The organism is Ruegeria sp. CH8 (assembly GCF_056536985.1).
On the sequence record NZ_JBQFQR010000017.1, the window covers coordinates 1 to 99,134 of the forward strand.

Sequence of the window (99,134 nt, forward strand, 5' to 3'; positions counted from 1 at the left end):
ACCCTGAACTGAGCGTCGAGACCGAGAATGTCGACGTCGACAACTGTGCCCATCAGGTCCTGCTGAAACTCGAAAGCATGGGCCTGATTGCAGCGTCGTAAACTGGCGCCATAAACATGCTAAAGCCCTTGCATCGCGGGGGCTTTTTCTTTTTTCAAAGCTGAACTCATCCAAGGCGAACAACGAACAGGATGTGGGGTTCTCAGCGTTGCGTCCCTCCCGAATGGGAACCGTGGCAACGTAATGATGCAGAAAACCGAAATCGGAATGCTCTGCAGCCGCATAACCAAATACAAAATGGCTTCCAAATCACCGACTGTCCTGCGGGCCGTTCGGTTCGGGCGTATTTAGGGCCGGATCATCACCCGGCTTCAGGCAGATCGACCTGACCGCGCATGAGCACCTTGCCGCAGCCCGCGACCTTGATTCCGGTCATCGCATCCGCCGGACCAACGCGGGTGACAGTGGCCTGACCCGGCCTCCCCATATCGTGGCCCTGCTCGGCGATGAAGGTGTCTTTTGGCATCAACCCGTGTTTCCACAGATAGGCCGCCATTGCACCGGTGGCCGATCCGGTAAACGGGTCCTCGGGGGGACTGGGCGGCGCCATCAACAGGCGTGAGAACGTGTCGCCCGTATCGGTCGCACCTTTGAGTGTCACAAGGAAAGGTTCGGCCATATCTGATCCCGAAAACCCGGCCTTCTCAGTTATTTTTGGCAGCACGCTGACGTCCAGCTTTGCGGCGCGCAAGGCCCCATGATCGCGCAGAATGGTGACGCAGAAGGGTAGTCCGGTAGAGACAAATTGCGGCGGAGAAATGATAGCCTCTTCCGGCAGGCTGATGGCAGCGGCAACTAGGTCAGCAGGCACCATCGCACCAAATTGCGGCGCAACCTGCGTCATCTCGATCTCATCGCCGTTCAGGCGGATCGATACGACCCCGGCCCCGGTCTCAAGCGTCAACTCATCGCCCTGAAACAGGTCACGCGACCGCATCGCGGCCACGGTGGCGATTGTGGGGTGCCCGGCAAAGGGAATCTCGCGGCTGGCCAGGAAATAACGCACCCGAATATCTGCCACATCGGACGGTCCCGTAAACGTGCACTCAACCAGAGAAGTTTCGCGCACATAAGCCATGCAGACATCTTCGGAAAGCACGGCACCACCATGCACCACTGCGCACCCGTTGCCGCCAAAAGCGCGGTCGCTGAAGGCGTCTACCCAGTCAAAATCAAACCAGCTCATGTGTTGCGCCCTTTCGATATGCGAACCGCTACAGGTTCGCATATCTCGCCCGCGGGGCGGTAGATGTCACGTGGAAATCTTGTGGCTTAGTGCACGGCCACCGGTGAATAATCATGCTCGCGTGCGAGGTTGAAGGCCAGTTTGCGGTCGGCGACCAGCGCCAGTTGCTGACCATCAGAGTCGTGAACGGCGTAAAGCTGATCCAGATCACCCGCCTGTTCGCGTACTTCCCGAGGCAAATCAGCGACGTCGACAGCTTTCACATAGACGATCCGGTCGCCTTCGGCGTTCAGCTCAATCGGTGTATTCATTGCTCTTACCCCTTTCTTATATTGATCGTTTGCACCACGGTTTCGGGCACGGCGCGAGTCAGATCCACGTGCAGCAGACCGTTTTCCATGATCGCCTCGCCCACCTCGACACCGTCTGCCAGCACGAACATGCGCTGGAACTGACGCGCAGCAATGCCGCGGTGCAGGAAAATACGCCCCTCGCTGTCGTCGCGTTGACGGCCCCGGATCACCAGTTGGCGATCCTCGATGGTGATCGACAGATCCTCTTCCGCGAACCCGGCAACCGCCAAGGTGATGCGGTACGAAAAATCCGAGGTCTGTTCGATGTTATAGGGCGGGTACCCTTCGTTGCCAGCCTTTGCAGACCGTTCCAGAAGGCGTTCCAGCTGCTCGAACCCCAAAAGATGCGGGTATGAGCCAAGAGTAAGTTTCGACACGTATTTTCGTCCTTTTTTGTCAAAGCGACGTGTGGTGCGGCCCCGTTCTGGCAACCGCGTAGAATAGAATATGGGAATATGCAGGGATGTCCACAAGGTCTGGCCGGATAAAGCCTGACACACTATCTTGTTTGTTAAGCACCACAAAAGGCACTGAGTCGCACATGAACGCGCCCACCGATCTTTCGATGAAAACAGACGAGGTTTTGCGGGTTGAACTGGAGGTTTTCCGCCGCCAGCACCGTGATCTGGACGAGGCGATCGAGGCGCTGCAAGCCACCGGCACCGCCGATCAGTTGACAATCAAGCGGCTGAAAAAGCAGAAACTGCGGCTCAAGGACATCATACGCCTGATCGAAGATCGCCTGACCCCTGACATCATCGCCTGACGCATTGCCACGAAGTCGGATTTGGCTATAGTGCGCGCTCTCTCAGAAGGCAGGAAAGAAAGCGGATGAGCGACGTGAAAGTGGGGATTATCATGGGCAGCCAATCGGACTGGCCCACGATGAAAGAAGCCGCGAACATTCTGGATGAACTGGGCATTGCGTATGAGAAACGCATTGTCTCGGCGCACCGCACACCCGACCGTTTGTGGGACTATGGCAAGACCGCCGTTTCTCGCGGTCTGCATGTGATCATTGCCGGGGCCGGAGGGGCTGCGCATCTGCCGGGCATGATGGCCTCGAAAACCCGTGTGCCGGTGATTGGAGTTCCGGTTCAGACGCGAGCACTTTCTGGTGTCGATTCACTTTATTCCATCGTTCAGATGCCGAAAGGGTTTCCCGTTGCAACCATGGCGATTGGTTCAGCAGGAGGCGCGAATGCGGGCCTGATGGCTGCCGGGATTCTGGCCTTGCAAGACGATGCTCTGGCGCAGCGTTTAGACGCGTGGCGGGAGGCTCTGTCGGCCTCGATCCCCGAGGAGCCCATCGATGAGTGACATGCTGCAACCCGGCGCAAAGATCGGAATTCTGGGCGGTGGCCAGTTGGGTCGGATGCTGTCCGTGGCCGCGGCTCGTCTGGGATTTGTGACCCATATCTTTGAACCCTCCGCCAATCCGCCCGCCGGTCAGGTGTCCGACCGGGTGACTACTGCGGCCTATGACGATGCGAACGCCCTGCGCGCCTTTGCCGAGTCCGTCGACGTCATCACCTATGAGTTCGAAAACATCCCGACCGAGGCGCTGGATCTGCTGGAATCCCACTGCCCGATCCGGCCGGGACGCGAGGCATTGCGGGTCAGTCAGGACCGGCTGACCGAGAAGGGCTTTCTGCAGGGGCTAGGCCTGCAAACCGCGCCTTTTGCCGATATCACCGATTTGGACAGCCTGAACGCGGCGATTGAGCAGATTGGCACGCCCGCCATCTTGAAGACCCGTCGGTTCGGCTATGACGGCAAAGGACAGGCCCGGTTGCGTGGGCCTGAGGACGCCGAGGCAGCTCTGGCCGATATGGCGAGCGCGCCTGCGATCCTGGAAGGGTTCGTGGAGTTCAGCCACGAGGTTTCGATCATCGCCGCCCGTGGGCTGGACGGTCAGGTTGCCTGTTTCGACCCCGGCGAGAACGTGCACCGCGACGGTATCCTGCACACAACGGCAGTTCCAGCACGGCTACGTCCGGCACAACGTACGGATGCGGTGCTGCTGGCGGCCAATATCCTGAACGCGCTGGACTATGTGGGTGTTATGGGTGTTGAGCTATTCGTCACGCCCACCGGTCTGATCGTGAACGAGATTGCGCCTCGGGTGCATAACTCGGGTCATTGGACGCAGAACGGCTGTGCTGTGGATCAGTTCGAACAGCACATCCGCGCCGTGGCCGGGTGGCCGTTGGGTGACGGGCAACGGCATTCGGATGTGGTCATGGAGAACCTGATCGGCGACGACATGGATCGCGTCCCCGAACTGGCGCAGGAACGCGACGTGGCCCTGCATCTTTATGGTAAGCTAGAGGTTAAGGCCGGTCGCAAGATGGGGCATTTCAACCGTATCTCGCGGTGATCTAACCCAAAAAGCGCGCGGCGATATCCCCGGCCATGTAGCTGACCCGACCTGCTGCCAGAGTGGCGGCAACGCGGTGGGTTTCGGCATCCAGAATGACCAGATCGGCGCGCTGGCCCGAGGTCAGCGTCCCTCGGTCCTGCAGTCCCAGTACACGTGCAGGCCCCGAGGACACCAGCGCCCACGCTTCTGCCATATCGACCAACCCGGACTTGGCCAACATCAACGCGGCCCGTCTGGGGCTGGGGTAGTGATAGTCTGAGGCCAGCGCGTCGCAATACCCCATCGTGATCAGGTCCAGCGCACTGACATTGCCCTTGTGCGAGCCCCCACGCACCACGTTGGGCGAGCCCAGAATGATGTAGTCTCCGCAGGCACGCGCGGCTTCGGCGGCCTCAAGCGTTTCGGGGAATTCGGCGATCTGTGCCCCGCGTGCACGCCAGTCGGCACGGGTTTGTGCGGTGGCATCGTCATGGCTGCCCATGCGGACGCCCTGCTTGGCGAGATCCACACACAGCGCGTCCAGCGCCGCAGGCACCTCGGTCCGGCGGTCATGCATGGACAACAACAGTTCAAAGTGTTTCTCCGGGTTGCGCCCAGCCTTGAGCGCCTGCCCGGTCAGGCGTGGCGGCTTGCGCCGCTCGGCCAAACGGTCATGTGGCAGGTGGTCGTTGAACACTACATAGGGCACCTGCCATTCGGCAATCCGCTCGGGCAGACCAGCATAGTCATCCAGCATATGCGTCTCAAACCGAAGCTGAGGCATCAAGTCGGTCACGACGCGATCCTTGACCGAGGCAATCGCATCAAACACCTGCCCCGCGAATTCGGGGCCACGTACCCCACCCTCCCAACTGTGGAACTGGGCCAGCACGGCGGTGGTGATGCCATTCGCGGCCAGCTCGGCCTCGACCGAGAGGATACCCTCATCCATCTGCTTCATCGCCCCACGACGCGGCGCGATATGGCGTTCGAACCCGTCGCCATGCAGGTCGATAATACCTGGCAGAACGACATACCCTGACAAATCGACCTGACGTCCCGCGTGATCCGATTGGACGACGCCATCTGCGAAAGAAAGGTCCTCATGCACAAGACCCCGCTCCGGCAGGAGCACCTCTGCGCCGGTCAGGGTCAGATTTAGCGCAGTCATTGAGAAAGCTCCGACTCGGGCTCCGAGCAATCCTGCCCGATACAGATTTCATCGATGATATTCATAACCCCGTCCAGCCAGGTGATTTGGGGATCAAACTGTCCATATTCGATGAAATGCAACGCCTGCGCCATCACACGGGGATTGTTCATCATAAAGGTGTGAGTCACCGGCAGGACGATATGGTCCTTCATCCCCTCGACTTTCGTGGTCTCAATCGAAACCTTGCCGTCGTCCCGACCATCGATCAGTGACGAAAACACCGGGTTCAACGAGTTCTCACCTGCAATCACACCCAGCTCGAAATCCACCGGAGGCAATTGACGTGGAATGCCTTCGGGACCGGTCCCCAGCGCCAGCCCGGCGGGTCCGTGCAACATACCGAACACCTCCCAGGCGCCTAGTTCGTCGACCAACTGGCTCCCCTGATTGGGCGGGCCAAGCATGACCACACGGCCCAGGTTTTCCGGATGGTGGTCCTGCAACCAATACCGCAGCAGGATGCCGCCCATCGAATGCGCCACCACATTTACGGTATCATCCCCGCAGCCTGCGAACGCGTCCGGCAAAGTCTGATTAGCCAGTTCAGGGATCGGCAAATCCGTTGAAGGATATCCGGGTCGCACCACGGTGTAGCCATGCGCCTGAAAAAGCTGCTCCATAACGGTGAACGAAGCCTCAGTCCGCGCAAGCCCGTGCAGCAACACCACGCATTTCGCGTGAACCACGGCGGGGACGAGGAACAGAAACAAGGCGAGCAGGTATCTCATAGCCGCCAGATAAGACCTAAGCGCAGGTGATGAAACCCCTAGCGTGGTTTCAGGCGCAGGACGGCCAGCGCGATGCCGCCCAGAACCAACGCTGCACCCATAACAAGACGCAGGCTGGCGGTTTCGCTAAGCAAGAGGACGCCACCGAGAATGGCAATGATTGGAACACTTAACTGCACCACAGCCGCTGTAGTAGGCGCAAGCTGCGGCAGGACGCGATACCAGAGCGCATAACCCATCCCCGACGTTACACCCCCAGAGATGGCAGCCAGCAAATAGCCCGAAGCGTTCATCTGCCAGTCTCCCCCGTTGGTCAAAAGCGCCAGTGCCGTGACCGGCAGCGCGACGATGAAATTGGCCGCTGTACCCGCCAAGGCGTCCGGTTCAGACCGCCCAACCAGCGAATAGATTGCCCAACCGACACCAGCAGCCGTCATCAGCACCGCACCTACAAGGTCAACCTGTTTCGCACCGGACGGCCAGAGCACATAGGTCAGCCCGGCCAGCGCAATTGCAGCACCGGCAATCTGGCGGGCGGTTGGGATGCTCCCTGTCATGGAGGTCACCGCAAACATGGTTATCTGCACCACGCCGAACAGGATCAACGCCCCCAGCCCGGCATCCAATGTCAGATAAGCCAGCGAGAACCCGATCATGTAGAGCGACAGTGCCCCTGCCCCCGCAATCCTGCGCCGATTGCGGAGCGGCAGGTACCCGGCCCTCGTCCAGACCAGAGCAGCCAGCACTACAGCCCCGGCCAGAACACGAACAACCGCGAACTCGGCGGGATCGCTGGCGCCGCTATCGATTGCCAGACGGTTCAGGATCGAATTCGCTGCAAAGGCGCACATGGTAAGGGCGGTGAGGAAGAACAGTCTCATATCAACCGCATAGCGGTTTCCCGAAGACTTGGACACTCACATTCCCGCGCGGCACGTGAAACACAGAAAAACGGGGCCTCCCGAAGGTGACCCCGTTCATATTTTAGTGGCATTTCCCTTTCGGCAGCCTGACCTTGCGGCCAAGCGCCTGTCGGGGCCGTCAGAATTCGCCGAGGCGAATTCGACGTGCTTACATCATGCCGCCCATGCCGCCCATGTCGGGCATGCCGCCTGCAGCAGGTGCATCTTTCTGCGGCTTGTCGGCAACCATTGCTTCGGTGGTGACCAGCAGGCCAGCAACCGATGCCGCATCTTCCAGAGCGGTACGGACAACTTTGGCCGGGTCGATCACGCCGAACGAGAACATGTCGCCATATTCTTCGGTCTGCGCGTTGAAGCCGAAGGCTGCGTCAGCGGATTCACGGACTTTGCCCGCAACAACCGCACCGTCAACACCTGCGTTCTCGGCGATCTGGCGCAGCGGCGCTTCGATTGCTTTACGAACGATGTTGATGCCTGCGTTCTGGTCAGCGTTTGCACCTTCCAAAGCTTCCAGTGCTTTACCGGCCTGAACCAGAGCAACACCACCGCCGACAACAACGCCTTCCTGAACGGCTGCGCGCGTTGCGTTCAGAGCATCGTCCACACGGTCTTTACGCTCTTTCACTTCAACTTCGGTCATGCCGCCGACGCGGATAACAGCAACACCGCCTGCCAGTTTGGCAACGCGCTCTTGCAGCTTCTCACGGTCGTAGTCCGACGAGGTTTCTTCGATCTGAGTGCGGATCTGAGCAACACGTGCTTCGATCTCGGCTTTCTCGCCAGCACCGTCGACGATGGTGGTTTCGTCTTTGGTGATTTCGATTTTCTTGGCGGTGCCCAGCATGTCCATGGTGACGGACTCAAGCTTCATGCCCAGATCTTCGCTGATGACCTGACCGCCGGTCAGGATCGCGATGTCCTGCAGCATGGCTTTACGGCGATCGCCGAAGCCCGGTGCTTTGACAGCAGCAATTTTCAGGCCGCCGCGCAGTTTGTTGACAACCAGAGTCGCCAGCGCTTCGCCTTCAACATCCTCAGCAATTATCAGCAGCGGCTTCTGCGACTGGATCACCTGCTCGAGCAGCGGAACCATCGGCTGCAGCGAGGACAGTTTCTTTTCGTGCAGCAGGATCATGCAGTCGTCGAGTTCTGCGATCATCTTGTCTGCGTTGGTGACGAAGTAAGGCGACAGGTAGCCACGGTCGAACTGCATACCTTCGACAACATCGGTCTCGGTTTCCAGACCTTTGTTTTCTTCGACGGTGATAACGCCTTCGTTGCCAACTTTCTGCATCGCGTCTGCGATCTGCTGACCAATTTCGGCTTCGCCGTTGGCCGAGATGGTGCCAACCTGAGCAACTTCTGCCGAGTCTTTGACTTCGCGCGAGGCGTCTTTGATGCCTTCAACAACCTTGGCAGTTGCCAGATCGATGCCGCGCTTCAGGTCCATCGGGTTCAGGCCAGCAGCAACCTGCTTCAGACCTTCGCGAACGATTGCCTGTGCCAGAACGGTTGCGGTGGTGGTGCCGTCACCGGCTTCGTCGTTGGTGCGGCTGGCGACTTCTTTCACCATCTGCGCGCCCATGTTTTCGAACTTGTCTTCCAGTTCGATTTCCTTGGCAACCGAAACACCGTCTTTGGTGATGCGCGGTGCGCCGAAGGATTTGTCCAGAACCACGTTGCGGCCTTTGGGGCCCAGGGTCACTTTAACAGCATCGGCCAGGATGTTCACACCTGCCAGCATGCGGTTACGGGCATCGGTGTCGAACTTGACGTCCTTTGCAGCCATGTCGTTTCTCCTTGAGAAAATAAATTGGAATGAAGATCAGAGAAAGCGCGTGGCTTACTCGATGATCCCCATGATGTCGCTTTCTTTCATCATCAGCAGCTCTTCGCCGTTGACCTGAACCTCGGTGCCCGACCATTTGCCGAACAGGATCTTGTCGCCAGCTTTTACAGCCATTGCGATCAGTTCGCCGCTGTCCTTGCGTGCGCCTTCGCCGGTTGCAACGACTTCGCCTTCGCTGGGCTTTTCTTTTGCGCTGTCAGGAATGATCAGGCCGCCTGCGGTTTTCTCTTCGCTTTCGGTACGGCGAACCAGCACGCGGTCATGAAGCGGTTTCAATGCCATCTTTGCAGCTCCTTGGGCTCAAAGTTTGTTTATCCTCCCCTCACCGGACGGTGAGGCGTTAGCACTCGGAGTGTGTGAGTGATAACGTCGAATAGCTAGGGGGTCGGAAACCCCGAGTCAACAAGCTGTGATGGATTTTTTGGCAATTAACCTCAGTCGGCGTTTTCCCAACTGTAGGCCCAGTGTTTCAGACCTTCGCTGCCTGCGTCCGAAAGCGCGTAAACACCTTTGTCAATCTTGTCGAACCAGCCATAGTGGTTTTCCCGCATCAGGCGGGTGGCCGTGGGCACTCCGGTCGCTTTTGCCACCTCGGCCCCCTTGGCCGCGCCGCATTCAGCCAGATGCGCCGCGCATTTCAAAGCGTCCTGCCGGTAGGCCGTGACAATACCGTGCCGGGTGGCGCCTCCGGCATTGGGGTCGCCTTCCAACCGGTCGAATTCACGCAGCAGCCGCGCAACCTTGACCTTGTTCTTGCGCGGCGCAAAGGGACCGGGATCACACTGCACCTCGACCGCGCCATCGGCCCGCACTGTGATCAGCCCCAGGCCCAGACGACGACATAGGGCGAGATTGTCCTTGAGCGCCCGCCTGGCCGTGCGCCCTTTGGGTTTGCAAACCCCGACATAAACCTGATCAGTCACCTTCAGCCGCGTGATCGCCTGATGGAACAACGCCAGAGAAAACCGCAGCTTCAGCTCCACGATCACCGGTTCATCGCCATCCCGCACAGCGACGATATCGGCCGCGCCGACCTCGCCTTTGACGGTATAGCCCTGACGCTCCAACAGCGCCTTGATGGGGGGATAGAGATCCTGCTCGCGGTCCATGGTCCCATGCTAGGCAAAATGCCACAGAATGCCAGAGGCCGCGCACAACCCTCTGATCCGCCTTGCACACCGCCAGCCACCGGGGCAAGTTTCAGGCAAAGATGTCATCACTGGATTGTACACATGCGCCTGTTCCTGCTTCTGATCTCTCTGCTCTTTCCTGTGACGGTTCAGGCCGCTTGTGAGGGGCATGATCTGTGGGAGGACTTTACCCCCGAAATGCGTGCAGAGCTCAATCAGGCCCTGGTCGACTTACCGTTTCCGGAAGGCAACCATTGGATCGCCACCAAAGGTGACACTGTATTGCACTTGATCGGGACCATGCACCTGAACGACCCACGCATGGACGCGATTGTCGAACGCCTGACACCGACGCTCAGCCAGGCCGACGCTTTTTACTTTGAGGTTACCCAGGACGAAATGAAAGCCTGGGAACAAAAACTGGCCGCGGACCCGAGCCCGGTGTTGATCACGTCCGGTCCCACCTTGATTGATTTGCTGCCCGAAGAGGCCTGGACAACCCTGTCTTCTGCATTGGCCGAGCGCGGCATACCCGGCTGGATGGGCGCAAAAATGCGTCCCTGGTTCGTCGGAATGATGTTGGCCATGCCCGCGTGTTTGGTTCAGGAGCCGGAGGCCAGTCACGGGATGGATGCGCGTCTGACCGACTTGGCCAACGAACACGGCATACCGCAGCATTCGCTGGAGAGTATCGATGACCTGATGGCTATGTTCGACTTCTATCCTATCGAAGAACAGGCACAATCGCTGGCGCGGATGGCCGATGCCTATGAAAACGGCGACGATCAGTTGGCGACCATGACGAACGCCTATTTCAATGAAAAACACGGACAGGCTCTCGAACTTGGCCGCATTATGGCGCTTGAATTCTCGGGCATGTCGCCCGAAGAGTTTGACGAGGAATGGGGAGCCTTCGAGCAAAAACTGCTTGTCGAACGGAACAACAATTGGATGTCGCATCTCCTGAGCATTCAGGACCAGACCGCAGTAATCGCCACCGGAGCCGGGCACCTGAGTGGCAAACACGGCCTGCTGAACCAGCTGCAACAAGCCGGATATTCTCTGACCCGCGGGCCGTTCTGACCTGAAACCAGCAAAATCCAGACCAACCGTCGCAGCGTAAACTCTGCCGGGTGACAAGTCCTGCGGACCGCCCTATAAGGCGCGCAAATTTATCATCCTCAGGACGCTGACATGACAACTCTTGTATTTGGCCATAAATCCCCCGACACCGATTCCACAGGCTCGCCGATCCTTTGGTCGTGGTACCTGAACGAAGTCAAAGGTGAACAGGCCGAGCCCGTTCTGCTGGGCGAACCCAACACCGAAGCCGCGTTCATGCTGCAGCGCTGGGACCTGCCCAAGCCGCGCATCATCGACGATGTCGAAGCAGACGCGCCTGTTGTCATCGTGGACACCAACAACCCGGCCGAGCTGCCCGCCAGCGTCAACAGCGCCGACATCCGCGCCATCATCGACCACCACAAGCTGGTCGGCGGCCTGGAAACCAAAGGCCCGATCGACATCACCGTGCGCCCGCTGGCCTGTACCGCAACCATCATGGTTGACCTGATGGGCGACGACGCGGCCAAAATGCCCGAAGCCATCAAAGGCGCGGCGCTGACCTGCATCCTGTCGGACACGCTGGAATTCCGCTCGCCCACCACCACTGCGCATGACCGTGACGTGGCCGAGAAACTGGCCGCTGAACTGGGTCTGGACGTATCGGCCTATGCCGCTGACATGTTCGCCGCGAAATCGGATGTATCGTCCTTCTCGGACGCCGAACTGATCCGCATGGACAGCAAGGAATACGAAGTGGACGGCACCAAGTTCCGCGTCTCGGTTCTGGAAACCACTGCACCCGGCGTCGTGCTTGACCGCAAGGCAAGTCTGGCGGACTCGATGGTGGACGTGGCAAAGGAAGACGACGTCGATCAGGTTCTGCTGTTCGTCGTCGACATCCTGAACGAAGAAGCCACCCTGCTGGTACCGAACGATCTGGTCAAAGGTGTGGCCGAGAAAAGCTTTGGTGCGTCGGTTGACGGCGACGCCGTTGTTCTGCCGGGTATCATGAGCCGCAAAAAGCAGATCATTCCGAACCTCAAGGTCTGATCTTCGGAACAAGTAGTTTTAAGGGCGTCCCACGAGGGCGCCTTTTTTCATTGCACTGAAGGATTTGCGTGAAACGCTTCCATTGATACTCTGGTCAATAGAATGGGTACCGGCCCAGATCCAACGTATTAGTAAGCGCAAGTTCAGCACAACACGCAGCATCCTGCGGTTCGAAGGCCAGGATAAATCAGCCTATTGGCGCCGCTTTGCCATGTTGCTGACCCTGTCGGTGGTTATTGCCACTATGGGCATGCTGCGCAATTCCGGCGCAGTGGTAATCGCCGCAATGTTGGTGGCCCCGCTGATGACCCCCATTCTCGGCGTGGCGGCAGCAATGGTCATGGGATGGCTGGGGCGGGCGCTCTACCTCGCATTGATCGTTTGCGGTGCAGCCGTACTGTGCGTCCTGTTGGCCTGGTTTCTGGTCTATGTCGCCGACGTTCCGCGAGGCATCCTGATCCCTGATCAGGTTCTGGCCCGGACTGACCCCGGAACCGAGGATCTGATCGTAGCCTTGGCTGCAGGTGTCGCCGGGGCATATGTCCAGATCAATAGGTCCGAAGCCAGCTTGCTGCCCGGCGCGGCGATTGGGGTGTCACTGGTGCCGCCTTTGTCAGCCTCGGGTGTTCTGATGTATTTCGGAGAGCCGGCAGAAGCCTATGAAGCCGTTTTGTTGTTTGCCACAAACCTGGGCGCGATTATCTTGTCCGCCTGCGCGGTCTATATCGTGTACGCGGCCCGCTCGGTGGTATTCAGCAAAGGTCGGCGCAAGCTGAACTTCACCGCCAGCGTAGTGGTAACTTTAGCCTTCCTGGCTTTTGTCGTCCTACAGTTGGGCAAATCCACGTATAACCGGTACCTCGAAACACGGACCGAGGCGCAACTGGCGCAAACCATCCGCAATTGGGCCGATCCGGTCTCGGTCGAAATCATCCGCATCGACGTAAACGCCAAAAGCAAACACGCCGATATTTGGTTGATTGTCGACCTACCGATCGAGGCGGCCTACAAAGTATCCTCGGTTGTAGGATTGTTACCTGAGAGCCTGCGAGAGACACCTCTGGTTGACGTCTTACGCAAGGAACTGGGTCCGGGCTATTTGGTCGTTGTGCGGTTTCAAAACAGAATTGGCGCGCAGATCATATTGGGCACAGACACCGTCCAGCAAGCACCGGACGTAGAGAAAGTGACCGAAGAAAACTGAGAGAAACGAGCCTATTTCTCCGGCGATTGATATTGCGGGATGGTCAAACTGCACCAGCTTTGCAATAGCTGACGCAACCTTGTTTTAACTCCCCCGAGGCTTTTCATGACCCAGATCATCCACGCCCTGACCGAAATCTCCGACCGCTACAAAGCGCTTTTTGTCGACCTTTGGGGCTGCGTTCACAACGGTATCACCGCCTACCCCGAAGCCGTTGCCGCCCTTCAAGCCTATCGTGCGAAAGGCGGGATTGTGGTGCTTGTGACGAACTCTCCGAAACCCCGCGCTGGTGTGGCTGAGCAGCTGGCACAATTCAACGTGCCCGCGGATGCTTATGACACCATCGCCACCAGCGGTGACTCGGCGCGCTCGGCGATGTTTCGGGGCGCGGTGGGCGAAAAGGTCTATTTCATGGGGGAATGGCAACGCGATGCCGGGTTCTTTGAGCCGCTGAAACTGTTGCACCACCCCATTCACATCGAACGTGTCCCATTGGATGAGGCCGATGGCATCGTCTGCTGCGGCCCCTTCGATCCGATGGCAGACCCGGCGGTCAACCGCCCAGATTTCCTCTATGCCAAGCAAAAGGGCATGAAGCTGCTATGTGCCAACCCCGATATCGTGGTTGACCGCGGTGAGGTGCGGGAATGGTGTGCTGGGGCACTGGCCAAGCTTTATACTGAGATGGGCGGAGAGAGCCTTTATTTCGGCAAGCCGCATCCGCCGATCTACGATCTGGCCCGCCGCCGGCTGCAGGAACTGGGCCACGACATCCCCGACGGCGACATTCTGGTGATCGGAGACGGCCCCCATACAGACATTCTTGGCGGTATGGGAGAGGGGATTGATTCTCTGTTTATTTCGGGCGGATTGGCTGCGGCTGAAACAAAAACGTCTCACCATCCGCACCACGAATCCCTAACCGATTATATTGCAAGGGAAAATATCAATCCCACCTATACAATCGGTCGCTTGAGATAGTCAGAAAAGACTTGATTTTCTGCAGTTGCGAAGTAATAAAGTTGCCGAACAGGGGTAACTTTGATTGTTTTGTTGCCCTGCGGAAGCAAGTGAGGGCGACATGTTGGACAATCTTCCACGCGGCACGATCTGTATTGAAGACATCGAAATGGGTATGACCCGTTACTTGCGCAAAGTGGTGACGGACGAAGACATCGAGATGTTCGCACAGGTCTCCACGGACCGGAATCCGGTGCATCTGGATGACGATTACGCGCGCGATACGATCTTCGAAGGCCGCATCGCACACGGGATGCTGACCGCTGGTCTGATCTCGGCCGTGATCGGGGAACAACTTCCGGGTCACGGCACGGTCTATATGGGCCAATCGCTGAAATTCCTGGCCCCGGTTCGCCCGGGCGACATGGTCTATGCCGAGGTCAAGGTGGTCGACATCGACTTTTCCAAGCGTCGCGTCAAACTGGACTGCCACTGTTCGGTCGATGGTAAGAAAGTACTGATTGGCGAAGCCATGGTGCTGGCGCCGTCGCGCAAATTTGACTGATCGCCCCACCAACCCGTGTAAAAAGGCGCCCAACAGGCGCCTTTTTTTGTCTTCAGGACACTCGCCCACTTATCGCATAAAGTGTGAAGTTGTCAGGATCGACGAACTCGCTTGCGTCCTTTTAGTGCGCCGGATTCCAGAATGATCTCTGACACCACGTGTTCACGCCTGTAGGCCATCACGTGAACCCCCGAAACCCCAGCGATATCCTGGATTTGCTGGATCAGTTCGATACAAATCTTTTTACCCTCCGCACCGGGCTTTTCCGCCTTTTCCATCCGATCGATGACCTGATCCGGAATGTGAATGCCGGGCACATTGCTGCGCATCCAACGTGCCGCGCGTGCCGAAGCGATGGGACCGACACCCGCTATAATGAAAACTTTCTTGTTCAGACCGGCATCCCGCACCCGCGTCATGAATTTCTCAAACAGCGGAATGTCGTAAATGTAGTTGGTCTGAATATACTCAGCCCCGGCCTCAACCTTCTTTGCCAAACGATCCGGACGCCAGTCATAGGGCGGTATGCAAGGATTTTCCGCCGCTCCCAAAAACAGTTGAGGGGGGCGTGTGATTTTACGGCCAGACAGAAACGTTCCCTGATCGCGCATCGTGCGTATTGTGCGCAACAAAGTCAGGGAGTCGAAGTCGAAAACCGGCTTTGCCCCCGGCTGATCCCCTACGCCGACACCGTCACCAGTCAGACATAGAACGTTGCTTACGCCCAATGCAGCGGCACCCAATACATCACCCTGAATTGCAATCCGATTCCGGTCCCTACAGGAAATCTGATAGACCGGCGAATACCCTGCACGCGTCAGCAGCGCACAGATTCCGATTGAAGACATGTGGCAGTTGGCACCGGAAGCATCGGTTGCATTTATCGCGTCGGCCACTTCGCCAAGTGGCTGAGCGGCCTGAAAAACATCCTCGGGATCGGCACTGTCGGGCGGGTTCAACTCTGCCGTCACTGCAAAACGGCCAGAGCGTAGTACTCTCTCCAATCGGCTGTGCGACACATACCCTTCGGGGACGGGAACATAGCCGGTTGGCTCGACCTCGCTGCGATGGGCATCACTCATTTCTTCAGTTCCCGGTTAACCGCGTTGGGTGGCTCGGCGGCCAGAGGTGCCGCTGAAGGTTCATTCTCTCGCGCTTCGGGAAACGCCTGCGCCAGTGTCATTCGCGCGGCGTCTCGGGCCTCGCGTTCCTGAGCAGCAATCTCGCGGCTGACCCGCAACCAGGACGATGACCCCCGTAACGTGTGTTCCACCGGCGGCAGGACTTCTTTTATCTTGTCGCCACCATGGCGCATGCGGCTTGCTCCATCCCAAGCCAGCGCCCAAACACATTTCATGTCAGGCTTCACCTCGCAAAACTCACCGGGGCGCACGCCCCCACACGGACCATTGCGCAACTGTTTTGGGCAATTCATCGGGCAAGACATACCGGTGGACGACAGCACGCATTGTCCACACATCTTGCAGTCGAACAGCAGTGTCTTCACACCTTTTTCGACAAGCGCTATCGGGCGTTCGACACGGTTGTAGCCGATCTTTGCAAATAGCGGGTCCATCGCGACCATGCCGCGTTCGACACATTTGTAAATCCACTCGAACGTGCGGGCATGGCGAATCGCGAACAGTCGCAATCGATACATGGGTCTGCCTCCTGTGCTGGGCTCGTTCGAGCCTGGCCGGGCTTCGATCCGGTTTACAGGAAATTCTATGGATCGGGCATTCAGTCTACACACAGGTTTTTTTTGGAATCAAGAAGTTGTCCATCCGCGGCACGATAAACTTGGGATAGCCTCCAGCGTTATCCGGGCTACTGTTAAGTTTTGGGCAATTTCGTCCGGACTCGTTCGCCAAAACCAAACTGCCGCTTGAACAAATTGACTCGCAACGCTACGCACTCGCCTATGCGCATCATCCGGGATTTTCAGTTTATCGAGCCTCAGGACCGCGGCGCCAGCGTGGCGATCGGGAATTTTGACGGTGTCCATATCGGCCATCAGTCGGTGATCGAACTGGCGCGCAATGCCGCTCCGGACGCCCCGTTGGGAGTGCTGACCTTCGAGCCGCACCCACGCGAGTACTTCGCACCCGACACCCCGCCCTTTCGCCTGATGCGCGGCAATGCCCGCGCACACCGGTTGGAGAAGCTGGGCGTGCGGAAGCTATATGAACTCCCCTTCAACGCGGCTCTGTCCGGTTTGACGCCAGAAGAATTCGCGCGCGGTGTAATCTGCGATGGATTGGGCCTGTCAAATGTGGTTGTCGGGGCCGATTTCTGTTTCGGCAAGGGCCGCAGTGGCACGGCGGATGACATGGTTCGCTTTGGGCAAGACATGGGTTTCGGTGTCACCATTGCCCCACTAATGGAGCGATCCGAAAACATCGTTTCCTCTACTGCGATCCGCACAGCCCTAACCGAAGGCCGCCCGCGTGATGCAGCCGAAATGCTGGGCCACTGGCACCGGATCGAAGGCGAAGTGATCGGCGGTGAGCAACGTGGTCGCGAATTGGGTTTTCCCACAGCCAACATGTCAATCGAAGGGCTACATCCACCGAAATTCGGCGTCTACGCCGTTTTGGTTGATGTGCTGGACGGCCCCAATCAAGGCAGCTATCACGGAGCAGCTTCGATAGGCACCCGGCCTATGTTCAACGGCGAAGTCCCCAATATCGAAACCTTCCTGTTCGATTTCTCGGGCGACCTGTATGGCGCGACCCTGTCGGTCGGGCTGGTTGAATTCTTGCGCCCTGAGATGAAATTTGACGGGCTGGACGGGCTGATCAACCAGATGAATGCCGATTGCGACAAGGCCCGTGGAATTCTGGCGGCGTTATGACCACCGACCCCATTGATCGAAACGGCCTGAGTCCCCGGTTCTGGGAACGCAAACCGCTGACCAAAATGAACCAGCGTGAGTGGGAGGCGTTGTGCGACGGCTGCGGCAAGTGCTGCCTAAACAAGCTGGAGGACGAAGATACCGGCGAGGTCGCCCTGACCTGCGTGGCCTGCCGCCTGCTGGATGATGAGACCTGCCGTTGCACGCAGTACGACATCCGCCACCAGTTCGTGCCGGAATGCATAGTGATGAAGCCCGACAACATAGACGACCACGCTTATTGGCTGCCGCAAACCTGCGCCTATCGCCTGCTGTGGGAAGGCAAGCCTCTTTACGACTGGCACCCGTTGATATCTGGTACGCCAAACAGCGTGCACGCCGCCGGAATGTCGGTTCAGGGCCGCACGGTGTCCGAGTTCGAAACACCGCTTGAAGAGTGGGAAGACTATATCATTGAGGAGCCCAGCTGATGTATTTTGCCTCTGACAATTCCGGGCCGGTTCATCCGCAGGTTATGGCTGCTTTGAACGCGGCCAATGAAGGCTATCAGATGGCCTATGGTGCAGACACGCTGATGAACGAGGTGCGCGATCGCATTCGCGGCATCTTTGAAGCTCCGGGCGCGGCGGTTTATCTGGTGGCCACGGGCACGGCGGCGAATTCGCTGGCGCTGGCGACATTGGCAAACCCTTGGGATACCATTTTCTGCTCACCCGTTGCCCATATCCACGAGGATGAATGCAACGCACCCGAGTTCTACACCGGGGCCAAGCTGACGCTGTTGCCGGGCGCAGACAAGATGACACCGGAAGCCTTGCGCGCGGCCATTCAGGCTGAAGAGACGCGCGGCGTGCACGGCCCCCAACGCGGACCTGTGTCGATCACACAGGTCACTGAACGAGGGTCGGTCTATTCGCTGGACGAATTGCAGGCGCTGTGCGGTGTGGCCAAGGAATACGGCTTGCCGGTTCATCTGGACGGCGCGCGGTTCACCAACGCGCTGGTTGCGCTGAACTGCTCTCCGGCCGAGATGACGTGGAAAGCGGGCGTGGACGCGGTCAGCTTTGGTGGTACCAAAAACGGGCTGATGGGTGTCGAGGCGGTCGTCTTCTTCGACGAGTCCAAAGCCTGGGAATTCGAACTTCGCCGTAAGCGTGGGGCGCATCTGTTTTCCAAACACCGCTATCTGTCGGCGCAAATGGCGGCATATCTGCAGGATGACCTGTGGCTGAAACTGGCGCGTCAGGCGAATGACAACTGCGCCCGACTGACCGAGGGGTTGCGCGCCAAGGGGGCCTCGTTCCTGCATGAACCGCAGGCGAATATGATCTTCGCCCAATTCTCGCGGGCGCGGCACAAACAGCTGCACGAAGCCGGTGCCGTTTATCACCTGTGGGGAGCTGAGCTGAATGGGGTCGATGACGCGGAGATTCTCGCTTGCCGGCTGGTCTGTGACTGGTCGATCAGCGCCGAGGAGATCGACCGGTTCCTCGCCCTGCTTTAACGGTCGCGGGCGTCCTGCCAGAACTGCTGCACCAGTCGCGCCGTATCTTGCGGATGTGAAATCGGCACCATATGCCCTGCGCCCTCGACCACGGCGCAGGATGCGTTGGGCAGCCGTCGCTGCAACCCCTGACCTATCGCAGGCATCACCGGATGCGTCTTTGATCCGCTGAGGATCAGAACCGGCATGGTCGCACGGTCCAGAACGCCGGGGTTCAATAAACCTTTCTGATCCTGAAACAGGACGTCTTCGACCGCGGTTACAACGTGCACGCCCCGCACCATCGCCGCGCGTGTACGCTCGGGCAGCTCCGGCCAGCGGGGGCTGTCATCGGTGCTCCACATCCTGTTGAACAGGCGGGCGGCCAGCGCCAAGTCTCCGGCGGCCAGAGCATCGGTATAGGGCTGCGCCTCGTGGTCATGTTTCGCCACCAAATCGGGCGCGTCCTGCTTCGCGATGGCAAAGAACACAGGCTCGATCAGCACGGCGCTGCGGATCAAGTCGGGATGTTCGACCGCAAGGCGCAACGCGATCATGCCGCCAAAGGAATGGCCAATCACGTCCATCGGCTCGGTCAGCTGCGCGGCAACCGCTCCCGTTGCTAGGTCGAAAAAATCCCCCTGCCCATCCCAGTCCGGGCTGCGGCCATGCGACAGCATATCGGGGGCGATCAGGGTCGCCTCGCCCTCCAACTCTGCTGCCAGACCGGACCACGCACCGGAATGCGCAATGGTGCAGTGCAGGGCCAGCACCTTTCGTGCCGCCTGCCCCAAGGTTCTGACATGAACCGGCAACTGGTCTTTCACCCTTTCATCTCGCTCAGGTGCCGGTCCAGATCGTCCAGCCGGTCCTGTCCCCAGAACCTCTGGTCATCCTCGGTGACATAGAAAGGCGCGCCAAAGACGCCACGATCCACCGCCTCTTCCAGATTGGCGGCATAGGTTTCAGCCCCCACCAGCAGGCCACTGTCAGCGAGGTTCGGATCAAACCCGGCCTGAGACAGGCACGCGCGGATCACGTCATCCTGCGCGATGTCCTTCTCCTCGGCCCAGCAGGCGCGCAGGAAGGATTGAACCAGCTTGCCCACATCACCCGAGCCATCCTTGACTGCCGCGATCACCGCATAAGAGGACGGCGCCATGTTCGTCGGCCAATGCGCCGGTTGCATATTGAACGCAATCCCCAGATTTCTGGACTGCCGCTGCAATTCCTGCGCCCGATATTCAACGCGCGAGATATGACGATCTTTTGGCGGTGTTCCCCCGGTGCGCGCGAACAGGGCCATGATATCCAGCGGTTTGTAGTTGATCGTCGTGTCATGCTTGGCCGCGATCTCTTCCAGCCGCGCGCCAGCCAAATATGTGAATGGCGAAATTGTCGCAAAATAGTAGTCAATGGTGGCCATGTTCACTTTCTCCGCTGCGTTATCTTTGCTGGACGGTAAGGCCATGCTAAGCGGTGTCAACATCACGAATCTGTCACATTTGCCATTGCTGCCCGGGGACCTCAGCCGATGCCGACACTCCACGAACCCAAGCTAATCGCTGGGAACGCCAACCTTCCGCTTGCCGAATCCATTGCACGCCGCATGAGCCTGTATCGCGGGGTCGATCAGGGTCTGGTCGATGCACGGGTCGAGCGGTTCAATGACGGTGAAATCTTCGTCGAAGTGTTCGAAAACGTCCGGGGCGAGGATATGTTCATCGTCCAACCGACCTCGAACCCGGCCAATGACAACCTGATGGAGCTGCTGATCATCGCCGACGCGTTGCGCCGTTCATCCGCTCAGCGCATCACTGCCGTCATCCCCTATTTCGGCTATGCTCGTCAGGACCGTCGCACCAAGGCCCGCACGCCAATCAGCGCCAAGCTGGTGGCCAACATGCTGACCGGCGCAGGGATTGAGCGGGTTCTGACCATGGACCTGCATGCAGCCCAGATTCAGGGGTTCTTTGATATTCCGGTGGACAACCTTTACGCCTCGCCGATCTTTGCGCTGGATGTGAAAAACCAGTTCAAGGATAATCTGGACGAGATCATGGTGGTCTCACCAGACGTTGGTGGTGTAGCCCGCGCGCGCGAGTTGGCCAAGCGGATCAACGCCCCCCTGTCGATCGTGGACAAGCGCCGCGAAAAGGCCGGCGAAGTGGCCGAGATGACCGTGATCGGTGACGTCAAAGACAAGATTTGCCTGATCGTGGACGACATGTGCGACACTGCCGGTACATTGTGCAAAGCGGCGCAGGTGCTGCTGGATAACGGCGCGAAAGAGGTGCACTCCTACATCACTCACGGCGTCATGAGCGGCCCTGCGGTCGAGCGTGTGACGAACTCGGTGATGAAGTCGCTGGTGCTGACCGACACGATCCAACCCACCAAAGAGGTCGCAAAAGCGAAGAACATCCGCATCGTGCCGACCGCGCCAATCTTTACCCAAGCAATCCTGAACATCTGGAACGGCACAAGCGTGTCATCTCTGTTCGAGGATAAGACCCTGACCCCGATCTACGAATCCATGTATCACATGGACTGACTGAGACGGGCGGTGCGACAGCCGCCCTTTTTTGTCAATTAAACAAGACAGGACGTTTCCGTGACAGCCTCAAAACGTATTGTTCTTTCCAGCGACCACGCAGCCATTGAACTGCGCCAAGCCGTCGCCAGCCACATCGCAGCCCAAGGCTGGGACGTGGTCGATATGGGACCGACCACCCCGGAAAGCACACATTACCCCAAACATGGTAAAGCCGCAGCACAGGCCGTAGCCTCGGGGGAATGTGAGCTGGGGATCATCCTGTGCGGCACCGGACAGGGCATCATGATGGCGGCCAACAAAGTGCCCGGTATCCGCTGTGGCGTCTGTTCGGACGCGTTCTCAGCCCGAATGATCCGTCAGCACAACAACGCCAACATGCTCTCCATCGGCGCCCGTGTGGTAGGCAAAGGTCAAGCGCTGGACATCGTCGATGCGTTTCTGGGGGCCGAGTTCGAAGGAGGACGTCACGCGACGCGGGTAGACATGATCGAAGGTAACGACGGCTGAGGTTGCTCGCCTCCAGGCTCGCAACAGTAATAGCCAGACCTGAAACAGGTCTGGCTTTTCAGTTTTAGCCACCCAGTTCTATTAGACTCTGTTATCCCTGAACCACCTTGGTAGGCGTCTAAAGATCAGCGGGATGAGAAACCCAAAGAACCCGAAGGGCTTGGCATCTGCTCAAAGTCATCCTCGGACAGCTCACACCACACAATCTCACGAATACCAGCGTAGCGCGTGCCCGAAACGGCCTGTCTCACAGCCGCTTCGGCTTGCTCAAAACCGTCTGCAGCAAACCCAAAACTGACTTCATCCGCCCCGATTTCAGCGCCTTTCATTTCTCCCAGGTTTGCTCCAGCCAAAGCGTTCTCGATATGCCCCATCGCGGCGTTTTCTGAACTCCTATGCCTGGTCGCTGAATGTGCTGCGATCAGTAAAATCTGGAATGTCAGCTATGCTGTGAATAATCTCATGCACTTGTCGGACATGCCTTGACCCCATTCTTTCAATAGGTTCTGGCAATGAGCCTTAATGAATGAAGCGTTTTTATGGAGCCCTAAGGTGAACGCCATCAAATGGTAAATTTGCAGGCTGCTATAGCAAGGTCATTTCCAAGCAAAGGCCGTCTGCCCTCAGGAAATATCCCAATCATCCTCATGAGGGACCTCTCCGATGGCGGTCCACGCAGCCCGTATCCGGGCGATGCGGGTGTCGGACCAGGTCCGGAACACAGCAGTAAAGCCCTCCGGTGAAATATCCTCGGCCGTCACTTCGGCACGCAGCGCCGAGGACGTGTCCACATCCCAGAGCGACACGCCAATCTGAACCACCGGCACAGATCGGAATGACTGGTTGAAAATGATCGGTTTTCGCCTTTCGCGCGGGCCTTCGCCCGTCCACATCTCGCCGCCATCGGCAAATTCGGAAAACAACACTGCTTCGCCTTGGTCGATACCAATTGGGTGGGTTCGAAAAGTCTTCATTTCATCGTCTTTGTCATTGAATTCCCAGACCTTATCTCGGGGCTTCGGCAAAATCACGACAAAAAAACGGCCCTGTGGGAACAGGGCCGCTTTCGACATTCTGAATGCAGTGAACCTTACAGGCTCATATGCGTTCCAAGGGCTTCCATATCGGCCAGCAGCTTGGCGGCGTCGTCGACGATACTCTGATCGTCTCCGTTCTTTGCCACTTCGTGCGAGGCACGAGCCTCGGCGATCAGGTCGTCCAAATGCGACCGGGTCACCTCGGTCACCGGAATGGCTTTTTCGGCCAAAACCGACAGACCGTCGCCGTTGATCTGAGCAAACCCGCCGGTGACCAGATATTCGCTGGACCCTTCGGGTGAGTCGACCTTCAGGATGCCCGGGCGCAGCGTGGTGATGGTGGGGGCATGATCGGGCATTGCCGTCATATCCCCGTCCGCGCCGGGAATCTGGACCGCCGTCGCCGCAAGCGAAGCTAGGCTCCGCTCGGGGCTGACGAGGTCGAATTGCATCGTGTTTGCCATCAGGGATACTCCTTAGGCGGCTTCTGCGGCCATCTTTTCCGCTTTGGCGATCACTTCTTCGATGCCGCCAACCATCAGGAAGGCCGCTTCGGGAAGGTGATCGTATTCGCCGGCCACAACGGCCTTGAACGACGAGATGGTGACATCCAGAGGAACCTGAACACCCGGCGAACCGGTGAAGACCTGAGCCACGTCGAACGGCTGCGACATGAAGCGTTCGATCTTACGGGCACGGGCCACGGTCAGTTTGTCCTCTTCCGACAGTTCGTCCATACCAAGGATGGCGATGATGTCTTGCAGCGACTTGTAGCGCTGGAGGATCTGCTGAACGTCGGTCGCAACTTTGTAGTGCTCTTCACCAACGATGGCCGGGTCGAGCAGACGCGAGGTCGAGTCGAGCGGGTCAACCGCCGGGTAGATACCCTTTTCCGAGATCGCACGGTTAAGAACGGTGGTCGCGTCCAGGTGAGCAAACGAGGTTGCCGGCGCAGGGTCGGTAAGGTCGTCCGCAGGCACGTAGATCGCCTGAACCGAGGTGATCGAGCCCGACTTGGTCGAGGTGATGCGTTCTTGCAGGGCGCCCATGTCGGTCGCCAGTGTTGGCTGATAGCCCACCGCCGAAGGAATACGACCCAGCAGAGCCGAAACCTCGGAACCCGCCTGCGTGAAGCGGAAGATGTTGTCGACGAAGAACAGAACGTCGGTACCGGACTGGTCGCGGAACTGCTCGGCCAGGGTCAGACCGGTCAGAGCAACACGTGCACGTGCTCCCGGAGGTTCGTTCATCTGACCGTAAACCAGAGCCACCTGCGATTCCGACAGGTTGTCCGGTTTAATAACGTTCGATTCGATCATCTCGTGGTACAGGTCGTTCCCTTCACGGGTCCGTTCACCAACACCCGCGAACACCGAGAAGCCCGAGTGCACTTTTGCGATGTTGTTGATCAGTTCCATGATCAGAACGGTTTTACCCACGCCGGCGCCGCCGAACAGGCCGATCTTACCGCCTTTAGCGTAGGGGGCCAGCAGGTCAACAACCTTGATGCCGGTGACCAGGATTTCCGACTCGGTCGACTGTTCGTCGAACTCGGGTGCGGGCTGGTGGATCGCGCGGGCTTCAGTTGCCTCAACCGGGCCTTTTTCGTCGATCGGCTCGCCGACAACGTTCAGGATGCGGCCCAGAGTTGCGTTGCCAACTGGAACCGAGATCGGGGCGCCGGTGTCGGTAACCGCTTCGCCACGGACAAGACCTTCGGTCGCGTCCATCGCGATGGTGCGGACAGTGTTCTCACCCAGGTGCTGAGCAACTTCCAACACCAGGCGCTTGCCGTTGTTGGTGGTTTCCAGCGCGTTCAGAATTTCAGGCAGCTGATCTTCGAAGTGCACGTCGACGACGGCCCCGATGATCTGTGTGACTTTGCCTTTTGCATTCGCCATGTTTCGTCTCCGGTTTTCTTACAGCGCTTCGGCGCCGGAAATAATTTCAATCAGCTCGTTGGTGATCACGGCCTGACGCGAGCGGTTGAACTGGATCGTCAGCTTGTCGATCATCTCACCCGCGTTGCGTGTCGCGTTGTCCATCGCGGACATCCGTGCACCCTGTTCAGACGCTCCGTTTTCGAGCAAAGCCGAGAAGATCGCGGTCGCAACCCCCTTGGGCAGCAGGTCGGCCAGAATGGCCTCTTCGCTGGGCTCGTAGTCGAACACGGCACCGCTGTCGTCACCCGTCGCTTCGTCTTCGAACGAGGCGGGAATGATCTGCTGTGCCGTCGGGATCTGGGTCACAACGTTGACGAACTTCGAGTAGAAGATCGTGGCAACGTCGAACTCGCCCCCGTCAAAGCGGGACAGGATGTCCTTCGCGATGTCCTGCGCGTTGGTGTAGCCAATGCGTTTGACTTCGCTCAGGTCGACATGTCCGACGAACATGTCGCCAAAATCACGCTTCAGAGCGTCGCGGCCTTTCTTGCCAACGGTCAAAACCTTGACCGTCTTGCCTTTCAGGCGCAGCTCTTCCGCTTTGACACGGGCCAGCTTGGCGATGTTCGAGTTGAAGCCGCCGCAGAGGCCGCGTTCAGCTGTCATCACAACCAGCAGATGGACATCATCACTGCCCGTACCACGGAGCAGCTTGGGGGCGCTGTCGCTACCCCCGACCGAAGCCGCCAGCCCCGCCATCACGGCATTGAACCGCTCGGCATAGGGACGCGAGGCTTCGGCAGATTCCTGGGCGCGGCGCAGTTTTGCTGCCGCGACCATCTGCATGGCCTTGGTGATCTTGCGGGTCGATTTGACCGACTCGATCCTGTTTTTAAGGTCCTTAAGATTTGGCATATGCCCGCCTCTCCCTTAAGCGAAGGTTGCGGCGTATTCGTCCAGCGCAGCCTTGATCTTGTCGGAAGCGTCACCCTTGATCTTGGGATCTTCGTCCGTGATCCACTGAAGCAGATCCGCGTGTTTGCCACGCAGGTGCGCCAGCAGGCCAGCTTCGTAACGGCCAACATCGGACACATCGATCTTGTCGAGGTAACCGTTTGTACCCGCGAAGATGACGCAGACGATTTCCGCGTTGGTCAGCGGCGAGTACTGCGGCTGTTTCATCAGCTCGGTCAGACGCGCACCACGGTTCAGCAGCTGCTGGGTCGCGGCGTCAAGGTCGGAACCGAACTGCGCAAACGCAGCCATTTCGCGGTACTGAGCCAGTTCCAGCTTAACCGGACCGGCAACCGACTTCATCGAGTTGGTCTGAGCCGAGGAGCCCACACGCGAAACCGACAGACCGGTGTTCACGGCGGGACGGATGCCCTGGTAGAACAGTTCGGTTTCCAGGAAGATCTGACCGTCGGTAATTGAGATCACGTTGGTCGGAATAAACGCCGAAACGTCACCACCCTGAGTTTCGATAACCGGCAGAGCGGTCAGCGAGCCCGCACCGAAGTCTTCGTTCAGCTTCGCCGAACGTTCCAGCAGGCGGGAGTGGAGGTAGAAAACGTCACCCGGATACGCTTCACGTCCGGGCGGGCGGCGCAGCAGCAGGGACATCTGACGATAGGACACGGCCTGTTTCGACAGGTCATCATAGATGATCAGTGCGTGGCGGCCGTTGTCACGGAAGTATTCGGCCATCGCGGTGGCGGCGTAAGGCGCCAGGAACTGCATCGGCGCCGGGTCGGACGCGGTTGCGGCCACAACGATCGAATAATCAATCGCACCGGACTCTTCCAGTTTCTTCACCAGCTGCGCAACGGTCGAACGCTTTTGACCGATCGCAACGTAAACGCAGTACAGTTTCTTCGACTCGTCGTCGCCGGCTGCATCGTTATAGGTTTTCTGGTTCAGGATCGCGTCCAGAGCAACGGCGGTTTTACCGGTCTGACGGTCACCAATGATCAGTTCCCGCTGGCCACGGCCGATCGGGATCATCGCGTCAACCGATTTCAGACCGGTTGCCATCGGCTCGTGAACCGATTTACGGGGGATGATGCCGGGGGCTTTAACGTCTGCAACGCCACGCTTGGTCGCGTTGATCGGGCCTTTGCCGTCCAGCGGGTTGCCCAGACCGTCAACAACGCGGCCCAGCAGTTCGTCACCGATCGGAACGTCCACGATCGAGTTGGTGCGCTTGACAGTGTCACCTTCTTTGATGTCACGGTCGGAACCGAAGATAACGACACCGACGTTGTCGCTTTCCAGGTTCAGGGCCATGCCCATGATGCCGCCGGGGAATTCGACCATCTCACCGGCTTGCACATTGTCCAGGCCGTATACACGGGCAATCCCGTCACCGACGCTCAGCACGCGGCCGATCTCGGCCACTTCCGCTTCCTGACCAAAATTCTTGATCTGGTCCTTCAGGATTGCAGAAATCTCTGCAGCTTGGATTCCCATTTATCCGACCTCTTTCATTGCATTCTGTAGGGAGTTGAGCTTCGAACGGATCGAGCTATCGATCATCTTCGAGCCCACTTTAACAACAAGACCGCCGATGAGGCTTTCATCCACGGTCGCATTGATAGTCACGGTCTTGCCCACGCGCTCGGACAGCGTCTTGGACAATTTTTCCAGTTGTGTCTTGGTCAGCGTCTTGGCCGAGGCGACATCTGCGGTCACTTCACCACGCTCTTCTGCCAGCATGTCGCGCAGAACCTGCACCAACTGCGGCACGACGAACAAGCGGCGTTTCTGCGCCATCAGACCCAGCGTGTTGCGCAGGATCGCGTGCAGGCCCATCTTGTCGGCAACTGCGGTGATTGCGCCTTCCTGTTCGGCACGCGAAACCAGCGGGGATGCGATCAGGTCGCGCAGCTCGGCGCTTTCGCCCAGAGCTGTTGCCAAATCGTTGATGCCGGATTCCAGACCTGCAAGGTCATTGTTCTCTTTTGCAATCTCAAAGATTGCTGTGGCATAGCGCTCGGCGATGCCTGTGGAAATCGAAGCTGGTTCGGACACGTCCACCCTTCCGATATTTGAGGCCCCGATTTTGAGTAGCGGCCGCTACTTTGGGGCGTGAGGAAACCCCGTCCTTTTAGGGCGGGGATCAAAATCACCGGGGATGTAGCAGAGCAGAACCAACCAAGCAATATACTATAGCGGTAACGGAATTATCCACAAAGCGTTACTTTTCAGATACTTACGCCAAGTGCGACGGTTTGGACACCTAAGGTCAGTTGAAAAATGTTACGAATATGCAGGTTTTTGCGATTCCTGTGACTTTTTTCCCGCGTTTTTCCGCCCTCATGGCGGCTCTGCGGTCACGCGGGCTTAAGCAACCCGTCCAGCGCTTTGATGGGGCGCCGCTCGGCATCTTTTGTGACGCTACCGCTGGGAGGTCGGATGTGTTTGGTCACTTCAACCATTAAAACCCCACCCGCCATGACAGTCGGCAAGCGTTGCCCGGTTTTCTCGATCAGACTTCCGGACTTCAGCCAGAACCGGCGAAACGACGGCGGCATATACAAGGCCGAGCAATGACGTTCGTGGATGAAGTGGTGCTCTTTCAACTGACTCTCCAGTTGCGACGCTGAGTAAGGGCGCCCGAACCCGAACGGCGTGCGGTCCGTGCGCGACCACAACCCGGCCCGGTTCGGCACGACAAACAACGCACGTCCTCCCGGCCCCAGAACGCGCCAACATTCGTCCAGCAATTCACTGGGGCGGCTCGAGGTCTCAAGCCCGTGCATCACCACCAGCTTATCCACGTGGCCAGTTTCGACGGGCCACAGCGTTTCTTCGGTCAGCACCGATACGTTGGGCATTCCTGCAGGCCACGGCATCACACCTTGCGGACCTGGCATCAGGCCGATCACCCGACGGGCGTCGGTCAGATAAGGGCGCAACAGGGGCACCGAGAACCCGAATCCCACCACCGTTTGCCCTTTGGCTTCGGGCCATATCTCGGTCAGCCGACCCCGAATAGCCGCCTGCGCCGCCCGACCCAATGTACTGCGGTAATAAAAATTCCTCAGATCCTGCACATCAAGATGCATTGCGGACACCCGGTCAATCGGCTTAGCTGAGCACACTCTAGCAACGAAAGGGCAAAAGGCCATGCCTCTTGAGATCGTCACCATCCCATGTCTCAGTGATAACTACGCTTTTCTGGCGCATGACGCCGCCAGTGGCCAGACCGCCCTTGTTGACGCACCCGAATCCGGCCCGATTCTGGCCGAGTTGGAGGCGCGCGGCTGGAGCCTCAGCCATGTACTGCTGACGCACCACCATTTCGATCACGTGGATGGCCTGCCCGCAATTCTGGAAAAACAACCCGCCAAGGTTATTGGCGCTGCTGCCGACGCCCATCGGCTGCCCCCGCTGGATCAGCAAGTTTCGGACGGCGATACGTTCGAAATCGGAGGCGAACCGGTTCAGGTGCTGGACGTCTCCGGCCACACGGTCGGGCATGTTGCTTACTACATGCCGCAAAGCTCTGTGGTGTTCACCGCCGACAGCCTGATGGCCCTTGGCTGTGGCCGCCTGTTCGAAGGAACCGCGTCTCAAATGTGGGCCTCGCTTAGCAAATTGGCCGCCCTGCCCGACGAAACAATCGTCTGCTCCGGGCATGAATACACACAATCCAACGCGAAATTCGCCGTGACCGTCGACCCCGACAACGCCGCGCTGCAGCAACGCATGGCCGATATCGACCGCGCTCGTGCCGAAGGACGACCCACGGTGCCGTCGACTCTGGCGCTGGAAAAGGCCACAAACCCGTTTCTGCGCGCCACTGATCCGGCGATTCAGGCGCATCTGGGGATGGAAAATGCCGACCCGGCTGAAGTTTTTGCCGAGATTCGGGCTAGAAAAGACCGCTTCTAGTGCCTATTTCGCTCTCTTCACGGCCACGGTCACATGAAATGTGACTGTCAAGAGAAAGAAAACCCTTGAAGCCGGGCCACGATCAACCAAACTCTAATAGTATGAGGACATGGTTGGATGGGGGTCCGGCCGAAGCCCGCCCCCTTTCGACCCAAGACAGAGGAGCACCCGCGTGCCTTCATTCTCGAGCACATTAGAACAAGCCATTCACGCGGCCTTGGCGGCTGCGAATGAGCGGCGACACGAATTCGCAACGCTGGAGCATCTGCTGCTGGCGCTGTTGGAGGAGCCTGACGCCATCCGCGTCATGAAGGCCTGCAGCGTCGATCTGGATGAACTGCGTAGCACTCTGGTGGAATTCATCGACGAAGACCTCTCCAATCTGGTCACTGACATTGACGGATCCGAAGCTGTACCCACGGCGGCCTTCCAGCGCGTAATCCAGCGCGCCGCGATTCACGTTCAAAGCTCGGGCCGGAACGAAGTAACCGGCGCCAACGTACTGGTGGCTATCTTCGCCGAACGCGAAAGCAACGCGGCCTATTTCCTGCAGGAACAGGATATGACCCGCTATGACGCGGTGAACTTCATTGCGCATGGCGTGGCCAAAGACCCGGCTTATGGCGAAAACCGCTCGGTTTCGGGTGCGGATCAGGTCGAGGAAGAGGTTCAGTCCACCGCGGGCGAAGGCGAACAAAAGGAAAGCGCGCTTGGGAAATACTGCATTGATCTGAACGCGAAATCGCGGGCAGGCGATGTTGACCCGCTGATCGGCCGCGCCGATGAGGTTGAACGCTGCATTCAGGTTCTCTGCCGCCGCCGCAAGAACAACCCGCTGTTGGTGGGGGATCCGGGCGTTGGCAAAACCGCCATTGCCGAGGGGCTGGCGCACAAGATCGTGGCTGGCGAAGCACCCGATGTGCTGGCCAATACCACCATCTACTCGCTGGATATGGGCGCGCTGCTGGCAGGTACACGCTATCGCGGTGATTTCGAAGAACGGCTCAAGGCGGTCGTCACCGAGTTGGAAGATCACCCTGACGCGGTGCTGTTCATTGACGAGATTCACACCGTGATCGGTGCCGGTGCAACTTCGGGTGGCGCGATGGATGCGTCGAACTTGCTGAAACCAGCCCTCCAGGGCGGTAAGCTGCGCACCATGGGCTCGACCACGTATAAAGAGTTCCGTCAGCACTTTGAAAAAGACCGCGCGCTCAGCCGCCGGTTCCAGAAGATCGATGTGAACGAGCCTTCGGTCGAGGACAGCGTGAAAATCCTGCGCGGTCTGAAACCCTATTTCGAAGAGCATCACGAGATCAAATACACTGCGGACGCGATCAAGACTGCCGTGGAACTCTCGGCGCGCTATATCAATGACCGTAAACTGCCGGACAAGGCCATCGACGTGATTGATGAGGCCGGTGCTGCGCAGCATCTGGTCGCGGAAAGCAAGCGTCGCAAGACCATCGGCGTGAAGGAAATCGAGGCCGTCGTCGCCAAGATCGCCCGCATCCCGCCGAAAAACGTCACCAAGGACGATGCTGAGGTTCTGAAAGACCTTGAGGCTTCGCTGAAACGGGTGGTGTTCGGTCAGGATGACGCCATTGTTGCGCTCTCCAGCGCGATCAAACTGGCGCGTGCCGGTCTGCGCGAGCCTGAGAAGCCGATCGGCAATTACCTGTTCGCCGGTCCGACCGGTGTGGGTAAAACCGAGGTCGCGAAACAGCTGGCAGACACGCTGGGTGTGGAACTGCTGCGCTTTGACATGTCCGAATACATGGAGAAACACGCGGTTTCCCGTCTGATCGGTGCGCCTCCGGGTTACGTTGGGTTCGATCAGGGCGGTCTGCTGACCGACGGCGTTGACCAGCACCCGCATTGCGTGTTGCTGCTGGATGAGATCGAGAAAGCGCACCCAGACGTGTTCAATATCCTGTTGCAGGTGATGGACCATGGTGAGCTGACCGATCACAACGGTCGCACGGTAAACTTCCGCAACGTGGTTCTGATCATGACCTCGAACGCGGGTGCGCAGGAACAGGCTAAGGCTGCCATCGGCTTTGCCCGTGACCGTCGCGAAGGCGAAGATACCGCCGCGATCGAGCGTATGTTCACGCCGGAATTCCGCAACCGTCTGGATGCCGTGATCTCCTTTGCACCGCTGCCGAAAGAGGTCATTCTGCAAGTGGTCGAGAAGTTTGTGCTACAGCTTGAGGCGCAATTGCTAGACCGCAACGTGACAATCGACCTAACGCCCAAAGCCGCCGAATGGCTGGCCGACAAGGGCTATGATGACAAGATGGGTGCGCGTCCGTTGGGCCGCGTGATCCAGGAACACATCAAGAAGCCTTTGGCCGAGGAATTGCTGTTCGGCAAGCTGGCCAAGGGCGGTGTGGTGCAAGTCTCAGTCAAGAAGGGTGAGTTGAATCTGGAAATCTTCGGCCCTGATCAGCCGCGCATTCCAGGTGACAAACCTCCGCTACTGACAGCAGACTAAAGCTCACACTTTCGACAACACAAAAGCCCGCCACTAATCCGGCGGGCTTTTCTTTTTTTTGGAGAACCAGACTGCCAAACACCGAAGTCGCATCGAATTAAGAGGCGGCCAGTTCCTCGATACTTCGCCAACCATGAAGTGGTTTCATATCGTCGGTACTGAATTGAAACCAGTTGCCACCACCCCCGGGCCCCTGATCATATCTTCGATCTATTGGCAGCTGAGCCAATGCACAAAACAACAAAGTGCCAACCCCGCCGTGTCCGACGAACAAAATGTCCCCCTCACCATGCTCTGACAAACAGGACTTCACTGCCCTGACAATCCGATCCTGCGCAGCTGAGGCTGTCTCCCAACCGCGTACACTTGCGTTTGGATGGGCGAAGAACTGATCTGCGACACCCTCGAACTCTTCTGGTGGCAGGAAACCCGTTGCGCTGCGATCATTCTCATGCATGTCGTGGCGCATTTCGAGTTCCAACCCCAAAGCGGCCGCCAACGGCCGGGCTGTTTCAATCGCCTTGGTTTCTTGACTGCTGATGATCCGGGTCGTTCCACGCAAAACGCCCGGACTATCTGCTAGCCTGGACACGCGTGAGCGCCCGACGTCGTTCAGTGACCAATCAGGTATGTCGACGGCTGGATCAATCTGAACCTGCGGGTGGGTTAGATAGCGAACGATACGGCCAACCAACACGCTCAACGCTCGGTCAGCTTCAATTCGATCCGGCGGTTCTGTGCGCGGGCTTCAGGGGTATCGGCCGGGTTGACGGGTTGGAATTCACCAAAACCGTTGGCCGCCAGACGGTTTGGGGGAATACCCAACGCTTCAACCATATAACGCACCACCGATAACGCCCGACCCTGACTAAGTTCCCAGTTGTCACGGTATCGCCCCGTCCCCGCCAAAGGCACGTTATCTGTGTGACCATCCACCCGGATCACCCAGTTCAGGCCTTCGGGAATCTCGGCCGCCACGCTGCGCAGGATAGCGGCAACTTTGGCGACCTCCCGCTGACCGACCGGAGACAAGATGGCCGAGCCAGTGTCAAACAACACCTCGGACGAGAACACGAAACGGTCTCCCTCGATTCGTACACCTTCCTCGTCGCCCAGCACATCGCGTAAGCGACCAAAGAACTCAGAGCGATAGCGCTGTAGGTCCTTGGCCTGTGCTGCGAGGTCTTCAGCCTCGGCTTCAAGCCGGATACGTTCGGCTTCTTCCAGCAGACGGCGGCGGCGTTCTTCCGAGGCCGCGCGCGCCAGAGCCGCGTTCAGATCCTGCCCAAGCGATTGAATACGAATATCGGCAGCGGCATTGCGTTCTTCGTAGTCATCGAGCAGCGCCTGCAATCCACCCAATTGCTCGCGAAGCGCCGCCATCTGTTGATTCAACAAGGCAGTTTCACGTTGCGCTTTTTCCGAGATCGCCTGTTCGCTGGACAGCGTATCGCGCGCTACGGCTAACAGGGCCGCGCGTTCCTCGGCCAATGTTCGTTGTTCCTGCGCCTCAGTCTCTGCATCGGTTTGTGCGACAAGGGCTGCTTCCAGTCTGGCCCGCAGATCCTCGGCGTTCAATTCGCCAAACTGCCGTTCCAGTTCGGCCTTTGCGGCTTGGGCTGCTCCCAGCAGGGTCAACGTGTCTTCTGCTTCTTTACGCTGCGCCTCCAACGCCAGGGTCATGGCCGTCAACTCGGCATCTGCATTCTGCAGGCGGTTACGCAAGTTTTCAGCGGCGGCGGCTTCGGCCAACTTGGCGGCCTCTTCGGTGGTAAGCTGTTCTTCAAGCTCCGAAATACGACTTGTCTGTACTGCATCACTTTGCTCCAGATCAGCCACCAAAGCCTCAAGCGCTTCGCGTTGCGCGGCGGCCAGACGGGCAGCCTCGGTTTGTTCGTCGATCTCGGCCCGGCTTTGTGCCAACGCCAAATTCAACGCCTCACGCTCGTCTTGCAATTCGGCGATTTCACCCTGTGACTGCTCCTGTTCCAGCAACAGAGCCGCGACCTGATCTTCAAAATCCGTCAGACTTATCTGCGCCTGGACCAGCTCACTTTCAACCTGAGAAAGCGTTGAGTTCAACACCCCCAGCCGCGCCTGCAACCGGCTGTTTTCGCGTTCCTCAAGACCCAGCGCCCCGGCCAGTGCCTCGATCTCGTCCGACAGAGCGGTCAATTCATCCTCTTGCCCGGAAATGGTTTCGCGCAGCACGAACTGCACCACCATGAAGATGGTCAGCACAAAAGTCAGCACCATCAGCAGCCCGGTGATCGCGTCCACGAAACCGGGCCAGACCGAGCCCTGAAAACGCTGACCAGTGCGGCGAGAGAGAGCCATAGGTTACTCCCCTTCCGGAGCGGAGCGAACGGCGCCTCGGGGCAGTGTCAGGGCTTTGACCAACAGTTCGATATCCTTACGAAGTTCGCTCATGCTTTCCTGGCGACCAGCTGAAATCTCTTCGAGAATACGCAGCAGTTGGACGTCCATCGAACGCAAGCGCATCCGGCTTTCCGCATCGATCCCCTCACCTGCGCCCTGCTCACGCATATGATCCAACAATGCGTCCTGTCCCAGCGCCACCCGTTCCAGCGCAGCGGTCACGCCATCGTTATCGGATTGACGCTGGTTCATCTCGCCAATGGAGTCCGCCAACTGACCCAATCTTGACGACACGGCCGCACGGTCCGCCTCCTGCGCGGCAAACAGATCCTGCAGGGCGTTCATTTGCTCGGACATTGCGTCCAGAACCGGGGTCAGAACGGCCAGTTCAGCCCCGCCCTCGTCACTTCCAGCAAAGCCAACGCGGGTGATCGAGGACAGCCATTCCTCAAGCTCGCGGTAGAACCGGTTCTGTCCGTGGCCCGCAAACAGTTCCAGCAGGCCAACGATCAGCGACCCGGCCAGACCCAGCAGTGACGATCCAAAGGCCACGCCCATACCCTGCAGTTGAGATTCCAGCCCGACCATCAGTCGGTTGAATACGGCCAGTCCCTCTTCGCCCTCTTGCGGATTGAGGCTTCGGATGGTGTCGACGATGGCCGGTACGGTGGTAGCCAGACCGAAAAAAGTACCCAAAAGACCAAGGTAAATCAGAACGTTGGTGATATATCGGGTGATCTCGCGCTCTTCCTCGACCCGCTCGGCCACCGAATCCAGAATAGAACGTGTCGAGGTGGAGCTGATCTGCGACCGCGCGCCCCTTTCGCGCAACAGGGAGGCCAGCGGTGCCAGCAACTGCGGTGTCCGCGCGTCTTCACCGACGACACCGCCAACAAAAGCCTCGATCCAGCGAACCGACCCAATCAGCTGTGTCACCTGATAGAAACAGGCAAACACGCCGATAACGAAGACCAGTATGATGAAACCATTCAGGTAAGGGTTGGCCAACACCACGGGCATAACGTAGGGCAGCGCCATGAAGACCCCAAACCCGGCCAAGGCGATCGCGACCAGCATCGTGACGATCTGACGAATGGGTTGCGAGAAATGCGGTCTCGCGCCCGGATGTGCCTGCGCCATGCGCGTAGTTCCTGAATTTTGCCTGCTCTGTGCAAAACCTAACGAAAACCCGCGCGTGACGCCAAGGGTTTATGCAGTGATGGATCGGACCCGTTGCGCCAACCACTCAAGATCGGGGTCGCGCAGGTCGATCTCGGCCAGATGCTCTGCAGTATTATAGAGGTATTCGGTGTTTGGGCCGCGTCCGCCAACCGCATGAGCGATGATCTGGGCCTGTTCTTCCAATGGCATACCACCGCAATATTGCACATGGTCGGCGTCGATCACGTAAGTCACGGCATTGACCACTTCGCCGTTGTCCAAATTCACATCCAGCATTTTCTCGACATAGGCTGATGAGATCAGCTCGCGTTCGCGCAGTTCGTGGAGAGTACGCTCTTCATGGCCAGCTTCGACCGCCAGGGCCAGGCCCTTGCAATGAGCATCGACCTGTTCGTCCAGAGCCAGAACAAGACCGGGATGATCCTCGGTGCCGCGGTGGTGGATCGAGCTCATGCAAAAAGATCGGGCATATCCATGCAGCGTGGCGTGTTCGCTGCGGGCCACCGGAAAGCCCGGGTTCCACAGCAGCGATCCATATCCGAATACCCACATCGTCATAGCACTGGTCCTTGCCCGTTTGCGCCTATAAACATCAATTCCGAGGCGGGAAAAAGGGCCATCTGTCATGCGCGGTCTGGTGCGGGTTATCATTTTCATCATTGTCGCGTGGAGCGCATATTGGTTCATCGCCGGTTTCGGGTTGCGCAATGCGATTACGACATGGTTCGACAAGCAACAGGAACAGGGCTGGCAAGCCGACTTTTCCGACGTTGAGACGGCCGGATACCCGTTCCACCACATGACCCGCCTGAACAGTCCCGCGCTGGCCGATCCGGTCAACGGCACAGCGTGGAGCGCCGACTGGATCGAATTCCAAAGCCCCGCAATCTGGCCCGGTCGGCAGGTGCTGCGTTTTGCCGACACGCCGCAGCGCTTGTCCTACTACGACCAGACGGCCACCATTTTAGCCCGCGACCTGCAAGCTGAGCTGCAATTGCAGCCTGGTGTTGCATTGGTGCTGGAGAAAATGGCGCTGACCGCCGGGCCTTGGTCAATCACTGACGATACCGTCTCGCTGGCCGGTGGCGACACGCTTGCCCTTGTAATGGAACAAACGCCTACACCCGAGGCCTATGTGATCGGTGCCCGGATAGACGGCTTTACCCCCGGAGACGACCTGCGCGAACTGATGCGCTCGGCCACGACCCTGCCGCAGTCGTTCGAAACGCTGGAGCTGGATTTGACCGCCACTTTTGACAAAGCATGGGATCGTTCGTCTCTGGAAGAAAGCAGACCACAGCCAGTGAAGATCGATCTACGCTTGGCCGAGATGAAATGGGGTGAACTGCGCCTGTTCGCGGCCGGAGAACTGGATGTCGATCAGCAAGGCATTCCAAGCGGTGAGATTGCGATCAAAGCTGAGAACTGGCGTGATATGATCGCAATGGCCAACGCGGCAGGTGCTCTGCCCGACAAGGCCGTCGATCCGGTAACCCGTGCGCTCAACTTCATGGCTGGATTGGGCGGCAATCCCAACGCCCTGGACCTGCAACTGAACTTCCGCGATGGATTTGTGGCGCTCGGGCCCCTGCCCCTTGGACCGGCCCCACGCCTGATCCTGCGTTAACGGCAGTACGGACCGCTGCGGTGGCGCGCCGTGTCCAGGTGGAAATGATCCCGGTGATACCGATCCGAGTTTGGTCCCAACACAGTGCCAAACGGCCCACACGCCCCGCGCCACACCTTGGTCAACTGCCGCTTTGACGGGTTCTTGCGCCAGCCGTTGAGGACGGTCACAACCTCTCCGTCCGCCATTTTGAAGCCCGAGATGTCAATCGCCCGGCCCTTGCCGTGTTCAGAAATGCGCGCACCTTTGCGGTTGTTCCGAGTGCGGCAGGCATAGTGCGCGGCGACCTGAAGTTCGACCACTGGACCACGGCGCTTGAAGGTGGGCTTGACCGATTTGTCGACCCACTTGTTCAGCGCAATGGCCGTGCCGCAATCCATCGTGGAGGGACGGCTGAGCGCAACTCCCGAAACCGAGGTGACCTGAACCGCGTCGTTGATGCCGCACGCCTTGATCTTGCCCGGCACGCTTCCAACAGGTTTGCCCTGGATTTCGATATCCCCACACACCGAGGTTTTGCGCAGCTTGCGTTTCTTGAACAACACTTCCAATTCCAGCGCTTTCGGTCGCAAATGCGGTCGGACTGGTACGGATTCTTCTAACACCGACTCATCAGCCAGGGGAGCGGCTGCGGCCAGAACGATTTGCGTCTCGGGCCGCAATTTAGGGCGAATATCGACAGGGATCGGACTGGCAAAGGCCAGCACTGGGGCTTCCGAGGGTCGTGTGACGGGAACCAGTGACCGTTCCGGAGGCGCCGCGTAGGACCATGTGGCGCTGACTGCAGCGCATCCAATCAACAGAAACCTCCAGCCGCATCTCATGGGTTTGCTTTACCTCGTCCAAAGTCCGGCGCATCCGTATCCTGCCCCGCGTCGATGATCCCACGCCGGATAGCGCGTGTGCGGGTGAAATAGTCGAACAAATGTTCACCATCGCCGGTACGGATAGCACGTTGCAGAGCGAAAAGCTCCTCGGTAAAGCGTCCGAGGATTTCCAGCGTCGCATCCTTGTTGGTCAGGAAAACATCGCGCCACATGGTCGGGTCCGAGGCCGCGATCCGGGTGAAATCCCGGAAACCGGCGGCGGAATACTTGATGACCTCGGTATCGGTCACACGGCGTAGGTCATCGGCGACACCGACCATCGTATAGGCAATCAGGTGAGGCGCGTGGGACGTGACTGCCAGAACCAGATCGTGGTGGTCCGCATCCATCTCGTCGACATTTGCGCCCATGCCCTCCCACAGCGCGCGCAGGCGGGCGATGGCATCCGGGTACGAGCCTTCGACCGGCACCAACAGGCACCAGCGATTGTCAAAGAGCTCGGCGAAACCGGCCTCGGGGCCGGAATGCTCGGTTCCGGCCAGCGGGTGTGCGGGAACGAAATGCACACCTTCGGGGATATGCGGGGACACGGCCTGAATCACGTGCCGCTTGACCGAGCCCACATCCGTCACCGTCGCGCCGGGTTTCAGGACCGGGGCGATATCTGCGGCCACGGCCTCCATCGCGCCGACGGGGACGCACAAAACCACCAGATCCGCGCCTTCGACCGCTTCGCGCGCGGTGTCGCAAACGCGGTCACACAAGCCGATCCGGCGTGCTGTTTCGCGCGTCGCCTCGGACCGGGCATAGCCGGTGACCTCGCCCGCAAGACCTGAACGTTTGATAGCCCAGAACATGGAAGATGCGATCAGACCCAGGCCGATCAGCGCGACGCGGTCGTAAACCTGGCTCATGCGGCATCTCCTTTGAACGCGGTGATGGCCGCAACGACGCGACGGCAGGCGTTTTCATCACCCACAGTGATCCGCAGGGCGTTGGGAAGGTTGTACCCCGCGACACGGCGCACGATCAGACCTTGAGTTTTCAGGTAATCGTCACAGGCCTCAGCCTCGACCTGATCCGCAAACCGGGCAAGGATGAAGTTGGTGTAGGAGGCATCAGACGGCACGCCGACCTTGGCCAGTTCCTCAGACAACCACGCCCGCAGACGGGCGTTTTCTGCCTGACAAAAGGTCAGGAACTCCACGTCATTTACCGCCGCTTCAGCCGCCGCCAACGCGGTTAGAGACAAGTTGAACGGCTGACGCACTCGGTTCAGCACATCGATGATCGACTGCGCGGCATAACCCCAGCCGACGCGCATCCCGCCCAGACCGTAGACCTTCGAGAAGGTTCGGGTCATGATCACGTTCTCGAACCGGTCCACCAGAGATGCACCACCGTCGAACCCGTCGACGAACTCGGCATAGGCCCCGTCGATCACCATCAGACAGCTCTGCGGCAGCGCTTCGGCCAACCGCGCCAGTTCCGCTTCGGGGATCATGGTCGAGGTCGGGTTGCCCGGATTGGTGACGAACACGATCCGGGTTTGCCCAGTGACTTCGGCCAAGATGTTATCCACGTCGACATGCCGGTCCCGCTCGGACACCATCACCGGCGTCGCACCGGCCATGCGGGCGATGATCGGATACATCGAAAACCCATGCTCGGTATAGATGACCTCATCCCCCGGCCCGGCATAGGCCTGAGCGATGAATTGCAGCACCTCGTCGCTGCCCACACCGCAGACAAGACGCGCCGGGTCCAGCCCGTGGCGCGCACCGATGGCTCCCCTCAGGGGCGCGTGGTCGGTGCTGGGATAACGATGTAAGGTCGCAACGCTGTCGCGCGCCGCCTCGATCGCCTTGGGGCTGGGGCCGAACGGGTTCTCGTTCGAACTCAGCTTGATCACATGCTCGACCCCGGCCACATGCGACTGGCCGCCCTGATAGAGCGCGATGTCCATAATGCCGGGTTGAGGGGTGATCTTGTTCATAAGAGGCTCCGTTGATTGGAGCCTCTCATACCCGTCTCAACGCGTTGAGAAAAGCGGCAATTCCGTCACGCCGCTTTGAAGCGGGCGGTTGCCGGGTCAGCACTGTAATAGGGCGCGAATTCCTCTGTCCGGCGGGACAGGTCGTTGACGCTGTCGATGATGAACTGAACCGTCTCTTCGCTCATCAAATACGAGAAGTTCAGGCGTACCCATCCCGGTTTCTTCATCTCTTCCCCGGCGGACAGCGCTGCGTGCAATTCCTCCGACGTTTCCCGATCGATCCCCAACAGACGATGCGCATAGGGCCCGGCACAGGCACAGCCGCCCCGCGCCTGAATACCGTAGATATCGCTGAGCATCCGGGTGAACAGTTGCTGATGCACCGGCTGACCCGAGTTGTCCCGCACCAGGAACGAATAGATCGGCAGGCGATGTGGATTGTCAGTGCCCAGCAGGGTCAGGTTCGGGTTGTTACCCCACCCTTCCAACGCCATGCGGTTGTACTGCGCCTCGCGGCGGGAAATCTCATGGGTGCCCACCACATCCTTGACGATGAACGCCAGCGCCGCGCGGATATCCCCGATCACGTTGGGCGTTCCGGCCTCTTCCCGCGCCGCCAAATCCTCGCTGTAGTCATGCCGCCACGGTGAGACGAAACTAACCGTTCCGCCGCCCGGCCAACTGGGGCATGTGCGTTTCACAGCGTTCTGGTTGACGATCAGCACGCCCGAAGCACCCGGTCCGCCCGGAAACTTATGTGGTGAAACAACGATGGCATCCTTGCGCGCATTCTCCGGCCCCATATCCATCGGCAGGTAGGGACCGCCGCCTGCGTAATCCCAAACCGACACCGCACCATGCGCCTTGAGCAACCGGGTGATCGGGTCCGGATCTGTGATGATCCCGGTAACATTCGATGCGGCCGAGAACGACCCGATGATCAGATCGGAACCGGCATTATCGACCAACGCCCGCTCCAGCGCGGCAAGATCAACGCCCCCCTCGGCGGCTTCGGGGATCTCGATCACCTGCGCCTTGCTTTCGCGCCAGGGCAGAATGTTCGAGTGGTGCTCGTACGGCCCAATTAAAACAACCGGCCGGTCAGCCGCATCCGTACCCAACAAACTGACCAGCCGGTTCAGACCCGCAGTGGCGCCGGACCCGGTGAAGATCACCGCGTCTTCCCCCCTCGCGCCAACGATGCGGGCTATCTCTGCGCGTGCTTCACGGCGCAGACGGGTCACGTAAGACCCGCAATAGGAGGCCTCGGTATGGCTGTTGGCATAGAAGGGCAGCACCTCATGGGCGACAAAATCCTCAACCTGCCGCAGCGCACGGCCCGAGGCGACGTAATCCGCATAAACCAGCGGGACGTCCCCATGCAGACCCGGGATCAGAACGTTCTCTCCGATCAACCCGTCGCGCAGACTTGAATTGTGAGTGGTGGACAGAATGTCCGCACGAAATTTGGACAGGGTCATGGCAAGGGCTCCGTATTGCCCTTCTAATGTGATTTGGTTTTCCCGAGGAAACTTCACCTTTCTTTTGACAGCTCCTTCTCTTTTTGTGTCATATGACTTCATATGGCACAGAAAATAGATCAAATTGACAAACGCATCCTGCGTGAGCTGCAAACCGACGCCACGTTGTCGCAACGCGAACTGGCGGATCGGGTTGGCTTATCACAAAATGCCTGCTGGCGACGACTGAAGGCATTGAACGAGGATGGCGTGATCATTGGCTCAACCGCCCGGATCGCACGCGAGAAACTGGGGTTGAGCCTTGTGGTCTTCGTCATGCTGCGCACCCGGCACCACTCGACCGAGTGGCTGCAGGCCTTTCGCAGCCATGTTCTAACCATTCCCGAGGTGGTGGATTTCCACCGCATTGGTGGCGACTATGACTATCAGTTGAAAGTCGTGACCGAGGACATGGCGTCGTATGACAAAGTCTATCAACGCCTGATCGAGAAGGTCGAACTGGACAGCGTGACCTCATATTTTGCGATGGAAGCGATCGCCGAGGGGCGACCGCTGCCAATCTGAGTTCAGCCAAGCCCAAGCATCGTTTTCATACCGCCAATGAAGGTAGCATCATCCAGAGCCTTGCGGTTGTCCAACAATTCAACCGCATCGGCCCCGGCCCGATAGCGCAGCGTGTCCGTCCCGTCCGTCACCGCGTTCAGGATGACTTCGGCCACGACACTGGGCGACGAGGTGCGTTCGGCCATTTCCTCGGACCCCCATGTGCTGAACAGGGCCTGCACCACAGGCTGGTATTCGTTCATGCTTTCATCATTGACGAAATCGAAGGACCGACCGCCGAAATCGGTGGCGATCAGGCCGGGTTCGACGATCTTCACCTTGATACCGGCGGCAGCAAGTTCGTAATGCAGCGACTCCGACAGGCCTTCGACCGCGAATTTTGTACCATGATACAGCGCTCCGAGTGGGAAGGTGATCTGCCCACCGATGGACGAGATATTAACGATGCACCCCGACCCGTTAGCCCGCATATGCGGCAACACAGCCTTGGTCACGGCCAGCAGACCAATCACGTTTGTGTCGAACTGCCGCCGGATCCGGTCCATCGGAAAGGCCTCCAACGGTCCATAAGCGCCGTAACCTGCGTTGTTCAGCAGCACATCAATCTGGCCAAACCGCGCGATCCCTTCTGCGAACGCCGCCGTGATCGAAGCCTCGTCGGTGACATCCAGCCGGGTGACAAGAACATTCTCGAGCTGCGCCAACTCGGTTTCTTTCTCGGGACTGCGCATGGTGGCGATGACATTCCAGCCTTTTTGCTGAAACAGTTCAGCAGTGACTTTGCCGATGCCGGACGACGCGCCGGTAATGAGGATGGTTTGTGCCATAATCGTTCTCCACTAGGATAGGCCTGGCACACAGATAGGCCCTTGCGCCGCTTGTGGCATGCCGGATTCTCCTCAACTTCTGCCTATTCCTCTGAACCTTCGGGTTTTCACTGGTCAGGCATGGTCGGGCAGAATACTCATGAACGGAGTGCGAGGCCGGACATGACACAAACTGATCTGATTGCGGAAATCTGCGAAACCGTGCGTGGTCAACCCGAAGATGCGCAGTTCTACCCAACTGCGCTGGACGGTCTGGGGCTGCTGCACGACGTCAAAACCAAGTCCATCGAAGCCCAAGTCTACGATCCTATTGTCTGCCTGGTTCTACAAGGCAGAAAAGAAACCCGCATTGGCGACCGGCTGGTTCATTTCGGAGCGGGAGACTCCCTGATCGTCAGCCACGCACTGCCGGTTTTGGCTTCGGTCACCGAGGCGAGCCGTCAGACACCCTATGTGGGTCTGGTTCTTTCGCTGGACCTATCCGTTCTGCGTGGCCTCTACGATGAGGTTGAGACTGCACCATCCCAGCCTGAAGAAGCCCTCAGCCTGGCCGTATCTCAAGCCTCGGACGAGATGGTCGACGCTATGGCCCGCCTGTTTCGCGCCAGCCAGACCGCGATGGACCGGCAAGTACTTGCGCCGATGATCAGCCGAGAAATCCACTATCGGTTGCTGCAGGCGGATCACGGGGGGATGTTGCGACAAATGCTGTGGCGTGACAGTGCCGCCAGCAGGATTGCACGGGCCATTGACCTCATCCGGGCGGATTTCCGAACCCAGTTACCCGTATCCGACCTTGCGCACACAGCGGGTATGAGCGTTTCGGCCTTTCACGCTCATTTCAAATCGGTCACCGCGAAGTCACCGTTGCAGTACCAAAAAGACCTGAGGCTGCTCGAAGCGCGCAGGCTGCTGTCCCATCGCGGGCTCAGTGTATCCCAGACCGCTTTTGAAGTGGGGTATGAAAGTCCGACGCAATTCAGCCGAGAATACTCGCGCAAATTCGGCGTCTCTCCGCGACAGGACATCGGATCGCCGAGCGCAGCCTGAACAGGACCATAGCGAAACGAAAAAGGCCGCGCAGGTTGCGCGGCCTCGAAACTCTCGGTGTCGGCGAAGATTAGTTCTTCGCGTAGAATTCGACGACCAGGTTCGGTTCCATCATGACCGGGTAAGGCACATCGCTCAGGCCCGGTGCGCGCACGAAGGTCGCGGTCATTTTCGAGTGATCGGCGTCGATGTAGTCAGGCACATCACGCTCGGCCAGGCCAACGGCTTCCAGAACAACAGCCAGCTGCTTGGACTTGTCACGTACTTCGATGACGTCGCCTTCTTTGACACGGTAGCTGGGGATGTTGACCCGCTTGCCGTTCACTTTGACGTGGCCATGGTTCACGAACTGACGTGCAGCAAAAACGGTCGGCACGAACTTGGCGCGGTAAACGACGGCGTCCAGGCGGCGCTCCAGCAGACCGATCAGGTTTTCACCGGTGTCGCCTTTGACACGCTCGGCTTCGGCGTAGATGCGACGGAACTGCTTCTCGGTCAGGTCGCCGTAATAGCCTTTCAGCTTCTGCTTGGCGCGCAGCTGCAGACCGAAGTCCGACAGTTTACCCTTGCGGCGCTGACCGTGTTGGCCGGGGCCATATTCACGACGGTTGATCGGGGATTTCGGACGACCCCAGATGTTTTCGCCCATCCGGCGGTCGATTTTGTACTTGGCAGACGTGCGTTTGGTCACGGCTGATCTCCTTCGTTATGATCGAGGCCCTGCGGGCCACTATGAAGGGCGTTGTCCTCTTGAGGTTTCCCCCATGACAGGCATCCCCTTGCGGGGGCCACCAACACCAATGAAGCCGCGCTTATATCCGTGAAATCGGCAGAGTCAACATGCCGCCCTGAATAGAACCGAAATTTCCGCCAGGAAAACTTGGTTACTTTAGGGACGTCTTAATCAGCCCTGCGACCAGCCGTGATCGCATACCGATGGTCCGGCTCATCCAGGCTTTGCTTTGAACGGGTTGGGAACGCGACAACGGTGTTATCCATCCGCGTCGCATCGTCAGCGCGGCACTCGCTTGCAGTGATGTCACTGATCCAGAATTCCTGATCCCGTGCTGGGTAGTCCCCTTCAAAGACCAGCAGCGGCACTGATTCTCCTGCAATTGGAAACAAGGTTGCTGTGAAAGTCTGCGCGCCGTTGGTTAATACCAGTAGGCCACTGGCTTCTTCCGGCAAGCTCTGGACCTGAGCGCAATGTTCCAGCGTCGCAGCAGCACTGGCGCCGACAGTCCCGGCCCATTCCACCGCCCTCGCAGCAGTTTCAACAAGATAACGCGCTTGTCCGCGCCATGACCAAGCTGCGCCGATAGTCAGATAGGACAAAGGCGCCGCCTCAAGTCCATCAATTTCTGTCTGACTCCACAATATGGCTTTACGACCGTTTTGTCCGGCTCTCATTGTACCCGCCTGCACTTTCAACTCACCACTAACGATTAGGCAACTCTTATCAACGCAAAATAAGGCGGAAAAGAGACGTTAACGTAGCATTAACGAATTTGTTGCTTAAGGGAATCATCTAGCAAGTAATATTGGGGGGAAGGCATTAACGAGTGGTGAAGTTCCCGCAGAATTGCGCTTGGTCAAACCTTCGCCCGATCAATCAGCCTCATCCAGGTCGAATACAGGGTCTAGCACAAGTACCAGTCGCGTTTCACCCGTGCCTGCAATCGGTGGTGAGCGGTGCACCAGACCTACGGGTGGGTCCTGCGGCCACAGCGTGCCACGCATGACCATCGGAGCACCGGTCGAGACGGTGAAAACCCGCGTTGGATCTTCGCCATCTGTCGAAATGCCGTATTGTGTGCCGGTGCCCCGATAGGTGCAGATCAGACGCGCATAGATCGCGTCGATATGAAATTTCCGGCAGGCGTTGGTGCTGATCGCGTCCAATCGAAGGCGCAGATAGGGTGCACGCATGATCTTGGCAAAACCTGCAGCCAAATCAGCGATGTCCTTTTCGAACCAATTGCGTTCAGCCGTGTCTTCCATACCTGCGATGTCGCACAAATGCCTTAGGGCATTTGGGATCGCGTCGGTGCGAAGAACAAGACGCGCCGTTGGCAGTTGCGATGGATCAAGCGCATCAACCCATGCCTGAAACTCTGAACCAAGCTGACGCCGCCAAATCGTCGCGGCGCACCCCGGCTTTTCAATTTCTGCCAATCCAGCCGAGGTGTCGGCCACACCAACACCCACCGCTGCATCATTAAATTCCGTTTGGATAAAGCTCATGCGGCATCCTCCACGCGGCGCCAAAGCGGGAATGGATCAGGCAGGTCAATGGGCAGAACGTCCGGTCCAGAGGCGACCGCCTCAGACAGCAAACAGGCGTCAAGCCGGGACTTCAACAGCGGCCAGTCGATACCCGCACCGATAAAGACCAACTCTTGCCGCCGGTCGCCCCATGGCTCTGCCCAGTGCTGTTTGATGTAATCCAGCACCGAGGGGTGGTCCGGCCACCGGGTATCGGGCACCGACGCCCACCACGTGCCAATCGGCTGAACGCTCGACAGGGCACCGGCGAGGGAAAACTCGGCCACCCATTCGGGCCGTGTTGCGATCCAGAAATGCCCCTTTGCCCGGATCACACCCGGCAAGTCACCGTTGAGCAGGGCCAGAATTTTCTCGGGCTCAAACGGCTGACGGGCGCGGTAGACATAAGACGCAACCCCGTATTCTTCGGTTTCCGGGACGTGGTCGGCGAAACCGTAAAGCTCTTTAACCCACATCGGATGTTGATGGGCTGCTTCGAAATCGAACAAGCCGGTATCCAGAATAGAGTCGCTGTCGACTTCGGAGTGGTTCGTCTCGATGATCTTTGCGTCCGCGTTCAGGCTGCGGATGATTTTACGAGCGGCGTCGGTGCGTTCCGGCCCCGCATCATCAATCTTGTTTAGGATGACAACGTCAGCAAACTCGATCTGGTCCGTTAGCAGATGAACCAGCGTACGCTCATCGCCTTCACCCATCGTTTCGCCGCGGTCATGCAGGAAATCATGGCTGGAGAAGTCCTTGAGCAGGTTCACGGCGTCGACGACAGTAACCATCGTGTCAAGGCGGGCAACATCGGAAAGGCTTTCGCCGTCCTCGTCACGGAAATCAAAAGTCGCCGCGACGGGCAAGGGTTCCGAGATGCCGGTAGACTCGATCAACAGATAGTCGAACCGACCTTCCGCAGCCAGCCGCCGCACTTCATCCAGCAAGTCATCGCGCAGCGTGCAGCAGATGCAGCCATTCGACATCTCAACCAGCGTCTCATCGGTACGGCTTAGTTCGGTTTCGGCACGTACCAGATCAGCGTCGATATTCACCTCAGACATATCGTTGACAATGACGGCAACACGTCGACCTTCGCGGTTGTTCAGCGCGCGGTTCAAAAGGGTAGTTTTTCCGGCCCCGAGAAAGCCGGACAGGACGGTGACGGGAAGGCGGGTATCAGTCATGGCTTAGAAATTCTTCTTTCGTGGCGTTGTTGGGTTGATGGGCGCGCAGCATGTCAAGACTGCGCTGCAATTCGGGATGGCTGAGGTCACGCGCGATAACCACAATGCGGGAACGGCGGTCATCCCCAATCCAATTCTTCAGCGGGACGGGCGGGTCAAAAATGTGCTGCACGCCGTGAAACACAAAAGGCACGTCGATACCTTTGAGAAACACGATGCCTTTGACGCGCAGAATATCAGGTCCTTTGAGGGCGATCAGCGAGTCCAGCCAATAGTCAAAGGTGGAATCCTTGATCGGCGCATCCAGAATGATCGAAGCGGAACTGATCCGCGTATCATGAGGCGTCGGGGCAAACGCCAAAGGCTTGGGTTTGGAAAAACCGGAAAGGTTGGCCAACGGGTCTACTTCGGGCAGAGTAGGTGTCGTCCAGGTAATGGCATCCCTTTGGTCTACGTCCTTGCGTAGGCCGCTCAAACCCCAGAGCTTTTTCGGATCAAACTGCCCGGCCACGGGCCGCTCGATCCGGGCGGTGGGGTTCAGGCCGCTTAGCCGCCGTGAAAGAACATCTGCCTCGGGTTTGGAAACAAGATCGGTTTTGCTGAGCAGGATCAGGTCAGCCATCGCGACTTGCGAGACCGCCTCGAACTGCGCATCCAGCGTCTCGGACCCGTTGACCGCGTCCACGAGGGTCACCAAACCATCCATGCGGGTCGTGCGTGCCAGTTCAGGATCGACCAAAAGTGTTTGCAGAATGGGGCCCGGATCGGCAAGCCCCGTGGTTTCGATGACGATCCGTTCAAATTGAAGCAATCCGTCGTCGCGCCGCTCGACCAGATCTGCAATGGTCCCTGCCAAGTCCCCACGAATGGAACAACACAGACAGCCGGATTGCATCAGGATGACTTCATCCTCAACCGACTCGGTCAGATCATGATCCAACCCGGCCTCGCCGAATTCATTCACGATAACCGCGATTCTTCCGGCGGAGGCGGCAGATAGCACCGCATTCAGGAGCGTTGTCTTACCGGCGCCCAGAAAACCGGTCAGAACAGTGACAGGTATCCGTCTGTCTTTCGTGAAGTTTGCGTCTTGTGCTGCCTGGGAAATCACTGCTCTTTTCCTGATGTCATTATGTGATATCATAACATTGTTAGAAAAAATCTTACAAGCTGTCCAGATATGGATCGCCATTTCGTCCGAGAGTTCACGGATGATATTGAATGGAACAGACCTACGTTCGCATTGTTTACCGGTCAGACGTTTGGAGTACGTTAAGGATCGCAACAAATGGCACGAGGGAAAACTACGTCGTGCTGTCGATTTCTTCTAATAGTGTCCCGCTGCTGAGTTGGTATTGTGCCGCCGACGAGTGCGGCAAAACCAATATTTTATCAACGCCAACGATCTAACTTTCCCACCGAACTCCAACTAAGCCAGATCCTCTCCGGGCTCTTTTTTGTCATTGGGTCTGGGCAAAAACGGGTTTGACGCCGAGAAATGGCAGCTCGGCGTCAAGAAGGGTCATCTTATATGTCGATCAACAAAACCGACACAGCCCTCTAACCACATTTCGAATGGCCGCAGCTACGACAGGTCATGCACCCTTCAATCATCACCATATCGAACTGGCCGCAGGACGGGCAGGCCTTGCCGCGTGGCGCATCCATGTTGACAACCTGCGCTTGCGGATCAGACTTCAGCCCCATCCCTTCCCCCTCAAGGAAACCAATATTGATCAGGTGTTGTTCGATTACTCCACCGATCGCGGCCAGGATCGAGGGTATATACTTGCCCTTCACCCAGGCCCCGCCACGCGGATCGAACACGGCCTTCAGCTCTTCGACGACAAAAGAGACATCACCGCCACGACGGAACACTGCCGAGATCATCCGGGTTAAGGCCAGCGTCCACGCATAGTGTTCCATGTTCTTCGAGTTGATGAACACCTCGAAGGGGCGGCGACGTCCGCCGATAACGATATCGTTTATGGTCAGGTAGATCGCGTGCTCACTGTCGGGCCATTTCAGCTTGTAGGTCGACCCTTCCAACGACTGCGGCCGGTCTAGCGGCTCGGACATATATACGACCTCACCCCCATCGACCTCATGCGGGGCGGCCGCGCTTTCACCCGGCGCGGTGTCTGCGCTTTCCGACACGGTCAGTACGGAACCCGTAACATCGTTCGGGCGATAGGTGGTGCAGCCTTTGCAACCCTGATCCCAGGCCTGCATGTAGACATCCTTGAACGCGTCAAAGCTGATATCTTCAGGGCAGTTAATCGTTTTGGAAATCGAGCTGTCGATCCATTTCTGCGCTGCAGCCTGCATCTTCACGTGATCCGACGGAGAGAGCGTCTGCGCGTTGACGAAATAGTCCGGCAGAGACTTGTCGCCGAACTTGTCACGCCACATCTGCACGGCATAGTCCACGACCTCTTCCTCGGTACGCGAGCCATCCTTTTGCAGCACCTTACGCGTGTAAGCATATGCAAAGACCGGCTCAATCCCCGAAGAAACATTGCCCGCGTACAGGGAAATCGTGCCTGTGGGCGCTATCGAGGTTAGCAGAGCGTTGCGGATGCCGTGCTCGCGGATCGCTTCGCGCACGTCGTCGTCCATCTGCTGCATGGTGCCGCTGGCCAGATACTTGTCGGCATCGAACAGAGGGAACGCGCCTTTTTCCTTCGCCAAATCCACCGACGCCAGATACGCGGCGCGGGCGATCGCTTTCAGCCAGCGCTCGGTCTGACGCGCCGCCTCGTCGGACCCATAGCGCAGGCCCTGCATCAGCAGCGCATCGGCCAGTCCGGTCACACCCAGCCCGATCCGGCGCTTGGCCTGCGCCTCGGTGGCCTGTTCGGGCAGAGGGAACTTCGACGCATCCACCACATTGTCCATCATGCGAACAGCAGTGGCTACCAGTTCTTGCAGCGCCTCCTCGTCCAGATGTGCGGCGTCTTCGAACGGCTCGGCAACCAACCGGGCCAAATTAATAGACCCCAGCAGGCACGCGCCATACGGCGGCAGGGGCTGTTCGCCACAGGGGTTGGTGGCCGCGATGGTCTCGACATAGCTCAGGTTGTTGGCCTGATTGATCCGGTCGATAAAGATCACGCCGGGCTCGGCATAATCATACGTGGCCTGCATGATCTTGTTCCACAGATCACGTGCCTGAACGGTGTGATAGACCTTGTCACCGAACACCAGCTCCCAAGGCCCATCGGCTTTGACGGCCTCCATGAACGGATCGGTCACCAGCACTGACATGTTGAACATGCGCAGGCGCGCCGGGTCAGATTTCGCGGTGATGAACTGTTCAATATCCGGGTGATCGCAGCGCATCGTCGCCATCATCGCCCCACGGCGCGAACCTGCAGACATGATCGTCCGGCACATCGCATCCCATACATCCATGAACGACAGCGGCCCCGAGGCATCCGCAGCCACCCCGTGCACATCGGCGCCACGCGGTCGGATGGTCGAGAAATCATAACCGATCCCCCCACCCTGCTGCATGGTCAGCGCGGCCTCTTTAAGCATGTCGAAAATGCCGCCCATGCTGTCGGGCACGGTGCCCATGACGAAACAGTTGAACAGGGTCACCTGCCGCGCGGTGCCGGCGCCTGCGGTGATGCGACCGGCAGGCAGGTATTTGAAATCTTCCAGCGCCTCAAAGAACTTTTCTTCCCAATGGGCCGGGTCTTTTTCCACCCGCGCAAGATCGCGGGCGATGCGCCGCCAGCTGTCCTCGACCGTGTGGTCGATGGGCGTGCCATCTGCCTTTTTGAAACGGTATTTCATGTCCCAGATCTGCTCGGCGATGGGGGCGGCAAAGCGGCTCATTGGCGATTCCCTGTGTTAGAAGAGGGATACAGACTATCATCTACTAAACCTTGATGACAATCGCGCATGAGCTACAATGGATAGATAGTCGATGGACGACTCTGTGGGAAAGCTGTGGATAAGTACGTAAACCTCATAAAACTCTCGGTCGGATCAGAGAGCATCGACTCGTTGATCGCGTGGCAGGATAGTCGCAGACCGCTGTATGAGGACGGCTGCCCCCGCCACGTCACCCGCATGTGGCCCAAGCGCGAAGACGAGATTCTGAACGGAGGATCAATCTATTGGGTCATCAAGGGCGTGATCCAATGCCGCCAACGTATCCTGCGGCTGGATGAGGTGCGCGGCGAGGACGGCATCCGCCGCTGCGGCATCGTACTGGACCCCGAGCTGTACCGCACCCAGACCGCGCTGAAGCGCCCGTTTCAGGGCTGGCGCTACCTGAAACCCGAGGACACCCCCGCCGATTTGCCCCAAGGCCGCGAACAAGACGACGCCCTGCCCGATGACCTCAACCGCGCCCTGGCAGAAATTGGCGTGCTTTAACGCAGCCGATCCAGAAGCTCGGACAGAACCGCCTTTTCCTCTGCATCACATTTCGCCACCCGGCTGCGCCACAGCGTCGCCTGCGATTGTAGGATCAGTCCGTCCGAAAGGATTTTCAGGTGGTTCGCCCGCAGGGTTTCCCCGGTCGAGGTAATATCGGCAATCGCCTCGGCGGTTTCGTTCTTCACCGTACCCTCAGTTGCACCCTGACTATCGACCAGAGTGTAATCGGCCACGCCCGCATCGGTCAGAAACTCGCGCACCAGCCGGTGGTACTTGGTCGCAATCCGCAGCCGGTGACAGTGTGTCCTGCGGAACGCCGCAGCCGCCGCGTCCAGATCGTCCAGCGTGTCCACATCCACCCAGCAGGCAGGCGTGGCAATGATCAGATCAGCCTTGCCAAACCCAAGCTGCGAAATCTCTTCGACCTGCTGTTCCCAGCGCGGCAGTTTTTCATGCACCAGATCGATGCCGGTAACGCCCATATGAATACGCCCTGCGGCCAGTTCGCGCGGAATCTCCCCGGCGGATAACAGGACCAGAGAAACGCCATCGATCCCCTCGACCTTGCCCGCATATTCCCGGTCCGATCCGCTGCGCGACAGGGTGATGCCGCGCTTTTCGAACCACGAGAAGGTTTTCTCCATCAACCGGCCCTTCGAGGGCACGCCCAGCTTCAGGCTCATTGCGCGCCCTCCTCAATCTCCAGCATCAGGTCCGGGCGGATGACGCCCCCCACAGCGGGGATTTCGGTGCCGTTACCCAGCTGTCGGGTCAGCGCGTCATAGCGCCCGCCGGTGGCAATTGGCGGCAGGTCTGGGCGGCCCTCAGCATAAAAGCCAAACACGAACCCGTCATAGTACTCCATCGAGGTTCGGCCATAAGCGGCTTCAAAATCCAATCGCTCCACATCAACGCCGCGCGCCTGCAGCGACGCGACCCGCGCCTCAAGCCGGTCCAGCGCCGGAGTGATTTGCGGCAGGTCCACCGCCACGTCGCGCAGTTGCTCCAGCGCAAAAGGCATGGTTTCACGCACGTTCAGCAGCGTTTCCAGCCCAGCCAGTTCGTTGTCGGAAATCGGCGGCGTGTCGCGATCTTCGCGCAGGGCCTCGATCCGTGCCTCAACTTCGGACGCGCGGCGCTTGCCGATCATGGGGATGTCGTTGTCCAACGGATTGTCCGCGTTCAACAGGGCGTCGCGCCCTTCCGGACCGGGTTTGCGCCCGGCGAAACGATCCAGCAAAACCCGGAACCGGCGCGGACGCCACAAGTGCCGCATCAGCGCTGTTTTGCGGCGATCTGTCGTGCGCAGGCCCTGAACGGCAGCAGTCAGGATACCAATGTCCCCGGTCGCCGCGCGCAAAGGCAGCCCGCGCAGTTGCAGCGCAAAAAGCGAGAAAACCTCGGCATCGGCCCCCGAGGGATCGTCGCGGTCAAAGACCTCGTAGCCCACCTGAATATACTCGTTCGAGCGATCCGGGTCGTGCTCCTGACGGCGGAACACCTCCCCGGAATAGGTATAGCGCGCGGGTTCTGCCCCTTCGCTCATGTGCATCTGCACCACCGGCATGGTGAAATCGGGGCGCAGCATCTGCTCACCCCGCAGCGCGTCCGAGGTCACATAGGCGCGTGCTCGGATATCCTCACCATAAAGGTCCAGCAGCGTTTCGGCCGGTTGCAGCAGCGGCGGGTCCACGACTTGCGCGCCTGCGGCCTCAAACCGGACGCGCATCATCGCGGCGCGGGCCTGTATCTGGGAACGGTTGGGCATGGCTCAGTCCTGACTGTCCAGAATTTCGCGCACCTTGGCGACCAGATCACCGCGCGGCACTTCGAACTGACTGGGGCGCTCTTTCCATTCCTCCAGCGTGGCGCTTTCGGCGATCTTTGCACCAAGAATCAGGTCCTTGATTTGGACGATGCCATTAGCCTTTTCGTCACCACCTTCGATCACCGCGATGGGCGAGTTCCGCTTGTCCGCATATTTCAGCTGATTGCCGAAGTTTTTGGGATTGCCCAGATAGACCTCGGCCCGAATACCGGCATTGCGCAGCTCGGCCACCATCGCCTGATAATCAGCCATGCGGTCGCGGTCCATCACGGTGACCACCACGGGGCCCGTGGCCTGCGCCGCGATCCGGCCCTTTTCGCGCAGGGCAGCCAACAGTCGGTCAACGCCGATGGAGACGCCGGTTGCAGGTACTTCCTGCCCGGTAAACCGCTTGACCAGATCATCATAACGCCCACCGCCCGAGACCGAGCCGAACTGCCGCTTGCGACCTTTCTCGTCGAAGATTTCAAAGGTCAGTTCGGCCTCATACACCGGCCCGGTATAGTAACCCAAACCACGCACGACCGATGGATCGATTTCGATCCGATCCGCACCGTACCCGCCAGCATCCAGCAACGCGCCGATCTGTTCCAACTCGGCAATACCATCCGCACCAATCTTGCTGTCACCCACAGCAGCGCGCAGGTTCGCCAGCGTGCCAGCTGTGTCCGCAGCCTTGGAGGTCAGGAAGGCAATCACCGGCTCAGCCTGATCGTCGCTGAGGCCAACACCGTCGATGAACGCACCCGAGGCATCCAGACGCCCCCTGGTCAGCAACTCGCGCACGCCCTGCTCGCCTACCTTGTCGAACTTGTCGATAGTCCGTAGGACGTTGTCGCGGGCGGCCGCGTCTTCACTGAGGCCCATCGCCTCAAGCACGCCATTCAGAACCTTGCGGTTATTCACACGCACCAGATAGTCGCCGCGAGGGATACCAACGGTCTCCAGCGTATCCGACAACATCGCGCAGATCTCGGCATCCGCAGCCATCGAGGCCGTTCCCACAGTATCCGCATCACACTGATAGAACTGCCGATAGCGCCCCGGGCCGGGCTTTTCATTCCGCCAGACCGGTCCCATCGCATAACGGCGATAGGGCGTCGGCAGATCGTTGCGGTGCTGCGCATAGACCCGGGCCAAAGGCGCGGTCAGGTCATAGCGCAGAGCCATCCAGTCGCCCTTGTTGTTTTCGTCGACTTCCTGCCACGCAAACACGCCCTCGTTCGGGCGATCCACGTCGGGCAGGAACTTGCCCAGCGCCTCAACGGTTTCAACCGCGCTGCTCTCTAACGCATCAAACCCATACCGATGATAGACGTCCGCAATAGTCCGCAGCATCTCGGTGCGCTGCGAGACTTCCTGGCCGAAATAGTCGCGGAACCCTTTGGGCGTAATTGCCTTGGGGCGGGGCTGTTTCTTGGGCTTGGCCATGTGGGGCGTCCTTGGGATTTTCATGTTCCGCGCGCGGTCTATCCCATGGCCCGCATCGGGGCAAGGCGCGCTTTTGCTGGCCTTGGCGTCACAGGGTCGCTATGACCGGCGCAAGACACAGGAGTCCCCCATGCAGCATCTGGAAGAACAGATCGCCCATCTAACCCGCACTGTCGAAGAGCTGAACACGGTCGTCACCCGCCAGCAGTCCGAAATCGACCAACTGACCCGCCGCGTCGAGATGCTGTTGCAGCGCGAGGCCGAACGGGCGCAGGAAGGATCAGGCGGGGTCGTGTTCGGAGACGAACGCCCTCCACATTACTAATAGATCACAGACCCAGCGTCGTCTTCACGGCGTTGTCGACCACGCCGCCCAATAGGGCATCCTTGTCCGCAGCGCATCCTTCCGAAAGCGCAGCAATAAACGCTTCCCGCAGTTGGGCTTTTTCCTCCTCAGTGGTCGCGTGATCTTCGATATTGATCTGGCGATTGTAGAGCGATAGGGCCGTCATCTTTCCAACAACAGCCACAACAAATTCTTCATCACCATCTGCTTCCTCGGCTATCGAGGCGCAAGTGTAGTGCATGACTGGCAAGGCGTCCTGTATCATCTGTTCAGCCGCTTCATCAGCCGTCACCACACACGGAGCCGCCAGAATTGCGGCGCAAGCGGACATTCCAAGTTTAAAAAAACGCATCGCCATCACTTCTTCCAGTTATGCCCGATTATGGCCCCGGCCACGCCGCCGATCGCCGCGCCCTTGCCATCGCCGACCAGCGCCCCGACACCCGCGCCGATCAGCGCGCCCTCGATCGTCTTTTTCTTCTTGTCATCCTTGCTATCCGCCAATCCAGCGGAAGCCGAAACCAACGCAAACGACGCTGCCGCCGCAAAGGTCAGAGTCCTTAATCCAATCGTCGAAATTGCCATTTCGGTGCCCTCCCGTGACACGCCCCAAATGAGGCAATAATCACAGCCTAGCCGCACAAAAACATTGTGGCAACAAATGGCTGGCTCAGATTTCCTCTACTTCGGTCACGCCATCCAGCGATTTGATAGCGCCCTTGATCTGCGGGTTGATCGGGAAATCCTGACCCAGATCCATCTCAACATCGCCCGGCAGGCCCGGGTCCATCAGGAAGATATGGATCGGCCCTTTGGAGGCCCGCTTGGCCGCACCGGCCGCGTCCTCCAGCACCTTGGCGACGGTTGCCACCACCCCCGGCTCGTCCACGAAAATCCGCAACCCGGTCGCTCCGGCCTCGGCCACGACTGCATCCACCGGCCCCACCGAACGGCCCAGCAGTTTCAGCTGATCGGCCTCCATCGTGGCCTCGGCGGTCAGCACCACCTGCGCGCCGGTTTCCAGAAACTCACGCGATTTCTCCAGCGTTTCAGAGAACAACGTGACCTCATAGGCCCCCGTCGGGTCCGAGAGTTGGGCGAATGCGAACCGATTGCCACGCGCGGATTTTCGTTCCTGCCGCCCGGCTACAACGCCTGCCATCTTGGCGATGAAGGGGCCAGAGCGCGCCTTGTCCGTTACTTCGTCGAGTGTCAGCACCTGCTTACGTTTCAGCGCGGGCATATAGTCGTCCAGCGGATGACCCGAGAGGTAGAAGCCGATGGCCTTGAATTCTTCGCTTAGGCGTTCCGCAGGTAGCCAGTCGGGTGTGGGCGACAGACGGGGTTCGGGCAGGTCGTCCCCAGCTTCACCAAACAACGACACTTGGTTCGAGTTTTTCTGGTCGTGGATCGCAGCCGAATACTGCACCAGCGGATCGAGGCTTTCGAACACACGACGACGGTTCTTGTCGAGCTGATCAAAAGCTCCAGCCCTCGCCAGCATCTCCAACGGGCGCTTGCCGACTTTCTTAAGATCAACGCGACGGGCAAAGTCGAACAAGTTCACAAAAGGCTTGTCCCCGCGTCCCTCGACCACGAGGTTCATCGCCTCAGCGCCAACATTCTTTAGCGCGCCCAGCGCGTAGACCAGTTCGCCATTCACGACGTCGAAGGTGGCCAAGGATCGGTTCACGCAAGGCGGCACATAGGGCAACTCGAGGCCCTTGCGGACCTCTTCAAAATAGATCGCCAGCTTGTCGGTCAGGTGGATATCGCAGTTCATGACGCCCGCCATGAACTCGACCGGGTGGTTCGCCTTCAGCCAGCCGGTCTGATAGCTGACCACCGCATAGGCGGCAGCGTGGGATTTGTTGAAGCCGTAGTTTGCGAATTTCTCCAGCAGGTCGAAAACTTCGCTAGCCTTCTTGGCATCCACACCATTCTCACCCGCGCCCTTTTCGAATTTTGGGCGTTCGGCGTCCATCGCCTCTTTGATCTTTTTACCCATCGCTCGGCGCAGCAGGTCGGCACCACCAAGGGAGTACCCAGCCATGACCTGAGCGATCTGCATCACCTGTTCCTGATAAACGATGATGCCCTGCGTTTCCTCAAGGATATGGTCGATCAGTGGATGAACCGAGGTGATTTCGCGCAGCCCGTTCTTGACCTCACAATAGGTCGGAATGTTCTCCATCGGGCCGGGGCGGTAGAGGGCCACAAGGGCCACGATGTCCTCGATACAGGTGGGCTTCATACGCTTGAGCGCATCCATCATCCCCGAGGATTCAACCTGAAACACCGCTACCGTTTTCGCTGCTGAATAAAGCTTGTACGTCGCCTCGTCATCCAGCGGAATGGCGTTGATCTGGTTTTCGGCCCCTTCTGCCGGTTCATAAAGTTCGGTGCCGTCCGCCGCGATATGCAAGGGACGCCCGGACTTGAAAATGATATCCATCGCGTTCTGGACCACGGTCAGGGTTTTCAGGCCCAGAAAGTCGAACTTTACCAGCCCGGCCTGTTCCACCCATTTCATGTTGAACTGGGTTGCCGGCATGTCGGACCGCGGATCCTGATATAGAGGCACCAACGCGTCCAGCGGGCGATCACCGATCACTACCCCCGCCGCGTGGGTTGAAGCGTTGCGCAGCAGCCCTTCGACCTGCTGGCCGTAGGTCAGCAGACGGTCCACCACCTCTTCGTTCCGCGCCTCTTCGCGCAGGCGCGGTTCGTCTTTCAGCGCTTTTTCGATGGAGACGGGCTTGACCCCTTCCACCGGGATCATCTTTGACAGGCGGTCGACCTGCCCGTACGGCATCTGCAGAACCCGACCGATGTCGCGAACGGCGGCCTTCGACAACAACGCACCGAAGGTGATGATCTGCCCCACTTTGTCGCGGCCATATTTCTGCTGCACGTAACGGATCACTTCCTCGCGGCGGTCCATACAGAAGTCGATGTCGAAGTCGGGCATCGAGACCCGCTCGGGGTTCAGAAACCGTTCGAACAGCAGAGAATAGCGCAGCGGGTCAAGGTCGGTGATCGTCAGCGCATAGGCCACCAGCGAACCCGCACCCGAGCCCCGCCCCGGCCCGACCGGGATGTCGTGATCCTTGGCCCATTGGATAAAGTCCGCAACGATCAGGAAGTAACCGGGGAAGCCCATCCCTTCGATGATGTCGAGTTCAAAATCCAACCGCTCCTGATATTCCTCGGGCGTCACCGCATGCGGGATCACGGCCAGTCGTTTCTGCAGGCCTTCATTCGCGATGCGGCGCAGCTCAGCCACCTCGTCATCAGCAAATTTCGGAAGGATCGGATCGCGGCGAAAGGCCATGAAGGCGCAGCGTTTGGCGATCTCTACGGTGTTCTCGATGGCCTCGGGCAGGTCCGCGAATAGGGTCACCATCTCCTGCTGCGATTTGAAGTAGTGCTGCGCGGTCAGACGGCGGCGACCTTCCTGCTGGTCGACATAGGCACCCTCGGCGATACAGATCAGCGCGTCATGCGCCTCGTACATGTCCGTTGTAGGGAAATAGACGTCGTTAGTCGCAACCAGCGGCAGGTTCTTGGCATAGGCCATCTCGACATGGCCGCGCTCGGTCAGGCGTTCGGCCTCGGGTTGTCCACCCTCGCCCGGATGGCGCTGCAGTTCGACATAGAGCCGATCCGGGAACATCGCCGCCAACCGATCAATCAAAGCCTCAGCCGCCGGGCGCTGACTTTGCTGCAGCAACATCCCAACCGGCCCGTCCGGTCCTCCGGTCAGGCAGATCAGCCCGTCCGACCGGTCCGCAAGTTCCTCCAATGTGACTTGCGGTAGCTGCCCGCCCTTATCCACGTAAAGGCACGAGCTGAGCTTCATCAGGTTCTCATAGCCCACCTCGGACTGCGCCAGCAGCACCAGCGGCGCGGGCGCTTTGGGCTTTTCCCCCGGCTGCGCCTGCAAATACGTCAGGTCGACCTGACAACCCATGATCGGCTGCACCCCGGTCCCGCTGGCGGTGACCGAGAATTCCAGCGCCGAGAACATCGAATTGGTGTCTGTCACCGCGACGGCGGGCATCTCCATCTTCTCGCAAAGCGCGGGCAACTTTTTCAGCCGCACGGCGCCTTCCAACAGGGAATATTCGGTGTGAACACGGAGGTGAATGAATCGAGTAGTACTGCTCATACCGCCTACGCTATCCCAGCCTGCAGCCCGGCAAAAGCAGGAACCGACGCTTTGGAATGCCTAAAAAATCATCGCGGATTATTCGGTTTTTTCAGAAGGTGCTTCGGGGTTGACCGAGCGTCGCCTGCAAAAAGCGCTTTATTTACAAGCGACTGCCATCTACACAAACGCGGCATTCACAAGCAGTGCCTGCCTAATGGTGCATCATATAGGCAGTTTTTCTTGCCAGAGAACCTGCCCTGTTTCTAACATCTGATGGCAAGCTATCCGCCCGCCACTCTTTCTACGTCGCATCGAAGGAGGGCACCCAAGGGCGCAACCGGGTAAGGCGACGGGTTTCTCGAATGAAAATCACGTTTCTTCTGAACGGAGAGACAGTGGACCTGGCGGATGTCGATCCGACAGCGACCCTGCTGGACTGGCTGCGCGAAGATCGCGGCCTGACCGGCACCAAGGAGGGCTGCAACGAAGGCGATTGCGGTGCCTGCACCGTCATGGTGACGGATGAGGGCGGCGCCAAGGCGTTGAATTCCTGCATCCTGTTCCTACCGCAGCTACACGGCAAAGCGGTGCGCACTGTCGAAGGCGCCAGCGGCCCGAATGGAGAAGCCCATCCGGTACAGCAGGCCATGGTCGACCTGCATGGATCGCAATGCGGTTTCTGCACGCCTGGATTTGTTATGTCTATGGTTGCAGGCCATGCGAACGGCGCGACGGATCACGACACCCAGCTTGCTGGCAACCTGTGCCGTTGCACAGGGTATGCGCCGATCATCCGCGCGGCTAAAGCGGCCGAAGAACACCCCGTTCCGGTTTGGGTGAAAGACCAGCCTGTCGCTGTGCAGGCATCACTGATGTTGCCCGGTTCGTCCGACGAACTGGCGACAGTATTCGCCAAGAACCCGGAGGCCACTCTGGTTGCCGGGGCAACAGATGTGGGGCTGTGGGTCACCAAGCAATTGCGCGATCTGGACCCGGTGATCTTCCTAAATCGCTGCGAGGACCTGAAACAGATCACGATCACCGAAGACGAGGTTCGGTTTGGCGCGATGGTCGATATGAACCGGATGGGAGAAGCGCTGGCTGACCTCCACCCCTCTTACGCCGTAATGATCCGCCGCTATGCCAGCGTTCAAGTGCGCCACGCCGCGACCGTCGGTGGCAACATTGCCAATGGCTCGCCCATTGGGGACAACCCGCCTGCGCTGATCGCCTTGGGCGCAACTTTGCACCTTCGCAAAGGTGAAGCGCGCCGATCCCTTCCTTTGGAAGAGTTCTTCATCGACTATGGCAAGCAGGACCGCGCTCCGGGTGAGTTCGTCGAGGCCGTAAGCTTCCCGCGTCAGGCAGATCGCCTGAAAACCTACAAACTCAGCAAGCGGTTCGATCAGGATATCTCGGCCGTTTGCGGGTGTTTCAATATCACCGTTACAGACGGCACCGTCATGCACGCGCGCATCGCCTTTGGCGGCATGGCTGGTACTCCGAAACGGGCAACCAATGTCGAGGCCGCACTCATCGGCAAACCCTGGGCGCGCGAGACGATTGACGCCGCGCTTCCTGCCTTTGCCGACGATTATTCACCACTCACGGACATGCGCGCATCGGCCACCTATCGTCTGGAAACCGCCAAAGCGATGCTCGAGAGGTATTTCCTCGAAGATCAGGGCGAAGTGACCAACGTGCTGGAGGTGTCGGCATGAGCGTGACCAAACCCCTCCCCCATGACGCCGCGCCTCTGCATGCGTCTGGTTCGGCGCGATACGTGGATGACATTCCGACACCCAAGGGCTCTCTGCATCTGGCCTTTGGCCTCAGCCCGATTGCCAAGGGCAAGATCACCGCGATGGATCTGTCGGCGGTCAAGGACGCCGACGGCGTGGTCATGGTGATGACCGCCGATGATCTGCCCTTTGCCAACGATGTCTCGCCCTCAATCCATGACGAGCCGCTGCTGTCGGACGGCACGATTCACTATATCGGCCAGCCGGTTTTCCTTGTGGTCGCCACCAGCCATCTGGCCGCCCGCAAGGCGGCTCGACTGGGCAAGATCGACTATGCCGAGGAGAAGGCGATTCTGACGGTCGAAGACGCCCTCGCCGCTGACAGCCGGTTCGAGGAAGGCCCGCGCATCTATGCCAAGGGCGATGCAGATGCGGCCATCGCGGGTTCGGCCCATGTGATCGAAGGGGGATTTGAACTCGGCGGTCAGGAGCATTTCTATCTGGAAGGTCAGGCCGCGCTGGCTGTGCCGAATGAAGGCGCGGATATGCTGGTGCATTCATCGACCCAACACCCGACCGAGATTCAGCACAAGGTGGCCGACGCTCTGGGCGTTCCCATGCACGCCGTGCGTGTTGAAACCCGCCGCATGGGTGGAGGGTTCGGCGGCAAGGAAAGCCAGGGCAACGCGCTGGCCGTGGCCTGCGCCATAGCGGCCCGCGCAACCGGTAAAGCCTGCAAGATGCGCTATGACCGCGACGATGACATGATCATCACGGGCAAACGCCACGCCTTCCGCATCTCTTATAAGGCCGGGTTTGATGAGCATGGCCATATTCAGGGCGTCTCGTTCCTGCACCACGCCATCTGCGGCTGGGCGCAAGACCTGTCCCTGCCGGTCGCCGACCGCGCGATGCTGCATTCGGACAATGCCTACCTGCTGCCTAATGCCCGGATCGAGAGTCACCGGCTGAAGACCAACACCCAATCCGCCACTGCCTATCGTGGGTTCGGCGGCCCTCAGGGCATGGTCGGGATCGAGCGGGTCATGGACCACGCGGCCCATGAACTGGGGTTGGATCCAGTCGAGCTGCGTCGGCGCAACTATTATGAACCAGCGCACAAGGTTGCTGAGGTTGAACCTTCAGAGAAACCGCTGGGGCACCCCGACCCGCATGAGGACCTGACCAGTCGTGGTGCAGTTGAAATGGGTGACGCCCCGGTGCGCCCCCTGCCCGCCGGCGGCAATACCACGCCTTACGGCATGGAGGTCAGCGACTTTGAACTGCACGGCATGACCGAAGCGTTGCTGAAATCCAGCGATTATGCCGCGCGCAAGGCGGCCATAGAAAAATGGAACGCCAAGAACAGTGTTATCAAGAAGGGCATCGCCTTCTCTCCGGTCAAGTTCGGGATTTCCTTCACGCTGACCCACCTGAACCAGGCGGGCGCACTGGTGCATGTGTATCAGGACGGCTCGGTCCACCTGAACCATGGCGGAACCGAGATGGGTCAGGGCCTGTTCCAGAAGGTCGCTCAGGTCGCAGCGTCCCGCTTTGGCATTCCGCTGGAGATGGTGAAAATTACCGCTACAGATACCGCCAAGGTGCCGAACACCTCGGCCACAGCTGCGTCTTCGGGCAGTGACCTGAACGGTATGGCAGTGAAAGCCGCCTGCGACACGATCCGCGACCGGATGGCTGACTATCTGGCCGAGCGGCATCAGGCCGATCCCTCAACTGTTACCTTCTCGGACGGCCACGTCTCGGTCGGCGAAGAGCGTTATACCTTCGCCGAAGCCGCCGCGCTGGCCTATCAGGGGCGCATCAGCCTGTCGGCAACCGGGTTCTACAAAACACCCAAGATTGAATGGGATCGGATCGCGGGACGCGGTCGTCCGTTCTTGTACTTCGCCTACGGAGCCTCAATCACCGAGGTCGCCGTAGATACGCTAACTGGGGAAAACCGCATTCTGCGCACCGATATCCTGCATGACGCGGGTGCCTCATTGAACCCGGCGCTGGATATAGGGCAGGTCGAAGGCGGATATGTTCAAGGTGCGGGATGGCTGACGACCGAGGAGCTGGTCTGGGACGGCAAAGGCAACCTGCGCACGCACGCGCCCTCGACCTACAAAATCCCCGCCTGTTCGGACCGACCGGATATCTTCAACGTTGCATTGTGGGATGGCGAGAACCGAGAGGACACGATCTATCGTTCCAAAGCCGTCGGAGAGCCGCCATTCATGCTGGGTATTTCCGCCTGGCTGGCCTTGTCCAATGCGGTCGCGGCCTGTGGCGAGAGCTACCCGGCGTTGAACGCTCCTGCCACGGCCGAGGAAGTCTGGCACGGCGTCCAAAGGATGAAGGGAGACATCTGATGGGATTTGATCGAGAGGCTTTGAGGGAGGCGGTCAAAACCCACGGGAAAGTCACCCGGGTGGTTATCGCTGCAATCAAGGGGTCATCCCCGCGCGAGGTCGGTGCTGCAATGCTGGTTTGGGAGGACGGGCAAAGCGGGACCATCGGCGGCGGCACGCTGGAGTTTCAGGCGGCTGAGGCCGCGCGGGCGCAGACGATGCAAGCCCGCCTGACCCACCACGCGCTTGGCCCCGACATGGGTCAATGCTGCGGTGGCGCCGTTTCACTGCTCAGCGAAGTCTTTGACCAAAAAGCGGTTGAAGCGCTCGACGACACGGTCATCGCGCGATCCGCATCCGAAGGCGACATGCCTCTGTCCGTCAAACGGTTGCTGGCAACCGCGCGTGGTCAGGGCATTGCTCCCGAACCACAACTGATCGAGGGCTGGATGATTGAGCCGGTCCACAAGCCAACCCGCAACCTGTGGATCTGGGGCGCTGGCCATGTCGGACGTGCGCTAGTGGATGTGCTGTCCCCCCTGCCCGACATCGCTATCACTTGGGTCGACACCGGACCCGAGCGCTTCCCGACCTCGGTCCCGGCTGGTGTCACCACAGTTCCCGCCGCCAAACCGGCCGAGCTGGTTCGCCATGCACCACCCAATGCCGAGCATCTTGTGCTCACTTATTCACACAATTTGGATTTAGAACTGTGCAACCGGCTGCTTTCGCATGATTTCCGCTTTGCTGGCCTGATCGGCTCGGCTACGAAATGGGCGCGATTCCGGTCGCGGCTGGCGGCCGTTGGGCATTCGCCCGAACGGATCAGCCGGATCACCTGTCCAATCGGTGATCCCGGCTTGGGCAAACACCCGCAGATGATCGCCGTTGGCGTCGCCGCGCATCTCTTGCGCCCGGCCCGACAGAACGAGTTAAAGAAGGACCTGAGCGCGTGACCACTCCACTTTTAAGCTTGCAAGGGCTGACCAAAGCCTATCCCGGCGTCGTGGCCAATGATCAGGTGTCCTTTGACATCGGTGAAGGCGAAGTCCACGCCTTGCTGGGCGAAAACGGCGCGGGGAAATCCACGCTAGTCAAGATGATCTACGGTCTGGTGAAGCCCGACAGCGGCACCATGCTGCTGCGCGGCCAACCCTTTGCGCCGCCCGAGCCCCGCGCGGCCAGATCCGACGGAATTGCGATGGTTTTTCAGCATTTCTCGTTGTTTGACGCGCTGAACGTGGCCGAAAACATCGCGCTAGGCATGGAGAACCCGCCCCCAATGGGTGATCTCGCCTCGCGCATTCGCGAAGTATCCGAAAACTACGGCTTGCCGCTGGACCCCTTCCGTACCGTTGGCGACCTCTCCGCAGGTGAACGCCAGCGGGTCGAGATCATCCGCTGTCTGTTACAGGACCCCAAGCTGTTGATCATGGACGAGCCGACTTCGGTTCTGACCCCGCAGGAAGTTGATATCCTGTTTGAGACCCTGAACAAACTGAGGTCCGAAGGTACTTCGATCCTCTATATCTCGCACAAGCTGGAAGAAATCCGGACCCTGTGCGACCACGCCACAATCCTGCGTCTGGGTAAGAACGTGGGTGAATGCGTTCCGTCCGAGACCTCGGCCCGCGACATGGCCGAGATGATGGTCGGTTCGACCCTGCAGACACCAGAGCGCTCCGGTCGCGAGTTCGGCGAGGTTGCCCTGGACGTCAGCGGGCTGTCAGTGCCGTCGCCGTCGGAATTCGGCACGGCGCTACGCAATGTCCACATGACCGTCCGCAAGGGCGAGGTCCTGGGCATCGGCGGCGTTGCGGGCAACGGGCAGGATGAATTGCTGGGCGTTCTTTCGGGCGAGATTCAGACAACCGCCGACGCGATCAAATTCAACAAACAACCCATTGGCAAACTCGGTCCGACAGCTCGGCGGAAACTGGGCGTTTTGACCGCACCAGAGGAACGCTTGGGCCATGCGGCAGCACCGGATATGAGCCTGACCGAAAACGCCCTGCTTACCGGGTCGGTGCGCGAGGGGCTGGAAAGCAACGGGTTCCTCAAATGGGCCGAGACCAAGAGCTTTGCCGAGAAGATCATCAGCGCTTTTGACGTTCGTACGCCGGGGCCAGAGAATGCAGCGCGGTCGCTGTCCGGCGGCAACCTGCAGAAATTTGTGATCGGTCGCGAAGTGTTACAGAACCCTGACGTTCTGGTGGTGAACCAGCCAACTTGGGGTGTGGATGCGGCAGCGGCGGCGTCGATCCGGCAGGCCATTTTAGACTTGGCGGCCAAGGGCACGGCGGTCATCTGCATCAGCCAGGACCTGGACGAGTTGATGGAAATCTCAGACAGCTTCGCGGCCCTGAACGAAGGCCGCCTGAGCGCCCCGCGCCCGACCACAGGCCTGACGGTCGATGAGATCGGCCTGATGATGGGTGGCGCGCACGGCATGGAGGTGGCGCATGTGTGATCTGCAGCGTCGCCTTCGGCGAGAGTATGTACAAAAAGATGAAGAAAGCAGGGGTATGAGCAGATGATAGTGTTGGAGAAACGGCCGCAGCCGTCCAAGGCGTGGTCTTATGCCACCCCTCTGGTCGCGGTGCTGGCAACGATGGTGTTCGGCGGCATTTTGTTCGCCATTCTGGGTAAGAACCCGGTCGAGGCCATCGGCACCATCTTCTGGGAACCCCTGTTCGGTGAGTTCGCTTTCTACTACCGTCCGCAATTGCTGGTGAAAGGCGCGCCGCTGGTGCTGATCGCCATTGGCCTGTCGCTGGGTTTTCGGGCTGGTATCTGGAATATCGGCGCCGAGGGTCAGTACATCATGGGCGCTATTTTCGGCGCGGGGGCCGGCCTGGCCTTCTACCCGCTGGACGCATTCTACATCTTTCCGATCATGGTGATCGCAGGCGCGTTTGGCGGTTGGCTGTGGGCGATGATCCCGGCCTTTTTGAAAGTCCGCTTCGGCACCAACGAAATCCTTGTTTCGCTGATGCTGGTCTACGTGGCCGAGCAGATGCTGGCCTCGGTTTCACTGGGTCTGCTGAAAAACCCCGAGGGGTTCGGCTTTCCCGGCTCGCGCAACCTGCAATCCTATGACAGCGCGCATAATGCCGAACTGATCGCCGGATCGGGTATGCATTGGGGCGTCGTGACGGCCCTGATCGCCGTGATCTTTGCCTATGTACTACTGAACCGGCACATGCTGGGCTTCCACATCCGCCTGACCGGAGAAGCACCCCGCGCGGCCAAATTCGCAGGCGTAAACCCGGCCCGTCTGATCCTGTTCTGTCTGGGCCTGTCCGGCGCTCTGGCCGGTTTGGCGGGGATGTTTGAGGTCTCTGGTCCTTCGGGCGTGGTCAGCATCGACTTTAACGTCGGCTACGGCTTCACCGCGATCATCGTGGCCTTTCTGGGCCGTCTGCATCCGGTGGGTATCCTGCTGGCCGGCGGCCTGATGGCGCTGACGTACATTGGCGGTGAAATCGCGCAGTCCCAACTGGGTCTGCCTGCCGCAGCCATTCAGGTGTTTCAGGGTATGTTGTTGTTCTTCCTGCTGGCATTCGATCTTCTGACAAACTACCGCATCCGTGCGGCCCGTAGCGAGGTAGCATAATGGACCTTGGTGAGATTAACCCCGTCCTCTTGGTCGCCTCGCTTATGGTGGCCGCAACCCCCCTGCTGCTGGCCGCGATCGGAGAACTGGTCGTCGAAAAAGCAGGTGTTCTGAACCTCGGTGTTGAGGGCATGATGATCGTAGGTGCGATCAGCGGCTTTGCGATATCGGTCGAGACAGGATCACCCTGGCTGGGCTTTGTCGCGGCGGCCATTGGCGGAGCGGTTCTATCCCTGCTTTTCGTACTGCTGACACAAGTGGCACTGGCCAACCAAGTCGCCAGTGGGCTTGCCCTGACCCTATTCGGTCTCGGTTTCAGCGCGCTGATTGGGCAAAGCTATGTTGGCGTAAAGCCACCCGACATGGGCGAAATCCACATCCCGGTTATCAGTGATATCCCGGTGATTGGCCCGATCCTGTTCCAGCATGACCCGATCCTCTATGTCGGCATCGCTCTGACGGCCGCAGTTTGGGCAACGCTGAAATACACGCGCGTCGGTCTGATTCTGCGCGCGGTGGGTGAAAACCACGACGCCGCGCACGCCCTTGGGTACAAGGTCATCAAAATCCGTATCATGGCGATCCTGTTCGGCGGAGCCTGTGCAGGCCTTGGCGGTGCCTATATCAGCCTGATCCGCGTGCCCCAATGGACCGAAGGCATGACCGCCGGTGTCGGCTGGATTGCTCTGGCCCTGGTGGTGTTTGCCAGCTGGAAGCCATGGCGTGCCTTGCTGGGTGCCTATTTGTTCGGCGGCATCACCGTGTTGCAGCTTAATTTACAGGCAGCGGGCGTTGCCATTCCTGTCGAGTATCTGGCAATGTCGCCCTATATCATCACGATCCTTGTGCTTGTGATCCTTTCGGCCGACAAGAGCAGCGCACCTGCCGCACTGGGCCGGACCTTCCATGCCTCGCACTAGACGGGGCCAACTGAACCAACTTGGGGAGTAACACATGAAAATCACTACACTTCTGGCAAGCGCCGCAATGGCGCTGGGTCTGGCCTCGGGGGCCATGGCCGAAGACAAAACCAAAGTCGGTTTCGTCTATGTCGGCCCCGTCGGCGACGGCGGCTGGACCTACGAACACAACAAAGGCCGCCTGGCCGTAGAAGAAGAGTTCGGCGACAAGGTTGAAACCGTCTTCGTCGAGTCCGTTCCCGAAGGTCCGGATGCCGAACGCGTCATGACCCAGATGGCACTGGAAGGCGCAGACCTGATCTTTACCACCTCGTTCGGATACATGGACCCGACCATCAACGTGGCCAAGAAATTCCCGAACGTGAAGTTCGAACACGCGACAGGCTATAAGACGGCACCAAACGTCTCGGTCTACTCGGCACGTTTCTATGAAGGTCGCGCTGTTCAGGGTCACATAGCGGGCAAGATGACCAAGTCAAACACCATCGGTTATATCGGTTCGTACCCGATCCCCGAAGTGATCCGCGGCATCAACTCGGCCTATATCCACGCCAAGAAGGTGAACCCGGATGTCGAGTTCAAGATCGTCTGGGCCTACACTTGGTTCGATCCAGCGAAAGAGGCCGATGCCGCAACCGTTCTGATCGAACAAGGCGCGGACGTGATCCTGCAGCACACCGACTCGACCGCGCCGCAAGCGGCTGCGCAAGAGGCGGGCAATGTCATCACCTTCGGTCAGGCATCTGACATGAGCGAATACGCACCTTTCCCCCGCGTGTCCTCGATCATCGACAACTGGGCGCCCTACTACATCGCGCGCACCCAGGCCGTCATGGACGGGTCGTGGGAGACCGTGAACACCTGGGACGGTATCAAGGAAGGCATGGTTGAGATCGGTGAGATTTCTGACGCCGTTCCTGCCGACGTCAAAGAAGAAGCGCTGGCGATGAAAGCCGCCATGGCCGCAGGTGAATACCACCCCTTCACCGGCCCGCTGAAAAAGCAGGACGGAAGTGACTGGCTGGGTGAAGGCGAAACCGCAGATGACGGTACTCTGGCAGGCATGAACTTCTATGTCGAAGGACTGGAAGGCGAAATCCCGCAGTAAGCCGCACGGCATACACACTTGAGGGCTGGCCTTGTGGCCGGCCCTTTTTTGTTGCGTGGCAACTTGACGAGCAAAGCCGCGCCAGACCTGATAGGCACATGAACAGCGGTCAGACTGAACCCCCAACACGAACCAAAGCACAGGACCACAGTCGATGGTGGATACTGGGCGCAATGGGGGCGATCCTCGGGGTCATTCTGCTGGATGAAACGGTTGTCAGTGTCGCATTGCCAACAATACGGGATGACCTGAACCTTTCACCGCTGGATGCGCATTGGGTGGTGAATATTTACCTGCTGGTGCTGGCCTGCTTTGCCGGTGCTGCGGGCCGGTTGGGTGACATTCTGGGAGTCCGGGTATTGCTGAGCGCGGGCTTGCTGATCTTTGGTGTCTCTTCGGCTTTGGGTGGGTTTGCCGATAGCGGACTTGCTCTGCTGATCGCCCGCGCGGTTCAGGGTATTGGAGCGGCGCTGATCTTCCCACTATCGTTGGTCGTTCTGATCCAATCCTTCGACGAAAACGAACGCGGACTTGCCCTGGGTTTTTACGGCGGAATTGGCACCGTCTTCCTGTCCTTGGGGCCGCTGGTCGGAGGCGTGCTAACCGAATATCTTTCATGGCGCTGGATCTTCTGGGTCAATCCGCCCATCGTTCTGGCTGTTGCGGCAATTGCTTGGACCTTCTGGCGCGACCCACCGCACCTGCCCGAGCTTGGGTTTGACTGGAAGGGCTTGTTGCTGCTGGTACCGGACTGGCAGCACTGGTATTCGCGATCATGGAGGGGCCAGACCGGGGCTGGACCCAGCCCGAGGTGCTGGCGGCGTTGCTCGCTGGACTTGCAGCACTAGGGTTGTTTGTTCGGGTCGAGCGCGGACGTACAACGCCACTGATCGCAGTCTCACTGTTTTCCAGCCCCGGCTTCGCGGCTGCAAACATGATCCTGTTCACCGCTCAATTCGGCAAGATCGCCTTGTTTGTCTTTGGCGCGTCCTATTTCCAAACCAAGCTTGGCTATGCGCCACTGGCCGCCGGGGCCGCGCTGTTGCCCATTGCGTTTCCGCAGGTTTTCGTGGCCCCAGTCGCGGGCAAAGTCGCGGATAAATTCGGCGCGCGCCGCCCATCGCTGACCGGGACCGCTCTTGGCACCTGTGCTATCGGCTTGGTCGCGTTGGGAATGCACTTGGGCATCACCGCCCTTATCTACTTGGGGTATGTGTTGTGGGGCTGCTGCGTGCCATTTCTGTTCGTCCCGCCCCGGCGTGCGATCATGTCTGCCGTGCCGCAGGAACTGCACGGTCAGGCCAGCGGAATCTCCATGACGTTCCAATTGTTGGGGGGTACGGTTGGCATGGCCTTGGGAAGTTCGGTCTACGCGATCACCAGTTCATACACGTGGGTCTTTTGCTTAGTCGCTGTTTTCGCCGCCTGTGTCCTGGCCTATTCTTTTGCCTCCCTCACCGAGGCGAAAACGCCCGACCGCGCAACCAAATAACGGCGCGATCGGGTTTGGTTCAGTGGCCGGTCAGAACCAGCGTATTCACCGGCATCAGGATCAGGCGCAGGCGCAGGCCCGCAGCATGAACCACACCGATTGTGTCGATCACATGCAGCGCGGCGGATTGCCAAAAACCCAGATCCTCGTGCTCAAGCCGTTCGTGATTGTCGGTATAGACATTGGCCAGACAGTTACTGCCCGGCGGAATGTCATCGGCCATGCCTTTGTAAAGCGGCTCCATATACACCAGAATCGAGCCCGGGTTGTTGTTGGTCTGCACGTCCCGCAATTCATCGGAGGGACGGATTTGCCCCGATGGAATCACGTCCTGCACCTCGACCACAACCATCGGGATGACCGTGAAGGGTTTGGTCATACAACCCAGTTCACCAATCATGCCGGGTTTGATGACCTGAGCCGACATCTGGTTGAAAGCGGCCTCAAAACGGTCGTGACCCGAACTTGATGGAACCAAAATACCCGCCGGGCGCAACAATGGGCTGACGTAATCACCAACCTGAAGGCCGAACTGTTCAACTCGGCCCGTCACGCCGGCGCTGATCACAGTCTTGTCCAACTCGGTCAACGCGGCATCCAGTTGCGCGTTGGCGCTGACCAGTTGGGCGGGGATCAACTCTTCGATCTGTTGAACGACAGCGGCACGCTGCGCCTCTGCCGCCCTCAATTGCGCCTCGCGTTCGGCCACCAGGTTTTCCAGCCGGTCGATCTCGGCCAGTCTTACCGCACTGGACCCTTCGTCTCGCAGCGTGGTGTTACGCTCCAAATCCTCAAGCGATTGATCCAGAGAGGCGCGGGCACCGGCAATCCCGGCTTCGGCCTCGGCCAAATCGGTTTCCGCCACTTTCAACGAAGCCTGCACCTGAGCGATCTGGGCATGGGCGGACTCGACCATGGCGGTCTGGGTGAAATCCTCGATCCGGAAGATCGGCTGGCCTGCCACGACCTGCTGGTTGTTGGTGACGTACACCTCGGACACGCGCCCACCCAGTTGGGGCAGGATCGTCACCGTGCGGAAATACGAAGCAGCCGTTTTGCTGGCGGGGTGGAAATAAAACAGCGTTGTGATCACCGTCAGCGCCAGAATGGCACAGGTGGTCAGGCCCCAGCGCAGTTCGTACCACATGGTGAACAGCGTGATTTCATGACCAATCCGCTTGCCCTGCACAAAGCGGCGAAACAGATAGTCGGGCAGCACCGTTACCAGCGCGCACATCAATGTCTCAAGCATGCTTCAGTGCTCCTGCTGCGCGGCGGGTTCGGTCGGCTGGGGCGGGACAGGTTCGGGATGGTCCTGCTTGCCCAAAGATCGGATCGCATCGGCGATGGCCCTCAGCGGGGCAGCAACATCGGGGAACTGGAAACCTGCTACCAGAATGGCGGCAACCCAGAACAGGCCATTGTGCGTGAACAGCGCCAAAAGGGCCAAAATACCGACCAGTTGGAACTGTGGATGATTGGATTCATGCGCAATCTTTTCGGGGATCGAGTGAAGGGTGAAATATCCCACTCCGATCAGAATGATAACCACAACGGTAAAAACGAACATGAACGTTAAAAGAAAATCACTGCCGTCCGCCTGGGTCACGTAGGACGGAATATGTCCTGTGGCCATCGGGTGTAAATCTGCTGTACTCACCCTGCCCTCCTGTTTCTGTTTGATCCTTCTTTGGATGGGTTGATGCTCAAATTCAAGCCTGCTTAAAGTTCACAAGTGCTTTAGCCATTGGACACAGTACATTAGCAACAAAGGAAACATGATAGATTTTCTGATCATTGGTGGCGGCATTGCTGGGCTCAGCACCGGAGCACGCCTGTCGCGACACGGGCGAGTTACCGTTCTCGAGGCGGAAGACGCGTTAGGTTATCATGCGTCGGGCCGTTCGGCTGCGTTGTTCGAAGAAAGCTATGGCCCGCCTTCTGTTGTGGCGCTGAACAAGGCCAGCGCCGATTTCCTGCACAGCGAAAAAGGTGGTTATCTGACGCCGCGCGGGTTGATGCTGGTGGGCCACAAGGATCAGGGCGAGGCGTTCGAACAGGACGTGGCGGACCTGAGCATGCAGATCGTCCCAACAAAAGAGGCGCGGGTCCGCATGCCGATCCTCGACCCTGCGACGTTGGGTTTTACCGCCGTCAGCAATGCCGCGTTCGACATTGATACAGACAGATTGTTGCAGGATTTCGCCCGTGTCATCCGCGGCAATGGTGGTGAGGTTCTGACCAAGGCCAAGGTTACCGCTATCCGAAAGGACCGCCATTGGATCGTCGACGCCGGAGGTACCTACGAAGCCCGCGCCCTTATCAATGCCGCTGGCGCCTGGGTGGACGAGATCGCTGCCTTGGCCGGGATTACCCCGATTGGGATCATTCCGAAACGCAGATCGATGGCCCGCCTGCCTGCGCCGGGCGGGCACGACGTGAAAGACTGGCCGATGATGCTGGGCGTGGCCGAGGCGTGGTATGCCAAACCCGATGCGGGCAAGCTGCTGGTGTCGCCGTCCGAGGCCGACCCGGTGCCGCCACATGATGCCTATGCCGACGATATGGTGCTGGCCGAAGGTCTGGCCCGGTACGAAGAAATGGTCACCGAGCCTGTCACGCGGGTCGAAACAAACTGGGCGGGGTTGCGCAGCTTTGCGCCCGATGGAACCCTTGTGCTTGGGCCTGACCCGTCCGATCCGTCATTCGTCTGGGCCGCAGGTCAGGGTGGATACGGGTTCCAGACCTCGCCAGCCGCGTCCCGACTGGTCGCGGACCTCGTGATCGGCGCGGTCTCTGAACTGGATGCGGAAACGATTGAGGCGCTCAAACCGGAAAGGCTACGCCAATGACTAAACGGTCCCTGCCCTCCAACGCCAGCGTTGCCACCGAAGGACAGGACGGGCGGTTGGTTGCTCCTGCCGCAACCCGGAATGCCGAGGCGTTATGTGAACTGCTGGCGCAATGGGCACCGAAGACCGGTCAGGCGCTGGAAATCGCCAGCGGCACTGGTCAACATGTCAGTGCCTTTGCCCAAGCCCTGCCCGACCTCCATTGGCAACCGACCGAGGTTGAACCAGAACGGCGCGCCAGCATCGACGCTTATGCCGCCGATCTTCCCAACGTCGCGGGCGCCGTCGCGCTGGATGCGACAGCGCAAGGATGGCATGAGGCGTTCACCGGTCAGAACCTGATCGTTCTTATCAATCTACTGCATCTGATCAACTGGCCGGAAACACAGGTACTGATTGCCGAAACCGCTCAGGCGTTGGCGCCGAAGGGGCGGTTTATCCTGTACGGGCCGTTCAAACGCTCGGGCCAACTGACAAGCGACGGAGACCAGCGGTTTCATAGCGCATTGGTCCAACAGGATCCCGAGATTGGCTACAAGGACGACAAAGACATCGCCGCTTGGATGGCAGGGACGAACCTGACCGTCCTCGAGATTGTCGAAATGCCCGCAAACAATCTGGCCTTTGTCGCGGAAAAGCCCGGCACCTGATCAAGATCAAGGCCCGGCTTAGCGCATCACAACATATTCCGTTTATCTAATGTTAAATGGAATGATGACATGAGCTGGCAGGACAAGATCAAAGACACACGCAACGGTCTGCGTAACCTCAACGGCGCGATACCCGACGCCACGCGCACGTTCGGAGCGCTCAGCGCTGCGGTCAAACAGGGTGGAACGCTGGATTACAAAACCAAGGAGTTCATCGCCTTGGGCATGTCCATCGCGATCCGGTGCGAGCCCTGCATCACGCTGCATACCGAGGCCCTGATCAAAACGGGCGCAACGCGAGAGGAGTTTTCCGATGTGTTGGCCATGGCCGTTCAGATGGGAGGCGGCCCATCGATGATGTATGCCGCCAAAGCGCTGGAATGTTACGACGAGCTGAGTGCCTGACCCCAAAAGTAAAAGGCCCCGGATTTCTCCGGGGCCTTTGTTTGTTTAGCCGTCCTTGCGGATGGTTTCGTTTTTCGGGTCGTAGGGGCTGTCGCAGGTGACGACCGCATCCCACAGCTTGTCCTGAATTTTGACCTGCAGCTTGGTGCCTTCGACCGCCAACTCGGGCTTCACGTAACCCATGCCGATGGATTTCTCGAACGCGACCGAGTAACCGCCCGAGGTCAGACGACCCACGCGCTCACCTTCCGGCGTGTACAGCGCCTCGCGGCCCCACGGATCGGCATCGTCCGGTCCGTCGAACAGCAGAGTGCAGCACTTTACGCGAACCCCAGTCTCTTCCAGCTTGGCTTTGCCATAGAAGTCTTTCGACAAGTCGACAAAACGCGGCAGGTCGGCTTCCAGCGGGGTCGCGTCGCGGCCCAATTCGGTACCAAATGCGCGATAGGATTTCTCCTGACGCAGCCAGTTTTGGGCACGCGCTCCGACCAGCTTCATACCGTGCTTCTCACCCGCTTTTTCCAGCAGGTCGAACAGATAGTTCTGCATCTCGATCGGATGGTGCAATTCCCAGCCCAACTCACCGGTATAGGCCACGCGGATCGCGTTCACAGGGCACATGCCCAGTTCGATCTGACGTGCCGACAGCCACGGGAAGCGTTTGTTGGACAATGCGGTTTCCGGATCGGCGTCTTTGATGACCTCTTTCAGAACGTCACGCGACTTGGGCCCGGCGATGGCGAAGACGCCCCACTGAGTGGTCACGTCCTGGATTTCGATGTAACCGAACTCCTCCATCTTGTCCTCGGCGGCCTTGCGCAGATAGTCGGCGTCATACTCGGTCCAGGCACCGGCCGAGACGATGTAGTAGTTGTTCTCGCCGTTGCGTACGATGGTGTATTCGGTGCGGGTGGTGCCGTGCGAAGTCAGCGCGTAGGTCAGGTTGATTCGACCGACCTTGGGCAGCTTGTTGCAGGTAAACCAATCCAGGAACTGGGTCGCACCGGGGCCTTTGACGACGTGCTTGGTGAAGGCCGACGCGTCGATCAGGCCAACGCCTTCACGGATCGCTTTGGCTTCTTCGACGGCATACTGCCACCAGTTGCCACGGCGGAACGAACGGCTTTCCTCGTCGAAGTTTTCGGGCGCATCGACCGGGCCAAAGTAGTTGGGGCGTTCCCACCCGTTGACCCAGCCGAACTGTGCACCGCGTGCTTTCTGGCGGTCGTACGCTGGTACAGTCCGCAACGGACGGCAAGCTGCGCGCTCTTCATCCGGGTGGTGCAGAATGTAGACGTGCTCATAGCACTCTTCGTTCTTGCGTGCCGCGAACTCGGTAGTCATCCAGTTGGACGAATAACGCTTGGGGTCCAGCGAGGCCATGTCGATCTCGGCTTCGCCATCGACCATCATTTGCGCCAGATAGTAGCCGGTGCCGCCAGCAGCGGTGATACCGAATGAGAAACCCTCGGCCAGCCACATGTTGCGCAGGCCCGGAGCCGGACCAACCAGCGGGTTACCATCAGGGGTGTAGCAGATCGGGCCGTTGAAATCGTCTTTCAAACCGGATTCGGCACAAGACGGCACGCGTTCGGCCATTGCCATGTATTGATCAGCGATCCGGTCCAGATCCAGCGGGAACAGGTCAGCGCGGAAGCTGTCCGGCACGCCGTGTTCGAACCGCGCGGGTGCGCCGTGCTCGTAGATACCCAGAATCCAGCCGCCACGCTCTTCACGCGCGTAGGATTCGTTGTCGGCGTCACGCACAACGGGGTGTTCAGGGTTGCCCGCTTCGCGCCATTTGACCAGCTCAGGGTCTTTGTCCATGACGATGAAGGTGTGCTCGACCGGGATCGCAGGCATCTTGATGCCCAGCATCTTGGCGGTGCGCTGTGCATGGTTGCCCGATGCGGTCACGACATGCTCGGCGGTGATCACCACCTGCTCGTCGCTCTCGACCAGGTTGCCCCCCTTTTCAACCATCTTGGTGCAGGTGACTTCCCAGTGAGTGCCGTTCCAGTGGAAGGCGTCGGCCTGCAGCTTGCGGACGATGTCTACGCCACGCTGACGGGCACCCTTGGCCATCGCCTGGGTCACGTCGGCGGGGTTAATGTAACCGTCTTCGGTGTGGTAGATCGCACCCTTCAGGTCCGAGGTCTCGATCAGCGGCCAGCGTTCCTTGATCTGCTCGGGCGTCAGCCACTCATAGGCAACGTCACAGGTCTCGGCTGTGGATGCATAGAGCATGTATTCGTCCATACGCTCTTGCGTCTGCGCCATGCGCAGGTTGCCAACCACGGCAAAGCCGGCATTCAGGCCGGTCTCTTCCTCGAGCGTCTTGTAGAAATCGACCGAGTACTTGTGGATGTGGGTGGTCGCATAGGACATGTTGAACAGCGGCAGCAGGCCCGCTGCGTGCCAGGTGGATCCGGACGTCAGTTCGTCCCGTTCGATCAACATCACATCGTCCCAGCCCGCTTTGGCCAGATGATAGGCAATCGAGGTCCCGACGGCGCCGCCGCCAACGACCAGTGCTTTGACTTGGGTTTTCATAACCGGACGTCTCTCCTTGGAATCTGTTGGAACCATATGGCGCATTTGCGGGGTCAAACGCGACATTCATCCGACCAGTGAGAGAAGGAAAACGACCCCGCTGCCGCATATGAGCAGCGGATTCTGCCGATCTGACCCTATTGCCCGCCGACAGAACAGCGTTTGCTGCTGCCAAGCTCTGCGCAGCCGGCACCCAAACCACCCTTATGCACGCGCACCGGCTGGTTGGTCTTCGCGGGTTTCGCGGCGGCTTCTTTTGGGGCGAACCCACCGAGCGCTGGCATATTGTTTTTCAGCCGGCTGAAAAAACCTGCCGCGCTCTCTTCAGCGGCAACGTCCACGTCAGCTGTTTCATCCAAAGCCGCCTGACGCTCATCCGAGTCCAGCAACAGTTTCTGCGCCCGGCCGTAACCGATCTGCAGGATGTCCTGATTTTCGAAAACCTCGCCGCCGGTGATGTCCATCATGCCTTCGCTGTTGAACTCTGCAGCTGTCATCGAGTTCACCATTACCACCGTAAAATCCAAATTCTTGAGCTTTTCGTCGGTCGTCTTTTCCTGAACCATCTTCATCTCGGAATACATGCGATCCATTTTTTCGGCGACTTCCGGCTGCCGGGCCTGTGGGACTGTGACCCCCTGCCCCACCACAGGTGAAGGAAAGGTCAGCAAGGCGTTCAGGGCAGCATAGTCAAGCGCGCCCAAAAGCTCGCGGATCGAGGCGTCGCCCGCATTGGTGTGCAACCGGATCACGACCTCTTCGTCGATCCCGATCCGCCCTACGATTTTGCGATACGAAAGCTCCCCGGTTGGAGAGGACATGTCCTGAGTAATCTCGATGAAGGCGACACCATCAACAATGGCGAACCCTTCTTTAGTCACTGCCTGCGCCATAAAATTCTGTTGCCGGGACAGCGCCATGCCCGCCAATGTGTTGCGCGCCGATTCCGGTTTCAGGGTGATATCAAACCAGGCTATTTCTTCGCCTTTGGTATAGACCGCACCCGTTTTACTGAGCTTGCGCAGAATGCTGTCTTCCCCCCCGCTGGACAGATTCATCAGCTCCGCATGGTTTGAAATGGAGCTGATCAGCGGCGCCATACCGTATTTTGAGATCGCGGTCGCAACGGCTTCGTTGTCCGCGTCGGTCAGCTCGTACCGGGACCAACCTTCGGTGGGCGCCGGAAGATGGGGTTTTGCGCCCGCCTTCCACAGTTTCTTGCGCTCCCGCTCGGCCGCCTTGGCGTCACGCTCAACCTGTTGCTGCGCAAAACGGTGTTTGATCGTGTCTACATAGCCATTCGCGGACAAGGTGCCTTCGTGCTTTTTGTCCTGTTGATAATAGTCCAAGCCCGCGATGACCAAAACTATGATCATCACAAACCCAAAGATCCGCAAAGCGTCCATCTGAATACCCGAAATCAATCGCTGCTCGTTTTTGCGAAAGATAAAACCGAATTGGGGCGGTCTTATGGCTGCGACCCAGAATTTTGTCGCAAATCAATGCTCTATGATCGGCAGAATTTTTCCGGGGTTCATGATGTTATCCGGATCCAGCGCCATCTTGATCGCCCCCATATAAGTGACCGCAGGACCTAGTTCCTTGACCAGATAGGGCCGTTTGCCCTGCCCGATTCCGTGTTCGCCGGTACAGGTCCCCTCCATCGAGATGGCCAGATCGTTCAGCCAGCCGACAAAGCCGTCGGCCTTGGCGACCTCGTCCGCGTTCTCCATGTCGATCAGCAGCAGAGTGTGAAAGTTCCCGTCGCCCACATGTCCGACAATCGGGGCCAACAGACCAAGGTCCTGCGCCTTTTGCCGCGTGGTCGATACGCATTCCGCCAGCCGCGAGATCGGGACACAAACATCGGTGGAAATGCCGCGTGCACCGGGGCGCAGTTGCAGGCTGGCCCAATACATGTCATGCCGGGCTTGCCACAGCTTGTTACGCTCTTCAGTGGTCGAGGTCGCTGCGAAATCCGCACCGCCAAATTCTTCGGCGATCTGATCGAATGTCTCGGCCTGCTCAGCCGCACCGGCCTCAGAGCCGTGAAATTCCAGTAACAAGAGCGGCGTTTCCGGCAGGTCCAGCCCGGAATAGGCGTTGGCGGCTTTGACCGACAGCTCATCCAGCAGTTCGATCCGCGCCACGGGCACGCCGTACTGGATCGTCATCATCACCGCCTGACAGGCGGCATCGACCGTTGGAAAAGAACAGCGGGCCGAGGTGATCGCCTCGGGGATGCCCTGCAGACGCAGGGTAAGTTCGGTGATGATGCCCAAAGTGCCCTCGGCTCCGATCAACAAGCGGGTCAGGTCGTAACCAGCCGAGGATTTCTTGGCCCGGTGTCCAGTGCGAATGATCTGCCCGTCCGGCATCACGGCCTCTAGACTGAGGATGTTGTCCTTCATCGTGCCATAGCGCACCGCATTGGTGCCCGAAGCCCGCGTCGCTGCCATCCCACCCAGCGAGGCATTGGCGCCTGGATCGATAGGAAAGAACAGGCCCTGATCACGCAGATGGGTGTTCAGGTCCTCGCGCGTCACACCCGGCTGCACGATACAATCTAGGTCGCCCGCATTGACAGCCAGCACCTTGTTCATCTGGGTCAGGTCCACGGATATGCCGCCAGCCGGGGCGTTCACATGCCCTTCCAGCGAGGTGCCGGTTCCGAAGGGGATCACCGGAACCTTGTGCCGGGTACAGGTTTTGACGATCTCCGAAACCTCCTCGGTCGAATGCGGAAAAACCACCGCGTCCGGGGACTGATTTTCGATCCATGTGGTCGTGTGGCCGTGCTGTTCACGGATCGCCTGACCGGTTTGCAGGCGATCGCCGAACTTCTGCTTCAGAATGCCGACAGCTGTTTCAATACCGGCGTCGTTTCGTGGCAACGCGACTGCCTGCACCATGAAGAACCTCTCTTATTCGCCCAGCGCGATGCCTTCGCGGCGCGGGTCTGCTCCGCCGATCAGGACATCTCCGATCTCAATCGCGTGCAGACCCGAGGTCAGGTCACGCGGGTTGACCTCAAACCCCAGCTCGACCAGCGCATCGGCATAGCCCTCAGCGGCTGTGCCCTGTTCCACGTCATAGGTGCCAAAGCGGTTGACCAGATGCGGTAGAGACAGCGCCTGTTGCACATCCATATCCCAATCGGCCCAAGCGATGATCGACTTGGCCACGTAACCGATGATCCGGCTGCCGCCCGGTGAACCAATGGCCAGAACCGGCGCACCGTCCTGCATCACGATTGTGGGGCTCATGGAGGAGCGCGGACGCTTGCCCGGCTCCAGCCGGTTGGCAATCGGAACGCCATCGCTATGGGTCTTGAACGAAAAATCGGTCAGTTCGTTGTTCAACAGGAACCCATTAGTCATCAGCCGTGATCCGAACCCGTTCTCGATGGTTGTGGTCATCGACAGCACGTTGCCATACTGGTCGACAATCGAGATATGCGAGGTTGAGGGCAGTTCCAGCGACACATCATCCGCCCAGTTCGACGCGTGGTCGAATTCCGGATTGCCGGGCGCGACTTCGCTCAGCGCCCCATCACCGCCCAGCAGTTGCCCGCGTTCACTGAGGTAATCTGGGTGCACCAGACCTTGAGTGGGCATCGGGACAAAATCGTGATCGGCCATGTAACGACCGCGATCCGCGAAGGCCAACCGCGACGCGTCCCCGATCAGACGCCACGAATGCGCATCCTCAGGCCCCATCGTCGCCAGATCATAGCCTTCGAGCATTCCCAGTATCTGACCAACCGTAAGTGCACCGGACGAAGGCGGCCCCATGCCGCAAACCTCATACGCGCGATAGGCGGCGCAGACCGGCTCGCGCTCGATTACTTGATACAGCGCCAGATCGACGCCGGACAGCACTCCGGGGTTGCCTGGTGCAGAGCGCACGGTGCTAATGATCCCTGCCGCGATCTCTCCACCATAGAACCCGGCAGAGCCTTCACTGGCCAGAACTCGCAGCGTTTCTGCATAATCCGGGTTCATCAGCCGTTGCCCTTGCTGCAACGGCTCACCACCCGGTAGAAAATACTCAGCCGTCACCGGGAAACGCGACAGACGCTCTGCATCGGCTTCGACCAATGTGGCCAGACGCGGTGAAACAAGGAACCCTTCCTCAGCCAACGCTATGCCATCCTGAAAGAGGCTGGGCCACGGGCTGCGGCCCCAGCGACGGTGCGCCTCTTCCAGCAGTGCCGGAGTACCCGGCGTACCAACCGAAAGCCCACCGACAACGGCATCGTAGAATTTCAGCGGCTCGCCGTTTTCATCGTGGAAAAGCCGGTGGTTGGCCTCAAGCGGAGCCGTCTCACGCCCGTCAAGCGTGGTCAGCTTGCCGGTTGCGGCGTCGTACCAGACCAGAAACGCACCGCCACCAAGACCCGAAGATTGCGGCTCGACCAGCCCCAGCACGACCTGCACGGCGACCATCGCATCAGCTGCCGACCCTCCGGCCCGCAAGACCTTGGCTCCGGCCTCAACAGCCAGTGGGTTCGCAGCCGCAACCATCCAGTTCTGCGATGTCACGGGCTGACCGGCCATCTTGGCCTCAAGCGCGGCAATGACTTCATCCGTCAGGCCCTGCACCTGCCCGTCAGAGGCGCCCTCGGGGGCCACTGCATCTGCTGTCTCTTGCGCGAAAGAGGCCCCGCCCAACATTAACGCCGTCAAAAACACTACTGAAATCAGATTTCGTCCCATCGTATCCTCCTGAAAATTCGTTTGTCGTCCCTGCGGCGCGGGCGCGTCACAACATGGATGGAACAACCTGATCCGGTGGGCGGTGCCCGTCTTCAAAGGTTTTGATATTGATGATCACCTTCTCACCCATCTCAATCCGCCCTTCCAGCGTGGCCGATCCCATATGAGGCAGCAAGACGACGTTCGGCAATTGCCGCAAGCGCGGGTTCACGTGCGTGCCGTGCTCATACACATCCAGCCCCGCCCCGGCGATCTCGCCTCCGCGAATCTGACGGGTCAACGCGTTTTCATCGATCACCTCACCCCGCGACGTGTTCACGATCACGGCCGATGGCTTCAACAGCTTCAGCCGCCGCGCATTCATCAGGTGGAAGGTCGATGGCGTGGACGGGCAGTGAATAGAAATCACATCCATCCGCGCCACCATCTGGTCGAGGCTTTCCCAATAGGTCGCCTCAAGCTCTTGCTCAATCTCGGGGCGTAGACGACGACGGTTGTGGTAATGCACCTGCATCCCAAAGGCCGAAGCGCGGCGGGCTACGGCCTGACCGATCCGCCCCATGCCCAGAATACCAAGGCGGCGACCGCCGATCCGGCCACCCAGCAACGCGGTCGGGGCCCAGCCCGACCAGTCGCCTTTTTGCATGACTGTCAGCCCCTCGGGTATCCGGCGGGTAACCGAGAGGATCAGCGCCATGGTCATGTCCGCGGTATCATCGGTCAGCACGCCCGGCGTGTTCGACACCAAAATACCCCGCTGCCGGGCCGTAGCCACATCGATATTATCGACCCCGGCCCCGTAATTGGCGATCAGGCGCAGCTTTTCACCCGCCTGCCCCAGCAACCCGCCATCAATGGCATCCGTCACCGTGGGCACAAGGACATCGGCGCTTTGCACCGCTGCGACCAGCTCTTCTCGGGTCATGGGCGTGTCATCGTCGCGCAATTGCACATCGAACAACTCACTCAGCCGGGTCTCAACCGCCTCGGGCAACCGTCGCGTAACGACAACACTCAGACGTTCTCTTGGCACCTTCGTTCTCCCACCGCTTTGCAAACCTTCGCGCGCCATGGCATCGTGGCGCAGGATAAGGCGGGGCACAAGAACCCCAACGCATTGAGACGACCTTTTTTCGAAACCCGATCAACAGGCACAAGAGCAGACAGTCAGTGAGTGGTTTTCTACCAGTAAAACGCCGCCTTCTGGTGGTCACGTCCGCATTTCTGGTTGCGCTGAGCACCCTGACCGCCAGCGCACAGGACAAGCGTGGCCCCGTAACCAATCTGCCCCTGCCACGATATGTTTCGATGAAAGCCGCCGAGGGCAATGTCCGCCGGGGCCCCTCGCTGACCCATCGAATCGACTGGGTGTTCAAACGGCGCGGAATGCCGCTGCAGATTACAGCTGAATATGGAAACTGGCGCAGGGTTCAGGACCGCGACGGCGCCGGTGGTTGGGTTCACTACGCACTGTTATCCGGTGCGCGCACAGTGCTGATCGAATCCGAATTGTTGACCGTTTACGCCAGCCCCGACCCCAATTCTCAGGTAAGCGCGAAATTCGAAACCGGCGTGGTGGCGCGTCTGGGCAGCTGCAGTCTGGACTGGTGCCATATCTCCGCAGGCGGTTATCGCGGCTGGGCGCAGAAATCGAACCTCTGGGGCGTCGATCCGTCCGAGATCCGTGAATAGCGGGGCGTTCCCGCCGCCCCGCTTGAACCAAGCGCCTGCTATGCGTTTTCAGCAGTACGCGTGCCCATTTCCTTGTCCAGCAGCAGCAAGTTCCAGCGATCCCCGTTGGCCGCTTTGGTCTGGTCGAGGATTCTGCCGAACAGGTCTTCTTCCTCGTTCTGTTCTGCCAGGAACCAGTTCAGCATGTTCTGAGTGCTGTATTCCTTGACTTCATGCGCCAGCTCAAACAGCGCATTGATCTGGCCGGTTACCGTTACCTCGTTTGCAAGCGCGTGTTCCAGTGCCTCAACAGGCGAGGCGTAATCGGTTTTTGGCTTGGCGATCCCATCAATTTCGATTCTTCCGCCACGCTGAGCTACAAAGTCGAAGATACGCATGGCGTGCCCGCTCTCTTCGACCGAGTGCCCGCGAAACCACTGCGCAAATCCGGGCAGGTCCTCGGATTCGAAATATGCAGCCATAGCGAGATACGTGTAGGAAGCGTGAAGTTCATTGTTGATCTGACGATTCAACGCTTCTGCGACATTCGGGTTCAACTTCATCTTCATCTCCTGTGTCACGGTGTACCGAGGCAATCATACAGCTATGTTTTCCAATGACCCGGCGCAACCGTTTCTTTCTGATTTTTTAGATATTTTTCAGTATTTTACCGGATAATTTTGCACATGAAAGGCACTCGCAACACCAAAGGTTTTCCGCGATCCGATGCTATCGGTCGCCAAATCTCTGGCAACCGAACGGAACAAGCGGCAGGTGCCGGCCCTCCCCACGGAACGACTTATCGCTCAGTTGACTGGCAGGCATAAATTCAGAGCTTCGCGCCAACGATAAGGCGGGCAAATAAATTTTGCTCCAAGCCGAAGTTTTTCGCTCAAAGCCTCTTGAACACTCCGAACAACAGTCGTAGATAGCCGCTCACCGTTGGGGTGTAGCCAAGTGGTAAGGCAGCGGTTTTTGGTACCGTGTATCGTAGGTTCGAATCCTACCACCCCAGCCACCCACTCACTAATCTTCAGCTCACGAGAGTTTGCGTCGATATTGCTGCGTGATTTCCGCACCTTGGCTCAAGCAACTTTCGACAGAGACATGGGATAGGCAGTAAAAACGGCCGATTTCGGCCCTTAATCTCGGTTTGCCAATTCGGCGGTACGAGTTTGGTAGATTTTGGAGAGGTTTTGCTCAGAGCTTAGCAAACCGTTCGCGTTGCTCAGACCAGAGAGCCGGGACGCCTGACCTGATGAGATAGTTAGACGTGAGGCCATCCGGCTGTTCGCCTAATGCGATGGAGTCGAGAATGTCCGGCGACAGCATCGCCAGATCGACTACATCCTGAACGCGGCGCTTGGATGTGCTTTCCGTCTTTGCGATTTCGGTAAAGGTCTTTCCGCTCTTGATCATAGCCATCCACCGCTGCGCTTTGACGATGTTCTGAACCAGAGTGAGATCCGCCTCCGAGGGTGCGTCTCCCAGATGTAACTTCAGCTCGACTCCTCGCCGGCGCATCCGGAACGGAGCTTCGATGCACAGGGCAGATATGTCTAACCGATCTAGTTTGCACTCAAGCTGCTCGGCTATTTCCCTGTGGCCAAGAAGAACAGTCACCTGGCCTGGTTTGAGATCAACTCGCGCGACAAGAGCAAGGCACTGTTTCGCACTTTGAATGGATTGCAATTTCGTGGAGATGCCCGGGATCTCTGCAGCAGATACGTCCCGCAGGAGGGCTATAGCAAAATCCGGACAGCTCAGGTTTTTTCTGATGACGTCAGCGATCAAAGTTTCCAGTTCATCCGCAGGCAGACGCCAAGCATCTGGATGCTTCTGGCTGCGGCCCTTCACCAGTCGGTGGGAGATGTAGTACCGCAGGCGTGTGCCATTCTTCCTGCTGTGGCTGGGTGTCAGGCGGTCGCCGGTTTCATCGAACAGCTTGCTAGCCAATAGGGATCGCCGGGCTTTGCTTTTGGCCCCTCGCGATTTTGCGGCCCCGTCTTGCAGCATCTGCTGAACCCGGTCCCAGACGTCAGGCGCGATGATCGCAGGATGCTGACCGTCATAAACTTGGCCTTTGTGACGAATCCGCCCGGCATAAATCGGGTTGCTCAGAATATGATGGATATGCCCGCGATCAATATGAATACCGCCAGACACCAGCCCTTCCCCACGCACGCGCCGCCGAGATCTGAGGTCCATCGCGTCTGCGCACTCTTTCACAACGCGGATGAGGCCATGCTCAAGATAGAGATCATAGAGTGCTTTAACAGTCGCCGCTTCCTCCGGCTCAATCTTCAGCGTCCGGCCATCTGCCTGATAGCCTAAAGGGCCGTTGCCACCCATCCAAAGCCCCTTGCGCTTAGAAGCAGCTATTTTGTCGCGGATGCGCTCAGCCGTGACCTCTCGCTCAAGTTGCGCAAAGCTGAGCAGAACATTCAATGTGAGCCGCCCCATGCTGGTCGCTGTATTGAAGCTTTGCGTGACCGACACAAACGACGCTTCGGCTTGATCCAACCGTTCCACAAGCTTAGCGAAGTCCGCCAGTGAGCGGGTCAACCGGTCGATCTTATAGACCACGATTTGATCGACGCGTTTGTCATCCACGGCTTGCATCAACCCCTGCAAGGCGGGGCGCTCGAGATGTCCGCCGGAGATCCCGCCATCGTCGTAGCGATCCGGGAGCAGCTCCCATCCTTCATGCTTCTGGCTAGCGATGTAGGCTTCGCAGGCCTCTCTTTGCGCATCCAGAGAGTTGAAGTCCTGCTCAAGCCCTTCTTCCGAGCTCTTGCGGGTATAGATCGCACAGCGGACCCGGCGCATCACTGGACCCCGAAGAAGCGCGGGCCGGACCAATGGGCGCCGGTGATATACTTGGCGATGGCTGACAGCGAACGCCAGGTTTTACCGTCCATGACGTACCCACCCTCAACGACCTCGACCTGGTAAGTCCGCCCGTTCCATTCTCGAACAAGCTGAGAACCGGGCTTGGCGGTCGTGGTCAACGTTTTCCCAGCTGCAATCTGCTTCAGTCGTCGGGTGGTTTTAACAGACACACCGCCCAGCGCCCTGTTCTGCGTTTCCCAGATTAGCACCCGCTTCATGAACTGTGGCGAAAGATACTTCGGTGGTGAGCGCCCGAAGGTCTCTCGCCATCGGTCGAGGCACGCTGCGCGATCAAGGGCTTCGATCTCTGATATTTGGATCGAAACATCTTCGTTTTGCTCCGCTTTCATTGGTTGCCCTGCATTTCGACAATTCGGTAGATCGATCCCTTGTCGGTCTCCGCCCTGTCGACCAAACGTCCTGCTTTGCGCTGCGCGGATATCGCCGCCCGAGCCGTATGCGGTTGCCAGCCGAAGGTCTGTTGAAGTTGTGCGATTGTGACGCCGGACTTCCGCGTCAGCATTTTGTACAGCTGCTTTTGGCGGGTCGGCTTTTTGGCAACCTTCGTGTTTCTGTCCGAATTTTGGGTTGCCGCAATTGGTGTTGTCATCGTGTTTCTCCACTCTGAGGGCAAAGGTTTATTCCTCGCCCTGTACTGAGTGGAGCCCAGTGATCCCGGGCATATTCGACACAGACAGTACCGCTCTGAACCGTCGTGAAGTCCAGTCCATTCAAGGAGAAAGCCCGAACTTTTTTTAGATCAGTGGGTAATGGCTTCCGTGCCCACTTTCCGACCACAAGCGGTCATCTGACGGAAAGACTCAGATGACTGCATCGAGCCCATCTTGACCGATTCTGCGCGACGCACGAACGGGCGTGAACCACGTTTTGCCGCCATTTGTTATGGTTAGTAAGGTCCCAGAGCTGCCCTTGAGGACTGTTTTCAAATGCTGCATTCGCAGTTCGCATTGCTGCCGTTCGCTGCACCTGCTTGATCTCGGTAGCGATAGACGTCTGTACAGTGGACCTTGCAGTCCTCCGATTCTTGCACTGGATGGCCGCAGTCAGCTCAACGCTGACCTCGTCAGTTTTCACCTGGACGACAAACCGAGTATCGCTCGTGCCTGCGTAGGTGTTGCGACTGGTCGGCCGTACTGAACGCAGATATCCGACGTGCGTTCGACCAATGCGGCGTTCGATGAGGCCAAAGTTTTTTTGTCCAGACGCACATTGTCTTCCAGACCCGTTCGTGCATGGCCTCCGGACGAAATTGCCCATTCGTTCAAAACAATCTGTTGCGCCCCAATCCCGGCGGCGCACCAGGGGGCGTCAGGGAATAGTCTATTGACAGTTTTTACATAGAAATCAAAAATCTCACGGTCTGCCGGCATCGCGTTTTGGACACCCATGACAAATTGCACATAAGGCGTATCTTTGATTTGCCCTTTCCGATGCATGTCAGCCGCCTTCAGAATGTGACTCAGATCGAAGGCTTCGATCTCAGGCTTGACGCCATAGGTCACCATTTCCGCCGCCAACCAGTCGACCAGATCAGGCGGGTTTTCATACACGCGCGTTGGAAAGTTGTTCGACCCCACCGACAAGGAGGCCATATCCGGCCGCAATGGCAACATGCCACCCCGCGTCTTGCCCGCACCGGACCGCCCGCCTGTCGAAAACTGAATGATCATGCCGGGGCAGTGTTTCTCCAACCCCTCTTTCAATCTTGCGAATTTGTCAGGATCGCTTGACGGCGTTTCGTCTTCATTGCGCACATGTGCGTGACAGATGGTTGCCCCCGCTTCGAACGCTTGCTGGGTGCTTTCGATTTGTTCTTCGACGGTTATTGGCACGGCCGGGTTATTGGCCTTTGTGGGCAAAGACCCGGTTATCGCGACGCAAATGATGCACGGCTCGCCCATGTCACACCTCTTGGGGTGCCAGGACGAAATCAAATTCGACATCCCAATACGGACCGTCGAAGCCAACTTGCTCGGAGCGTACCGGGTCATCGACGCGGTTGAACTCGGCAATCAGACTTTCTTTGACACCAAAAACGGAATCCGAATGGAGATATTTATCCTCGGGGTCAAAAATGTGGGTTGTCAGTTCGTCATAGCCATCCTTGGACACAATGTAATGCAAATGGGCTGGACGAAACGGGTGGCGCCCCAACCGGTTCAACAGATCTCCGACGGGGCCATCGTCAGGAATTGAATAATGTTTGGGCCTGACGGCGCGAAACCAGTATTTCCCGTCCGGTCCTGTTCTAAAAACACCGCGCAAATTGAAATCGGGTTGGATGCCCTTTTGCTGAACGTCATAGAACCCTTCGTCGTTTGCCTGCCAGACGTCGATTTTGGCGCCTTCCAGCGCGTTGCCATCAACATCTGTCACGCGCCCCCGCACCACCATATCTTCGCCCTTTTGATCGAGGCATATGTTGTGGCCCATTGCATATTCAGGGGCATCGCCGACGTGAAATGGGCCCAACACAGTGTTCTCCGAAGCACCAGAGGGGCGGCGGGAATTTACAGCATCCACCAACATCGAAACGCCCAGGACATCGGACAAAAGTATGAACTCTTGCCTCCAGTCGTCGCACATGTGACCAATCTTGGTCAGGAACATGATGGCTTCGAACCATTCCTGCTGCGTCGGCTCGATTTCTTTAACCGCTTCATGAAGCTTGCGGGTGATCACCTCCATCACCTCTTTAAGCCTTTCACTTTCCGCATTTTTATTGCGGGCCGCAACCACCTCGGCCGAGTTTTCCTCGGTGAAGTATCCCATCTCATGCGAGTCCATTGTGATCTCCTAACCTGTAAAACCTGATCCGTTTCTGTTTATCGCGAAAGGACTGTGGTCAGAGCGCGACGCAGTTCGGCCTCGGCATTTGCGGCCTTGTCAGCTGAGCGCCATGCGACGTGTTGATCGGGGCGGACCAGTAAACAGCCCGTATCCGAAATTTCCGATGCGCGCGCCCAATCCCCGGTATGGTCGACATAGGTCTGGCGCGGGCCGATTACGTGACAGCGAATGGGCATTCCCAGCTCATTTGAGACGATCTCGGCCGCTGTTACCCAGGCCTCGCCACCAATTCCGGTCAGCACGGTGAATTCTCCGCGACCACACAAATCCAGAGTTGAATGCTTGTTCCCTGTATCATGATCAAACACCCAGACATGTGGAATACGCGCGCCGGGCCAAGTCGTCCGCTGGTAGTGGAGTTCGGCGTCCTGATCGAAACCGGGGTTCGGTTGGCCATCTGTTTCAATTGCGCTGGAATCGTAACGTTGATTCATTTCGACACCATGCGCGTCGAATTCATATTTCTTGAAGGCTATGGCCTCGCGAATGGCCTGTCGTTGAGCGGCCGCTTCCGGCGTTGACCCGGTCCTTGCCTCAAGGTTGCTTTGCATGACCTGCGGGTCGACCCCTTCGGCCATGCCAAGCGCTTCGAAGATCGGTCCGAATTCACCAATCGACTGGTTGGCCCGCGTGACGATCTGCTTTGCCACCGGTGCGCGTTCCTCGCTGTAGCTGTCCAACAAGCGTTTTCCAGCATGACCTTTCAATACGGCCGCCAGCTTCCACGCGAGGTTAAAGCTGTCCTGGATCGACGTGTTCGACCCGAGCCCGTTGGATGGTGGGTGTCGGTGTGCCGCGTCACCCATGATGAACACGCGATCCTTCTGCATATGGGTCGCGTACATGTTGTTGACGGTCCAGGTGTTGGCACTGATCAGTTCGATCTCAAGCTCGGGATCGCCAACCAATTGCCGTGCTACTTGCGTGGCCATCGCCTCATCAACTTCGGGGGCTGGTTGATTGATGTCATAGCCCCAGACAATGAGCCATTCGTTCCACGGGCGGACCATGCGGACCAGACCCATGCCGATGCCACCCACATTTGCGCCGGGTTGCATCACCCAGTAGAGAACCGATGGGCGATGCGCGACGTATTTGCTGAGATCCGCGCGGAACAGGATGTTCATCGAACCACCGACACCCATCTGGCCTTCGAACGGTAGCCCCTCATGTTCGGCGACCAGAGAATTGCCCCCGTCCGCACCGACAAGGTACTTCGACCGGATGGTGATCTCTTCACCCGACAACCGATCAAGGCACGTCGTCGTCACTCCATCTGCGTCTTGCTCATGACGCAAGTATTCAGTGCTCATGCGCGCCTGCGTGCCGCGGCGACAGGCCGTGCCGAACAGGATCGGCTCCATGAACGTCTGCGGTAGGTCGTTCATCATGGTCGGGCTGGACAGCAGGTGTTCGGCCTTGGACAGGGGATGGTTGCCCCAGCTTTTCATGCGCCCAATTTCTTCACCGGCAAGGCTTTCGCAGAACACGTTCTCGCCCATCAGGTCCTGATGGGCCGCGTGCATGTAGGCTTCGGCCTCGACCTCGTGACCAAGGTCGCGCAGCACCTCCATCGTGCGCTGATTGGTGATATGTGCCCGCGGCGTATTGGCCAGCCAGCGATAGCGGTTGATAACCATGTTCTCGACGCCATAGCTGGACAGCAAAGCCGCCGTTGCAGACCCCGCCGGGCCGGTCCCGATGATCAGGACATCCGTTGTAATGGTGGCCATAAGCTCTCTCCCTTGTTCTTTGAATGTCTCAGGACCGCGGATCCCAAAGGCGGCCGTCATATTCTTCCTCATAGGCTTTGCCGTCCGGGTAGGTGACCAGTTCAAGCTGCATGCCCCAAGGGGCGAGGAAATAGACCCAGGTCTCGCCAGCACTTGGGCCGTCGGTCATGGTTGTCGGGTTGCCGAGGACCTGAATGCCCTTGTCCTGCAAATAGCTGACGGCACCTTCCATATCGGTGGTGTAGAACGCGATGTGATGCCCGCCGATATCCGAGTTGCGCGGTAGCTTCGTATCCTGATCGGGCGCCGTATATTCGAAGATTTCGAAATTGGCGCCGTCGCCACAGCGCACCAGCCGCATCGTCGGGATTTCGGCTTTGGCATCGACGTTCAGATGCTCCGCCATCCAGGTGCTGTCACCGCCCGAGAACGGTCCCAACGGGTAGAACACATTGCATCCGATCACGTCCTGAAAGAAGGTGACAGCCTCATCAACGCTCGGGACTGTAAATCCCACGTGGTCTGTGCCCGTCATTCCCGGCAGGGAGCTGCCAGCAAGTGCGCCAGTTCCAAGTGCTGCGGCCGCGACCGTCAACGCGATTGTTTTCATGGATCAATCCTCCTTGTTCGACTGCGCGCCAATCACCAAACGACGGCGCACGGGGAATATTTGAAGTCCGGTTTTTTCGGTGATCAGCCCCCAGAGGCCGCGCGGGGCGAAGAGCATGACGGCGATCCCGATCAGACCAAGCACCATGAGGTACCAGGAGCCGTAGTCGGCCAGCAGGCTCTGCAATATGAAGAAGATCAGCACGCCCAGGATTGGGCCTTCAATGGTCCCGATGCCTCCGATAACAACGATGAAAATCACGTAAGCGGTCCAGTCGGTGACCGAGAACGCCGCATCAGGTGAAATCCGCAACTTTTGAACATAGATCAGCGCGCCGGTCAGCCCGGTTCCTGCGGCTGAGACCAAGTAGACCAGCCATTTCATCCGCACCGCATCGACGCCAACAGACTTAGCCGCTTCAACGTTGTCCCGTACCGCCGCCAGCGCCAGCCCACGCTTCGTTCTGAGCAGCCAGTAGATGCCCGCAATCGTTGCGATCACCAGCGCCAAGGCCAACCAATACGTCAGGATATCCCGCGCTGCCGCGCCGCGAACGTCAAACGTGGTTTGGATCCACTCGGTGGCCCACATCTCACGCGTTGCGGTGCGCGGCAGAGAGGTGCCGGTGCCGCCACCGAGCACTTTCCATTGGGCCACCAGCAGGCGCATGACCTCGGCGATGACCCATGTTCCGATGGCGAAGTAAGCCCCTTGCAGGCGAAAGGCGAAGAAGGCCGTAGGTATAGCGACAATCAGGGCTGCAGCGCCGCCCAACAGGATCGCCGGAACCGGGTCCATACCCCACAGGATGACGCCGCCGAACATGGCATAGGCCCCCATACCAACAAAGGCTTGTTGTCCGACCGAGACCAAACCGCCGTACCCCGCCAGCAGGTTCCAGAACTGCGCTAGTACAAGCATGGTGAAGATGAAGAACAGGTCTTGAATCAACCCCCTGCTGGCAAACGTCGGCAGCAGGATGAACAAAATGATCAGGGCGACGCAGACAGCTCCGGCGCTGTAGGATGCGCGGGTCTGAGTCTGGACGCTGTACATTGAGGTATCAGTCATTAGTCAACCGCCCTTGGAAACAGGCCTCTGGGTTTGATCAGAAGCACGATGAGAAAGGCCAGGTGGCCAGCCAGGATTTGCCATTCGGGGTTGATCGCCGCACCAACGGTCTGCGCGAGGCCGATGATGATGCCTCCAATCAACGTGCCCCACAGGCTGCCGAGGCCGCCAATGATTACGGCTTCAAAGGCGTAGATCAGGCGCGCTGGGCCGATGTTCGGGTCAAAGTTCGCCCGCATTCCTAGATAAAGCGCCGCCAAGGTCACCACGAGCATTGCGATGGCTGTCGCATTGGCGAAGATACGTTCTGGCCGGATACCCATCAGACCCGCTGTCACCGCATCATCCGAGGTCGCGCGGAACGCTCGGCCCAACTCTGTGCGGTAGAAAAGTTGGTTCAGACCTACGATGACAAGGATAGCCGAGGCAAAGGTCAGCAGCGGCAGAACACCAAGATTCAACCCGCCTATTTGAACGGAAGCGGTTGCAATCTCACCCGCAGGCAAACGTTGGCTATCTGCTGAGAACCCTTCGAGCAGAGCATTCTGCAAGACGATCGACAGACCGAATGTCACAAGCAAAGGCGGTAGGATATCAGGCCCCAGCACTCGGTTCAGCACGTGCCTTTGCAAGGCCCAACCCACGCCAAACATGATTGGTGCGGCAATGATGGCTGCCAGAAACGGCGACAGCCCAAACAACGAGACCAATAGAAGGATCAGATAGGCTGCAAAGACGATCAGATCGCCATGGGCCAAATTGACCAAACGCATGATCCCGAACACGAGGCTCAGGCCTGCCGCGAACAGCGCATAGAGCCCGCCCAACAGAACGCCCTGAATGATGGTGTCGATCCAGATCATGCGGCGGCTCCTCCGAAATAGGCGTCGTGAATGGCTTCACGGCTGAGCGTCTCGGCGGTGCCTTCCAGCGTGACGCGACCCTCCATCATGCAGTAGACGCGATCCGCGACTTTCATCGCCTGGCCAATGTCCTGCTCCACCACGATCAGGCTGGCTCCGGCCTCCTGAATGCGGGGGACGGCGTCGTAGATGTCCTTGATGACCACAGGTGCCAGCCCGAGGCTGATCTCGTCACAGAGCAAAACGCGCGGGTTGCTCATGAGGGCGCGGCCAATTGCCACCATCTGCTGTTGCCCACCTGAGAGAGCCGTCCCCGGATGGTTGCGACGCTCTTTCAGGATCGGGAACAGGTCGTAGATCGTTTGCAAAGACCAATGGCCTGACACTTTTCGGCCATAGGTGCCGATCAGCAAATTTTCTTCGACACTGAGAGAAGGAAACAACCGACGCCCCTCGGGCACCATGGCCACTCCGCGCGCCATAATCTCGTCCGCGGCTAGGCCTCCGATGGGTTGACCGTCAAAGCGCACCTGTTCGGGCCCGTTGGTCAGAACGCCAGAGATCGAGCGCATGAGAGTCGATTTCCCGGCCCCGTTCGCGCCGATAATGGCGACGGTTTCGCCTTCGTTCAGGTGGATATCCACGCCGAACAGGGCTTGGAAATCTCCGTAATGGGCGGTCAGCGCGTGGGTTTCCAGCAGGCTCATCAGACTTCGATCCCCAGATAGATTTCTTTGACTTCCCGGCTGTTCATGATCGTGTCCGGATCGCCCAGGCCGATCACCTTGCCGAAATCCAGAACCAGCAGCCGTTCGACGACAGAGGTGAGCGCATGCAGGACGTGTTCGATCCAGATAATCGTGACACCGCTGCTGTGCAGCCCCTTGATCGTGTTGATCAGCGCGGTGCATTCCGCATCGGTCAAACCCCCGGCGATTTCGTCCAACAGCAGAAGCTTGGGGTTTGTGGCCATTGCACGCGCCAGCTCCAGCCGCTTGCGCTGTAGCAACCGCAAACCTGCTGCCGGATCATTGGCCGCATTCAGCATTTCCGTCTGTTCAAGAATACGAACGCAGTCCTGTTCGACCTCTTGTTCGGATTTGTTCTGCCCATGCGTTGCAGCCACCAGCAGATTTTCAAACACTGTCAGATGATCAAACGGTTGAGGGATCTGAAAAGAACGCCCAACACCGGATAAGCAGCGCTGCATGGGCGGCACGCGAGTGACATCTACGCCATCGAAATGGATCGATCCCGCGTCAGAGGTCAGGTTTCCGGTAATCAGGTTGAACAGCGTCGACTTTCCGGCGCCGTTCGGACCAATGATCCCAAGGGCTTGTCCTTGCTCGACGTCAAAGCTGACATCGTCGGTGACGGTCAGGGCTCCGAAGCTTTTGGAGACATTTTTGAGCGAAAGTATGGTCATACCGGTGTTCCTGCCCCGGGCTTGAGTCCGGGGCTTTGGTTTCGTTGCGATCAGGAAATTTCTTCCATCACACCCGCAGTCGGGATCTCGGGCACGGAAGAGTTGTCGACGATCACGAGGTCATAGCTGCCATTGTCGAGCAGCCTCCACTGCCCCCCAACCAGGGGCGTTTTGGCAACGTTCTGCGCAGCGAAGGGTGGCAGGCCCGCACCATCAAACGCGATCCGGCCCACGATAGAATCCAACTGCGTGGCAGCGATAGCTTCGGCTACGGCATCGCCATCGCCCGCGTCATCGACGCGGCCCATGACGTTTGCTGCCATTTCGAACAGTGCGTGCACAAAGCCGATGGGTTGGGTCCACTGGCGGCTAGTGGCAGCCATATAGCCTTGCGCCAGTTCAGCCGAGCTCGCGCCCGTCAGCGATGACGAGAATGGATGCGTGGGCGACCACCACACTTCGGAGCTCAGATTGTTGCCAGCGCTGCCCAAGACTTCGACCGCTTGCGGAAACAGGATAGCTTTACCGATGCTCGCGGCTTTCGGCGTAAAGCCTTGCTGCTTGGCCTGGCTCCAGAATGTAGTGAAATCGGGCGGGATCGGAACACCAGTCACTATCTCGACATTCGCCTGCCGGAAGGCATTGATCTGGGACGAGAAATCGTCCGTCAGGTTCTGGTACCGCCCGGGGTCGGTCAGTGTGTATCCAAGCTCGGAAAGAGCCGGCGGAAAGCCCACATTCGGATCCCCCCAGGCATTGCCGTCACCATCATTCGGGAACAAGGCGCCAACCTGTTTGTTGGTGTCCAACTGGCCCCACATCGCGGTGAAAACAGAGATTACATCTTCGAGCCCCCAGAAGAAGTGATAGGCGTAATAGAACGGCTCCCAAGATCCGGGATCGCCGGGATTGCCCTGCTGGCCGATGAACCACGGCTGCCACGGGGCAACGGTCGAAATGCAGGGCACTTCTTCGGCCTCGCAGGTTGACGCAACCGGGTTTGTCGTTTCGGGGGTCGAGGCGACCAGCATCAGGTCGATCTCGTCATCCACGATCAACTCACCCGCAACGTCGGCGGCGCGGTTCGGGTTCGACTGACTGTCCTTGACTATCACTTCGAAATTCGCGCCAGCCTCGGACGCGGCGAAATTATCCAGAATGTACGTGTCTGCTTCGGAAAAGGCAGCCAGAGGCCCTGATTGCGGGCTGACATAGCCCAGCTTGATCTTCGCGCCCTGTGCGATAGCGGGTGCGGCGAGCGCGCCGGCGGCCAGCCCGAGGCCGGTTGCGGCGCTGGATTGCAGCAATTTGCGTCGTGTGATCATGTGTCCCTCCATTGACACGGTGAACTCAAACGCTTGGGGCGTTGCCCGCCCAAGCGTTTTGCAATAGCGCCCGCACCCCGTCAGCCGTGACAGAGCGCGGGTTCCAATACGGATTTTTGAGTGCGATTTCTGTGGCGCGATCCAGATCGTCTTCCGAAAGGCCGAGGTCTTTCAAAGCCAGGGGTGCGCCCATGGCTATGGCAAATTCCCAAAGCGCCTGACCGGGCTTAGAACCGCCAAGACTGTCTGACACGGGGGCCAGCAGATCGGGCACGCTTACGGCGTTGTAAGCGATGGCATGGGGCAGAACGATCGCATGGGTTTCCGCATGCGGCAGATTGAAGGACCCGCCCAGCGTATGGCAAAGCTTGTGGTGCAGGGCCATTCCGACCAGGCCAAGTACCGTGCCGCAGGCCCACGCGCCGCGCTGCGTTTCTTCTCTGGCTTTCAGGTCGTTGGGGTTTTCGACAACGGTTGGCAGACCCTCTGCGAACGCTTTGAGACCGTTGATTGCCAGCGCAGTAGTTTCCTCTGTGCGGTCTTTGGCATAGAGCGCTTCGGCCGCGTGCGCCACCGCGTTCAGCGCGCTGGTCACGGTCATTGAAGGCGGCAAAGAGGCCACAAGTTCAGGATCATACAAAATGACCCGCGGCAGAACGTTAGCGTCTGTAAGAGTGGTTTTGATACCTTTATCAGTCTGACCCAGGATCGGCGTGGCCTCACTGCCGGCATAGGTGGTTGGGATGGCGACCTGCGGTAGCCCGGTGCGCAGGGAAATTGCCTTGCTCAATCCGATCGTCGAGCCGCCTCCGATGGCCACTACACTGTCGGCTTGAACTGACTGGGCATGTTCGACTGCCTCTTCGGTGACGTCGACCGGCGTGTGCATTGTCGCGCGGGTAAATACACCCGACGCGCGATCCCCGATCATTGTCGCCAGTTCCATCGCCATATCCACTTGTTGTGGCGTCGAAAGAATCAGCGCTTTTGTCGAGCTTAGTTCAGACAGCTCGGAACAAATGTCGTTTCGCAAACCCGCGCCGAACCGAACCTTCTGACCGTTAATGCTGGTGATGCTGAGACCCATTGAGAGGTTTCCCGACCTGCGAAGAATTGTGAATTTGGTCAACGCTAGCAGGGCACGAACGGGTTCTTGATCGAATTTGGAACTGATAATATAACCTTGGGTTATGAAGTTAGATCCACGACATCTCGAAATTCTCGCGGCCATCGTCGAAGCGGGTGGCTTGACCGAAGGCTCTGTTTTGCTTGGTAAATCTCAGCCCAGTGTCTCGCGCAGCGTGTCCTTACTGGAAGATCGCGTGGGAGAACCCCTGTTCCTCCCCGCGCGGCGACCTCTGCAACCTACCGAACTTGGTCTTTCATTGGCGCGTGAGGGGCAGAGGATTCTGGATGCCGGCCGTCATGCGAGCCGTCTGGTGGACGAATACCGGCAAGGCCTTGCGGGCGCGGTGCGGGTTGCGGGTACGCCAATCTTCATGGACGGCGTGATCTCGAGCGTGATCGCGGAGTTTCAGGCCGAGCACCCAAACGTCCGGATCGACCAGTCCTATGGATATCCCGCGGACCTGTTGTCGCAGATTTCCAATGAGACATTGGACGTGGCAATTCTTCCTATTCGTCCGGCCGACGTATCTGAAGAGTACGAGTTTCGCCAAATCCTTCCTGGGCGAAATGTTATTGCTTGCCGCATAGGGCACCCTTTGGCGCGCAAGAAAGAGGTGAAACTCGATGATATTACCAACTATCCTTGGATCGCCCCGCCCGCGAACAGTCCACTTTTTCGCGACCTGAGAAATACCTTGGATGGAATTGGTGTGCGTGACCTCAAGATAAGCTTTACCGGAGGGTCTCTCAGCGCGGTCGCAAATGTCTTGACTGGCTCAGACTCTTTGACCGTGTTGCCGTTCTCGGTTGTCTTCATGATGCAACGCCAAAACACCCTGACATCCCTTCCCATCAAGATCGGCGACCCGGACCGCCACCTGGGCTGCGTTACGCTTTGCGATCGAATAATGTCTCCTTCATCGAGCCGATTCATTAGTTTTGTTGAACAAAAATTTCAGGTCTTGGATCGATTGATTTGCAATGCCTGAGTTGACCGCTGATGCAGGTCAATGGTTCCAGCCCAAGGTTACTTCAGCTTCGAGCTCATCGCCGCCCTGCGGCTGTGCAGAAATCAGCTGCCTAAAGTGAACACCGGAATGTCAGCTTTCACAGATTGCCCCACAAAATCTCGCACTTGCGGGGTGTCTTTGCCCCCTAAAATTGTGCCACTACTTTGGCCGAGAAGGGGGAACAAGGGATGGCTCGGAAGCGATACTCGGACGAAGACATT

General features: G+C 58.7%; 97 protein-coding genes and 1 tRNA gene. 35 read left to right on the top strand and 63 right to left on the bottom strand.

Annotated elements, in window-relative coordinates; all coding sequences use genetic code 11:
• Positions 1 to 361 precede the first annotated feature (361 nt).
• From ACR0ER_RS18240 to ACR0ER_RS18250, 3 genes are all read right to left on the bottom strand, one after another.
• Positions 362 to 1,246, bottom strand: coding sequence for a PhzF family phenazine biosynthesis protein (locus ACR0ER_RS18240; RefSeq protein WP_480770172.1), 885 nt, complete (start codon positions 1,244 to 1,246; stop codon positions 362 to 364).
• Between the two features lie 86 nt (positions 1,247 to 1,332).
• Complete coding sequence (locus tag ACR0ER_RS18245) at positions 1,333 to 1,557, bottom strand: DUF1150 family protein (protein WP_170332000.1); 225 nt, start codon at positions 1,555 to 1,557, stop codon at positions 1,333 to 1,335.
• 5 nt (positions 1,558 to 1,562) lie between these two features.
• Complete coding sequence (locus ACR0ER_RS18250; protein WP_058275530.1) at positions 1,563 to 1,976, bottom strand: Hsp20 family protein; 414 nt, start codon at positions 1,974 to 1,976, stop codon at positions 1,563 to 1,565.
• Between the two features lie 164 nt (positions 1,977 to 2,140).
• Here ACR0ER_RS18250 and ACR0ER_RS18255 point away from each other — a divergent pair, with 164 nt between their 5' ends.
• The 3 genes from ACR0ER_RS18255 (at position 2,141) to ACR0ER_RS18265 (ending at position 3,979) form a co-directional block, all read left to right on the top strand.
• The gene (locus tag ACR0ER_RS18255) at positions 2,141 to 2,365 is read left to right on the top strand and encodes a YdcH family protein (protein ID WP_170325931.1); all 225 of its coding nucleotides are present in this window, start codon (positions 2,141 to 2,143) and stop codon (positions 2,363 to 2,365) included.
• A gap of 65 nt (positions 2,366 to 2,430) precedes the next feature.
• Positions 2,431 to 2,919, top strand: a complete 489-nt coding sequence (purE, locus tag ACR0ER_RS18260) for a 5-(carboxyamino)imidazole ribonucleotide mutase (RefSeq protein WP_480770173.1) — start codon at positions 2,431 to 2,433, stop codon at positions 2,917 to 2,919.
• A complete protein-coding gene (locus tag ACR0ER_RS18265) occupies positions 2,912 to 3,979 on the top strand; it encodes a 5-(carboxyamino)imidazole ribonucleotide synthase (RefSeq protein ID WP_480770174.1) in 1,068 nt (355 codons plus the stop codon). The genes purE and ACR0ER_RS18265 overlap by 8 nt, the downstream gene beginning before the upstream one ends.
• Before the next feature lies 1 nt (position 3,980).
• Here the strand turns inward: ACR0ER_RS18265 and ACR0ER_RS18270 are convergent, their stop codons facing one another.
• From ACR0ER_RS18270 to ACR0ER_RS18295, 6 genes are all read right to left on the bottom strand, one after another.
• Entirely contained in the window at positions 3,981 to 5,132 is a 1,152-nt protein-coding gene (locus tag ACR0ER_RS18270) for an alpha-D-ribose 1-methylphosphonate 5-triphosphate diphosphatase (protein ID WP_480770175.1), read from the bottom strand.
• Positions 5,129 to 5,902: an alpha/beta fold hydrolase gene (locus ACR0ER_RS18275; protein ID WP_480770176.1), complete on the bottom strand. Its 774-nt coding sequence runs from the start codon at positions 5,900 to 5,902 to the stop codon at positions 5,129 to 5,131. Before ACR0ER_RS18275 ends, ACR0ER_RS18270 begins: the two co-directional genes overlap by 4 nt.
• Positions 5,903 to 5,940: 38 nt before the next feature.
• The gene (locus tag ACR0ER_RS18280; protein WP_480770240.1) at positions 5,941 to 6,783 is read right to left on the bottom strand and encodes a DMT family transporter; all 843 of its coding nucleotides are present in this window, start codon (positions 6,781 to 6,783) and stop codon (positions 5,941 to 5,943) included.
• Between the two features lie 190 nt (positions 6,784 to 6,973).
• Complete coding sequence (gene groL, locus ACR0ER_RS18285; protein WP_480770177.1) at positions 6,974 to 8,614, bottom strand: chaperonin GroEL; 1,641 nt, start codon at positions 8,612 to 8,614, stop codon at positions 6,974 to 6,976.
• Positions 8,615 to 8,668: 54 nt separating this feature from the next.
• Positions 8,669 to 8,956, bottom strand: coding sequence for a co-chaperone GroES (gene groES, locus ACR0ER_RS18290; RefSeq protein ID WP_039523824.1), 288 nt, complete (start codon positions 8,954 to 8,956; stop codon positions 8,669 to 8,671).
• A gap of 152 nt (positions 8,957 to 9,108) precedes the next feature.
• Positions 9,109 to 9,783 carry a DUF2161 domain-containing phosphodiesterase gene (locus ACR0ER_RS18295; RefSeq protein WP_480770178.1) on the bottom strand — a complete coding sequence of 225 codons (675 nt, stop codon included), beginning with the start codon at positions 9,781 to 9,783 and terminating at the stop codon, positions 9,109 to 9,111.
• A 123-nt stretch (positions 9,784 to 9,906) separates the two neighbouring features.
• Between ACR0ER_RS18295 and ACR0ER_RS18300 the strand changes: the two genes are divergently transcribed.
• From ACR0ER_RS18300 to ACR0ER_RS18320, 5 genes are all read left to right on the top strand, one after another.
• Complete coding sequence (locus ACR0ER_RS18300) at positions 9,907 to 10,887, top strand: TraB/GumN family protein (protein ID WP_480770179.1); 981 nt, start codon at positions 9,907 to 9,909, stop codon at positions 10,885 to 10,887.
• A gap of 111 nt (positions 10,888 to 10,998) precedes the next feature.
• On the top strand, positions 10,999 to 11,919 hold the full coding sequence (locus ACR0ER_RS18305; protein WP_480770180.1) for a manganese-dependent inorganic pyrophosphatase: 921 nt from the start codon (positions 10,999 to 11,001) through the stop codon (positions 11,917 to 11,919).
• 82 nt (positions 11,920 to 12,001) lie between these two features.
• Positions 12,002 to 13,123, top strand: coding sequence for a DUF389 domain-containing protein (locus ACR0ER_RS18310; RefSeq protein WP_480770181.1), 1,122 nt, complete (start codon positions 12,002 to 12,004; stop codon positions 13,121 to 13,123).
• Between the two features lie 105 nt (positions 13,124 to 13,228).
• Entirely contained in the window at positions 13,229 to 14,104 is an 876-nt protein-coding gene (locus tag ACR0ER_RS18315) for an HAD family hydrolase (RefSeq protein WP_480770182.1), read from the top strand.
• Between the two features lie 100 nt (positions 14,105 to 14,204).
• Positions 14,205 to 14,648: a MaoC family dehydratase gene (locus ACR0ER_RS18320; protein ID WP_170332023.1), complete on the top strand. Its 444-nt coding sequence runs from the start codon at positions 14,205 to 14,207 to the stop codon at positions 14,646 to 14,648.
• 92 nt (positions 14,649 to 14,740) lie between these two features.
• Here the strand turns inward: ACR0ER_RS18320 and ACR0ER_RS18325 are convergent, their stop codons facing one another.
• Together ACR0ER_RS18325 and ACR0ER_RS18330 are read right to left on the bottom strand one after the other, a co-directional pair.
• Complete coding sequence (locus tag ACR0ER_RS18325) at positions 14,741 to 15,730, bottom strand: methylenetetrahydrofolate reductase (RefSeq protein WP_480770183.1); 990 nt, start codon at positions 15,728 to 15,730, stop codon at positions 14,741 to 14,743.
• Entirely contained in the window at positions 15,727 to 16,308 is a 582-nt protein-coding gene (locus tag ACR0ER_RS18330; RefSeq protein ID WP_480770184.1) for a methylenetetrahydrofolate reductase C-terminal domain-containing protein, read from the bottom strand. Before ACR0ER_RS18330 ends, ACR0ER_RS18325 begins: the two co-directional genes overlap by 4 nt.
• A gap of 261 nt (positions 16,309 to 16,569) precedes the next feature.
• Between ACR0ER_RS18330 and ACR0ER_RS18335 the strand changes: the two genes are divergently transcribed.
• Genes ACR0ER_RS18335 through ACR0ER_RS18345 form a run of 3 tightly spaced genes read left to right on the top strand, consistent with a single transcriptional unit; the run spans position 16,570 to position 19,006 of the window.
• Positions 16,570 to 17,502: a bifunctional riboflavin kinase/FAD synthetase gene (locus ACR0ER_RS18335; RefSeq protein ID WP_480770185.1), complete on the top strand. Its 933-nt coding sequence runs from the start codon at positions 16,570 to 16,572 to the stop codon at positions 17,500 to 17,502.
• Positions 17,499 to 17,972, top strand: coding sequence for a YcgN family cysteine cluster protein (locus ACR0ER_RS18340; protein WP_170332030.1), 474 nt, complete (start codon positions 17,499 to 17,501; stop codon positions 17,970 to 17,972). Before ACR0ER_RS18335 ends, ACR0ER_RS18340 begins: the two co-directional genes overlap by 4 nt.
• Positions 17,972 to 19,006 carry a threonine aldolase family protein gene (locus tag ACR0ER_RS18345; RefSeq protein WP_480770186.1) on the top strand — a complete coding sequence of 345 codons (1,035 nt, stop codon included), beginning with the start codon at positions 17,972 to 17,974 and terminating at the stop codon, positions 19,004 to 19,006. Before ACR0ER_RS18340 ends, ACR0ER_RS18345 begins: the two co-directional genes overlap by 1 nt.
• Here ACR0ER_RS18345 and ACR0ER_RS18350 read toward each other — a convergent pair.
• Positions 19,003 to 19,812, bottom strand: coding sequence for an alpha/beta fold hydrolase (locus ACR0ER_RS18350; protein ID WP_480770187.1), 810 nt, complete (start codon positions 19,810 to 19,812; stop codon positions 19,003 to 19,005). The genes ACR0ER_RS18345 and ACR0ER_RS18350 overlap by 4 nt on opposite strands.
• The gene (locus ACR0ER_RS18355) at positions 19,809 to 20,411 is read right to left on the bottom strand and encodes a DsbA family protein (protein WP_480770188.1); all 603 of its coding nucleotides are present in this window, start codon (positions 20,409 to 20,411) and stop codon (positions 19,809 to 19,811) included. Before ACR0ER_RS18355 ends, ACR0ER_RS18350 begins: the two co-directional genes overlap by 4 nt.
• A gap of 108 nt (positions 20,412 to 20,519) precedes the next feature.
• On the opposite strand from ACR0ER_RS18355, the gene ACR0ER_RS18360 reads away from it, so the two are divergent.
• Together ACR0ER_RS18360 and rpiB are read left to right on the top strand one after the other, a co-directional pair.
• Entirely contained in the window at positions 20,520 to 21,539 is a 1,020-nt protein-coding gene (locus ACR0ER_RS18360) for a ribose-phosphate pyrophosphokinase (protein ID WP_475211022.1), read from the top strand.
• A 60-nt stretch (positions 21,540 to 21,599) separates the two neighbouring features.
• Positions 21,600 to 22,049 (top strand): ribose 5-phosphate isomerase B, encoded by a 450-nt coding sequence (rpiB, locus tag ACR0ER_RS18365; RefSeq protein ID WP_480770189.1) that lies wholly within the window; start codon positions 21,600 to 21,602, stop codon positions 22,047 to 22,049.
• Positions 22,050 to 22,174: 125 nt separating this feature from the next.
• Here the strand turns inward: rpiB and ACR0ER_RS18370 are convergent, their stop codons facing one another.
• From ACR0ER_RS18370 to ACR0ER_RS18405, 8 genes are all read right to left on the bottom strand, one after another.
• Positions 22,175 to 22,378, bottom strand: coding sequence for a hypothetical protein (locus ACR0ER_RS18370; protein WP_480770190.1), 204 nt, complete (start codon positions 22,376 to 22,378; stop codon positions 22,175 to 22,177).
• Positions 22,379 to 22,672: 294 nt separating this feature from the next.
• The gene (locus tag ACR0ER_RS18375) at positions 22,673 to 23,023 is read right to left on the bottom strand and encodes an H-type lectin domain-containing protein (protein ID WP_170332043.1); all 351 of its coding nucleotides are present in this window, start codon (positions 23,021 to 23,023) and stop codon (positions 22,673 to 22,675) included.
• Positions 23,024 to 23,139: 116 nt separating this feature from the next.
• Entirely contained in the window at positions 23,140 to 23,550 is a 411-nt protein-coding gene (locus tag ACR0ER_RS18380; protein WP_475211030.1) for a F0F1 ATP synthase subunit epsilon, read from the bottom strand.
• 12 nt (positions 23,551 to 23,562) lie between these two features.
• Positions 23,563 to 24,987, bottom strand: coding sequence for a F0F1 ATP synthase subunit beta (atpD, locus tag ACR0ER_RS18385; RefSeq protein WP_170332047.1), 1,425 nt, complete (start codon positions 24,985 to 24,987; stop codon positions 23,563 to 23,565).
• 18 nt (positions 24,988 to 25,005) lie between these two features.
• A complete protein-coding gene (locus ACR0ER_RS18390; RefSeq protein WP_480688900.1) occupies positions 25,006 to 25,884 on the bottom strand; it encodes a F0F1 ATP synthase subunit gamma in 879 nt (292 codons plus the stop codon).
• A gap of 15 nt (positions 25,885 to 25,899) precedes the next feature.
• Positions 25,900 to 27,438 (bottom strand): F0F1 ATP synthase subunit alpha, encoded by a 1,539-nt coding sequence (atpA, locus tag ACR0ER_RS18395; protein ID WP_170332051.1) that lies wholly within the window; start codon positions 27,436 to 27,438, stop codon positions 25,900 to 25,902.
• Positions 27,439 to 27,999, bottom strand: coding sequence for a F0F1 ATP synthase subunit delta (locus ACR0ER_RS18400; RefSeq protein WP_480770191.1), 561 nt, complete (start codon positions 27,997 to 27,999; stop codon positions 27,439 to 27,441).
• 302 nt (positions 28,000 to 28,301) lie between these two features.
• Positions 28,302 to 29,036: a class I SAM-dependent methyltransferase gene (locus ACR0ER_RS18405; RefSeq protein WP_170332055.1), complete on the bottom strand. Its 735-nt coding sequence runs from the start codon at positions 29,034 to 29,036 to the stop codon at positions 28,302 to 28,304.
• A gap of 61 nt (positions 29,037 to 29,097) precedes the next feature.
• Between ACR0ER_RS18405 and gloB the strand changes: the two genes are divergently transcribed.
• Both gloB and clpA read left to right on the top strand, forming a co-directional pair.
• Complete coding sequence (gloB, locus tag ACR0ER_RS18410; RefSeq protein WP_480770192.1) at positions 29,098 to 29,865, top strand: hydroxyacylglutathione hydrolase; 768 nt, start codon at positions 29,098 to 29,100, stop codon at positions 29,863 to 29,865.
• 172 nt (positions 29,866 to 30,037) lie between these two features.
• A complete protein-coding gene (gene clpA, locus ACR0ER_RS18415) occupies positions 30,038 to 32,362 on the top strand; it encodes an ATP-dependent Clp protease ATP-binding subunit ClpA (protein ID WP_480770193.1) in 2,325 nt (774 codons plus the stop codon).
• A gap of 97 nt (positions 32,363 to 32,459) precedes the next feature.
• On the opposite strand, the gene ACR0ER_RS18420 is transcribed toward clpA, so the two are convergent.
• The 4 genes from ACR0ER_RS18420 to ACR0ER_RS18435 form a co-directional block, all read right to left on the bottom strand.
• Entirely contained in the window at positions 32,460 to 33,059 is a 600-nt protein-coding gene (locus ACR0ER_RS18420; protein WP_480770241.1) for a histidine phosphatase family protein, read from the bottom strand.
• 2 nt (positions 33,060 to 33,061) lie between these two features.
• A complete protein-coding gene (locus ACR0ER_RS18425) occupies positions 33,062 to 34,699 on the bottom strand; it encodes a peptidoglycan -binding protein (RefSeq protein ID WP_480770194.1) in 1,638 nt (545 codons plus the stop codon).
• Between the two features lie 3 nt (positions 34,700 to 34,702).
• Positions 34,703 to 35,881 (bottom strand): biopolymer transporter ExbB, encoded by a 1,179-nt coding sequence (locus tag ACR0ER_RS18430; protein ID WP_480770195.1) that lies wholly within the window; start codon positions 35,879 to 35,881, stop codon positions 34,703 to 34,705.
• A gap of 69 nt (positions 35,882 to 35,950) precedes the next feature.
• Positions 35,951 to 36,481 (bottom strand): gamma-glutamylcyclotransferase, encoded by a 531-nt coding sequence (locus ACR0ER_RS18435; RefSeq protein ID WP_480770196.1) that lies wholly within the window; start codon positions 36,479 to 36,481, stop codon positions 35,951 to 35,953.
• Positions 36,482 to 36,548: 67 nt separating this feature from the next.
• Between ACR0ER_RS18435 and ACR0ER_RS18440 the strand changes: the two genes are divergently transcribed.
• Complete coding sequence (locus ACR0ER_RS18440; protein ID WP_480770197.1) at positions 36,549 to 37,550, top strand: DUF2125 domain-containing protein; 1,002 nt, start codon at positions 36,549 to 36,551, stop codon at positions 37,548 to 37,550.
• On the opposite strand, the gene ACR0ER_RS18445 is transcribed toward ACR0ER_RS18440, so the two are convergent.
• The 4 genes from ACR0ER_RS18445 to ACR0ER_RS18460 form a co-directional block, all read right to left on the bottom strand.
• Positions 37,547 to 38,374, bottom strand: a complete 828-nt coding sequence (locus tag ACR0ER_RS18445) for an extensin-like domain-containing protein (protein ID WP_480770198.1) — start codon at positions 38,372 to 38,374, stop codon at positions 37,547 to 37,549. The genes ACR0ER_RS18440 and ACR0ER_RS18445 overlap by 4 nt on opposite strands.
• The gene (locus tag ACR0ER_RS18450; RefSeq protein WP_480770199.1) at positions 38,371 to 39,291 is read right to left on the bottom strand and encodes a prephenate/arogenate dehydrogenase family protein; all 921 of its coding nucleotides are present in this window, start codon (positions 39,289 to 39,291) and stop codon (positions 38,371 to 38,373) included. The genes ACR0ER_RS18445 and ACR0ER_RS18450 overlap by 4 nt, the downstream gene beginning before the upstream one ends.
• Complete coding sequence (hisC, locus tag ACR0ER_RS18455; protein WP_480770200.1) at positions 39,288 to 40,373, bottom strand: histidinol-phosphate transaminase; 1,086 nt, start codon at positions 40,371 to 40,373, stop codon at positions 39,288 to 39,290. The genes ACR0ER_RS18450 and hisC overlap by 4 nt, the downstream gene beginning before the upstream one ends.
• Positions 40,374 to 40,438: 65 nt before the next feature.
• The gene (locus ACR0ER_RS18460; RefSeq protein WP_480770201.1) at positions 40,439 to 41,854 is read right to left on the bottom strand and encodes an aminotransferase class V-fold PLP-dependent enzyme; all 1,416 of its coding nucleotides are present in this window, start codon (positions 41,852 to 41,854) and stop codon (positions 40,439 to 40,441) included.
• Between the two features lie 102 nt (positions 41,855 to 41,956).
• On the opposite strand from ACR0ER_RS18460, the gene ACR0ER_RS18465 reads away from it, so the two are divergent.
• Positions 41,957 to 42,418 (top strand): Lrp/AsnC family transcriptional regulator, encoded by a 462-nt coding sequence (locus ACR0ER_RS18465; RefSeq protein ID WP_170332077.1) that lies wholly within the window; start codon positions 41,957 to 41,959, stop codon positions 42,416 to 42,418.
• A 2-nt stretch (positions 42,419 to 42,420) separates the two neighbouring features.
• Here ACR0ER_RS18465 and ACR0ER_RS18470 read toward each other — a convergent pair whose 3' ends face one another.
• The gene (locus ACR0ER_RS18470) at positions 42,421 to 43,245 is read right to left on the bottom strand and encodes an SDR family oxidoreductase (protein ID WP_480770202.1); all 825 of its coding nucleotides are present in this window, start codon (positions 43,243 to 43,245) and stop codon (positions 42,421 to 42,423) included.
• A gap of 162 nt (positions 43,246 to 43,407) precedes the next feature.
• Between ACR0ER_RS18470 and ACR0ER_RS18475 the strand changes: the two genes are divergently transcribed.
• Positions 43,408 to 44,295 (top strand): AraC family transcriptional regulator, encoded by an 888-nt coding sequence (locus tag ACR0ER_RS18475; RefSeq protein WP_480770203.1) that lies wholly within the window; start codon positions 43,408 to 43,410, stop codon positions 44,293 to 44,295.
• Positions 44,296 to 44,365: 70 nt separating this feature from the next.
• Here ACR0ER_RS18475 and rpsD read toward each other — a convergent pair whose 3' ends face one another.
• The 6 genes from rpsD to ACR0ER_RS18505 all read right to left on the bottom strand — a co-directional run bounded on the left by rpsD (position 44,366) and on the right by ACR0ER_RS18505 (position 51,593).
• Positions 44,366 to 44,986, bottom strand: coding sequence for a 30S ribosomal protein S4 (gene rpsD / locus ACR0ER_RS18480; protein ID WP_170332083.1), 621 nt, complete (start codon positions 44,984 to 44,986; stop codon positions 44,366 to 44,368).
• A 209-nt stretch (positions 44,987 to 45,195) separates the two neighbouring features.
• Positions 45,196 to 45,705, bottom strand: a complete 510-nt coding sequence (locus tag ACR0ER_RS18485) for a hypothetical protein (RefSeq protein ID WP_480770204.1) — start codon at positions 45,703 to 45,705, stop codon at positions 45,196 to 45,198.
• Between the two features lie 198 nt (positions 45,706 to 45,903).
• On the bottom strand, positions 45,904 to 46,539 hold the full coding sequence (locus ACR0ER_RS18490; protein WP_480770205.1) for a DUF1826 domain-containing protein: 636 nt from the start codon (positions 46,537 to 46,539) through the stop codon (positions 45,904 to 45,906).
• Positions 46,536 to 47,750 carry a GTP-binding protein gene (locus ACR0ER_RS18495; RefSeq protein WP_480770206.1) on the bottom strand — a complete coding sequence of 405 codons (1,215 nt, stop codon included), beginning with the start codon at positions 47,748 to 47,750 and terminating at the stop codon, positions 46,536 to 46,538. Before ACR0ER_RS18495 ends, ACR0ER_RS18490 begins: the two co-directional genes overlap by 4 nt.
• On the bottom strand, positions 47,743 to 48,861 hold the full coding sequence (locus tag ACR0ER_RS18500; RefSeq protein ID WP_480770207.1) for a CobW family GTP-binding protein: 1,119 nt from the start codon (positions 48,859 to 48,861) through the stop codon (positions 47,743 to 47,745). Before ACR0ER_RS18500 ends, ACR0ER_RS18495 begins: the two co-directional genes overlap by 8 nt.
• Positions 48,862 to 49,310: 449 nt before the next feature.
• Positions 49,311 to 51,593: an adenosylcobalamin-dependent ribonucleoside-diphosphate reductase gene (locus ACR0ER_RS18505; protein WP_480770208.1), complete on the bottom strand. Its 2,283-nt coding sequence runs from the start codon at positions 51,591 to 51,593 to the stop codon at positions 49,311 to 49,313.
• Between the two features lie 114 nt (positions 51,594 to 51,707).
• Here ACR0ER_RS18505 and ACR0ER_RS18510 point away from each other — a divergent pair, with 114 nt between their 5' ends.
• Entirely contained in the window at positions 51,708 to 52,139 is a 432-nt protein-coding gene (locus ACR0ER_RS18510; protein ID WP_480770209.1) for a DUF1489 family protein, read from the top strand.
• On the opposite strand, the gene hisG is transcribed toward ACR0ER_RS18510, so the two are convergent.
• Genes hisG through hisS form a run of 3 tightly spaced genes read right to left on the bottom strand, consistent with a single transcriptional unit; the run spans position 52,136 to position 55,401 of the window.
• Positions 52,136 to 52,825, bottom strand: a complete 690-nt coding sequence (hisG, locus tag ACR0ER_RS18515) for an ATP phosphoribosyltransferase (protein ID WP_480770210.1) — start codon at positions 52,823 to 52,825, stop codon at positions 52,136 to 52,138. The genes ACR0ER_RS18510 and hisG overlap by 4 nt on opposite strands.
• A complete protein-coding gene (locus tag ACR0ER_RS18520; protein WP_480770211.1) occupies positions 52,822 to 53,910 on the bottom strand; it encodes an ATP phosphoribosyltransferase regulatory subunit in 1,089 nt (362 codons plus the stop codon). The genes hisG and ACR0ER_RS18520 overlap by 4 nt, the downstream gene beginning before the upstream one ends.
• 3 nt (positions 53,911 to 53,913) lie before the next feature.
• Positions 53,914 to 55,401: a histidine--tRNA ligase gene (gene hisS / locus ACR0ER_RS18525; RefSeq protein ID WP_480770212.1), complete on the bottom strand. Its 1,488-nt coding sequence runs from the start codon at positions 55,399 to 55,401 to the stop codon at positions 53,914 to 53,916.
• A 130-nt stretch (positions 55,402 to 55,531) separates the two neighbouring features.
• Here hisS and ACR0ER_RS18530 point away from each other — a divergent pair, with 130 nt between their 5' ends.
• Positions 55,532 to 55,726, top strand: coding sequence for a SlyX family protein (locus ACR0ER_RS18530; RefSeq protein WP_170332507.1), 195 nt, complete (start codon positions 55,532 to 55,534; stop codon positions 55,724 to 55,726).
• Positions 55,727 to 55,730: 4 nt separating this feature from the next.
• Here the strand turns inward: ACR0ER_RS18530 and ACR0ER_RS18535 are convergent, their stop codons facing one another.
• From ACR0ER_RS18535 to dnaE, 3 genes are all read right to left on the bottom strand, one after another.
• Positions 55,731 to 56,105 carry a hypothetical protein gene (locus tag ACR0ER_RS18535; protein WP_480770213.1) on the bottom strand — a complete coding sequence of 125 codons (375 nt, stop codon included), beginning with the start codon at positions 56,103 to 56,105 and terminating at the stop codon, positions 55,731 to 55,733.
• Positions 56,105 to 56,332: a YMGG-like glycine zipper-containing protein gene (locus tag ACR0ER_RS18540; protein ID WP_480770214.1), complete on the bottom strand. Its 228-nt coding sequence runs from the start codon at positions 56,330 to 56,332 to the stop codon at positions 56,105 to 56,107. The genes ACR0ER_RS18535 and ACR0ER_RS18540 overlap by 1 nt, the downstream gene beginning before the upstream one ends.
• 85 nt (positions 56,333 to 56,417) lie before the next feature.
• The gene (dnaE, locus tag ACR0ER_RS18545) at positions 56,418 to 59,918 is read right to left on the bottom strand and encodes a DNA polymerase III subunit alpha (protein WP_480770215.1); all 3,501 of its coding nucleotides are present in this window, start codon (positions 59,916 to 59,918) and stop codon (positions 56,418 to 56,420) included.
• Between the two features lie 344 nt (positions 59,919 to 60,262).
• Here dnaE and xdhA point away from each other — a divergent pair, with 344 nt between their 5' ends.
• From xdhA to ACR0ER_RS18590, 9 genes are all read left to right on the top strand, one after another.
• Positions 60,263 to 61,621 carry a xanthine dehydrogenase small subunit gene (xdhA, locus tag ACR0ER_RS18550; RefSeq protein ID WP_480770216.1) on the top strand — a complete coding sequence of 453 codons (1,359 nt, stop codon included), beginning with the start codon at positions 60,263 to 60,265 and terminating at the stop codon, positions 61,619 to 61,621.
• The gene (xdhB, locus tag ACR0ER_RS18555) at positions 61,618 to 64,020 is read left to right on the top strand and encodes a xanthine dehydrogenase molybdopterin binding subunit (RefSeq protein ID WP_480770217.1); all 2,403 of its coding nucleotides are present in this window, start codon (positions 61,618 to 61,620) and stop codon (positions 64,018 to 64,020) included. Before xdhA ends, xdhB begins: the two co-directional genes overlap by 4 nt.
• On the top strand, positions 64,020 to 64,955 hold the full coding sequence (gene xdhC / locus ACR0ER_RS18560; RefSeq protein WP_480770218.1) for a xanthine dehydrogenase accessory protein XdhC: 936 nt from the start codon (positions 64,020 to 64,022) through the stop codon (positions 64,953 to 64,955). Before xdhB ends, xdhC begins: the two co-directional genes overlap by 1 nt.
• The gene (locus tag ACR0ER_RS18565; RefSeq protein WP_480770219.1) at positions 64,952 to 66,469 is read left to right on the top strand and encodes an ABC transporter ATP-binding protein; all 1,518 of its coding nucleotides are present in this window, start codon (positions 64,952 to 64,954) and stop codon (positions 66,467 to 66,469) included. Before xdhC ends, ACR0ER_RS18565 begins: the two co-directional genes overlap by 4 nt.
• A gap of 63 nt (positions 66,470 to 66,532) precedes the next feature.
• The gene (locus ACR0ER_RS18570) at positions 66,533 to 67,615 is read left to right on the top strand and encodes an ABC transporter permease (protein ID WP_170332149.1); all 1,083 of its coding nucleotides are present in this window, start codon (positions 66,533 to 66,535) and stop codon (positions 67,613 to 67,615) included.
• Positions 67,615 to 68,535, top strand: coding sequence for an ABC transporter permease (locus ACR0ER_RS18575; RefSeq protein WP_480770220.1), 921 nt, complete (start codon positions 67,615 to 67,617; stop codon positions 68,533 to 68,535). The genes ACR0ER_RS18570 and ACR0ER_RS18575 overlap by 1 nt, the downstream gene beginning before the upstream one ends.
• Positions 68,536 to 68,569: 34 nt before the next feature.
• The gene (locus tag ACR0ER_RS18580) at positions 68,570 to 69,643 is read left to right on the top strand and encodes a BMP family ABC transporter substrate-binding protein (protein WP_170332153.1); all 1,074 of its coding nucleotides are present in this window, start codon (positions 68,570 to 68,572) and stop codon (positions 69,641 to 69,643) included.
• A 98-nt stretch (positions 69,644 to 69,741) separates the two neighbouring features.
• Entirely contained in the window at positions 69,742 to 70,491 is a 750-nt protein-coding gene (locus ACR0ER_RS18585) for an MFS transporter (protein WP_480770221.1), read from the top strand.
• Complete coding sequence (locus tag ACR0ER_RS18590; RefSeq protein WP_480770222.1) at positions 70,419 to 71,135, top strand: MFS transporter; 717 nt, start codon at positions 70,419 to 70,421, stop codon at positions 71,133 to 71,135. The genes ACR0ER_RS18585 and ACR0ER_RS18590 overlap by 73 nt, the downstream gene beginning before the upstream one ends.
• A gap of 19 nt (positions 71,136 to 71,154) precedes the next feature.
• On the opposite strand, the gene ACR0ER_RS18595 is transcribed toward ACR0ER_RS18590, so the two are convergent.
• Positions 71,155 to 72,387, bottom strand: coding sequence for an HlyD family secretion protein (locus ACR0ER_RS18595; protein WP_480770223.1), 1,233 nt, complete (start codon positions 72,385 to 72,387; stop codon positions 71,155 to 71,157).
• Between the two features lie 3 nt (positions 72,388 to 72,390).
• Positions 72,391 to 72,795: a hypothetical protein gene (locus ACR0ER_RS18600; RefSeq protein ID WP_480770224.1), complete on the bottom strand. Its 405-nt coding sequence runs from the start codon at positions 72,793 to 72,795 to the stop codon at positions 72,391 to 72,393.
• A gap of 118 nt (positions 72,796 to 72,913) precedes the next feature.
• Here ACR0ER_RS18600 and ACR0ER_RS18605 point away from each other — a divergent pair, with 118 nt between their 5' ends.
• From ACR0ER_RS18605 to ACR0ER_RS18615, 3 genes are all read left to right on the top strand, one after another.
• Entirely contained in the window at positions 72,914 to 73,987 is a 1,074-nt protein-coding gene (locus ACR0ER_RS18605; RefSeq protein ID WP_480770225.1) for an NAD(P)/FAD-dependent oxidoreductase, read from the top strand.
• On the top strand, positions 73,984 to 74,637 hold the full coding sequence (locus tag ACR0ER_RS18610; RefSeq protein ID WP_480770226.1) for a DUF938 domain-containing protein: 654 nt from the start codon (positions 73,984 to 73,986) through the stop codon (positions 74,635 to 74,637). The genes ACR0ER_RS18605 and ACR0ER_RS18610 overlap by 4 nt, the downstream gene beginning before the upstream one ends.
• A gap of 69 nt (positions 74,638 to 74,706) precedes the next feature.
• A complete protein-coding gene (locus tag ACR0ER_RS18615) occupies positions 74,707 to 75,042 on the top strand; it encodes a carboxymuconolactone decarboxylase family protein (RefSeq protein WP_480770227.1) in 336 nt (111 codons plus the stop codon).
• A 45-nt stretch (positions 75,043 to 75,087) separates the two neighbouring features.
• Here ACR0ER_RS18615 and ACR0ER_RS18620 read toward each other — a convergent pair whose 3' ends face one another.
• The 5 genes from ACR0ER_RS18620 to ACR0ER_RS18640 all read right to left on the bottom strand — a co-directional run bounded on the left by ACR0ER_RS18620 (position 75,088) and on the right by ACR0ER_RS18640 (position 83,346).
• Positions 75,088 to 77,595, bottom strand: coding sequence for a GcvT family protein (locus ACR0ER_RS18620; protein ID WP_480770228.1), 2,508 nt, complete (start codon positions 77,593 to 77,595; stop codon positions 75,088 to 75,090).
• Positions 77,596 to 77,732: 137 nt separating this feature from the next.
• Complete coding sequence (locus ACR0ER_RS18625; RefSeq protein WP_480770229.1) at positions 77,733 to 79,001, bottom strand: hypothetical protein; 1,269 nt, start codon at positions 78,999 to 79,001, stop codon at positions 77,733 to 77,735.
• 93 nt (positions 79,002 to 79,094) lie between these two features.
• A complete protein-coding gene (locus ACR0ER_RS18630) occupies positions 79,095 to 80,507 on the bottom strand; it encodes an FAD-binding oxidoreductase (protein WP_480770230.1) in 1,413 nt (470 codons plus the stop codon).
• A gap of 12 nt (positions 80,508 to 80,519) precedes the next feature.
• Positions 80,520 to 82,313, bottom strand: a complete 1,794-nt coding sequence (gene ggt / locus ACR0ER_RS18635; protein WP_480770231.1) for a gamma-glutamyltransferase — start codon at positions 82,311 to 82,313, stop codon at positions 80,520 to 80,522.
• 46 nt (positions 82,314 to 82,359) lie between these two features.
• The gene (locus tag ACR0ER_RS18640; RefSeq protein ID WP_480770232.1) at positions 82,360 to 83,346 is read right to left on the bottom strand and encodes a 2-hydroxyacid dehydrogenase; all 987 of its coding nucleotides are present in this window, start codon (positions 83,344 to 83,346) and stop codon (positions 82,360 to 82,362) included.
• Between the two features lie 170 nt (positions 83,347 to 83,516).
• Here ACR0ER_RS18640 and ACR0ER_RS18645 point away from each other — a divergent pair, with 170 nt between their 5' ends.
• Positions 83,517 to 84,005: an SH3 domain-containing protein gene (locus tag ACR0ER_RS18645; RefSeq protein WP_480770242.1), complete on the top strand. Its 489-nt coding sequence runs from the start codon at positions 83,517 to 83,519 to the stop codon at positions 84,003 to 84,005.
• A gap of 38 nt (positions 84,006 to 84,043) precedes the next feature.
• Here ACR0ER_RS18645 and ACR0ER_RS18650 read toward each other — a convergent pair whose 3' ends face one another.
• The gene (locus ACR0ER_RS18650) at positions 84,044 to 84,547 is read right to left on the bottom strand and encodes a ferritin (protein ID WP_170332176.1); all 504 of its coding nucleotides are present in this window, start codon (positions 84,545 to 84,547) and stop codon (positions 84,044 to 84,046) included.
• A gap of 380 nt (positions 84,548 to 84,927) precedes the next feature.
• Between ACR0ER_RS18650 and ACR0ER_RS18655 the strand changes: the two genes are divergently transcribed.
• Positions 84,928 to 85,002, top strand: a tRNA-Gln gene (locus ACR0ER_RS18655).
• A gap of 182 nt (positions 85,003 to 85,184) precedes the next feature.
• Here ACR0ER_RS18655 and ACR0ER_RS18660 read toward each other — a convergent pair.
• The 13 genes from ACR0ER_RS18660 to ACR0ER_RS18720 form a co-directional block, all read right to left on the bottom strand.
• Entirely contained in the window at positions 85,185 to 86,813 is a 1,629-nt protein-coding gene (locus ACR0ER_RS18660) for a recombinase family protein (protein ID WP_480770233.1), read from the bottom strand.
• Positions 86,813 to 87,226 carry a DUF2924 domain-containing protein gene (locus ACR0ER_RS18665; protein WP_170476725.1) on the bottom strand — a complete coding sequence of 138 codons (414 nt, stop codon included), beginning with the start codon at positions 87,224 to 87,226 and terminating at the stop codon, positions 86,813 to 86,815. The genes ACR0ER_RS18660 and ACR0ER_RS18665 overlap by 1 nt, the downstream gene beginning before the upstream one ends.
• Positions 87,223 to 87,486: a DUF3489 domain-containing protein gene (locus ACR0ER_RS18670; RefSeq protein WP_480770234.1), complete on the bottom strand. Its 264-nt coding sequence runs from the start codon at positions 87,484 to 87,486 to the stop codon at positions 87,223 to 87,225. The genes ACR0ER_RS18665 and ACR0ER_RS18670 overlap by 4 nt, the downstream gene beginning before the upstream one ends.
• Positions 87,487 to 87,967: 481 nt before the next feature.
• Positions 87,968 to 88,798: a 3-oxoadipate:acetyl-CoA acetyltransferase gene (locus ACR0ER_RS18675; protein ID WP_480770235.1), complete on the bottom strand. Its 831-nt coding sequence runs from the start codon at positions 88,796 to 88,798 to the stop codon at positions 87,968 to 87,970.
• A gap of 1 nt (position 88,799) precedes the next feature.
• A complete protein-coding gene (locus ACR0ER_RS18680; protein WP_480770236.1) occupies positions 88,800 to 89,684 on the bottom strand; it encodes an intradiol ring-cleavage dioxygenase in 885 nt (294 codons plus the stop codon).
• A 38-nt stretch (positions 89,685 to 89,722) separates the two neighbouring features.
• Entirely contained in the window at positions 89,723 to 91,480 is a 1,758-nt protein-coding gene (locus ACR0ER_RS18685) for an FAD-dependent oxidoreductase (RefSeq protein WP_480770237.1), read from the bottom strand.
• A 28-nt stretch (positions 91,481 to 91,508) separates the two neighbouring features.
• The gene (locus ACR0ER_RS18690) at positions 91,509 to 92,090 is read right to left on the bottom strand and encodes a VOC family protein (protein ID WP_480770238.1); all 582 of its coding nucleotides are present in this window, start codon (positions 92,088 to 92,090) and stop codon (positions 91,509 to 91,511) included.
• A 3-nt stretch (positions 92,091 to 92,093) separates the two neighbouring features.
• Entirely contained in the window at positions 92,094 to 93,161 is a 1,068-nt protein-coding gene (locus tag ACR0ER_RS18695; RefSeq protein ID WP_170353292.1) for a branched-chain amino acid ABC transporter permease, read from the bottom strand.
• Positions 93,161 to 94,024, bottom strand: a complete 864-nt coding sequence (locus ACR0ER_RS18700) for a branched-chain amino acid ABC transporter permease (RefSeq protein ID WP_170353291.1) — start codon at positions 94,022 to 94,024, stop codon at positions 93,161 to 93,163. Before ACR0ER_RS18700 ends, ACR0ER_RS18695 begins: the two co-directional genes overlap by 1 nt.
• On the bottom strand, positions 94,021 to 94,731 hold the full coding sequence (locus tag ACR0ER_RS18705) for an ABC transporter ATP-binding protein (RefSeq protein WP_170353290.1): 711 nt from the start codon (positions 94,729 to 94,731) through the stop codon (positions 94,021 to 94,023). Before ACR0ER_RS18705 ends, ACR0ER_RS18700 begins: the two co-directional genes overlap by 4 nt.
• On the bottom strand, positions 94,731 to 95,450 hold the full coding sequence (locus tag ACR0ER_RS18710) for an ABC transporter ATP-binding protein (RefSeq protein ID WP_170528640.1): 720 nt from the start codon (positions 95,448 to 95,450) through the stop codon (positions 94,731 to 94,733). The genes ACR0ER_RS18705 and ACR0ER_RS18710 overlap by 1 nt, the downstream gene beginning before the upstream one ends.
• A gap of 50 nt (positions 95,451 to 95,500) precedes the next feature.
• The gene (locus ACR0ER_RS18715) at positions 95,501 to 96,775 is read right to left on the bottom strand and encodes an ABC transporter substrate-binding protein (protein WP_170528638.1); all 1,275 of its coding nucleotides are present in this window, start codon (positions 96,773 to 96,775) and stop codon (positions 95,501 to 95,503) included.
• Between the two features lie 25 nt (positions 96,776 to 96,800).
• On the bottom strand, positions 96,801 to 97,862 hold the full coding sequence (locus ACR0ER_RS18720; protein ID WP_480770239.1) for a maleylacetate reductase: 1,062 nt from the start codon (positions 97,860 to 97,862) through the stop codon (positions 96,801 to 96,803).
• Positions 97,863 to 97,965: 103 nt separating this feature from the next.
• On the opposite strand from ACR0ER_RS18720, the gene ACR0ER_RS18725 reads away from it, so the two are divergent.
• Positions 97,966 to 98,892, top strand: coding sequence for a LysR family transcriptional regulator (locus ACR0ER_RS18725; protein ID WP_170353286.1), 927 nt, complete (start codon positions 97,966 to 97,968; stop codon positions 98,890 to 98,892).
• Positions 98,893 to 99,134 lie beyond the last annotated feature (242 nt).

Coding starts and splice junctions, on each gene's coding strand:
- ACR0ER_RS18475 (WP_480770203.1), top strand. CDS start 43,408: ATGACACAAACTGATCTGATTGCGGAAATCTGCGAAACCGTGCGTGGT.
- ACR0ER_RS18300 (WP_480770179.1), top strand. CDS start 9,907: ATGCGCCTGTTCCTGCTTCTGATCTCTCTGCTCTTTCCTGTGACGGTT.
- ACR0ER_RS18570 (WP_170332149.1), top strand. CDS start 66,533: ATGATAGTGTTGGAGAAACGGCCGCAGCCGTCCAAGGCGTGGTCTTAT.
- ACR0ER_RS18265 (WP_480770174.1), top strand. CDS start 2,912: ATGAGTGACATGCTGCAACCCGGCGCAAAGATCGGAATTCTGGGCGGT.
- xdhA (WP_480770216.1), top strand. CDS start 60,263: ATGAAAATCACGTTTCTTCTGAACGGAGAGACAGTGGACCTGGCGGAT.
- ACR0ER_RS18595 (WP_480770223.1), bottom strand. CDS start 72,387: ATGCTTGAGACATTGATGTGCGCGCTGGTAACGGTGCTGCCCGACTAT.
- groL (WP_480770177.1), bottom strand. CDS start 8,614: ATGGCTGCAAAGGACGTCAAGTTCGACACCGATGCCCGTAACCGCATG.
- ACR0ER_RS18710 (WP_170528640.1), bottom strand. CDS start 95,450: ATGACCATACTTTCGCTCAAAAATGTCTCCAAAAGCTTCGGAGCCCTG.
- ACR0ER_RS18495 (WP_480770206.1), bottom strand. CDS start 47,750: ATGACTGATACCCGCCTTCCCGTCACCGTCCTGTCCGGCTTTCTCGGG.
- ACR0ER_RS18295 (WP_480770178.1), bottom strand. CDS start 9,783: ATGGACCGCGAGCAGGATCTCTATCCCCCCATCAAGGCGCTGTTGGAG.
- ACR0ER_RS18575 (WP_480770220.1), top strand. CDS start 67,615: ATGGACCTTGGTGAGATTAACCCCGTCCTCTTGGTCGCCTCGCTTATG.
- xdhC (WP_480770218.1), top strand. CDS start 64,020: ATGGGATTTGATCGAGAGGCTTTGAGGGAGGCGGTCAAAACCCACGGG.
- ggt (WP_480770231.1), bottom strand. CDS start 82,313: ATGGGACGAAATCTGATTTCAGTAGTGTTTTTGACGGCGTTAATGTTG.
- ACR0ER_RS18580 (WP_170332153.1), top strand. CDS start 68,570: ATGAAAATCACTACACTTCTGGCAAGCGCCGCAATGGCGCTGGGTCTG.
- ACR0ER_RS18275 (WP_480770176.1), bottom strand. CDS start 5,902: ATGAGATACCTGCTCGCCTTGTTTCTGTTCCTCGTCCCCGCCGTGGTT.
- ACR0ER_RS18460 (WP_480770201.1), bottom strand. CDS start 41,854: ATGACCCTGTCCAAATTTCGTGCGGACATTCTGTCCACCACTCACAAT.
- ACR0ER_RS18675 (WP_480770235.1), bottom strand. CDS start 88,798: ATGGGCGAGCCGTGCATCATTTGCGTCGCGATAACCGGGTCTTTGCCC.
- ACR0ER_RS18330 (WP_480770184.1), bottom strand. CDS start 16,308: ATGTATCGATTGCGACTGTTCGCGATTCGCCATGCCCGCACGTTCGAG.
- ACR0ER_RS18305 (WP_480770180.1), top strand. CDS start 10,999: ATGACAACTCTTGTATTTGGCCATAAATCCCCCGACACCGATTCCACA.
- ACR0ER_RS18590 (WP_480770222.1), top strand. CDS start 70,419: ATGGAGGGGCCAGACCGGGGCTGGACCCAGCCCGAGGTGCTGGCGGCG.
- ACR0ER_RS18440 (WP_480770197.1), top strand. CDS start 36,549: ATGCGCGGTCTGGTGCGGGTTATCATTTTCATCATTGTCGCGTGGAGC.
- ACR0ER_RS18280 (WP_480770240.1), bottom strand. CDS start 6,783: ATGAGACTGTTCTTCCTCACCGCCCTTACCATGTGCGCCTTTGCAGCG.
- ACR0ER_RS18315 (WP_480770182.1), top strand. CDS start 13,229: ATGACCCAGATCATCCACGCCCTGACCGAAATCTCCGACCGCTACAAA.
- ACR0ER_RS18255 (WP_170325931.1), top strand. CDS start 2,141: ATGAACGCGCCCACCGATCTTTCGATGAAAACAGACGAGGTTTTGCGG.
- ACR0ER_RS18680 (WP_480770236.1), bottom strand. CDS start 89,684: ATGGACTCGCATGAGATGGGATACTTCACCGAGGAAAACTCGGCCGAG.
- ACR0ER_RS18695 (WP_170353292.1), bottom strand. CDS start 93,161: ATGACTGATACCTCAATGTACAGCGTCCAGACTCAGACCCGCGCATCC.
- hisS (WP_480770212.1), bottom strand. CDS start 55,401: ATGGCCAAGCCCAAGAAACAGCCCCGCCCCAAGGCAATTACGCCCAAA.
- ACR0ER_RS18340 (WP_170332030.1), top strand. CDS start 17,499: ATGACCACCGACCCCATTGATCGAAACGGCCTGAGTCCCCGGTTCTGG.
- groES (WP_039523824.1), bottom strand. CDS start 8,956: ATGGCATTGAAACCGCTTCATGACCGCGTGCTGGTTCGCCGTACCGAA.
- ACR0ER_RS18615 (WP_480770227.1), top strand. CDS start 74,707: ATGAGCTGGCAGGACAAGATCAAAGACACACGCAACGGTCTGCGTAAC.
- ACR0ER_RS18720 (WP_480770239.1), bottom strand. CDS start 97,862: ATGGGTCTCAGCATCACCAGCATTAACGGTCAGAAGGTTCGGTTCGGC.
- ACR0ER_RS18380 (WP_475211030.1), bottom strand. CDS start 23,550: ATGGCAAACACGATGCAATTCGACCTCGTCAGCCCCGAGCGGAGCCTA.
- ACR0ER_RS18665 (WP_170476725.1), bottom strand. CDS start 87,226: ATGAAAGCGGAGCAAAACGAAGATGTTTCGATCCAAATATCAGAGATC.
- gloB (WP_480770192.1), top strand. CDS start 29,098: ATGCCTCTTGAGATCGTCACCATCCCATGTCTCAGTGATAACTACGCT.
- ACR0ER_RS18490 (WP_480770205.1), bottom strand. CDS start 46,539: ATGAGCTTTATCCAAACGGAATTTAATGATGCAGCGGTGGGTGTTGGT.
- ACR0ER_RS18470 (WP_480770202.1), bottom strand. CDS start 43,245: ATGGCACAAACCATCCTCATTACCGGCGCGTCGTCCGGCATCGGCAAA.
- ACR0ER_RS18685 (WP_480770237.1), bottom strand. CDS start 91,480: ATGGCCACCATTACAACGGATGTCCTGATCATCGGGACCGGCCCGGCG.
- atpD (WP_170332047.1), bottom strand. CDS start 24,987: ATGGCGAATGCAAAAGGCAAAGTCACACAGATCATCGGGGCCGTCGTC.
- ACR0ER_RS18390 (WP_480688900.1), bottom strand. CDS start 25,884: ATGCCAAATCTTAAGGACCTTAAAAACAGGATCGAGTCGGTCAAATCG.
- atpA (WP_170332051.1), bottom strand. CDS start 27,438: ATGGGAATCCAAGCTGCAGAGATTTCTGCAATCCTGAAGGACCAGATC.
- ACR0ER_RS18690 (WP_480770238.1), bottom strand. CDS start 92,090: ATGAAAACAATCGCGTTGACGGTCGCGGCCGCAGCACTTGGAACTGGC.
- ACR0ER_RS18425 (WP_480770194.1), bottom strand. CDS start 34,699: ATGGCTCTCTCTCGCCGCACTGGTCAGCGTTTTCAGGGCTCGGTCTGG.
- ACR0ER_RS18360 (WP_475211022.1), top strand. CDS start 20,520: ATGCCGACACTCCACGAACCCAAGCTAATCGCTGGGAACGCCAACCTT.
- ACR0ER_RS18535 (WP_480770213.1), bottom strand. CDS start 56,105: ATGGCGATGCGTTTTTTTAAACTTGGAATGTCCGCTTGCGCCGCAATT.
- ACR0ER_RS18375 (WP_170332043.1), bottom strand. CDS start 23,023: ATGAAGACTTTTCGAACCCACCCAATTGGTATCGACCAAGGCGAAGCA.
- ACR0ER_RS18660 (WP_480770233.1), bottom strand. CDS start 86,813: ATGCGCCGGGTCCGCTGTGCGATCTATACCCGCAAGAGCTCGGAAGAA.
- ACR0ER_RS18335 (WP_480770185.1), top strand. CDS start 16,570: ATGCGCATCATCCGGGATTTTCAGTTTATCGAGCCTCAGGACCGCGGC.
- ACR0ER_RS18625 (WP_480770229.1), bottom strand. CDS start 79,001: ATGGACGCTTTGCGGATCTTTGGGTTTGTGATGATCATAGTTTTGGTC.
- dnaE (WP_480770215.1), bottom strand. CDS start 59,918: ATGAGCAGTACTACTCGATTCATTCACCTCCGTGTTCACACCGAATAT.
- ACR0ER_RS18240 (WP_480770172.1), bottom strand. CDS start 1,246: ATGAGCTGGTTTGATTTTGACTGGGTAGACGCCTTCAGCGACCGCGCT.
- hisC (WP_480770200.1), bottom strand. CDS start 40,373: ATGAACAAGATCACCCCTCAACCCGGCATTATGGACATCGCGCTCTAT.
- ACR0ER_RS18370 (WP_480770190.1), bottom strand. CDS start 22,378: ATGAAAGGCGCTGAAATCGGGGCGGATGAAGTCAGTTTTGGGTTTGCT.
- ACR0ER_RS18700 (WP_170353291.1), bottom strand. CDS start 94,024: ATGATCTGGATCGACACCATCATTCAGGGCGTTCTGTTGGGCGGGCTC.
- ACR0ER_RS18450 (WP_480770199.1), bottom strand. CDS start 39,291: ATGAGCCAGGTTTACGACCGCGTCGCGCTGATCGGCCTGGGTCTGATC.
- ACR0ER_RS18670 (WP_480770234.1), bottom strand. CDS start 87,486: ATGACAACACCAATTGCGGCAACCCAAAATTCGGACAGAAACACGAAG.
- ACR0ER_RS18605 (WP_480770225.1), top strand. CDS start 72,914: ATGATAGATTTTCTGATCATTGGTGGCGGCATTGCTGGGCTCAGCACC.
- ACR0ER_RS18405 (WP_170332055.1), bottom strand. CDS start 29,036: ATGCATCTTGATGTGCAGGATCTGAGGAATTTTTATTACCGCAGTACA.
- ACR0ER_RS18650 (WP_170332176.1), bottom strand. CDS start 84,547: ATGAAGTTGAACCCGAATGTCGCAGAAGCGTTGAATCGTCAGATCAAC.
- ACR0ER_RS18630 (WP_480770230.1), bottom strand. CDS start 80,507: ATGGTGCAGGCAGTCGCGTTGCCACGAAACGACGCCGGTATTGAAACA.
- ACR0ER_RS18540 (WP_480770214.1), bottom strand. CDS start 56,332: ATGGCAATTTCGACGATTGGATTAAGGACTCTGACCTTTGCGGCGGCA.
- ACR0ER_RS18245 (WP_170332000.1), bottom strand. CDS start 1,557: ATGAATACACCGATTGAGCTGAACGCCGAAGGCGACCGGATCGTCTAT.
- ACR0ER_RS18620 (WP_480770228.1), bottom strand. CDS start 77,595: ATGAAAACCCAAGTCAAAGCACTGGTCGTTGGCGGCGGCGCCGTCGGG.
- ACR0ER_RS18725 (WP_170353286.1), top strand. CDS start 97,966: ATGAAGTTAGATCCACGACATCTCGAAATTCTCGCGGCCATCGTCGAA.
- ACR0ER_RS18585 (WP_480770221.1), top strand. CDS start 69,742: ATGAACAGCGGTCAGACTGAACCCCCAACACGAACCAAAGCACAGGAC.
- hisG (WP_480770210.1), bottom strand. CDS start 52,825: ATGAGCCTGAAGCTGGGCGTGCCCTCGAAGGGCCGGTTGATGGAGAAA.
- xdhB (WP_480770217.1), top strand. CDS start 61,618: ATGAGCGTGACCAAACCCCTCCCCCATGACGCCGCGCCTCTGCATGCG.
- ACR0ER_RS18445 (WP_480770198.1), bottom strand. CDS start 38,374: ATGAGATGCGGCTGGAGGTTTCTGTTGATTGGATGCGCTGCAGTCAGC.
- ACR0ER_RS18715 (WP_170528638.1), bottom strand. CDS start 96,775: ATGATCACACGACGCAAATTGCTGCAATCCAGCGCCGCAACCGGCCTC.
- ACR0ER_RS18505 (WP_480770208.1), bottom strand. CDS start 51,593: ATGAGCCGCTTTGCCGCCCCCATCGCCGAGCAGATCTGGGACATGAAA.
- ACR0ER_RS18610 (WP_480770226.1), top strand. CDS start 73,984: ATGACTAAACGGTCCCTGCCCTCCAACGCCAGCGTTGCCACCGAAGGA.
- purE (WP_480770173.1), top strand. CDS start 2,431: ATGAGCGACGTGAAAGTGGGGATTATCATGGGCAGCCAATCGGACTGG.
- ACR0ER_RS18270 (WP_480770175.1), bottom strand. CDS start 5,132: ATGACTGCGCTAAATCTGACCCTGACCGGCGCAGAGGTGCTCCTGCCG.
- ACR0ER_RS18430 (WP_480770195.1), bottom strand. CDS start 35,881: ATGGCGCAGGCACATCCGGGCGCGAGACCGCATTTCTCGCAACCCATT.
- ACR0ER_RS18485 (WP_480770204.1), bottom strand. CDS start 45,705: ATGAGAGCCGGACAAAACGGTCGTAAAGCCATATTGTGGAGTCAGACA.
- ACR0ER_RS18465 (WP_170332077.1), top strand. CDS start 41,957: ATGGCACAGAAAATAGATCAAATTGACAAACGCATCCTGCGTGAGCTG.
- ACR0ER_RS18520 (WP_480770211.1), bottom strand. CDS start 53,910: ATGCCCAACCGTTCCCAGATACAGGCCCGCGCCGCGATGATGCGCGTC.
- ACR0ER_RS18325 (WP_480770183.1), bottom strand. CDS start 15,730: ATGAGTGATGCCCATCGCAGCGAGGTCGAGCCAACCGGCTATGTTCCC.
- ACR0ER_RS18435 (WP_480770196.1), bottom strand. CDS start 36,481: ATGACGATGTGGGTATTCGGATATGGATCGCTGCTGTGGAACCCGGGC.
- ACR0ER_RS18530 (WP_170332507.1), top strand. CDS start 55,532: ATGCAGCATCTGGAAGAACAGATCGCCCATCTAACCCGCACTGTCGAA.
- ACR0ER_RS18355 (WP_480770188.1), bottom strand. CDS start 20,411: ATGGCCACCATTGACTACTATTTTGCGACAATTTCGCCATTCACATAT.
- ACR0ER_RS18705 (WP_170353290.1), bottom strand. CDS start 94,731: ATGAGCCTGCTGGAAACCCACGCGCTGACCGCCCATTACGGAGATTTC.
- ACR0ER_RS18345 (WP_480770186.1), top strand. CDS start 17,972: ATGTATTTTGCCTCTGACAATTCCGGGCCGGTTCATCCGCAGGTTATG.
- ACR0ER_RS18320 (WP_170332023.1), top strand. CDS start 14,205: ATGTTGGACAATCTTCCACGCGGCACGATCTGTATTGAAGACATCGAA.